A 110,525-nucleotide genomic window follows, 5' to 3' on the forward strand; every position below is an offset into this window, starting at 1 on the left:
CTGCTCGGCAGGCTTTTTGGTGCTCGGGGATTTAGCAGTCATCTTGGTTCCTTCGTCAGACGACGAGACCAAAACACTCCTTAAAGCTCAACCCTCAATCTGTGCCATGGGCGCTGACGGGGAACAGGGCAGCGTCTTCGCCTTCGTCCGATGGGCGAGCGGCGACCACGGCACGGTCGTTTCCCGCATCGACGTTGTGCGGGCAATCGGGCGCGGCGAGCCGTTCCAGACATTGCCCTTCGTCCGGCCGGGCGGCGAAATCCTGTTGCGGCTGGACGGCTGGCCGAAGGTGCAGCGCGCACTTGCCGCCATCGACGCCGTGGAATCGCTTGGCCTCGATCCGGCCGACGCCTCGCCGGAACACTGGCGGCACGTCCACAATCGTTTGACCGCCAATCTGGAGCCGCACGCCTACACGCCCGAGCGACATGCCGCGTGGCTTCACCGCCGAAGGATCGGGCCATGACGCGCCGCCGCTATCTCACGGTGACGGTGCTCGCCGCCATCGGGGCCGCCGCCGCCAGCGCCGTCGATTGGCCCGTGAAACTCATCTGGAACGCGACGGCCAGCGCACCCATCGGCTTCTACACCGTCGAGCCGGCCGAGCGGATCGAGGTGCCCGAGCTGGTCGCCGTCATGCCGCCCGAACCGCTCGCCGCCTTCATGGTCGAGCGCGGCTACATAACGCGAGGCGTCCCGCTCTTGAAGCGCGTCGTCGGCCTGCCGGGACAGCAGGTTTGCCGATTGCGATCCACGATCACGGTTGACGGTATCGAGATGGGCGAGGCGCTGGAGCGTGACAGCCTCGGCCGCGATCTGCCCGTCTGGCAGGGCTGCCGTGTCATCGGTGACGACCAGCTTTTCCTCATGAATTGGGAAGTCCGCGACAGCCTCGACGGCCGCTATTTCGGACTCACCCCGGCAGCCTCCGTCATCGGCCGGGCGGTCCCGCTCTGGGCCGATGAGGAAGGCGTCGGCCGCTACGAGTGGCGCGCACCCACGCACTGAAACCATCACCGAAAGCCAACCGCAGGAGATTTCCATGGCAGAAATAGGCACCTTCACCCGCACCGAAACCGGCTATGCGGGAGAGCTTCATTCGTTCGGCCTCCACGAAAAGCTGTTCATCGTCCCGGCCAAGCCGAGCGACATGAAGAACGCACCCGACTATCGCCTGCGCCTCGATAGCGAGGACGGCCCGGACGCCGGCCCCGCATGGAAAGACGCCAGCGAAAATGCCGGCGACTTCGTGTCGATGAGACTGGAGGGACCAATCTTCCCGTTCCCGATCCGCGCCAAGCTGTTCCAGTCCAACGACGATCCTTCGGTTTGGACCCTGCGTTGGAAGCACCCCCGGAAAGTCGAGGACGAGGAATGACGGCCGCGCGCGTCCGGCCCGCCATTCGGTTCAAGATCGTCATCCCTTTGTTCGCGGAAAAGCCGTCTCATCCCTTCGTCCCGCTCGGCCACCGGACGGCCGGCGCGCACAGCGAAGGTCAGGAGCGGCCATCGGCCGGCGCTTGCGCCTTGCCCTTGACCGCAGCGAGCACGCTGGCAGGCTGGTGTCGAAGCGGAGACAGGCCGGCATGGCATTATGCCGTCCTGCTGCTGGCGGGGGCGCTTTCCGTCTGCATCGGATCGGGCGTCGCTGTCGCGCAATTCGTGCCCGTCGAGCACCCGGCCGCCACCCATCCCCATGCGGCGCACATCGCCGAGGCGTCGCAGCGTTTCCGCATCCCCGAGCACTGGATTCGCGCCGTGCTGCGCGCCGAGAGTGCGGGCGATGTGCGGGCTGTTTCGTCGGCCGGGGCGATGGGATTGATGCAGGTGATGCCCGACACATGGACGGGCCTGCGCGTCCGCTACGGCCTCGGCCGTGATCCCTACGACCCGCGCGACAACATCCTCGCAGGCACGGCATACCTGCGCGAAATGTTCGACCGCTATGGCAATGTCGGTGCGATGCTGGCGGCCTACAATGCCGGTCCCGGCCGCTACGACGAGCACCGCGCGACGGGCCGACCGCTTCCTGCCGAGACGCGCGCCTATGTCGCCGCGCTCGCCCAGATCCTTGGCGGTGCGGCTCCATCGGATGCGCTGTTGCAACCACCGGCACCGCCGCCCAATTGGCGCGAGGCACCACTGTTCGTCATGCGCCCGGCCGACAAGCGGGCTGCCGCCGCGCCGCCGTCCGACGCACCATCCGGCGACGGGAGCGCGACCGTTCCGGCGCGCGATCCCGCCGATGCAGAGCCGCAGGGCGACAGCATTTTTGTCGCCGACGCGAGCAGATCGGGAACGCCATGAGGGCGGCGTTCCCACGCTCGGCGGCGCTCATTGCGGTGTCCAGTCAGGCAGATTTTTGCCCGGCTGGATTCCCGGCAGGAGGGGCAGAAAAGGAAGAAAGGGCGGAGGGCAAGATTAAAGAAGACGGCACCATATGGGGCCGCTTCTGGAAATTGTTGTTGTCTGCACACTGGTTAGGCGACCGATTCCGGCACCATGGCTTTGAGGGGCCGCGTGCCGCGATTTCGCGCAAAGCCTTGGCTTTTCTGGGTTTCGAGCGGCACTACAGGCCCATATCGGCCTGTTTCCGGCGGTTTTGGCAGGAGTCGCGCCCTTGAGTGCCGACGACGAAAACCGCTTCCGTCCGAAGCCCGGCCGCATCCGATCCGACGCGCCCAAGGCCGGGAGACCCAAGAGCTTTTTCACGCAGGTCAGGAAGATCACCCGGCAGCAGCAGGCGGCAGCCTCCCGCGACCCTTCTATGCCGTCATCCGCCCGCCCGTCATCGCCGGGCCGGTCCCGTGCCGTGGTCGCCAGCGGCAAGGGCGTGAAGCGCGGCCGGGGCGCGAGCTTCGTGCGCGCCCGCAACATCTCCGGCCAATGGCATCATCGCCAGCCCGGCAGCCGCCGTGTGATCGTCAAGCAGCGCAGCGTCCGAGCCGCGTGGAAGGGCGGTCGCGCCCGCGCGCATCTGCGCTATGTCCAGCGCGACGGCACGTCACGCGATGGCGAGCGCGGCCAACTCTATTCTGCGACCGAGGACCGTGCCGATGGCGAAGCCTTCCTTGATCGCGGCAAGGACGACCGCCACCAATTCAGATTCATCGTCTCGCCCGAGGATGGCGCGGAGCTATCGGACCTCACGGCCTACACCCGCGATTTCATGAAACAGGTGGAAGCGGACCTCGGCACCAAACTCGATTGGGTGGCCGTCAACCACTACAACACCGGCCATCCCCATGTGCATGTCATCGTCAACAGCCGCGACGATACGGGCGGGGATCTAGTTATCAACGGCGATTACCTTTCCGCCGGCCTGCGCGAGCGGGCGAGCGAGCTTGCCAGTCTGGAACTCGGCCCCGTTACCGAGATCGAGCAGACCCGCAAGCTGTCGGCCGAAATCGACCAAGACCGTTTCACCCGGATCGACCGCGCCATGACCGAGGAAGCCGATGCCCGTTTCGTCGACCTGCGCCACGAGCCGGCAGCGCCGAGGCGGCAGTTCGAGCGGACGCTACGTCTGCGCCGTCTCGGCAAGCTGGAGAAGATGGGGCTGGCGACCGAGCACGCGCCCGGCGTTTGGGAATTGAGCAAGGACATGGAGCCGGCCCTGCGCGAGTTGGGCGAGCGCGGCGACATTATCCGCACCATGCAGAAGGCGCTCGGCCCGCAGGGAGGCGAACGCGATCCCATGAGCTTCCAAATCCATGACGGAGCGCCCGAGACGCCTATCGTCGGTCGCGTCGTGGACAAGCACCTGTCCGACGAGTTGGGGGAGAACCTGACCGTTGTGGTGGACGGGATCGACGGCCGCACGCACCACATCGCCGGCATCGCGCCCGAGCGGCTGGAGGATGCCCGCATCGGCAGCGTCGTCCAGCTCGGCCCGGCAGAGGTGACGGCCCGGCCGTCCGACCGCAGCATCACCACCATTGCCGAGGACGGCATCTATCGGCCGGGCCGCCATCTGGAGCAGGCCAAGTTCGAGGGCCGCGTTCCCGGTGGCGACTATGAGGGCTATGTCGATGCCCATGTCCGGCGGCTGGAGGCGTTACGCCGGGCCGGGATCGTCGAGCGGATCGACACCGACCAATGGCGTATCCCGGATGAACTGATCAGCCGTGCCGCCGCCTATGACGCCAGCCGTGACCGGCAGGCCAGCGTTCGCGTCCTTTCCCCGGTCGATCTAGGCAAGCAGATCAGTTCGGATGGCGCGACCTGGCTGGACCGGCGACTGATCCATGGCGAGACGGCCGACCTTGCGCCGGCCGGCTTCGGCCAGCAGGTGCGCGAGGCCATAGACCAGCGGCGCGAGCATCATATCGAACAGGGCGACGCCAGCCGAGCGCGGAATGGCCGCGTCTTCTACCGGCGCAGCCTTCTCGCCACCTTGCGCGAGCGCGAGGTTGCCCGCGTCGGCGCGGAGATGGCCGAAGGCAAGGGCCTGCCGTTCCGCGCCGCCACGGACGGCGAGAGCGTGAGCGGCAAGTTCACCGGCACCGTGCAGCTAACGAGCGGCAAGTTCGCTGTCGTGGAAAAGAGCTATGAGTTCACGCTTGTCCCGTGGCGGCCGGTCATCGACCGCCAGCTCGGCCGTGAGGTCATCGGCATCGTGCAAAGCGGATCGGTGTCGTGGCAGTTGGGGCGGCAAAGGGGCATAAGCCTCTAATCTGTTGTAGATGAACGCAGCCGCTCGAAACCAGCGATGAGGCTGTCGAGTCCGAAGTTGAACGCAGCATCCATGCCGTCTGTTTCCAACTCGTGAAACAGATCGTGCAGGAAGGACGACGGTGCTTGCTCGGACACATCTGGCCTGTCCGGAACTCTCTCATCGGCATCAGATGCCTGCTGCTCGAGAACGGAACCGACCACATAGTGACTGACCGCCCGGAGCGCCCAAACAGCGTGCTTCGGACCAAAGCCCGCCGCGCAGAGAAAGCGTATTTGTGTCTCGGCAGCGCCAAAATTCGGTTCTGTCGGTCGAGTGCCGGCATGGATGCGCGCCCCGTCGCGATAATAGAGCAACGCCGTTCTGAAACTCTGGGCGTTCTCTTTCAGGAATAGCCGCCAGTCTTCGTTCTCTTCGGGTAGCGAGCGGGTGTGGCGTTCCGTCAGCATTGCCTCGGCCAGTGCGTCAAGCAGCGCGCGCTTGTTCTGGAAATGCCAGTAAAGCGCAGGCTGCTGAACCTTGAGGCGTTCAGCGAGCTTTCGCGTCGTCAGGTTGTCCATGCCAACCTCGTTCAGCAGCTCCAGCGCCGCTGCGATCACGGTGCCCTTGTCCAGTTTGGTCATTCACGTTCCTTCGCCAACGCTTGACAATTTATCACCGATAAGTTCTATGTCCATGTCCTTATCATTGATAAAGTCGCTCGCATTGAGCGGCGCTGGAGTTTCAGGTGCGCAGCTCTGCCATCATCGCCCTGCTGATCGTCAGTCTCGACGCCATGGGACTCGGCCTCATCATGCCGGTCCTTCCGACGCTTCTGCGCGAGCTTGTGCCGGCGGAGCAGGTCGCTGGTCACTATGGTGCTTTGCTGTCACTCTATGCGTTGATGCAGGTCATCTTCGCGCCCGTGCTTGGACAATTTTCAGATGCTTACGGTCGGCGTCCGGTGCTTCTGGCTTCCCTTGCGGGGGCCGCAGTCGATTACACGATTATGGCATCAGCGCCGGTCTTATGGGTGCTCTATATCGGCCGGCTCGTCTCCGGCATCACGGGCGCAACCGGAGCTGTAGCTGCCTCAACCATTGCGGATTCGACGGGGGAAGGTTCTCGCGCACGCTGGTTCGGCTACATGGGGGCCTGTTATGGGGCAGGCATGATTGCCGGGCCAGCACTTGGTGGTATGCTCGGTGGTATTTCTGCCCATGCTCCGTTTATCGCCGCTGCCCTTCTCAACGGCTTCGCGTTCCTGCTAGCCTGCATTTTCCTCAGGGAGACTCGTCGCGGCGATGGCGAGACCGGAAAGCCGGTTCGCATCAAACCATTCGTTCTGTTCCGGCTGGATGATGCATTGCGCGGGCTAGTGGCCCTTTTCGCAGTTTTCTTCATTATTCAACTGATCGGCCAGGTCCCTGCGGCCCTATGGGTCATATATGGCGAGGATCGTTTTCAGTGGAACACCACGACCGTTGGCTTGTCGCTCGCGGCGTTTGGAGCAACACACGCGATTTTTCAGGCGTTTGTTACCGGCCCTCTTTCAAGCCGGCTTGGAGAACGGCGCACGCTACTGTTTGGCATGGCTGCGGATGCGACTGGCTTCATTCTTCTGGCTTTTGCCACGCAGGGATGGATGGCGTTCCCGATTTTGTTGCTGCTTGCCGCCGGAGGTGTTGGCATGCCGGCCTTGCAGGCAATGCTTTCAAACAATGTCAGCAGTAACAAGCAAGGAGCTTTACAGGGAACGCTTACAAGCCTCACCAATCTAAGCTCTATCGCGGGACCGCTTGGCTTCACGGCACTCTATTCTGCCACCGTAGGAGCATGGAACGGTTGGGTTTGGATTTTCGGCGCGATCCTCTATTTAATATGTCTGCCAATACTACGCAGACCTTTCGCAACTTCATTGTGATTGAGTCATGGCGAATTGGTATGCGTAGACTTACGAGAAATGACGGATTAAATCCGTTGAGCAATCATCTCCTTTCGGGGCGAGTGCCAATGATGACCTTAGTTCACACTCTCGCTGTCGCCGAATATCTCAACTTCCGTCACGCCGCCAATGCGCTCGGCGTTGCACAGTCCAGCGTCAGCGCCCGCGTGAAGGCACTGGAAGAAGACCTCGGCATCCTCTTGTTCGAGCGTCATGCACGCGGCGTTCGGCTGACCGAGGCCGGACGCCATTTCGTCGAGCGGATAGCCGTAGGTATTGACCAACTCGACCATGCGGTGAAAACCGCCGGCATGGCGGCAGCCGGAGAAAGCGGCCGGCTTCGTATCGGTATCCATGCCCTGATTCCGCATAGCTTCCTCGCAAAGCTGATCGGCCAATACCGCAAGGATCACCCCGATGTTGAAGTCGAGATCGCCGAAGGCCCGGCCCGTGAAGCGGTGGTGCAGCTTCGCGCCGGCAGGTTGGACGTGGCGTTCGTCGCGGGCACGCCCCAACCACCCGACTGCCATTCCCGCCGCACATGGACCGAACCGCTCTTGGCGGTGCTACCGGAACGGCATCCGCTCGCCAAGCGGTCAGCCGTCACATGGCCCGATCTGGCAGGCGAGACGTTCCTTGTCCGGCATGGCGGCACTGGACCGCAGGTTCATAGCCATATCGTGCTACGCCATGCCGAGTGCTGGCCTGCGCCGTCGATCCTGCGCTTCGACGTGGGGCGTGGCACCCTTTTGTCCTTGGTCGGACAGGGCTTCGGCATCACCATCGTCGGCGCGGCCACGGCGCTGTTGCCGACAAACGGCATTGTCTTCTTGCCCTTCGCCGACGAGCCGGAGCCGGTCGCCTTCTCGGCTGTCTGGTCGCCGTCCAATCGCAGCGCGGCGCTTCGCAACCTGCTCAGCCTCGCCAACGACATGGGCCGGAAGGTCTGCACGGACTACCGTTCGATACTACCACGGATAGCGAAGGCGTGAACGACAAGTCCACCGGCACCGTACAGTTATCCAGCAGCCAGTTCGCTGTGGTTGAAAAGAGCCATAAATGCACCCTTGTCCCGTGGCGGCCGGTCATCAACCGCCAGCTCGGCAGCGAGGTCTGCGCGGGCAGATAGGACCGGCGCTATAGGATCAATGCTCTATTCGGCCTTCCTCTCAAAAGCGTTATCTGACCATCGTTGCGTAGCGAACCGAAGTGTTTGCGGAAGCAAAGTCCGGGACTGTTACTGCCATCGCCGGAAAGCGACACTTGCATTAACGCCGCCAAAGCCGAATCCGTTGGAAATGGCGTGTTCCATGAGAATGGGCCGCGCAGATTGGCGAACGAGGTCGATACCAGCGGCAACAGGATCGGGGGTTTCTAAATTTCTCGTTGGGGGAGCAATTTGATCGCGCAAAGCGAGCACCGTGAAGATTGCCTCAATACCGCCTGCGGCACCAAGTAGGTGCCCCGTAGCCGATTTTGTGGCGCTTACGACCACATCATGATTGCCGAACACGGATTTTATCGCGGCAATTTCTCCTCGATCTCCTACGGGGGTGGAGGTGGAATGTGCGTTCAAATGTTGAATATCGATTGGTTTCAACCCAGCACTCTGGAGTGCAATTTCCATCGCACGGGCCGCGCCTCGGCCGTCCTCTGGACCGGCAGTCATATGATGTGCATCGGCGCTTGTGCCGTATCCCACCAATTCCGCTATGGGCTTGGCACCCCGAGCGAGGGCATGCTCCAATTCCTCTATGACGATCAGACCCGCCCCTTCAGACATTACGAAACCATCGCGCCCGGTGTCGAACGGCCTCGACGCCAGTTCCGGAGTAGTATTGTAGCCGGTGGATAGTGCTCGCGCGGCGGCAAATGCCCCGAGACTAACCTTGTCAATACAAGCTTCTGCTCCGCCGCACAGAGCGATATCGGCCTCGTTGGAGCGTATCAGCCGCGCGGCGTCGCCGATGGCCTGAATGCTGGCAGCGCAGGCGGTTACAGGCGTGCCAATTGGGCCTGTAAATCCATACCTAATGGTAGCCTGTCCTGCCGCGAGGTTGGCGAGGAACGATGGCACGGTAAAGGGTGAGAGCCTCCGTGCTCCCCGTGTATCCGTTATGCGAACTGCCGAAGCGATAGCAGGAAACCCGCCTATACCAGAGGCGATAATTGTCGCCGTGCGCTCACGTTCGTAGTCGCTCGTGGGATGCCATCCCGCCGTTTCAAGAGCCTCCTTCGCGGCCGCAAGTGCAAACAGAATGAAGCGATCCATTTTTCGTTGATCCTTTGCGTCAACGATCAAATCGGGATCGAAACCGGCTTCGGAATCTTCAATCAGGCTGGGAACGATTCCCCCGATTTTCACCGGCAGATCGTTGGAGATTTCATCGGGCAAACTCCTAATTCCCGATTTCCCGTCAAGGAGTCTTTTCCAGCTTATTTCAATTCCAGAACCAAAAGGGCCAACTAAACCCATGCCGGTTACAACAATTCGGCGCATTGGATTATTCCGTTTCTTTTTCTGAGCTTATTCGCTTCACGCGATTTATGACGCGCATCGTTTCTTCTGTTGCGGCGGGGCCTGCCAGAAGAACGGTGTTTTCAGGAGTAATTGCTTCTCCTGTATTCGCGTCGATGATAACGGCGGTCCTTTCCCGTCCGGTTTTCTTGTCGCCAAGACGCATGGCTATCTCATTGGGCGCAAGGTTCCGGTTCCCCCACGCAAAAAGGGCGATTGCTACCGGATAGAAATCTCGCCCTTTATCGGTAAGGACGTATTCAAATCGAGGCGGATGATCATTGTATCGTCGCCTTTCAAACAGCCCTTCCGCCGTGAGGTGCTTCAATCGCCTCGCCAAAATGTTCGCGGAAATTCCGAGGTTCTTCTCGAATTCATCGAACTTGCTCAACCCTTGAAAAGCGTCTCGGAGGATCAAAATACTCCACCAATCACCGACGCTTTCCAGCGCTCGGGCTGCGGGACATTCGGATGACAGAAAGCTTGTGCGTTGCATGGCACATCCATAGCGGTGTGACTTCCATTATGCAAGTTACATATGTGACAGCGGCGACATGACGCGAGGGCTATCCGAGGCATCCGTTGCGGCGATTCGCCCGACCAGTTGAGCAGCGGCGATCACCCGGCCGGATGGCGGTGAAGGAAACCCGTCCTATTTGCCGCCGATAGTATCCGGCAGCCCTCCCGCATCCCCTTTCCTGTTGCCCATCCCGATTTTGACTACTCTCTGATCGGCTCCGTCTCTTTTGCCGACTGGAGCCTGCATTGCGCGGAGGACGAATCCTTTGGGGCCAAATCGCTGTCGTCTTCACCATCGTTCTGGTGATGGTATGGGCAGCGACGCAATGGACGGCGTTCCGCCTCGGCTTCCAGCCGCAGCTTGGCGCACCGTGGTTCGAGCTGGCCGGCTGGCCGATCTATTACCCGCCAGCGTTCTTCTGGTGGTGGTTTTCCTTCGACGCCTATGCGCCCGCGATCTTCGTCGAGGGCGGCATCATCGCGGTATCGGGCGGCTTCCTTGCCATCGCCGCCGCCATCTTCATGTCGATCATCCGGGCGCGGGAAGCGCGCAACGTCGCCACATACGGATCGGCGCGATGGGCCGAGGACAAGGAAATCCGCAGCGCCGGCTTGCTCGGCCCTGATGGCGTCGTGCTCGGCCGATACGAACGGGACTATCTGCGCCATGACGGTCCCGAGCATGTCCTATGCTTCGCCCCCACGCGCAGCGGCAAAGGCGTCGGGCTGGTGGTGCCGACGCTGCTGACATGGCCGGCATCCGCTATTGTCCACGACATAAAAGGGGAAAACTGGACGCTGACAGCGGGCTTTCGCGCGAAGCATGGCCGCGTCCTGCTGTTCGATCCGACCAACGCAAGATCGTCCGCCTACAACCCGCTGCTGGAGGTCCGGCAAGGGGAATGGGAGGTCAGGGACGTTCAGAATATCGCGGATATTCTGGTCGATCCCGAAGGCAGCCTCGACAAGCGCAACCATTGGGAAAAGACTTCCCATTCGCTTCTGGTCGGTGCGATCCTGCATGTTCTCTATGCGGAGAAGGACAAGACCTTGGCGGGCGTCGCCAATTTCCTGTCCGATCCGCGCCGTCCCGTCGAGGCGACCTTGCGCGCCATGATGGACACGCCGCATCTCGGCGAGGCGGGCGTTCATCCCGTCATCGCATCGTCGGCCCGCGAGCTGTTGAACAAATCCGAGAACGAACGGTCGGGCGTGTTGAGCACCGCCATGTCGTTTCTCGGCCTCTACCGCGATCCCGTGGTGGCGCGCGTCACCGCACGATGCGACTGGCGTATTGCCGATCTGGTCGGCAGCCGTCAGCCCGTCACGCTTTATCTGGTCGTGCCGCCATCCGACATAAACCGCACCAAGCCGCTCATCCGCCTGATCCTCAACCAGATCGGCAGGCGGTTGACCGAGGAATTGACCACCTCCGGCAAGCGCCATCGCTTGCTGTTGATGCTCGACGAGTTTCCGGCATTGGGCAGGTTGGATTTTTTCGAGTCTGCCTTGGCCTTCATGGCGGGCTACGGCCTCAAGGGCTTTCTGATCGCGCAAAGCCTCAACCAGATCGAGCGCGCCTATGGCCCGAACAATGCAATTCTCGACAACTGCCATGTGCGCGTCAGCTTCGCCACGAACGACGAACGCACCGCCAAGCGGGTGAGCGACGCGCTCGGCACCGCGACCGAGCTGCGCGATTCCACCAACTATGCCGGGCACAGACTGGCCCCGTGGCTCGGGCATCTCATGGTGTCGCGGCAGGAGACGGCCCGGCCGCTGCTCACGCCGGGCGAAATCATGCAGCTTCCGCCCACCGATGAAATCGTGATGGTCGCGGGCACGCCGCCGATCCGCGCCACTAAAGCCCGCTATTTCGAGGACGCACGGTTGCAGGAACGCATCCTGACCCCGCCCGATCTGGTCGCCGCTCCGCTGGCGCCCAGCCGATCCACCGATGACTGGTCCGGCCGTGTGGTTGCGGCGGAAAGCCGTTCCGCGACGAACGCCGCAGATGGGGCCGATGGCGATCCGGCCAATGCCGGCATCCGCCGCGAGCCGGAATTGCCCGAGCACGAGGAAATCGTCGCCCCGCCGCCGCCCGAACAGGAGTTCGAGTTTCTGGACGACGAGCCGGACGTTGACGCGGCCAAGGCCCGCGCCATGCGCCAGCGCATGAGGATGGTGGCGCGGCAGGTTTCCATGAACCCCGATGACGGAATCGACCTTTGAGGACGCGCCCATGGCTACCAGAACCCGCCTGAATATCTATTTCGACCCCGCACTCATTCCGCAGATCGAGGCGATGGCGCTGCGCCGCTCGGTGGCGCTCCGCCGCAATGTGTCAAAATCTGCCATCGTGGAGGCGGCGGTCATGTCCTACCTGTCCGGCGATGCCGACGACCAGCTTGAAGCCGCCATGTCGCGCCGCTTGGATAAGCTCGGCCGCCAGATCGACACGCTCGACCTGGATCTCGCCGTCCTCGGCGAGACGGTCGCGCAGTTCATCCATTTCTGGATGACCATCACGCCGCCGCTCACGGGAGCCGCACAATCCGCTGTCCGCGCCAAAGGCGCGGAGCGGTTCGAGGGCTTCATGCAGAATCTCGGCCGGCGTCTGGCGACCGGCGACAGGTTCCTCAAAGAGCTGTCGCGCGACCTCGACTCACTTCCCGACGATCCGTTGCCGGACGAATCCGAGAGCAACGGCGATCAAGAGTAAGTATTCGGACCCGTCCTATTTACCGCCGATGGCCGCCGATTGCCGCCGCCGCTTAGATACTTGTTGAACCGGCCAGATTTCGGCCTCTCTTAATCGACCCCGATCCGGGGATCGCCTGTTGCGCCCCGCCAGAAGCCGGGGCCGAGATGACGACCAACCACCATAGACAGGAAGCGATCCAGCGCGGCGCGCGCATGTTGCGCACCGCGCTCGGCCCCGCCATTGCCCGGCTGCTCGAAGACCCGGCCGTGGTCGAGGTGATGTTGAACCCGGACGGCCGCCTTTGGGTGGACCGGCTATCCGAAGGGCTTTCCGACACGGGCGAACGGCTGTCCGCCGCCGATGGCGAACGCATCGTGCGACTGGTCGCGCATCATGTCGGCGCAGAGGTTCATGCCCGCAGCCCGCGCGTCTCGGCCGAGCTGCCCGAGAGCGGGGAGAGGTTCGAGGGCCTGCTGCCGCCCGTGGTCGCCGCCCCGACCTTCGCCATCCGCAAGCCCGCCGTCGCGGTGTTCACGCTCGACGATTATGTGGCCGCCGGCATCATGTCCGCCGATCAGGCGGAAACGCTGCGTGAAGCCGTCGCAACCCGCGCCAACATCCTTGTCGCGGGCGGCACCAGCACCGGCAAAACCACCCTGACCAACGCGCTGCTCGCCGAGGTGGCGAAGACGCAGGATCGTGTCGTCATCATTGAAGACACGCGCGAGCTGCAATGCGCCGCGCCCAATTTGGTCGCCATGCGGACGAAAGACGGCGTGGCGACGCTTTCCGATCTGGTCCGTTCCTCGCTGCGCCTGCGCCCTGACCGCATCCCGATTGGGGAGGTGCGCGGGTCGGAAGCCCTCGACCTTCTGAAAGCATGGGGCACGGGGCACCCCGGAGGGATCGGCACTATTCACGCCGGCACCGGCATCGGCGCGCTACGCCGCCTTGAACAGCTCATCCAAGAGGCTGTCGTCACGGTCCCGCGCGCGCTGATCGCCGAAACTATCGACCTTGTTGCCGTCCTTTCCGGGCGCGGTTCTGCGCGCCGGTTGGCCGAGCTTGCCCGCGTCGAGGGGCTGGGGCCGGACGGCGACTACCGCATCACCCCTGCAATCCAAACCAGCACAGGAGAATCTTCATGATCCGCACGATTTCGCGCGGCTATCGTTTCGCCGCGACCGCCGCATCCACCCTTGCCATCAGCCTCATGCTCGCCCCGGCCGCCCATGCGTCCGGTTCGTCGATGCCATGGGAACAGCCCTTGCAGCAAATCCTCCAGTCCATCGAGGGGCCGGTCGCCAAGATCATCGCCGTCATCATCATCATCGTGACGGGCCTGACCCTCGCGTTCGGCGATACCAGCGGCGGCTTCCGTCGCCTGATCCAGATCGTTTTCGGCCTGTCCATCGCGTTCGCCGCATCGAGCTTCTTCCTGTCTTTCTTCTCCTTCGGCGGCGGGGCGCTGGTTTGATGGCGGGCGGACTCGAACAACTCGACGCGTTGCCGGGATTCTCGATCCCGGTCCACCGGGCGTTGACCGAGCATATCCTGCTCGGCGGCGCACCGAGAAGCATTGCCATCATGAACGGGACGCTTGCCGGGGCCGTGGGCCTCGGCTTGCGCCTCTGGCTGGTCGGCATCGCCATTTGGGCAATCGGCCATTTCGCGGCCGTGTGGGCGGCGAAGCGTGATCCCCAATTCGTCGAGGTCGGGCGGCGGCATCTGCGCATCCCCGGTCATCTGGCGGTGTGAGGACACAGCCATGATGAACCTTGCCGAATACCGCCGCACCGCCACCCGGCTCCCCGACTATCTGCCGTGGGCCGCACTGGTCGGCTCCGGCGTCGTCTTGAACAAGGACGGCTCGTTCCAGCGCACCGCGAAGTTTCGCGGTCCCGATCTGGATTCCGCCGTCGCCGCCGAGCTGGTCGCCGTCGCCGGCCGCATCAACAACGCCGTGCGCCGTCTCGGCTCCGGCTGGAGCATCTTCGTCGAGGCGCAGCGCAGCGAAGCCGCGACCTATCCCGACAGCACCTTTCCCGATCCCGCATCGGCGCTGGTCGATGCCGAGCGGAAAGCCGGTTTCGAGGAAGCGGGCGTGCATTTCGTGTCCGGCTATTTCCTCACTTTCCTTTGGCTGCCCCCGGCCGAAGAAACCGCCCGCGCCGAAACATGGCTCTACGAGGGCCGCGAGAAAGCGGGCGTGGACCCGTGGGAACTGCTGCGCGGCTTCATCGACCGCACCGACCGCGTGCTGGCCTTGCTCGACGGCTTCATGCCCGAGTGCCGTTGGATGGATGATGGCGCGACGCTGACCTATCTCCATTCCACCATCTCGACCAACCGCCATCGCGTGCGCGTGCCCGAGGTGCCCATGCACCTCGACGCGCTGCTCGCCGACCAGCCGTTGACCGGCGGGCTGGAGCCGCGCCTTGGCGACGCGCATCTGCGCGTGCTGACCATCGTGGGATTCCCGACCGCGACAACGCCGGGCCTGCTCGACGAAATGAACCGGCTGCCGTCCCCCTACAGGTGGAGCACGCGCGCGATCCTGCTCGACAAGACCGATGCGACCCGGCTGCTGACCCGCATCCGTCGCCAATGGTTCGCCAAGCGCAAGAGCGTCGCCGCGATCTTGAAAGAGGTCATGACGAACGAGGCGTCCGCGCTGGTGGACACCGACGCCGCCAACAAGGCGCTCGACGCCGACATGGCGTTGCAGGAGCTTGGGGCGGACGTGGCGGGCATGGCCTACGTCACGGCGACCGTCACCGTTTGGGATGCCGACCCGCGCCTTGCCGACGAGAAGCTGCGCCTGGTCGAGAAGATCGTTCAGGGCCGCGACTTCACCGCCATGCCCGAGACGGTCAACGCGGTTGACGCATGGCTCGGCAGCCTGCCCGGACACGCCTACGCGAATGTCCGTCAGCCACCCATCAGCACTTTGAATCTCGCCCACATGATCCCGCTTTCGGCGGTGTGGGCGGGGCCGGAACGGAACGAGCATTTCGGTGCACCCCCTTTGCTCTTTGGAAAGACCGAAGGCTCAACCCCGTTCCGGTTGTCTTTGCATGTCGGCGACGTAGGGCACACCCTTGTCGTCGGCCCCACGGGCGCGGGCAAGAGTGTGCTGCTCGCCCTCATGGCGCTCCAGTTCCGCCGCTACGCAGGATCGCAGGTCTTCGCCTTCGACTTCGGCGGTTCGATCCGCGCCGCGTCGCTCGCCATGGGCGGCGACTGGCACGACCTTGGCGGCGGGCTGACAGAAGGGGCCGAGGCGTCCGTCTCGCTCCAGCCGCTTGCCCGCATCCACGACACCTATGAACGCGCTTGGGCGGCGGACTGGATTGCCGCCATCCTCATGCGCGAAGGCATCGCCATCACGCCGGAGGTCAAAGAGTATCTTTGGACGGCGCTGACTTCACTCGCCTCCGCGCCGGTCGAGGAACGCACGATCACCGGCCTTGCGGTGCTGTTGCAATCCAACGATCTGAAACAGGCGCTCCGGCCGTTCTGCGTCGGCGGTGCCTATGGCCGGCTGCTCGACGCCGAGACAGAGCATTTGGGATCGGCGGACGTGCAGGCGTTCGAGATCGAGGGCCTTGTCGGGACCGGCGCGGCCCCGGCCGTGCTCGCCTATCTGTTCCATCGCATCGGCGACCGACTCGACGGGCGGCCGACGCTGCTCATCATCGACGAGGGTTGGCTTGCGCTGGACGACGAGGGTTTCGCCGGCCAGCTCCGCGAATGGCTGAAAACGCTGCGCAAGAAAAACGCCAGCGTCATCTTCGCCACGCAAAGCCTGTCCGACATCGACGGCAGCAACATCGCGTCCGCGATTATCGAGAGCTGCCCGACGCGACTCTTGCTGCCGAACGAGCGGGCCATCGAGCCGCAGATCACGGCCATTTATCGTCGCTTCGGCCTCAATGACAGGCAGATCGAAATCCTCGCACGGGCCACGCCCAAGCGGGATTATTACTGCCAAAGCCGCAGGGGCAATCGGCTGTTCGAGCTTGGCCTGTCCGAAGTCGGCCTCGCGCTCTGCGCCGCATCCGCCAAATCCGACCAGACCCTCATTGCGCAGATCGTCACTGAGGCCGGCCGCGACGGCTTCCTCGCCGCATGGCTGCGCGAGCGCGGCGTCGATTGGGCGGCCGACCTGATCCCCAACCTCACCAATCTTGCCGACCGGCCGGAATCCGCCGCGTCGGCCCGGCTCGATACCCCACAGGAGATTCTTCCATGACCTATTCCAAGTCTGTCGGGGCCTCGGCCCTTGCGCTGGCGCTCGCCGTTCCGGCCGCGCTTTCGCCCATGCTGGCAAGCCCGGCCCATGCGCAATTCGGCTTCGGCCGCATCGTCTATGACCCGTCCAACTACGCGCAGAACGTGCTCACGGCGGCGCGCACGCTCGAACAGATCAATAACCAGATCACTAGCCTCCAGAACGAGGCGCAGATGCTCATCAATCAGGCCCGCAATCTGGCGAGCCTGCCCTATAGCTCGCTCCAGCAGCTCCAGCAGAACGTCCAGCGCACGCAGCAGCTTCTCGGCCAAGCGCAGAACATCGCTTTCGAGGTCGGGCAGATCGACCAAGCGTTCCAGCAGCAATATGGCAATGTCTCGCTATCGGCGACCGACGCCCAACTGGTCGCCGATGCGCGCGGCCGCTGGGAGAACACGGTTGGCGGTTTGCAGGACGCCATGCGCGTGCAGGCGGGCGCGGTCGGCAATATCGACAGCAACCGCGCCGAGATGGCCGCGCTGGTCGGCCAGAGTCAGGGCGCGACCGGGGCATTGCAGGCGACGCAGGCCGGCAACCAGCTTCTCGCCCTCCAGTCGCAGCAGCTTTCCGACCTGATCGCGGTCATCTCGGCAAACGGCCGCGCCGATGCGCTGACAGAAGCGGAGCGCGCGACCGCCGCCGAACAGGGCCGCATCCAGCGCGAACGGTTCCTGACGCCGGGCAGCGGATACCAGCCCGGCAACGCGCAGATGTTCAACGGCAACAACTAACCGGGAGGCTCGCCATGGACGGCAAGATGCTGGCCCGGCTCGGGGCCGTGGTGTTCGTCGCCATCGCCGTCACGGCGACCGCAATCGACATGGCGCGGAAGGACGAACCTTCCGTGCCACCCCCGGCGTCGGCCTTCCAGCCACCGGCCGATCCCCTGCGCGAAACCCTGCGCCGTTGCCAGCAGCTCGGCGAGGCGGCGGCAAGTGACGCCGGCTGCCTCGCCGCATGGGCGCAATCCCGCGACCGTTTCCTCGGCCGTGACCGCAGCGAGGCGCGCTGACCATGGGCAACACGGGCGTCATCGACAATTTCCTTGGGGTCTTCACCTCCTACATCGACAGCGGTTTCGGGCTGCTCGGCGGCGAGGTCGCCTTCATCGCCACGACGCTCATCGTCATCGACGTGACGCTTGCCGCGCTCTTTTGGGCATGGGGTGCGGATGACGACATAATCGCGCGGCTGGTGAAAAAGACCCTGTTCGTGGGCGTCTTCGCCTACATCATTTCAAACTGGAACAACCTCGCCCGCATCGTCTTCGAGAGCTTCGCCGGCCTCGGCCTCATGGCGTCGGGCACCGGCTTTTCCGTCACCGACCTGATGCGGCCGGGCCGCGTGGCGCAGACCGGCCTCGACGCCGGCCGCCCGCTACTCGATTCCATTTCCGACCTGATGGGCTGGATCGTGTTCTTTGAGAACTTCATCCAGATCGCGTGCCTGCTGTTCGCATGGGCGCTGGTCGTGCTGGCTTTCTTCATCCTCGCCATCCAGCTTTTCGTAACCCTGATTGAGTTCAAACTGACCACCTTGGCGGGGTTCGTGTTGATCCCGTTCGGCCTGTTCGGGAAGACCTCGTTCATGGCCGAAAAGGTCTTGGGGAACGTGGTGTCCTCGGGGATCAAGGTCTTGGTGCTCGCCGTCATCATCGGCATCGGATCGACTCTTTTCAGCCAGTTCACGGTCGGCTTCGGCGGGGCGACCCCGAGCATCGACGACGCCATGGCGATTGTGCTCGCAGCCCTGTCGCTGCTCGGCCTCGGCATCTTCGGTCCCGGTATCGCCAACGGCATCGTCTCGGGCGGCCCGCAGCTTGGCGCGGGTGCTGCCGTGGGAACCGGACTTGCGGTCGCAGGTGCAGCCGTTGCCGCTGGCGGCGGGGCCATGCTCGCCGCCAAAGGTGGTGCCGCTGCCCTGTCCGGCGGGGCCGCGGCCGTCCGCGGCGGTGCGGCCACCGCGGGCGCGGCGACCGCCGCCTATAGCGTCGGATCGCTCGGCCAATCCGGCGCGGCCGGTGTCGCGTCCGGCCTCGGCGGCGTCGCGCGTGCCGCAGGATCGGCGGCTATCTCGCCCCTCAAACGCGCCGCCGCCCGCGCCGGCGAATCCGTCAAATCCAGCTTCTCCGCTGGCGCGAAGGCTGGATTCGGCGCGTCGGGCGGCAGCTCGACCATGGGCACGGTCGGCGGCGCGAGCGCCGATCCTGCCGCAGCAGCGTCCGGCCCGGCCGGCAGCCCGCCCGCATGGGCGCAGCAGATGCGCCGCTCGCAGGCAATGAACCACGGCACCACCATGGCCGCCCATGCAGTGCGCTCCGGCGACAGCCATGGCTCCGGTTCCTCCATCAACCTTTCCGAAAGTGACCGCTCATGAGCATCTTCAAACGACCAGCAACCCATTACGGCAAATCGACGGAACCCGAGACACCCTATCAGAAGGCCGCGCAGGCGTGGGACGAGCGCATCGGCTCGGCCCGCGTGCAGGCGAAGAACTGGCGCTACATGGCGTTCGGTTCGCTGATCCTTTCGGCCGGCTTCGCCTCGGCACTGGTCTGGCAGTCCGCGCGCGGGACCGTGGTGCCTTGGGTGGTGCAAGTGGACAATCTCGGTCAGGCGCAGACCGTCGCACCTGCCAACGCCGACTATCGGCCGACCGATCCGCAGATTGCTTTCCATCTCGGCCGCTTCATCGAGCAGGTCCGCGCGATCCCGGCCGACGCGATCATTGTCCGCCAGAACTGGCTTCGCGCCTACGAATGGACCACGGATCGCGGCGCGGCGGCGTTGAACGATTACGCCCGCGCCAATGACCCTTTCACGAAGGTCGGCCGCCAGCAGATCGCCGTGGAGGTGTCCAGCGTCATCCGGGCATCGCCCAACAGCTTCCGCGTCGCGTGGACGGAACGTCATTTCGAGAACGGCCAGCTTTCGACGACCGAACGGTGGACAGCCATCCTCACCATCGTCATCCAGCCGCCGCGCGACGCCGAGCGCCTGCGCGCCAATCCGCTCGGTATCTACGTCAATGCAATTTCATGGTCGCGGGAGATGAGCCAATGAAAACGTCAGCTTGCATCAATCACCTCGCTGATCTTCCCATCGGAGATCATGAAGAACGAGGTGCCCGTCATCTCGATCTCCTGCCCGGCCTTCCAGCCGTTGGGCAGGTCGGCCTTGACCTTGGCGCGATAGCCGATGCGCACCGCTGCACGGTCTTCAATGGCGATGCAGTCGAGGATCGTCTGTTCTCTTTCAGCAAACAATTGGACGCCTTGTTCCGCCAGTGCGCGAAATGCCTCGATCCCGTGCGTTTCGTTCGTCATCTCTCCGTTCGATCTGTTGATAAACCGAACATTGCCCGACAGACAGTCAAGCATCGCCTGAACATTCATCCTGTTGTAGGCGTCGATATACCGGGCAACAATCGTCGGCACAGAATCCATCCTGCCAGCTCCTCCTTACTGATCCTGAAGCCGCTACCCTATGCGACTTTTGTGATGGTCGTGGCAATCGCTTTGGCAGGCTGTGCGACCAATCGGACGCCGCAATTCAGCTATGATGCCAGCGTTCCACCGCTGCCCACCGTGCAGGCGGCGGCGACCGACAACACGCCTCGGCCGCTGCATGTGCCCCCCGCATGGACCGTGGCGCGCGGCGGCACCGCCGCAGGCACGCCAACCGGCCGCGTCGAGAACGCCAATGCCGCCGCCCGCGTCGAGCCGCGCCGGGAAGGCTACTACAACGCCATCCAGATTTATCCGTGGAGCGAAGGCGCGCTCTATCAGGTCTATGCGGCGGTCGGGCAGATCACCACCATTGCGCTGGAGCCGGGCGAGAGCCTGACAGGCGCGGGGCCGATCGCGGCAGGCGACACCGCCCGCTGGATCATCGGCGACACCGAGAGCGGCAGCGGAGCAAACCGCCGTGTCCATATCCTCGTGAAGCCGACGCGGCCGGACATTTCCACCAACCTTGTCATCACCACCGACCGGCGCACTTACATGCTCGAGCTGCGCGCTCGGGAATCGCTCTATATGCCGGCCGTGGCATGGGCCTATCCCACACCGCCGGCCGGCCAGCGCCAGACGGTCCCGGTCGCACCCCTGATCCCGGCCGAGGCGGCGCGGAACTATCGCTACGCCTTGCAGGTGCAGGGCGACAGCCCGCCGTGGCGGCCGGTTTCCGTCTTCGACGATGGCCGGCGCGTCTATGTCGTTTTCCCGGCCGGGATCGTGCAGGGCGAGATGCCGCCGATCTTCGTGCTCGGCTCCAATGGCGAGCCGCAGATCGTCAACAGCCGAATCCATCAGAACATCTTGATCGTGGACAGGCTGTTCGGCGCGGCCGATCTGCGCCTTGGCAGCGGCAACCGCCAGCAGGTCGTCAGGATCGTCCGCACCAACCCGACACAGGCCGCAGCAGAGCCAGCCAGCACGACCACGGGAGGATCGTCCTCATGAGCGATACCGATACCGCTGCCCCCATGCGCCTGCGCGCCGAAACGCCCAGCGTCACCCGCCTGTCCCGCAAGATGCTGGCAGGCGTCGGGGCCGTCGCGCTTCTCGGCATCGGCGGGGCGCTGATCTATGCGCTCCAGACCCGCGACGGGGGACCGGGCGGCGGCGAACTCTATTCGACCGAGAACCGCCCCACGGCGGACGGCCTGTCCGGTCTGCCAAGCGACTACAGCGGGCCGGTGCTCGGTCCCGCGCTACCCGGAGATTTAGGCCGCCCGATCCTCGACGCGCAGAACCGGGGACAGCCCATTGCAACGCCGGCCATCACGACGCCTGCCGTCGATCCCGACGAACAGCGCCGTCTCGCCGAGGAAGAAGCCGCGCGCTTGAGCAACGTGTTTTTCCAGTCCGGCCCGCGCACGGGAGCGCCGGCAGGAACGGCCATGCCCGGCCTCGCCGGGCTTGGCCTCGGCGGGCAGCCCGCGACACAGGATCGCCACGCGGCTTTCCTCAACGGGCCGGTGGACCGGCAGACCGTCGCGCCGGATCGCGTCGCGCCGCCGGCATCGCCCTACATCCTTCAGGCTGGGGCCGTGATCCCGGCCGCGCTCATCACCGGCATCCGTTCCGACCTTCCGGGCCAGATCACCGCGCAGGTGACGGAGAACGTCTATGACAGCCCGACCGGCTCGCTGCTTCTGATCCCGCAGGGGACGCGCATCATCGGCCAATATGATGACGGCGTGACCTTCGGCCAGCGCCGCGTGTTGCTGGTGTGGAATCGCCTGATCCTGCCGGGCGGACGCTCCATCGTCCTTGAGCGCCTTCCGGGCGCGGATGCCAGCGGTTACGCCGGCCTTGAGGATGGCGTCGATTATCATTTTTGGGATCTGATGAAGGCCGCAGGGCTGTCCACGCTGCTCGCAGTCGGCACGGAGCTGGCGACCAGTGACGAGGACCGGCTGATCCGGGCCATCCGCGACGGCCCGCAGGACACAATTAATCAGGCCGGGCAGCAGATCGTGCAGCGTCAGTTGCAGGTTGCCCCGACGCTCACCATCCGGCCGGGTTTCCCGGTCAGGATCATCGTCACCCGTGATTTGGTATTCGAGAACGCAGGAGGCTAATGTGACCAAGCTGAAACTCGGCCCGCTGCCCGACGACAAGCCCGTGAAGGTCGCGGTGGAACTGCCCCCAACGCTCCACCGCGATCTGGTCGATTACGCCGAGGTGCTGGCCCGCGAAACCGGCCAGCCCGTTGCCGATCCCGTCAAGCTCATCGTGCCCATGCTTGAACGCTTCATCGCCACGGATCGCGGTTTCGTCAAGGCTCGGCGAGCTGCAAGTTAAGCCCCATCCTGACAGGGGTGCCGCCAGCGCATCACCGCAAATGCGGCACGCTACATGCCGCCGACTGCCCTCCATGGTTCGCTTAATTCCGGGGCCTTGAGCGCCCCGGAATCCACCAGAACCAAGGAGGATTCCATGTGCGCAGAGCGCCACCGCGCCCGCAAAGGGCGACCGCGACAGTCGATCCCCGAACCACTTCCCGACGATCTTTTCGACTATGCCGACGATCCCACGCCGGACGCTCGGACGCGAGCCGGCGACATGCCGCTTCTCGGCCCGGACGGACAGAGGATGCGTGTCACCGACGATTGGCCGGAGGACATTCCCGTCACCGAGGCCGAGATTGACGTGTTCGAGCGTTGGTTCGGCGATGTGTTCGATGAACTCTTGAACCCGAGAAAGCCAGATGACAGCTTGCAATTCCTATCACAAACTGATAGGAGAAAGAGGTGAGCGGGCATCGTGATCCGGGCCTCGACACGCTTCTGGACCTTGATGGACAGATGCTCTTTGTCGATCCCGAGGGCGGTCATTGGGTGAAGTTTGTCGTCACCCGCGTTCCGGCCTCGCCGGAAAAGCCGTACGGCCTCGATTACTCGCTCACGCTTCACGGGCCTTCGGGCGAACGGCTGGTCGGTTTCGACAACGCCCATCCGGTCGGCCGAGGCAGACGCGGCGAGCCGATGGACCATCGGCATCGCCTCCAGACCGTGAAGCCCTACGCCTACGAAGATGCGGCCACGCTGCTGGCCGACTTCTGGCAGGCGGTGGACGCGGTGTTGAAGGAGCGAGGTGCCCTATGACCACATTGAAAGTCGGGATTGCCGACTACGAAGAAATGAAAGCCCGCACCATGCGGATCGCGCGGGGTGAGGAAAAGTCTGCGCCCGGCGATCCGAAGGTATGGTTCACCTCGACCGAATCCTTTGCCAAGGTGCTGTCGACCGGGAACCGCGACTTGCTTCGCATCATCGCCGAGAAGGCCCCGGCGTCGCTGGAGGAACTGGCGGAAATCACCGGCCGGGCCGGTTCCAATCTGTCACGCACCCTGAAAACCATGGAGAGCTATGGCCTCGTGCGGCTTGAGCCGGGGCATGGGCGCAAACTCGCGCCGAAGGTGGTGCATGACCGGGTGGAGCTGGCGTTGCCCCTGATCGACTGCCCCAAGGCGAAGAAGGCTATGGGAGGCCGACCATGAACATGCACAGCCCAACCACTATCGCCCGCGCCGCCCTCTATCTGCGCGTCTCGACTGCCCGGCAGGCCGAGCATGACATTTCCATTCCCGACCAGAAGCGGCAGGGCGAAGCCTATTGCGAGCAACGCGGCTACCAACTCGTTGAGACGTATGTTGAACCGGGTGCAACCGCCACCAACGACAAGCGCCCCGAGTTCCAGCGCATGATCGAGGCGGGCACGTCCAAGCCCGCGCCCTTCGATATTGTCGTGGTCCATTCATTCAGCCGCTTCTTCCGCGATCACTTCGAGATGGAGTTCTACGTCAGGAAGCTGGCGAAGAACGGCGTCAAGCTCGTGTCCATCACGCAGGAGATGGGCGACGATCCCATGCACCAGATGATGCGGCAGATCATGGCGCTGTTCGACGAGTACCAGTCGAAGGAGAACGCCAAGCACGTCCTGCGCGCCATGAACGAGAACGCCCGCCAAGGCTTCTGGAACGGCGCACGGCCGCCCATCGGCTATCGCATCGTCGCCGCCGAGCAGCGCGGATCGAAGATCAAGAAGAAGCTGGAAATCGACCCGTTGCACGCCGACACCGTGAGGCTGATCTATCGCCTGTTCCTTGAGGGCGATGGCACGTCCGGCGCAATGGGCGTCAAGGCCATCGCCACCTATCTCAACGAGCGCCGTTTCTTCACCCGCGACGGCGGACGTTGGGGGCTGGCGCAAATCCACGCCATCCTGACCCGCACTACCTATATCGGCGAGCACAGGTTCAACACACGCTCGCACAAGGACCGGGAAAAGAAGCCGGAGAGCGAGGTCGCCATCATGGCGGTGCCGCCTCTGATCGAGCGCGAGATTTACGACGCGGTGCAAGCCCGCCTGAAATCCCGCAATCCCATGGTGACGCCTGCGCGCGTCTCCAGTGGCCCGACGCTCCTAACCGGCATCTGCTTCTGCGCCAAGTGTGGGGGCGCGATGACGCTGCGCACCGGCCAAGGCAGCGCGGGAGCGACATACCGCTATTACACCTGCTCGACCAAGGCGCGGCAGGGCAAGACCGGCTGCAAGGGCCGCACGATCCCGATGGACAAGCTGGACCATACGGTTGCCGATTATATCGGGGATCGCCTGCTTCTGCCCAAGCGGCTGGAAACCGTGCTCGCCAGCGTCATCGACCGCCGACAGGAACGCACCGAGCGCCGCCGCGAGCATCTTGCCGAGCTGAACCGGCGAATCACGGAAGCCGACCAGCGGCTCGGCCGTCTCTTTGACGCCATCGAAGCCGGCATGGTCGACAAGGACGACGCCATGGCGAAAGAGCGCATGGTGAGCCTCAAGGCATTGCGGGATCAAGCCGCTGCCGACGCCGAGCGCACGCAGCTCGCGCTCGACAGTTCAGGCAATCAGGGCGTCACCCCCGACATGCTCAAAGGGTTCGCCCGCAAGGCTCGTGAACGGATACGCCTAGACGATGGCGGCTACCGCCGCGATCATTTGCGTTCCTTGGCACAGCGCGTCGAGGTTGCCGACGACGAGGTTCGCATCATGGGATCGAAGTCAGAATTGCTGCGAACGCTGGTCGCCGCTTCAAGCGTAGAAACGGCGGCGTTCGGCGTTCATAGTTCTGTACTGAAATGGCGCACCCGACAAGATTCGAACTTGTGGCCTCTGCCTTCGGAGGGCAGCACTCTATCCAGCTGAGCTACGGGTGCTTCCGTGACGAGAGTGGAACCCTCGACCGGGCGCAACCTACTCAATGCACCTTCGTCACGCAATACCGAAGACGGGACTAAGAAAGAATTCATCGGATTGGTCCTGGAAGGGCTCGTTCGAACGTCACTGCCCCGCACTTCGTTTCTGAAGCGCAAGTGTGTGAGCGCAGCACTTCGAACAGCCATTTCCCCCTTTCCTCGGCACTAGTGATCAGCGTTCCAATTGCGCTACGGCCGGTTTCGGACGGGAATGGATACGCCTTTTTTCGAGAGGCCCATCAAGCGAAATCGCACACAATTGCGCTATCGACAGGTGAATAGCCCCGCGTTCTATAGACATCTTCGGGGTTAGTTTGGTGCCATTTCTCGAACTCGACGGGCGACAACTTGCTGTAGCAGACATGCTTGCGGGTGGGGTTGCAGACTATCCGGCGCCAGCACCCACGGCACAGAATCTGGCTGAATTTTAGCGAGAGTTCTGGCCCTGTGTGAACGACAAGAGACCCGGTATCCCGTGGCCAAATAGCTTGGGATCATCCATCTCGAGCTTTTCGGATGGCCGAGGCGGAAATCTACCTAGAGACACCCCGATAGCTGTTCAGATAAACCAAACCATCTCTCTGGGCGGTCAACGCTTCGAGCTTGCCTTCGTTGGTCTCATTAGTCATGCAATCTGGAAGCAAAGGCTGGCCTCTTCCGGAAATTGGGCAGCGCGGCGGAATTCGGCAGCGCCTACCTGCGGCTCCTGATCGAATTAGACGGCGGGAGCAATGCCAGGACGAGCCTGGTGAAAAGCCCGGCTGTAAGCTGCGTGGGCGCTGCCAATGCTCCCCATCATCTTCTCGGCAAGCTCTTGACTATCCCATTCTCGATCGATGGTGCTGGCTTCCCCGCTGAGCAGCGACGCGAAGGTCCCAGGTTGGCCATAGACATGCAGCCGTAACCGCATGTCACTGTGCCCCGGAGTTATCTTCCCAACCGCCATTGGCCGATCGCTCTTCGGGCTGAGCCATAATTTCTTGGGGCAGGCGAGCAAAATACTCGTGCAGCTCCTTGAGATTCATTGCGGACGCCCCTGGCGCGTAAAAAGCTTATCGCTATTTACAGTCAGCTGGGACGATAATATGCGAGCGCTTTTTTGGTCCCTATCGCCCAGTGCGATCTGATGGACGTACCTGTCTGGTTCAGGGCCCCAGCGGCGCCAGCAATAGGCAGGACTGAGGCGGAATCAAATGAGGATGGCAGGAATGGTCAGGCCCCAAGATGGAGCGCGCCTGTAATACACCTCTGCTCATAGAACTGTATTACTGCAAAATCAGAAAATTAGAAGAAAATTGGCTGGGGCGCCAGGATTCGAACCTGGGAATGTCGGTACCAAAAACCGATGCCTTACCGCTTGGCGACGCCCCAACTGGCGCGGTTCCTACACGGTTTGCCCCTGCTTCGCAACACGGTCCGCCGCTGTTGCGAAAAGGTTGTGGGAAGCGCTTGAACACTGGCGGGCGCACGGCTATAACGCCGCCACATCGTGACCGGCATCCGTAACAGATGGATGCGAATTTCCCGGGGTCACGGTCCTGACGGAGTATAGCGCAGCCTGGTAGCGCACCTGCTTCGGGAGCAGGGGGTCGGGTGTTCGAATCACCCTACTCCGACCAATCAGCCCCGGCCTTTCCGAAGGCCGGGGCTTTTGTTTGCCGCTTTTGTGCCGAAGCCCAATTCCGCCAGCTCAACAAAAAAGGCCGGCGTTCCCACCGGCCCTTTTCAGATTTTTGATATATTTGCTCAGCGTCTGGCGGCGAACAAGCCCCAGAGGCCGGTTACGGTCAGTGAGGCGAAGGCCATCTTGAGAATGTCCCAGACGATGAAGGGCTGGACGGCCTTGGCGAATGCCGACGCCAGGACATTGGTCTGGTCGACCCAGGCGGCGTGGCCGGCCATGGCGACGAGCCAGGCAAAGCCAAAGGCGAACATCACCGCATTGCCGATCATCATGGCCCCAAACAGGGTGAAGGGCCGGCTGGAAGCGCCACGGTCGGCGGCGTAGCCGATAATGGCGGCCATGGCCAGGAAGCCGAGCAGGAAACCGCTGGTGGGGCCGACAAGATAGGCCAGGCCGCCGCCGGTGGCGAAGACAGGGAGGCCAAAGGCGCCTTCGACGAGATAGAGCGCCACAGTGGCAACGCCGATGCGCATGCCGAATCCGGCGGCCAGGGCCGCGATAGCAAAACTCTGCAAGGTCACGGGAACAGGCCAGACCGGCACGTTGACCTTGGCTGCTGCGGTGATGAACAACGTCCCGAGAACGACGATTGCAGCATTGGCCGCCAGTTTGGCGACCTGGCTTTTGGGCTGGAATACGCCGAGCAGCGTATTGGGCGTGGTCAAAATCACGGCCATTTCGTACCTTCCATGCTTGAAGCGAATGCCTGTCCGTGCTTGGAGCAGGGTCATTCCGTCTCCGGATTCTTACGGTTTCTCGCCTATTGGTGCAATGACAAGCTCCGCTCCAGCCCTCGTGTTCGACACAGACTTCCGGCCCGAAATCGGGCAGGCCATTCCCGAGGCCCCCGGCGTGGTCCGAATCACCGCGCCGAACGGCTCGCCCTATACCTTTACCGGCACGAACAGCTTCCTGCTTGGCCATGAGCTTTTGGCCCTGGTCGATCCGGGCCCTGAGGACGCGGCGCATGAGGCTGCTCTCATCGCGGCAATCGCGGGGCGGAAACTGACCGCGATCCTGCTCACCCATACCCATCGCGACCACAGCGCCGCGGCGGCGAGCTGGCACAAAAAAACCGGCGCGGCGCTCTGGTTCGGGGGGCGACACCGGCTGTCCCGGCCGCTTCGGCCATTCGAGATCAATCCGATTCGCAATTCCTGCGACTGGGGCCTGGTGCCGGACAAGATCCTGCATGATGGCGACATCATCCAGGCCGGCGACCTCGACATTTCCATCCACACCACGCCGGGTCATTGCGCCAATCACCTCGCCTTCGGCCTCGTGGGAACCGACACCCTGCTCAGCGGCGATCACGTCATGGGCTGGAGTTCCACCCTGGTTTCGGTGCCCGATGGATCGATGGCGGATTACTTCGCCTCGCTCGACAAGGTAGCGGCCCTTTCCTATTCCCGCTACCTGCCCGCGCATGGCGCCGCCATCGCCGATGGCAGAGCCCAGGCGATGGCGTTGAAAGCCCATCGACAAGTGCGCAATCAGCAGGTGCTCGACGCCGTCGGCAATGGCGCCTATTCGCTTGGCAAAGTGCTGGACGCGATCTATCCCATCCAGCCCGCAAGGGTGCGGCTGGCCGCGCGCATGACCATCGCCGCCCATGTGGACTATCTGGCAGAACAGGGAAGCCTGCGCGTCAGGCGGAGCCCTTTGGGCATGCGGATAGCCCTGGCCTGAAGTGCAGTCGCACGCAAGCTCGTTTCGTCCGCCATTCCATCGTCATGGCCCGGTCTGTCGGGGCAGAAAAGACGGGGACAGCGCTAATTGCGCTGAAAACCCACCGCGCCTTCGCGCCCGGTCTGGCCGCGATGGCGCAGCATGTGGTCGGCCAGCACCAGGGCCATCATCGCTTCACCCACCGGCACGGCGCGAATGCCGACACAGGGGTCGTGGCGGCCCTTGGTGATGATGTCGGCGTCCTCATTGGCCGTGGTCACCGTCTGGCGCGGCGTCAGGATCGAGGAAGTCGGCTTGACCGCAAAGCGGCACACGATGGGGTCGCCATTGGAAATGCCGCCGAGAATGCCACCGGCATGGTTGGAGAGGAAATAGGGGCGGTCGGCCCCTGCCCGCATCTGGTCGGCATTGTCGACGCCGGTCAGCGCTGCCGCCTCGAAGCCCGCGCCAATTTCTACAGCCTTGACCGCGTTGATGCTCATCATGGCCGAGGCCAGATCGGCGCTGAGCTTGCCATAGACCGGCGCCCCCCACCCCGCTGGCACGCCTTCGGCCACCACTTCGATCACCGCGCCGACCGAATTGCCCTGCTTACGCAGCCCGTCGAGATAATCGGCCCAGAGCGCGGCGGCCTTGGCGTCGGCGCAGAAGAAGGGGTTTTCGCCCGTCTGGTCCCAGTCGAAATTGGCATAGTCGATCTTGTGCGGACCCATCTGCACGAGGCTGGCCCGGATGGTGACGCCCGCCAGAACCTGTCGCGCCACGGCGCCGGCGGCCACTCGTGCCGCGGTTTCGCGGGCCGAGGTGCGGCCACCGCCGCGATAATCGCGGATGCCGTATTTCTGGTCATAGGTATAGTCGGCATGGCCGGGACGATATTTGTCGCGGATGTCCGAATAATCCTTGGAGCGCTGATCGGTATTTTCGATCAGCAGCGAAATCGGCGTGCCGGTGGTGCGTGGACCATCCGTGCGCTCGTCCTCGAAAACGCCAGACAGGATTTTCACTTCGTCCGGCTCGCGGCGCTGCGTCGTATATTTCGACTGGCCTGGCTTGCGGCGGTCGAGATCGCGCTGGATCAGTTCCGGCGTCAAGGCAATGCCCGGCGGGCAGCCATCCACGACCACGCCCAGCGCCGGCCCATGGCTCTCGCCCCAGGTGGTGAAACGGAAAAGCTGCCCGAACGTATTGAAAGACATGAAACTCGCCTCGTGTTGGCGCCTTCATAAAGCGTTTTGCCGCCCGGAGGGAATTTCTTTTGAGGCCCGGCCCCGCCCGCCCTGTGATGCGGACACATCCAGGACGGTCGAGGGGCGTTGCGGAGAGCCTAAAGGTCTGCGGCTCCGATCAATTCCAACTTTCCGGGCGTGAAATGCATGATCACGTCCTGCGGCGGGGCCCAGTTGATCACTTCGATCACCGGCGCCCTCTCGATCAGCACGCGCAGCGTCCGGGCGATGCCGCCATGGGCCACCACGATGGATGGTCCCTTGAGCACGGCGGCGAATTCGGTCAGCCGCGCCTCGACATCGCGATAGTTCTCCCCGTTCTCGGGGCGGAAATCCCAATAGGTCTCGTCGCGATCACCCGGCGCCACGGCCATATTGGCGGGCAATTCCTCGTGCAGGCTTCCTTCGAGGATGCCGAAGCTGATTTCCATCAGCCGCACGTCATAGCGCACCTCCGGCAGGTGCTGGGGAAAGCCCAGGCGGACCCGTTCCATGGTTTCGCGTGTCCGCCCAAGCGGGGAGGCGTGCCATTCGAAGGCGGATGGATCGAGACCCCGCGCGGCGAACAGGGACGCAAGCGTCCTGCCGTTCTGGCTGGCCTGGCCCCTGCCCTTGTCATTGAGCGGTATATCCTTGCGCCCCTGATAGCGGCGTTCGGCGTTCCACGGAGTTTCACCGTGCCGGATGAAGAAAATTTCCGGCCAGACAAGGGAAGTCATTGCATCTCACGCGGTCAGCGTGTCCTCATGCTGGAGTCATGACCCTGCTTGTGGCACATGGGATCGGGGGCGGACAAGCTCGCCACCCGCTTATCTTGCCAGCTTCATGGAATTACCATGTCTCTCTCCGCCGCCGAGATCGTCTCCGCCCTTCGTGCCATAATCGGCAGCGACAATGTCGTGGGCGACACCGGCAGAATGGGCCCGTGGCTCAACGAGCCGCGCAAGCGCTTTCATGTGACAGCGGCGGCCGTGGCCATTCCCCCGGACATCGAGGCCGTCCAGGCCGTGATGCGCTGGGCGCATGAGCATGGCGTCGGCATCATTCCCCAGGGCGGCAATACCGGCCTGGTCGGCGCGCAGGTGCCGCTCCGGGGCGACGAAGTCATTCTGAGCCTCGCCAAACTCGACGCCATCCGCTCCATCGATACCGGGGCGGGCGTCATGGTCGCCGAAGCGGGCGTGATCCTCGAAAATGCACACAAGGCGGCCGAAAAGGCCGGGGCAATGTTCCCGCTCTGGCTGGCCTCGCAGGGTTCGGCCCGCATCGGGGGCGTTCTTTCGTCCAATGCCGGCGGCGTCAATGTGCTGGCCTATGGCAACGCGCGAGAACTGACCATGGGCGTCGAGGCGGTGCTGGCCGATGGGCGGCTCTATTCGGGGCTCAACGCCCTCAAGAAGGACAATACCGGCTACGATCTCAAGAATCTGCTGGTCGGGGCCGAGGGCACGCTGGGCATCATCACCGCCGCCAGCCTGAAACTCTATCCCCTACCCGAGGATCACGAGACGGCCCTGGTCAATGTCGCCTCGCCGCAAGCGGCCTTCGCCCTCTTCCAACTGATGCGCGAGCGCGCCGGGGCCCGCCTCAATGCCTTTGAACTCATTCCATGGATCGGGCTCGACATCCAGCTGCGCCACGGCATGCTCGATGCCGATCCCAGCGCCAGCGCCTCGCCCTGGTATGCGCTGGTCGAAATGACCCGCATGGCGGGCACCGCGCCCGGCTCGCTGCAATCCGCGCTGGAAGCGGCCTTCGAACAGGGACTGATCGCCGACGCCACTCTGGCCGAAAGCCTTGCCGAACGCAGCCGCATGTGGGCGTTCCGCGAGCAGATGAGCGAATGCCAGTCCCGCGAAGGCGCCTCGATCAAGCATGACGTTTCGGTCCCCATCGCCGCGGTTCCGGCCCTGATCGCCGAAGGCTCCGTCGCCGCCGAAAAGCTGGTGCCCGGCATTCGCCCGGTGCCCTTCGGCCATATGGGCGATGGTAATATCCACTTCAATTTTTCCATGCCCGTGGGCGCCGACCCCAAGGCATTCATGGCTCAATATGACGAGGCGATGCACGCGGCCATCTATGAGGTGGTTCTAAAATATGGCGGCTCCGTCTCCGCCGAACACGGCATCGGCCAGCTCAAGGTGGATTTGCTTAAACAGGTGAAAGACCCGGTGGCGCTGGCGATGATGCGCGCCATCAAGGTCGCGCTCGACCCGCGCAGCATCCTCAATCCGGGCAAGATGCTGGGTTAGGCCGCTGCCCCGGTCACTCCCCTGTGCCTTCTTGCGTCAGCGCGCGCGCGGCACCATGTGATGGCCATGCTGCTCAAAGACATTCAATTTCTCGACGATTCCACCCGTCCCGCCATTCCCGACCTGCCCGGCCTGACCGAGGCCCAGAAGGCGCCGGGAGAACATCTGCGCATGATCCACGATCATCTGCGCGACAATATGGTGACGCTGGGTCGCCTCATCGCCCGCGCCGCCGAAGGCAAGGCCAGCGCCCAGGAGGTCGAGGCCGAGACCGCCGATCTGGTCATGGTGTCCAATTATCGCCGCTTCGGCACGCTGTGCGGGCAATATTGCCAATTCGTGCACGGCCATCACTCCATCGAGGACCGGGCGCTATTTCCCTCGATCGCGGCCCAAGGCCCCGCCTTCAAGGCCATTGCCGACCGACTCACCGCCGAGCACGTGGTCGTCCATGAATTGCTCGAAAGGCTGATCGACGCCCTTATCCGCCTCGCCGATGCACCGGGCAGCGGGCATTTCGAGGATGCGGTGAGCGTGTTCCGCGCGCTGGAAAAAGTCCTGCTCAGCCATCTTGGCTATGAGGAAGAAGCCATCGGGGACGCGCTGGGCTATTTCGACATCATGTAGTCAGAACAAGTCCATCTGCCCGCCTGCCACTTTCTTTTTGGGCGGCTCCGGTTTTTCCTCGGCGACTTCCTCGATCAGCCCCGGATCGTCGTCGCGGGCTGAATTGACCCGGGTGGAAACCGGATGGAAGCGCAGCACGCCGTCTTCGAGCGGCCTGGCCATCGCCGCCGCCTCGGCCGCCCGCACCTCGCGGACATTGAGCCAATCGTCCTGGCTGCGCTCGTCCAGCAGGATGGCCGGCATGCGGTGGTGAATTGCGGACAATTGCGCATTGGCCGGCACGGTGATGGTGGCGACGCTGTCGATTTCCTCGCCCTCGGGTCCGCTCCAGGTCGCATAAAGCCCCGCCAGCGCCATGGGCTGGCCATCGGCGCGGGTGATGTAATAGGGGCGCTTTTTCTTGTCCGGCCCGGTATGCCATTCATAATAGCCACTGGCCGGAACCAGGCAGCGCCCATGCTTGAGCGGATCGCGGAAGGCGGGTTTTTCCGCCATGCTTTCGGCCCTGGCATTGACCAGCAGCGGAAAATCGCGCGGATCCTTGACCCAGCCGGGCACCAGCCCCCAGCGGGCGAAATGTCCCTCGCGCCGCCCGGCGCTCTCCCAGATGGCAACGATTGGCTGGGTCGGCGCGATGTTGAAGCGCGGCAGGAGGTTGATACTTTTGATCAGCTTGAACAGCTCGACCATCGCCTCGGGCGGAATCGTCGACGCATAGCGCCCACACATGGCATGTCTCCTTCACCTGTTGAGGGATAAGCTCTCCGCAAACGAATCGCAAACCAGCTTCAGGGCCATGACTGACCAAGCCAATGCCGCCAGCGTCGGCATCGTGAAACACGGAAAAATTCTGCTGATCAAGCGCGCCCTGGCGCCCTACCAGAACCTGTGGACTTTTCCCGGCGGGCGCATGGACGATGGCGAAACCATCGAACAATGCGCCATCCGCGAAGTACAGGAGGAATTGGGCCTTCTGGTGCGCAATCCGCGCCATGTCATGACCCAGTCTCTGGGCCGTGACGGCACTTATCGCCTCGCCGTCTTCACCACCACTGACTATTCCGGCACGATCCGGCCCTCCGAGGAAATTGCCGATTACAAATGGGCCGATCCCGGCATGTTGCTGGCGCTGCGCACCACATCCAGACTCGATGACGTGATCAGGGAATGCTTCCGCGTCCTGGGACAAAACTGGTAGAAGCGGGGCATGAAGCGTCTCGTTCCCCTGCTCCTTGCCCTCAGTCTCGCCACCCCGGCCCTCGCCATCGACCCGCCCTATCAGCGGCAGATGGAGCGGCTGTCCGAGATCATGGGCAGCCTTTATTATCTGGAGCCGCTATGCAAGGCCGGCGAGGCGGATTGGCGGGCGGAAATGGCCGAGCTGATCGCTCTGGACGAACCGGACGAAGACCGCCGCCAGCGGCTGGCCGGAGCCTTCAATGGCGGCTATACCGCCTTTGCCCGTTTCCACCGTCAATGCACGCCCGCCTCGCGCGAGGCGCTGCTGCGGCTCCTGTCCGAGGCCCAGCGCCTCTCGCGTGAAATCCATACGCGCTTTGCCGAATAGGGCCGGGCCTTCTTACAATTGCCTACCCGGCGTTAACCTTTGCATTACTTCTCCCGCGCGGGGTTGGCGAGTGCGTGTTATGCCCCATGCATGAGCACAACCAAGTCCATCTTCGCGTCCACCTATGGAACCGGGCCATTCGAGCGCGGCCAGGCCGAGCGTCAATTGGCGCTGGAATATCTGGCGGAAGCCTGGAACGGCGCCGAGGAAGATGGCCTCGAGAGTGCGTCGCTGGCCCATGCCTCGCTGTTCGCGGCACTGGCTACTTTCGTGCGCCTGCATGGCGATGAGGCGACGGCCGATCTGGTCGCGCAATTGCCGGAGCGTATCCGCAATGGCGAATACAATCTCGAACGCAGCCTGCAATAGGCCAAAACGCCTTACCGGCACCGCATACTGGTTCTAATCTCCCAGCAAACGGGAGAATCGATCATGCGCCTCGCCCCTGCCCTTGCCGCCCTTTTCGCCCTCTGCGCGCCCGGCTTCGCAGAGGAGGAATGGGTCTGGCCCGTTCCCGAGATCAGTCGGGATATTTCCGCCCTGCCCGCGCCCGCGCAGGCGACGCGACAGGCGCTGATCGAGGCGGCCCGCAGCGGCGACATCGAGGCGCTGCGGCCCATCATCGAAGCGCAGGACTATCCGCCCAATGTCAGCTTCGGCGATCCCGAGGACGCGGTGGCCTATCTGCGCTCCGAATCCGAGGATGGCGAGGGCCGGCAGATCCTTGGCCTGCTGCTCGACCTCCTCGACCAGCCCTATGCCTTTCATCCCGATAGCAGCGGGGAAACCTATTATATCTGGCCCTATCTCGCCGAACTCGACCCCAATGCGCTGACGCCCGAACAGGAAGTGGACGCCTATCGCCTGCTCGACCGCGCCGGCCTTGAAGATGTCAGGCAATTTGGCGGCTGGTATTACTGGCGCCTGTTCATCAGCGAAACCGGCGAATGGTCGGCCTTCGTCGCAGGAGATTGAGGTCGGTCCGGCTGCGGTGCCCTTTTTGGACGTTCGGACCCGAAGCAATAGTCGCCAAAATCTGCTGTGATGGAGATCGTCTCACCGGGCGTTGTCCCGGACGCGAACTCTAAAATGGGGGAGAGGACATGCGGCTGGACTATTTTCTTCCCTCTGCGGGGATGCAAAATCTACTAACCATTCACGCTGGCGTCGACGATGTTACGGATGCCTGCGTCGAGGTCCTGCCCGCCATGTTGCCCAATCTTCATATCCGGGTGGCGGGCCGCAGCAGCCTGGAATTTGCCGATGGCAGCCATTTCGATGCTCCCCCCGTTGCGTTGATCGGCCCGACAACCGGCGCCTATCGCGTCACGCTCAGCCAGGACTGTCGGATCGCCGTGGTCGGATTGCTGCCACTTGGATGGGCAATGCTGGTGCGCGTTCCCGCTTTTGCATGCGCGGACAGGGTGCTCGATGGTGCCGACATCTGGGGACCACGCGCGGCAGCGGAAGTTGTCGAGCGCCTGTGGGCGACGCCCTTCGATGGCAGCCATGTCGGTTTGGTCGAGGCGCTTTTGAACCGACCCGCCGGTGCGGAAGACCATTTTCTACGCCAGATCGCTGGGATCGACCATTGGCTCGAACGCTCTGCGTCCCTCTCGCTTGACGCATTGGGCGCTCGGGTAGACTTGGGAGACCGGCAGATGCGGCGCATCGCGCTTGAATATTATGGCGCCCCTCCAAAAATCCTTGCCATGAAATACCGGGCCCTGCGCCTGGCTGCCGAGATGTGCCAGGGCGGCGGCTTGGGCGAGACCCTGCAGGCCTATGCCGACCAATCGCACATGATCCGCGATTTCCGTCGGTTCGTCGGCTGGACGCCTGCGGCCTTCCAGCGGGATCACAATTTGGCGGCGGCGACGCTGTCGGGGCGGCGCAGGGCGGGCGCCGCACGACCACTGGTTCTGTGGAGCTGATCGGGCTCGGGTGCCGCGCCGATGTCCGTTTTGTTCAATACGGCGTCTGCCCGGGCAATCTAGGTTTTGATCAATCCGCTTGAGATTGGGTGGGAATGTCCGGTGTCCGTGTACGGCGCGGGGGACGGGCGCTGCCGGAGTTGCCTATGGCCAAACGTTACCTGCAATTGCTGTTCATGCTTGCCGCGCTTTTCTGCACCAACGCCCTCCCCACGCTGGCCGATGCGACGATCCCGATCGCCGATATCGAGGGCGCGGCCGACACCGGGCTTATCAAACGGTATGAGGGCGCCTTCATCGTCTCCTATGAGAGCCACGCCTATGCCGAGTTGCGCATTCCGCTGTCGCCACTGCAGCCGGGCGCATCGGGCGAATATGATGCGATGAACAACCGGATCTATCGCCCAGAGCGGGCGGAGACACTGGAGGGCAAGGTGACACGGCTCGTCTACGTGGTTCCGGAAAACCGGTCACCGCTGGAAGTGCTGCGCAATTATCAAGACGAAATCGCCGCGGCCAACGGACAGGTCGAATTCGAGTGCAAGCGCGACGAATGTGGCGGAGACGCCAATCGTGCCGCCTATGGCGGCGGCAACAAGATGAGCCTGATGCAGTATTTCTTTTATGAATCTGACATCAAGGACGCGCCCTATTCGAACGGGGCATGCGCGGTGACGTCCCGCATCAATGACCAACATTTCACGGCGGCGCGAATTCCGCAGGGGGACGCCACCGCCTGGGTGGCCGTGCAGACTTTTCAGCTCGATGCCGGCACCTATTGCAAGGCACTCAACGGCCGGACCATCGCCGTCGTCCATGTTCTTGAACCCAAGGCTCGTGAACAAAAGATGGTGCTGGTCAAGGCGGAGGACATGGCCGACGCCATCGACCATGACGGCAGCATTGCACTCTATGGCATCTATTTCGATACGGCGAAGGCAAACCTGACGCCGGACTCCGCGCCGACCCTCAAAGAGATCGCGGCTTTGCTCGGGGGTCGACCGGAACTGGCGGTCCTGATCGTCGGCCATACCGACAGCCAGGGCAGCTATGACTACAATCTCGATCTGTCCGCACGCCGCGCCGATGCCGTCAAGGCTGCACTCGTTTCGAGCTATGGCGTTGATGCGCGCCGCCTGACCGCTGCGGGCGCAGGCATGATGGCCCCCGTCGCGTCCAATGCCACCGATGAGGGGCGAGCCAGGAACCGTCGCGTCACCATCGTGCCGGTGAATTGATGGGCCGGACAATGATGAACAGCCGGACACGGCGCCTTTTGCGACGTTTCATTGGCAGCGCCTGCCTTGCCCTGTCGTTGCTCCTGGGGTCGGGCGTACAGGTCTCGAACGCCAGGGATGTCGTCGCGATTGCCGGAGATCATGCCTTTTGGGAGGATTTCGAAGGGGGCACAATCTGCCAGGTGACCCTAGAGAATGTAAGGACTATCGGCGGGTACGTTTTGAGCGGCGACGAGCAGTGCATGGCGGCGTTCGAGCTGTCGGACGATCCCTATGCATGGTTTGTCGATGACGTGGGACAATTGGTCATCACCGATGTGACGCGCAAGGTTCTGCTGCGCTTCGAGCCGCTAGAGAACGGCTCGTTTTACGCGCGACGCGAGAACGAAGGGCTGAACAACCTCAATTTGACGCGAGACTAGCGCGATCCGGCCCAGGTCGCGGCAAGTCCGCTCCTGGATGCGCCCGCACATTTTCGGACAGCCCGCCCCCTTCCGACCCTAACCCAAGGCCTCCAGGAACCGCATCGGCTTTCCCTTGTTCGGGGTCACCAATTCGCCCTGCCACATCACCTTATGACCGCGCACCACGGTGCCGACCGGCCAGCCGGTCACCGATACGCCATCATAGGGTGTCCAGCCGGCGCGGCTGCTGATCCAGTCATTGGTGATGGTTTCGCGCCGCTTCATGTCCACGATGGTCAGGTCGGCGTCGTAACCAACCGCGATCCGGCCCTTGTTGGCGATACCGAACAGCCGGTTCGGTCCATGGCTGGTCATGTCTACGAAGCGCTGCAAAGTCAGCCGTCCCTGATTGACGTGGTCCAGCATGGTCGGCACCAGGGTCTGCACGCCGGTCATGCCCGAATGGCTATCGGGATAGGCATGGTCCTTTTCTGCTCGCGTATGAGGGGCGTGGTCGGAGCCCAGAATATCGGCCACGCCATTGGCGACGCCCTGCCAGATGCCCTCGCGATGCGCCTTGTCTCGCACCGGCGGGTTCATCTGCGCATAGGTGCCGAGCCTCGTATAAGCCGTCTCGTCCAGCGTCAGGTGGTGCGGCGTCACTTCCACGCTCGCCACGTCCTTGTGATCGGCGAGATAGACCATCTCTTCCCTGGTCGAGATATGCAGCACATGGATGCGCTTGCCGGTCTTGCGCGCCAGATTGACCAGCCGCGTGGTGCAGCTCATCGCCACCTCGGGCGAGCGCCAGATCGGGTGGCTCGACGGATCGCCGGGAACGCGCAGTCCCTTGCGCTCCTCCAGCATATATTCATCTTCGGAATGGAAGGCGGCGCGGCGCGAAATGGCGCGCAATATGGCTTCCACCCCATCGTCGTCCTGCACCAGCAGCGAGCCGGTGGACGAGCCCATGAACACCTTGATGCCGGCGCAGCCCGGCAGCTTTTCCAGCATGGCCAGTTCCCCGACATTGTCGTGGGTGCCGCCGATATAGAAGGCGAAATCGCAATGCATGCGGTCGGTGCCGGCGGCGATCTTGGCCTCGAAGGTTTCGCGGGTCGTGGTCAGCGGATTGGTATTGGGCATTTCGAACACGCCCGTCACCCCGCCCATCACCGCGCCGAGCGATCCGGTTTCAAGGTCTTCCTTATGCGTCAGCCCCGGCTCGCGGAAATGCACCTGCGTATCGATGACGCCGGGCAGGATATGCAGGCCCTTGCAATCGACAATCTCATCGGCGCTGCCCGCGATACTGCCCAGGGCGGCGATGCGCCCGTCCTTGACCGCAATATCGGCCAGACCTTCGCCGTCATGGTTGACCAGACGGGCATTCTTGAAAATCGTGTCATACTGCGCCATGTCTGAATTCCCCGGCTGGTTGGATTGCGTCTGGTTCTAGAAGCTGGCCGCCTTGTCTGTCCATCCCACGCGCGGGCCATTCCCGCGAAAGCGGCAACCCCTTTGCGTGGAGCTTGTCATGGCCACGATCCTGCGCGCCGACCGCGCCCTGTTCCGGTTTTCCGGAGCCGATGCCCATAAGCTGGTCAATGATGTGGTCACCGGCCATGTCCCAGACAAGGAGGGCGAGGCCGCCAGTTGGGCGCTGCTTTCGCCGCAGGGCAAGATTTTGGCCGAAGGGCTGGCCGTGTGGCGTGAGGACGCGGTCTGGCTCGACACCCATCTCAGCGTCGCAGACGATTTCTTCAAGCGCATGCGCATGTATCGGTTGCGCGCCAAAGTGGAGATCGATGATCTTCGCGCCACCCATCGCGTCGGCTTTTCCCGCGAGGATCTGCCCGGCGCAGCGCGCGACCGGCTCGGCCCCGTGCAATTGGGCTGGCAGGTCATTGCCCTTCTTGAGGATACAGCCGATTGGGTCGAGGACGATAGCGCCTATCACGCCATCCGCATCGCCAATGGCATCCTTCATCAGGGCAATGACTTTCCGGCCAATGACGCCTTCGCCCACGATATCGGCCTCGACATCCTCGACGGCATCGACTTCGTCAAAGGCTGTTATGTCGGCCAGGAAGTGGTGTCGCGCATGAAACATCGCGGCACCGCACGGCGGCGTCCGGTCATCGTCTCGGGCATCGAGACGGCGGCGGCGGGCAGCCCCATCGAGGCCGGAGGGCGCGATGCGGGAAATATCGGCCAGGTGGTGGACGGCAAGGCGCTGGCTATCCTGCGGCTGGACCGGATCACCGATATCGAGGCTGCACGCGTGGACGGGAAGCCGGTACGCCTCGCACTGCCCGATTGGGCGAATTATCGGTTCGGCGAGGCTGGTGGCGAGGCCGAATAGCGCGGGTCGTCACGCTCCGTTCTCGAATCGGCTTGATCTGCTAGTCTTGGTGTTAACAGTCTGCCAACCAATTCGAGCCTGATGTCACGCCAAAGCTTTCGTGCCTGGCAGCGCATGCTGTCCGGTCGCCGCCTCGATATTCTCGATCCCTCGCCCGTCGATGTGGAATTGTCCGACATTGCCCATGGGCTGGCGCGCGTGGCCCGCTGGAACGGGCAAACCATTGGCGACTATCCCTTTTCTGTCGCCCAGCATTCGGTTCTGGTGCTCGAATTGTTCCGCGCCGCCAATCCCGGCGCCACCCCCGAAGCGCAATTGCAGGCGTTGCTCCACGACGCGCCCGAATATGTCATGGGCGACATCATCTCCCCCTTCAAGGCGGCGATGGGTGGAAATTACAAAGATGTCGAAAACCGTTTATTGTCAGCGATTTACCTGCGCTTCTCCCTGCCCGCGACCATGCAGGCGACTATCCGCAAACAGGTGAAAAAGGCCGATCAGGAAGCCGCCTTTTTCGAAGCGACTCACCTCGCAGGTTTCGATCCGGCCGAGGCCAGCAAGCTGTTCGGCGCGCCGGCCCAGCCGGCTTTTGACGTCGAGGCTTTCGACCGGCTGATCCGCCCCTGGCCCACTCAACAGGCGCATGTGCGATTTATCGAGACATTTGAAGCCATTAGCGTCCTGGCCTCCTGAGCCCTTCAGAGAATATTAACCATAATCGCGAATTTCCGTCGCTGGCTGGCGGCAAGATGGTTACTGATCCGTTAAGGCAAGTGTGCCGAATTGAGACAGACCGAGTCGCCGCCATGAACCTGCCGACACGTCACATGCTTTTGGGAATGACGCTGGGCGCCATCTGCGCCTCGGCCCTGGCCGCCATCGGCCCGGGTTATGTTTTGCCGGCATTGGCCGACGAAATGCCGGCAGGTTTCGACACCGGAAAACTGGTGAAGTTCGGCGACCGCGAATACCAGGTCCGCTATGCCGACTGGGTTTCGACCGATCCGCTATCCAGCGCGCAGGTCAAGAAGATCGAGGCCGGCAAGGTCAGCTATGTCAGCATCACCACGACGGCCACCGGCACCTATTCGACCGATGCCCTGACCTCGAAACACGTGCTCTATCCCGGCATTGAAGTCGAGGAAGTCGGGCCCCGCGGCAATTTCTTTGCCTTCTGGTCGTTCGGACGATGGCAGGGCATGGCGACGTCCAACGGCAATTCCTTCATTGCCATCGGCAATTAGCCGAAAAGCCAGCCGCGCTTGAACTTGTAGAATACGTGCAGCCCGATCTGGGTCACCTTTTCCATGCGCGGAGCCCAAGGGGGCCGCACATAGGTGGCGTGGTAATGGGTCGCGTCGCCCACTTCGGTCAGATAAAGCGTATTGCCGGCCACCTGGCGGGCAATGTCTTCCGCCTGTTCCCAGGGCTTGCGCTCGTTGACCACTTCGGGAATGCCATCGCAGGCAAAGGAGAACTGGCAGGCATTCTTGCGATGCTGGTTCTGAAACACCACGCCGCAGATCGTGTCGGGATAGCGGTGATCCTTGGTGCGGTTCATCACTACCTGCGCCACCGCCGCCTGGCCGCGATAACTCTCGCCGCGTGCTTCGAAGTAGATCGCCGTCGCAAGGCACCAGAGCTCGCGATCCGAGACCTTAAGGTCTTCGGGCGCAGGCGATTGCACCGTCACCGGCATATCGGCACGGGCATAGGCCAATTGCTCGGGCATGGTTTCGGGCATGGTCACGCCCAGATTGTCGCGGCTGCCGGGTGCAATGCCGGCAATGGCGTCGAGCGCGGCCGCGGCATTGGGGTGGAGCGAAGCCACCGACATACGCGGGCCGGGCTCTTCAGCCTCGCCCGCATCGGCAAAGCTCGATTGGCCGAATACCGCCGGATCGGCGGGTGCGCGCAAAGCGGCAAGGCGCGTCCGCGCCGATTCAAAGCTTTTGGCAATGGCCATGGCATCGACAGCAGGACGAACCCGGTCGGTCTTTTCGGCGCGATTGGGGCCGGTAAAGCCGGCGGCGGCGAACAGGTGATCGACCGAGCCGGTAATGATGGGGTCGACGCCCGAATAAGTGAGACTGGCGAGCGCGGCTTGCGGCGCCGGCTGTCCCGGCACTCCATAATCGCCCAACGGGCCGGATGCGGGGCCGAACGCGCCATTGGCGAGGCCCAGATAGGCAAGGGATGCGACGACGCCCATTGTCATCGTCCTGACAAGGGCAAGTCCCCGGCTAACCGCTCTGACCCGGTGCGGACGCACCTGGGGCCGGTGGGAAAGGGCCATAAACGCTACTCAACGCTACACTACAAAACTCAAGCCCGGCAAATGTGACGCTCAAATGCCGGAGAGCCTGATCATCTCCTATTAGGGTTAGCGCGGAGTAAATGGGGTTCGCGGCCACGACAGGGCGACGTCATGGCAAAGGTGCGGTAGGCCCGGGAAATGGCTGCGGCATAATGGACGCGGGGGCCGCCGGCGTCGGCTCGTGTCAGGAACAAGCAGCCACGACCGGCACGACGTTCTGGGCAAAGGCATCCACGCGGAAGCGGACCGAAAGGGTCCGGGCGCTGGTGGGAGTGACCCGCACGGTGAGATTGGTGACGCCTGCCAGATTGTCGATAAAGGTCAGCGCGTCGCGACTATTGTCGATCAGAACGGCGGTGTTGTCGGCATTCACAGGCAGGGTGCTGCTGCGCCGTGTCAGATCATATTGCAGCGTCATGCCCACATCATTGCCCAGCGAGGAGAGGGTATTGCCGGCAAAGCCGAACGCGATCTGCAAGCCATTGGGCTGGCAGGACACGGTAATGGTGGCCGGCGCACGGCCGCTGGGGCGCGCGGGGATCAATTGCTCGGATTCAAAGACCACCGCACTTGCATCGGGTAGTGAGGATGCCGTGCGGAACACCTCGTCGTAACAGACGAGCCTTGCGCCATCGTCGTCGATGGCGGCGCATTGCGCACCCGTCTGGGCATTGGCCTGCCCGCCCAGAGCCAGAAATACCGGCACAGCCAGAACGACAAGAAATCTTTTCACGAGCGCAATGCCCCTTCACTGTGGCCCGATGACCGGCCTATCGCCTTGCCCCTATATGGGTATTTCCTGCGCCAGTTTAAGCCGAAGCCTGCGCCAAGGTCAGCCGGGCCACCGGAACACGATAGGGTGAGCAGGACACATAGTCGATGCCGAGCCCGGCGAAAAACTTGAGCGATACCGGATCGCCCGCATGTTCGCCGCAAATGCCGATCTTGAGCCTTGGATTGGCTGCCCTGCCCCGCTCGATGGCAATGGCGATCATCTCGCCCACGCCCTTTTCGTCGATATTGACGAAGGGATCGCGCTCATAAACGCCCTTGCGCTGATAGGCGGCGAGGAAAGTGGGCGCGTCGTCGCGGGAAATGCCAAAGGTGGTCTGGGTCAGGTCATTGGTGCCGAAGGAGATGAAATCGACCAGCGCCGCGATGTCGCCGACCCGCAGGCAGGCGCGCGGCAATTCGATCATCGTGCCCAGGGAAAAGTGCACGCGGTCGGAATGAGCGAGCCCGGAATTGTTGAGTACGGCCATGGCGCGTTCGCGCACCCATGCGACTTCGCTGGCGGTGGAAACGAAGGGGATCATCACCTCCACGGCCACCGGCTCGGCCTGCTTTTCGCTGGCAGCCCTTGCACCGGCGAGGACAGCCTGCATCTGCATTTGCAGGATTTCGGGATAGGTGATGGCCAGCCTGACGCCGCGATGGCCGAGCATGGGGTTGATTTCGGCAATCCGCTCCAGCCGCAGCCGCAGGGCGCGGACCGCCACGCCGAGCGAAGCGGCGGTTTCCTCGATTTCCTCATCGGTGCGCGGCAGGAATTCGTGCAACGGCGGATCGAACAGCCGCACATTGACCGGCAGGCCCTTCATCGCCGCAAAGAGCGTCGAATAATCGCCGGTCTGGTAGTGCACGAGCCCCGCAATGGCCTTGGAGCGCGCATCCTCGTCTTCGGAGAGGATCATGCGGCGCAGCGCCACCATGCGCTCGGGCGAGAAGAACATATGCTCGGATCGGGCAAGGCCAATGCCCTCGGCGCCGAAGCTCAGCGCCGTCTGCGCGGCTTCCACGGTCTCGGCATTGGTCCGCACCGCGATGGTGCGGCTGGCATCGGACCATTTGAGCATTTTGCCGATGGCCCCGCCGATCTGCGGCTGCGCCAGCGGCAAGGTACCCAGATAGACCGCGCCATCGCTGCCATCGATGGTCAACCGGTCGCCGGCGCGGAATTCGCGATCCCCGATCCAGCAGGCCATTTCGGTGGCGTCGACGGCCAGCGTCCGCACGCCGGCGACGCAGGGCTTGCCGGTGATGCGGGCGATCACCCCGGCATGGCTCGACATGCCGCCACGCGCCGTCAGGATGCCGGTAGCCGCCTTCATGCCCTCGATGTCGGCCGGGCCGGTCTCATTGACCACGAGGATGCAATGCTTGCCCCTGGCGCGGAGCCGCGCCGCATCCTCGGCGTTGAAAACGATGATGCCGCTGGCCGCGCCGGGTGAAACACCCAGCCCCATGGCGATGGGCGACACGCCCTCAGGCGATTTAAGGCGCGGGTGCAGAACCTGGGCCAGCCGATTGGGATCGGCGCGGGTCACGGCATTATGCGGGGTCCAGATCTTGCGCTCGACGCGATCGACTGCCGCTTCAAGTTCCGCCCCGGCGCTGGCCTGAACCGAGCGGGCGGAGAGAAATTGCACGTCGCCGCGATGCACGGCGACGAGGCAACTCATATGACGTCCGGCCTTGGCGTCGAGCAGCGCGATCAGGGCATTGACGTTGTCCGGAAGGCGCGGCAACAGCCCGCCGGTGAGCGGCGCCGGGCCCAGCGCCCCGGTGGTGACATTGCGGGTGACGAATTGCTCGATCGCGCCCTCGGCGACGGCCTGCACCAATACGATCTGGCGCGCCCGGTCATCATCGGACCGCACGCCCCAGCCGCGACCGGAAAAGCCGTAGGATTCGAATGCCTGCTTGATGGCCCGCGCCAGTGGCCGCGCCGGATCGACGGCATCTTCGGGCGCCGCCGGAGCCGCGATGCCGATCCGGGCCGGCATCAGCCCGCCATTGTGGCTGGCGGCAGAGGTGCGCACGACCAGCATGGGCGGCTTGCCATCCTTGCCGACCAGCTTGAAGAGGCACGCGACCCAATGGGTGCGCAACCTTATGTCGCGGCGACCACGCTCGGCCTGCAATTCGTCCCAGGCGGCGCGGGTAATGGCGATGGTGGGGATAGTAGGAAAGCCCGCCTCGCCGACGCGAAAGATCCAGCGGGCCTTGCCGGCGAGCAGTTTGAGCTGGCTGGCGCTCAGGTTCGCGTTCCCCAAAGCGGGAACAATCGCAAACATTTCCTGCGCCAAACTCACGACGACTTTCCTTCCTAGGCTGAAAACACATATTGCCCATGCCCCGCGCGGCTGCAACAGCACTTGACTTGCCGGGGCTCTGAAAGCATCTGATCTGGCATGGAAAAAAGGCCGCACCTCGACATTCTGCTCTGCGCCCCGCGCGGATTTTGCGCCGGCGTGGATCGCGCGATCCAGATCGTTGAACTGGCGCTGAAAAAATACGGCGCGCCGGTCTATGTGCGCCACGCCATCGTCCACAACAAATATGTGGTGGAGAGCCTTGAGGCCAAGGGCGCCATCTTTGTCGAGGAACTCGAGGAAATCCCCGATACCGAGGCGCCGGTGGTCTTTTCCGCCCATGGCGTACCCAAGAGCGTGCCGGCCGAAGCGCGGTCGCGCAACATGTTCTTCCTCGACGCCACCTGCCCGCTGGTGTCCAAGGTGCATGTCGAGGCGTCGCGCCATTTCGAGGAAGGTCACGAAATCGTGCTGATCGGCCATGCCGGCCATCCCGAAGTGATCGGCACGATGGGCCAATTGCCGCAAGGCGCGGTCAGCCTCATCGAGACCGTTGAAGACGCCAATCGGTTTGAACCGAAGGATCCGCAGACGCTGGCCTTCGTCACCCAGACCACTTTGTCGGTCGATGACACGCGCGAAATCGTCGCCGCGCTCCGGGCGCGCTTCCCGGCAATCAACGGGCCGCACAAGGAAGACATCTGCTACGCTACCACCAATCGGCAGGAATCGATCAAGGCGGTGGCGCCGCGCGTGGAGGCGATGATCGTGGTCGGCTCGCCCCATTCCTCCAATTCCCAACGGCTGGTGGAAGTGGCCCTGCGCTCCGGCTGCAAGGTCGCCACGCTGGTGGACCGCGCCAGCGATATCGACTGGTCGCTCTATGACAATCTCGGCTCGCTGGGTGTCAGTGCCGGGGCCTCGGCCCCCGAAAGCCTTGTGGAAGAGGTGATTGACGCCTTTGCCGAACGCTACAGCGTCAAGGTCGAGACGGTCACCACCGCCGAAGAGCACATCGCCTTCAACATCCCCAAAATCCTGCGCAGCCTCGAAGCGAATGCGGGCCGATGAGCGATGTGGTCATCATCCATACCGATGGCGCCTGTTCGGGCAATCCCGGTCCCGGCGGCTGGGGCGCGATCCTGCAATTCGGCCGGCACCGTAAGGAATTGAAGGGCGGCGAGGCCCTCACCACCAACAACCGGATGGAGCTCACCGCCGCGATCGAGGCGCTTACCGCGCTCACCCGGTCCTGCACGGTCGAAATTCACACCGACAGCCAATACGTGAAAAACGGTGTCCAGAGCTGGATTCACGGCTGGAAGCGCAATGGCTGGAGAACCGCGGACAAGAAGCCGGTAAAAAATGCCGAACTCTGGCAAGCGCTGGATGAAGCGACCAAACGGCACGAGATTTCCTGGCATTGGGTCAAGGGCCACAATGGCGACGAGTTGAACGAGCGCGCCGATGAACTGGCCCGCGAAGGCATGGCTCCGTTCAAGCCGCAAAAGGCCGAGAGCTTCACGCCGCCATTTTAGGGCACTTGCTGTTTCGCGCAGGACGCAGATGCGGGCCCCATCAGTCGGCATCATCCCCTGTCACCTTCCTTCGTCATTGCCTAGCTTGTCCGGGCAATGACGAAGTAAGGTGGTGCTTTCGGGTCTTCCTGCCGGGAGGCAGGCGGGGCTGCTTCAGCTGGCGCGACCGACGCTGTGGTCCACCACTTCGGCGAGGATGGTTTTCATCTCGCTGTCGGGCAGGGAGGCGAGGGCGGCGATGGCAGCGCTTGCATGGTCCTGCGCCTTGTCCAATGTCCGGCGCAAGGTGTCGTAGCGGTTGAAGATCGCAACCACCTGATGCACTTCGAGGTCGCTGGCATCTTCGTTGCCGAGCGCGGCAGCGATGAGAGAGCGTTCGCTCTCGCTGGCCGCCTGTAGCGCCAGGATGACCGGCAGGGTCATCTTGCCCTCGCGCAGGTCGTCGCCGACATTCTTGCCCAGCGCGCCGCTCTCGCCGCCATAATCGAGGGCGTCGTCCACCAATTGGAAGGCATTGCCCAGTTCGAGCCCATAAAGCGCCAGTGCTTCGCAGCCTGCTTCATCGGCGCCGCCCGACATGGCGCCCACCTTGCAGGCGGCTTCGAACAATATTGCGGTCTTGGCGCGGATGACTTCGGCATAGTCCTCGGCGCTGGTTTCGAGGTCGCCGGTCTTGGCGAGCTGGAACACTTCGCCCTCGGCCATGACGGCGGAGGCGGCAGAGAGCACGCCCAGCGCCGCGATGTCGCCAGTTTCCACCATCATCATGAAGGCCTGACCGAGCAGGAAGTCGCCGACGAGAATGGAAGCCTTGTTTCCCCAGACCATGCGGGCGGCCGGCTTGCCTCGGCGCATGTCGCTTTCGTCCACCACATCATCGTGCAGCAGGGTCGCATTGTGCATGAATTCGACGGCGGCGGCGAAATTGATGGCATGGCCCTTGCCGCCGCCGAACAGCAGCGCGGCGGCCACGGTCAGCATCGGGCGCAGGCGCTTGCCACCACTGTCGATGAGATAGCGGGCCAGTTCGGGCACCATGTCCACATGCGACTGGGCGCGTTGCAGGATCAGGTCATTGACGCGCGCCATGTCCGCAGCGGTCGCGGCCATCAGCCGTTCGACCGGGTTCATCTCCAGCGCTTGCTTTTTCTGGGGCAGAACTGACACCGCCATTACGTCCTTGTTGCCTTGTGCGGCAAATCGGGTTGAGACCGTCCCAGCGAGCCATGTAGGATCGCGCAAAACCAGCCAGCCGGGTGCGATGTCCCTAGACCAGCCAGCCGATCTTGTAAAACACCAAACGCCAACGCGCGATGCCTTTTTGGGCGGCATATTGTCTATGTCACAGCCGCGCAACGGTTTTCGCGCCGGGCTCGATTCGGTGCTGCTCGGCGCTTCCGTACCGGAAGGAACGAAAAACCTGCTCGATCTGGGAGCGGGAATCGGCGCAGCGGCGCTGGTGGCGCTGGCGCTGGGGCGGGCCGAGCGGGCGACGCTGGCGGAGCGCGATGCTGACGCCCTGGCCCTGGCGCGGGACAATATTGCCGGCAATGGCTTTGCCGATCGCGCCCTGGCCATCGAAGCCGATGTCACCGCCAAGGCCGATCTGCGACGGGCGGCGGGGCTGGACGACAATGAGCACGACGTCGTCATCGCCAATCCGCCTTTTTTCGCTGCAGGACGAGGCACCCTTGCGCCAAAGGCCGACCGGGCCGGTGCCAGGCATATGGCGGTGGGCGATCTCGACCTCTGGCTGCGCTGCGCCGCCTCCAGCGCCCGGGCGGGTGGCAAGGCGATTGTGATTTATCCCGCCGAAGGATTGGCCGAACTGCTCGCCGCTTTCGCCAAGCGTTTCGGGGCCGTCACCATAATGCCGCTTGCGCCGCGCCCTGGCGCTGCGGCGACGCGCGTGCTGGTGCGCGGCGTCAAGGGTTCGCGCGCGCCGCTGACCCTGCTGGCGACGCGGGTGCTGCATGGGGCGGAGGACAATGGTTTTGCGCCCGAATTCGATGCGATTTTGCGGGGAAAAGCGGCGCTCGACTGGTAATTCGCCGCGACCGACCTAAATCTTGCGGAAAATCAAAGGAGTGGCCATGAACCAGACGCACGCGCCGAAGCGCCATTGGCTGAGCCGGATCATGCGCCGCAAGCCGGTCATTCCCGTGGTGCGCCTGCATGGCGTCATCGCCGCCGAACAGCGACCGGGCCGGCTCAATATTGCTTCGGTCGAGCCCCTGCTGGCCCGCGCATTTGCCATGAAGGCGGCGCCGCTTATCGCCATCGTCATCAATTCGCCGGGCGGCTCGCCGGTGCAGAGCCGGTTGATCTCCAAGCGCATCCGCGACCTTGCTGACCAGCACGGCAAGCCGGTTCTGGTCTTTGTCGAGGACGCGGCGGCCTCGGGCGGCTATTTCATCGCCGTGGCCGGGGATGAAATCCTTGTCGATCCGTCTTCCATTGTTGGTTCCATCGGCGTCATCATGGCCAGTTTCGGCTTTGTCGGTGCCATTGACAGGCTGGGCATCGAGCGCCGCGTTCATACGGCGGGCCGCAACAAATCCACGCTCGACCCGTTCCTACCGGAAAAGCCGGAAGACGTGGAACGCATCAAGCAATTCGAGCTCGATATCCATCAGGTATTCATCGATCACGTGAAGGCAGGCCGCAGGGGGCGGCTCAAGGCCGACGACGACACCTTGTTCACCGGCGAATATTGGACCGGCCTGCGGGGGATCGAACTGGGTCTTGTCGATGGCATCGGCGATCTTCACGCCACTTTGCGCGAGCGCTTCGGCGATGAGGTGGTGCTGAGGCATATTGCGCCGAAACGGCCATTCTTCGCGCTGCCCCGGCTGGGATTTTCCGCCCAGTCGATGGTAGAAGACGTCACCCATTCCATTGAGGACCGCGCCGTCTGGGCGCGTCTGGGGCTCTAGGTTTTTCTCATGCTGCTGCGCATCCTGCTTATTATCGGCCTTGTCCTGCTCATCTATTTCGGCCTGCGCCGCATCTGGCTGGACTGGTCCGGCAAATTCAAGAAGGACGAGGAAGATGCCCGCCTCGCCCGCCGCGAGCGCGATCTGGCTGAGCGCCAGCGCCCGGATGTGATCGAACTCAAGCGCGACGAGGACGGTACCTATCGGCCCGGCGGCAAGGACGGGGCCGACAAGCGCCATTGACCGTTCGGGGCCGTCAAACTAGAGGTTTGTCCGCCTTGGAGCGTTTCAGGCAAGGTTGCGCCGGCTTCGCGGCCCGGAAACGCGACCAAGCCAATTGCCGCAGGACTTTATCATGAATGCTCGCCCCGCCCATATGGACCCGAAGAATTCGTTCCAGGGTCTGATCCTGACATTGCAGCAATTCTGGGCGGAACAGGGTTGCGTCATCCTGCAACCCTATGACATGCAGATGGGTGCGGGCACGTTCCATACCGCGACGACTTTGCGGGCGCTGGGCCCCAGGCCCTGGAAGGCGGCCTATGTGCAGCCCTCGCGCCGCCCCACCGACGGGCGCTATGGCGAGAATCCCAACCGGCTCCAGCACTATTACCAGTTCCAGGTGATCCTGAAGCCCTCGCCGGACAATATCCAGCAGCTCTATCTCGACTCGCTTTCCGCCATCGGCCTTGATCAATCGTTGCACGATGTCCGCTTCGTCGAGGATGATTGGGAAAGCCCCACCCTGGGCGCCTGGGGTCTGGGCTGGGAGTGCTGGTGCGACGGCATGGAAGTCAGCCAGTTCACCTATTTTCAGCAGGTTGCGGGTTTCGAATGTTCCCCGGTGCCCGGCGAAATCACCTATGGGCTCGAACGGCTCGCCATGTATGTGCAGGGCGTCGAAAACGTCTATGACCTCAATTTCAATGGCCGCGAAGGCGCTGAAAAGGTCACCTATGGCGATGTGTTCCTGCAAAACGAGCAGGAAAGCTCAAAGTATAATTTCGAGGCTGCCGACACCGAAATCCTCTTCCGCCACTTCGCCGACGCGGAAAAGGAATGCCGCGCCATCCTCGCCAAGGGCGCGGATGGCAATCGGCAGACCATGGCCATTCCGGCCTATGAGCAGGTGGTCAAGGCTTCGCATAATTTCAACATGCTCGATGCGCGCGGCGTGATCTCGGTGACCGAGCGGCAGAGCTATATCCTGCGCATCCGCGAGCTGGCCAAGGCCTGCGGCGAAGCCTGGTTGCAGACCGCCGGCGGCGGCGCGGAATAGACTGGGCGGCGCATCCGCCGCATTGCAGTTTTCGTCATTGCCTGGCTATCCTCGGACTTGATCCGCGGACCGGGCAATCCAGTTCATCGATGCATGGACCACCCGGACGAGCCGGGTGGTGACGATGGATCGGACGATCGAGAACTGATTACTCGGCCGAGACGGAGGCTTCCACGTCCAGCACGGTCAGCATGTGGCGACGGTCGGCGCGGTCGCGCCAGGTGATGGACTGGCCCTTGCGCAGCCCGATCAGGGCGGTGCCGATGGGCGTCATCACCGAAACCTTGCCCTCATCGATATTGGCGTCAGCCGGATAGACGAGAATGACCGACACTTCCTTGTCGTCATTGGTGCGATAGGTGACGCGCGAACCCATGCGGGCGACGTCCTCGGGCACTTTCTTGTCTTCGACGACGCGGGCGCGGTCGAGCTCGCCGAGCAGGCGATCGGCCAGTTCGGGCATGCGGTCGAGACCGGCAATGGCCAGTTCGTTGAGCTTGGTGTGATCGGCCTTGCCCAGCAGGATGGCGGGCGACAGGTCGCGGCGGATTTCGTTCATTGCTAAATCTCCTCGGGCTCGGGTGCAGGCCAATAGCCGCACGCGGAGCGATAATTATGAATTGGGGGTGACCGGCGCCGGGAATAGGATGTGATATACCTTGAGCCCTAAACAGGCTCCGGCGAGAGCGTGCCTAGGGCGTCTATCCTGCGAGCAGAATGGTGCAGCGATGGAAAAGGCGCGTTGTCATAATATGAAAGCTAGGGATTACGTGGCGGAAGTCAAGCCTGCCGGCTAAGCGCGCCGTTGCATTGGCTGGCTTGACCTGACAGTGTTCGCCATAATTCAAGGTTCTTCCGGTTGCGTCCCGAGCCGCTGAGCCGTTGTTTTCTGATCGGGTTGCTTGGGAGTTTTCGCCTATGGAATGGGTCATCTTAGCGATAGTGCTTGGCCTCGCCGGCTACGCCATCGTCATTTACAATAGCCTGGTGTCCAACCGGCAGATGGTGAGAGAAGGCTGGTCGGGCATCGATGTGCAGCTCAAGCGCCGCACCGACCTCATTCCCAACCTGATGGAAACGGTGAAGGGCTATATGGCCCATGAGCGCGAAACGCTCGATGCCGTGGTCAGCGCCCGCGCTCGGGCCACGAGCGCCGCCGCCGCGGGACCGGAAGCCCGCGCCAAGGCCGAAGGGGAGCTTTCCGCTGCCCTGGGTCGCCTGCTGGCTATTGCCGAAGCCTATCCGGACCTCAAGGCCAATACGACCTTTCTCGAATTCCAATCCGCCTTGCAGGCCACCGAAGACGAAATCCAGATGGCCCGCCGCTATTACAACGGCGCGGTGCGCAATCTGAATATCCAGGTGGAAAGCTTCCCCTCCAACATCATCGCCAATGCGTTCAAGTTTACCCAGAGCGAATATTTCGAGCTGGAAAACGACGCCGAGCGCGCTGTGCCGCAGGTGAAGTTCTAATCTGGATTTGAAGGGGCGGGCACAACCCGAGGCCCTTGTGAGCCGCAGCGCCGGCCGATAGCGCCGCACCCCCACCCCGACCCTCCCCTCAAGGGGGAGGGGGCGACGGAGCCGATATGTCGAAACCCGCTCTTTGCACCCGCATTGTTTTCGCGATGGCGCTGTTGTTCGCGCTTGCTTTCCCTGCACACGCTCGCGAGGAATTCCGCGCCTATGCCAGCGATGTGACCCTGCTCGTGGACGGTTCGGTCTCGGTGGTGGAAACCATCGACGTCAATGCCGAGGGCGTGGATATCAGGCGCGGCATCTATCGCGACATCCCGGTGACCATGCTGGGCGAGAGCGGCAACAAGATCCGCATCGCGCTCGAAGTGCAGGCAGTGACGCGCGACGGAAGGGCGGAAATTTTCCGGGTCGAGCGCATGGGCGATTTCCAGCGCATCTGGATCGGTGATCCCGACAATCTCCTGCGCCGGGGCGAGCACCGCTATGCGATCCATTATACGATGGAGCGCATGGTGCGGCCCAGCGCCGATGGCGGCGACGAACTCTATTGGAACGCCACCGGCAATTATTGGGACTTTCCCATCCTCACCGCCGTGGCGCGCGTGCGTCTGCCCGAGGGGGCGGTGATCCGCAATCTTTCCGCCTATAGTGGCGCGGCCGGATCGACCGAGCAGGCCGTGACCATAACCCGCGAAAGCGACAATAGCGCCATTTTTCGCAGCCAGCGCGCCCTGGGGCCGGGCGAAGGCATGAGCTTTGCCCTCTCGTTTCAGAAAGGCATCGTCGCCTATCCCGAGGGGGGCGACGCCCTGTTGCAGGCCATTTCCGACCAGCGCGAAACCCTTTTGGCTGTCGGCTCGGTGCTCCTGCTGCTGCTCTACAATTTCACAGCCTGGCTGCGCGTCGGGCGCGATCCGCCCAAGGGCACGATCATTCCGCTTTTCCACCCGCCCAAGGGCTTTTCGCCGGCCCTTACTCATTACGTGCATAAATGGGGTTTCGGCAATTCGGGCTGGAACGCCATGACGGCGACGATTTTCGACCTCGGCGTCAAGGGCCTGGTGCGGATCGACAATGCGGGCAAGGAATTGACGGTGATCGCCACCGGCAAGCAACCGGGTGAAAAGCTGTCAGTCGGCGAACAGGTGCTGTTCGACTATTTTTCCGCCAAGGGATCGGTCGCCTTCAACAAGGAAAATGGTCCCGATCTCAACACCAAGCGCGGCGAACTCACTGCCGCAATCGAACGGGAAAACCGCGCCGTCTGGTTCAACAACCATACCGGCTTTGCGGTGCTGAGCTTTGTTCTGGCTGCCGCCATGATCGGGGCCATGGTGTTTTTCGATGTGCTGGAGCCAGTCTGGCTTTTCGTCGCCGTGGTCGCCGGCATCCTGGTCGGCATCATCGGTTCGGCGGCGTTCGGCGCCATCAAGTCCGGCAATTGGTTCAGCCGCCTGTTCGTCCTGGCCTGGATCGGCATTTTCGGCGCCAATTTGACGGGCGGGGCGCTGGACATCTTTACCGGGCTCACCATCAACAATGCCGCTTTGGCCGCCGGCTCGCTGGTGGTGATCAGCGTGGTGTTCTCCATCCTGATGCGCGCGCCCACGGTGCAGGGCCGCAAGGTGATGGACGAGATCGACGGCTTCAGACTCTACCTGGAAACAGCCGAAAAGAACCGACTCAACATCGTAGGCGAGCCGCCCATGTCGGTGGAGCGCTTCGAGCGCATCCTGCCCTATGCCATCGCGCTGGGCGTGGAAAAGCCGTGGTCGGAGCATTTCGAGGCCGAACTCGCACGCAATGCGGTGAGCGATGCGCGCGAGGGCTATAGTCCCGGCTTTTATTCGGGCGGGCGCTCCTTCTCCTCGGGCAGCCTGTCGAAGGCCATCGGCACCGCCTCGGCCGGCATGGCGGCGGCAATGGTTGCGGCGCAACCGGTGCAGGCCTCGTCTTCGGGCTCGAGTGGCGGCGGGTTTTCGGGCGGCGGCGGCGGTGGCGGCGGCGGCGGCGGGTGGTAGACCCCGCTTGCCGATAGACAAGCCAGCGCCCCCGCGCTAATCACGCACATTCCTCAAAATCCGGTTATTCCCCATGCCCGAACTTCTGCTCGAACTCTTCTCCGAGGAAATCCCCGCCCGCTTCCAGCGTCGTGCGGCGGAGGAGCTCAAGAAGGCCGTCACCAACGCATTGGTGGATACGGGCCTGGTCTATGAGGGCGCCAGGGCCTTCGCCACGCCGCGCCGGCTGGCGCTGACGATTTCGGGCCTGCCAGCCCGCTCGCCCGATACGCGCGAAGAAAAGAAGGGCCCCAAGGTCGGCGCGCCACAACCGGCCATCGATGGCTTCCTGCGCGCTGCCGGGCTGTCTTCGATCGCCGAAGCCAAGGTGGAAAGCGACCCCAAAAAGGGCGATTTCTACGTCGCCTCCATCGAAAGGCCGGGCGCTGATGCAGTGGACCTGCTGTCCTCCATCCTGCCCAAGGTCATGACCGATTTTGCCTGGGCGAAGTCGATGCGCTGGGGTTCGGGCAGCTTCAATTGGGTGCGTCCGCTGCGCGCCATCACCGCCACTTTCGGCTCCGAGAATGATGAGCCGGTCCTGGTCCCGTTCGCGATAGGGGGGCTGGAATCCGGGCAGACCACGTTCGGCCACCGCTTCCTCGCCCCCGATGCGATCCGCGTGAAGCGCTTCGAGGATTATTCGGCGGCGCTGGAACGCGCCAAGGTGGTGCTCGACATCGACCGCCGCAAGGACATCATCCGCAATGATGCCGACAATCTCGCCTTCGCGCAGGGCCTCACGATCATCCATGACGAGGGACTGCTGGAGGAAGTGGCCGGGCTGGTGGAATGGCCCAATGTGATGCTGGGCAGCTTCGATCCGGAGTTTTTGAAACTCCCTGAAGAAGTGATCATTGCCACGATCCGCGCCAACCAGAAATGCTTCTGCCTGCGCGATGGGGCGGGTAAGCTCGCGCCCAATTTCATCATTACCGCCAATACGATCCCCACGGATGGCGGCGCTGCGGTGGTGGCCGGCAATGAGCGCGTGATCCGCGCCCGCCTGTCCGACGCCGCCTTCTTCTATCAGGGCGACCTCGCTATTCCGCTCGAGCATGGCCTGCCCAAGCTCGAAGACATGGTGTTCCATGCCAAGCTGGGCAGCCAGTTTGCCATGGTGCAGCGTCTGGTCAAACTTGCGGCGGGCATCGCGCCGCTGGTGGGCGCCGATGTCGAAACCGTCAAGCGCGCGGCCATGCTGGCCAAGGCCGATCTCATCACCGGCATGGTCGGCGAATTCCCCGAATTGCAGGGCCTGATGGGTCGCTATTACGCCAGCGCTCAGGGCGAGAAGCCAGAGATCGCCCAGGCCATCGAGATGCATTACAAGCCCGTCGGTCCCTCCGACCGTGTGCCGATCGAGCCGGTGTCCATCGCCGTGGCTCTCGCCGACAAGCTCAATGTGCTGTCCGGGTTCTGGTCTATCGACGAAAAGCCGACCGGCTCGCGCGATCCCTTCGCGCTGCGCCGCGCCGCTTTGGGTGTGATCCGTATCATCACCGAGAACGGGCTCAAATTCCCGCTCGACGTCGAGCCGGACCTTCTGGCCTTTTTCCACGACCGCCTCAAGGTTTCCCTGCGCGATGCCGGCGCGCGGCATGATCTGGTGGATGCGGTTATTTCCACCGACAGCAATGACATCCTGCAGATTACCCAACGGGCCGAGGCGCTTTCCAGCCTGCTGGCAACCGATGACGGCGCCAACCTGCTCGCCGGCTACAGGCGCGCCGCCAATATTCTCGCTGCCGAGGAGAAGAAGGACGGTACCGTTTATGCTGGCGCCGTCGATCAGGCAGCGCTGAAATTGCCTGAGGAATCGGCGCTGGCCGTAGCCATCGACGCCGTCCATACTGCTGTGGCCGCTCATGTCGGCAAGGATGATTACAAGGCCGCGATGGGCCAACTGGCCACGCTGCGCGCGCCGGTCGATGCGTTCTTTACCGCGGTTCTGGTCAACGATGCCGATCCGGTCGTGCGGAAGAACCGGCTCAATCTGCTGGCCCGGCTGCGCGACACCATGCATCTGGTGGCCGATTTCGGCAAAGTCGCCGGCTAGGGGGGCGGGCGAAGATGAGCGTCGGCCTTCTCGCCCTTCTCGATGATGTCGCCGCCCTGGCCAAGGTCGCGGCGGCCTCGCTTGACGATATTGCCGGTCAGGCGACCAAGGCGGGGCTGAAAGCGGCCGGAGCGGTGGTGGACGATGCAGCGGTGACGCCGCGCTATGTCGATGGCTTTTCCGCCGACCGGGAATTGCCCATTGTCGGCAAGATCGCCTGGGGCTCGATCCGCAACAAGCTGCTGTTCCTGCTGCCCGCCGCCCTGATCCTCAGCCTCGTAGCGCCCTGGGTCATTACTCCGGTGCTGATGCTGGGCGGGGCCTATCTCAGCTATGAGGGGGCCGAAAAGGTCTTCCATGCGATGAGGCCCCATGAGGCCGAAGGGCATGAAGAGGGCCTCGAGCCGGAGGTCCGCGATACCCGGTCGGAAGAAGATGCAAGGGTCGCCGGCGCCATCCAGACCGATTTCATCCTTTCCGCCGAGATCATGACCATCGCGCTGGCGGCGATCACCGTCGATAATTTCTGGACCCGTGCCGCCATTCTGGCGCTGGTCGGCGTCGGCATCACTGCTCTGGTCTATGGTGCGGTGGCGCTGTTGGTCAAAGCCGACGACTTCGGCGTGCTGCTGGCGCGCCAGGGGCGGCTGGACCTGACCCGCGCCTTCGGCCGTTTGCTGGTGCGGGCCATGCCCGGCTTCATGTCGGCGCTGGGCATCATTGGCACGGCGGCGATGATCTGGGTCGGCGGCGGCATCATCCTGCACGGATTGGCCGGTTTCGGCCTCGCCGCCCCCGAGCACTGGATCGAGAGCGCTGCCGAATGGGCCGCCCACACGCTGCCGGCTATAGGCGGCTTCGCCGGCTGGGCGATGACGGCGTTCATCGACGGTATTTTCGGGCTGATCTTCGGCCTGCTGATGATCCCGCTGGCGGGATATGTCGTCGCTCCGCTCTGGCGGATGGCAAGGCGGCTTCTGCCGTGAGCACCGGAGGCGGTCGGGCCCGGCCTCAATCACACCTTCCATCGTCACCACCCGGACAAGGGTAAAGCCTGGAGACATGGTTGACAGCCAGGGCTCTGTGTTGATGTCGATTTCAGCGATGCTTGTGGCGCCGAAGAAGACGCCGAAGCGGCCGACGTGCGCGAGAGGTCAAATTGGGCGCCGCGCGCTCGGACTGGCAAGGGGCCGGTGCTGGCGATCCTGGGCGCGCTCGGCAACGAAGATGCCAGCGACCTCGAAGTGCATCAGGTGGTGGCGATCTTCAACCGCTACGACACCTTGCGCCGGACTTTGGACAAGGCGCAGGACCATGCAAGCGCTGCCATCGCCGCCCTCGCCGCCCTGCCCGACAGCGAGATGAAAACCATCCTCGCCGAAGTGGTGGACCACAGCGTCGGCCGCGCCAGCTGAAGCAGCCCCGCCTGCCTCCCGGCAGGAAGACCCGAAAGCACCTTATCCATCGTCGTTGCCCGGCTTATCCGGGCAATCCAGTTCATCGATGCATGGACCAACCAGACAAGCCGGGTGGTGACGTCGGGAGCGGGAACGGCCCCTATTCCGAAACTCCCAGCAAGGGCGCAGTGCCGACCCAATAGTCGGGATGCAGGCGGCGCATCTGGCTGGCCGCTTCGTGGGCTGGGCCTTCGGAACCGAACAGGCCGAACATGGTGGCGCCCGATCCCGACATGCGCGCCAGCATGCAGCCCGGGCTGGCCGCCATTTCCTCGATCAACACGCCGATCTCGGGCACCAGCTTGATGGCTGGCGGCTCGAGATCATTGCGGGTTTCCGTCAGGAACAGCCCCAGTTGCGCCGGCCGCGTCAGTGGCTCCGGCAGCGTGGGCAGCGAGTAATTGTCATGGGCGCGCAACCGGCGAAATACGTCGGCGGTGGCCACGGCGATCCCCGGATTGACCAGTGTCACATAGAGTTTGGGAAATTGCGGCAGGGGCGAGAGGATTTCACCGACGCCCCGGGCCAGCAAGGGCCGCGACAACAGGCAGGCCGGAACATCTGCGCCTAGGCCCGCCGCCAGATCGGCCAGGTCGGCGACCGGCACCGGCTCCGCAGCCAATTCGGCCATGAGGCGCAGGGCCGCCGCCGCGTCGGCGGAGCCCCCGCCAATGCCGGCGGCGACCGGCAGGTTCTTGACCAGATGAATAGCAAGGCCCGGCGGAGCGAGAAGCGGCCAGCGCGCCCGGAAAGCGGAGACCGCCCGCAGCACCAGATTGCCCGTCTCGCTCCGCAGCGCGGCGGCGAAGGGCCCCGACAGCACGAGGCTGTCGCTTTCGGCCATTCGTGCCTCCAGATCATCGGCAATATCGGCAAAGACGATCAGGCTTTCCAGATCGTGATAGCCGTTCTCGCGCCGCCCGGTAATGTGCAGCGCCAGATTGATCTTGGCCGGGGCCGATTGAAGCGCGATAGCGGCCATGAACGCCTATTCGGTCTCGTTTTCCGGCGTCAGCCCATCGGCCAGCTTGGGCGCGACCCGCTCGGACACGGTGCCGATCGTGTCCACCGAGCGGGCGATGTTCCACTGGAAACGGGCTTCGAGCCGCCGCCCGACCTTCCAATAGGCGTCGCCCAGATGGTCGTTGATTTCCGGGTCGCCCGGCAACAGCATGACGGCGCGTTCCAGCGTTTCGACGGCTTCCTCAAGCCGGCCAAGCTTGTAGAAGGCCCAGCCCAGCGAGTCGATGATATAGCCGTCCATGGGCTGCGCCTCGACGGCCTTCTCGATCATGCCCAGCGCCTCTTCGAGATGCATGTCCATGTCGATCCAGCTATAGCCCAGATAATTGAGCACTTGCGGCTGATCGGGATTGAGTTCCAGCGCCCGCTGGAAATCGGCTTCCGCCTTGGGCCATTGCTTGGCCCGCTCATAGGCGATGCCGCGCACATAATAGAAGCGCCAATCGGCGGGGGAGGTGCCGCCGGTAATGGCGATGGCATCGGTATAGGCCGCCGCCGCTTCGAGATATTTCTCGTCATAGCGCAGCAAATCGCCCAGCACCGAGACAGCATCGAGATCGTCCGGCCGGGTGGAAACGATATTGCCCAGACGGCGGACGGCCTCCTCGCGGTCGCCCATGGCGTCGAGATTCTGCGCGATCCGCACCACGGCGGTGGGCTTGAGCGCCGACTTGGCGGGGATGGCGTCATAGACCTGATTGGCCATTTCACGCTGGTTGGCGCTGTCGAGCAATTGCCCCAGCGCCAGGGCAATGACGTCGGAGCCGGGGTCGAGATAGACACCGAGCCGCAGGAAGACCAGCGCCAGGTCGCCGCTGCCATCGCGCGACAGCGCCACGCCGATGCCGTGGAACATCTCGGCGGCGCCCACCTGCACGCTGGTGGTGAAGACGCCGGGGCGCCGGCCCGCATCCAGGGCCTGACGCACGGTGCGGATCACCGGATGGGTGAGCCCCTGCGCTTCGAACGCGTCGAGCACGTCGCGCGCAGCTTCGATATCGCCGGCATTGGCGAGCATGCGGGCATAGACTTCGGCCATGCGCGCCACATAGGGCTCGTTATCATAGGCGCGCTGCGCCAGCGTCAGCGCCGCCTGGCTATTGCCCGCGGCCTCGTTCATCAGCGCGCGGTGGAAAACCAGAAAATCGGCGAGGCCCGAATTGCCGAGGCGCGCCATCAAGGCGTCGGCCTCGCCCGACTTGCCTTCGCCCACCAGCGCCCATGCCCGCAGGATGCCGGCGGTGATGCCGCTGAAATTATCCTCCGAGACATTGTCCAGCCGCCGCGCCGCCGCGCCATAGCGGCGTTCCTTCAGCGCCTCGGTGGCCACGACCAGTTCTGCAAGCTGATTGGCCGGATCGAGTTCGAGCATGCGCCGGGCCATGCTCGCCGCCTTGACGATCTGCCCGTCGGCCGCCAGCGCCACATAGGCGCGCTCGATCAGGATCGGATTGTCCCAATCGGCCTGGGCCGCATCGTTGAAATAGCGCGCCGCCTCGTCGGTCCGCAGATCCTTGATCGCCTGCTGTCCGGCCATATAGGAGCCGGAAATGCTGGGGCGGAACAGTTTCAGCAGGTCGCGCGTGGCTTCCTGCAATTTCATGCCGGCTTCGAATTGTGCCGTCGCGGGAAGTGCCGTCAGGGCCAGCATTGCCGCCGCGAGAAGGGGCAAGGCCCGACGAATGGAAAACAGGGTCACGTGACAGGTTTCTCCCTAGGGTGCAATCGACAGAAGTAAGCGACACTTCTGGGTTCGAGAGCACGCAATTCAAAGATCGGCGTCTGATCCGGCTTCATCAGGCCGGTTCAATCCTCCCGGCAGCAAATCGGCGCAAAGATTGTCCGTTTTGGGACCGCGCCGCAAGAGAGGCACAGCCACTTCGCCGTCACATTCCGCTGTAGTTCGGCCCGCTGCCGCCCTCGGGCGGCGTCCAGGTGATGTTTCCGGCGGGATCCTTGATGTCGCAGGTCTTGCAATGCACGCAATTGGCGGCGTGGATGCGGAAGACCGGCGCGCCTCCTTCCTCGGTCATTTCATAGACACCGGCCGGGCAATAGAGCGGCGCGGGCTCGCCGAAACGCGGCAGGTTTTCGCGCACCGGGATAGTGGGATCAGCGAGCTTGAGATGGGTGGGCTGGTCTTCGTCATGGGAGAGATTGGCCAGGTAGACCGAGGCGGCGCGGTCGAATGTGGTCCGGCCATCGGGCTTGTCGTAATGGCGCGGCGCCACCTCAGCCAGCGACTTCAGCCTTGCCGCGTCGGAACGGGTCCAGCGCAGCGTGCCGAAGGGCGAAAAACGCAGGATCGCCTGACACCACATATCGGCGCCGCCCAGAGCACTGCCCAGCAATGTGCCGAAGCGCGACCAGAGCGGCTTCAGATTGCGTACGCCCCGCAATTCGCGTCCGATACCGGTCGCCATGATGCGATGGGCGAAATCGGCGACCACGTCATGGCTGCGATCTGCGGCGATTGCCGCCCCCAATGCATCGGCGGCGCCGATGCCGGACAGGATGGCATTGTGGATGGCCTTGAGGCGCGGCGCATTCATGAAGCCCGCCGCGCAGCCGATCAGCCCGCCTCCGGGAAAGGCAAGATGGGGAACGGCCTGCAAACCGCCCGCCGCCAGCGCCCGCGCGCCATAGCTGATGCGCGTGGCCCCCTCCAGCAGGGGCGCGATGGAGGGGTGGGTCTTGAACCGCTGGAACTCTTCGAAGGGTGACAGGGTCGGATCGGCATAGTCGAGATGGACGACATGGCCCAGATAAAGACGCCGGTCCTGGGCATGATAGGCGAAACCACCGCCGCCAATGGCATTGCCGAGCGGAAAACCGAGATAGTGATCGACCTTGCCGGGCTGGTGGCGATCCGCGCTGATTTCCCAGACCTCCTTGATGCCGAGGCCATATTTCTGCGGGCTGGCCTGCTGGTCCAGCGCGAAATCGCCGATGATCTTTTTGGCCAGCGAGCCGCGCGCGCCTTCGGCGATCAGCGTATAGCGGGCTTCGAGTGCGATGCCCTCGGCATGGCCCGGCTTGGGCTTGCCCGCGCGGTCGAGCCCGAGATCGCCGGTAATGATGCCGCGCACCGGCCCGTCGCCGCTGCGCAGCACATCGACCGCCGCCGTCATCGGGAAAATATCGACGCCCAGTTCCGTCGCCTGCTCGCCCAGCCAGCGCACCAGATCGCCGAGGCTGACGATCACGCCGCTCCTGGTGCGCATCTGCGGCGGGATCAGCATATGGGGAAAGGCGAAATCGCCCCTGGCGGTGAGGAAATGATAGCGATCCGTCGCCACATCGGGACCGACCGGCGCATTTTTCAGCCGCCAGTCGGGGATCAATGCGTCGAGCCCGACCGGGTCCATGACCGCGCCGGACAGGATATGTCCGCCGATTTCCGCGGCTTTTTCCACCACTGTCACCGCAATGGCGGGATGGCGCTGTTTCAGCCTTATCGCGGCGGCAAGCCCGGCAGGGCCCGCGCCGACGATCAGCACGTCGGTGGACAGCACTTCACGATTGCCGGCTTCTGCCATGCGAAACTACCTTTGCGCCTGGGGGCGACTGGTCGCCTGTTCCGGGGTGTGACATAACGGGCCCGATGTCTCAAGATCGCACGCTCAACAACGCAGAATTGCTCTCGGTGCTCGACTGGTATCGGGCCGCCGGCGTGGACTTGGCCATTGGCGAGGAACCCGTCGATCGGTTCGCCCAGCAACCCCCTGCTCCAACCGGCATGCCGCAACGCGCCGCGCCGCCGCCTCCGAGCCCCGTGCCGCAGGCCACCGGCCCGGTCGGCGGCGATCCCGGCGAGGCCCGCAGGCTGGCGGGGACGGCGGCATCGCTCGACGAACTCCAGAAAACCCTCAACGATTACACTGGCTGTGGGCTGAAATTCCGCGCCACCCAATTGGTCTTCGCCGATGGCAATCCGAAGGCCAGGATCATGCTGATCGGGGAGGCGCCCGGTGCCGAGGAGGATCGGCAGGGCAAGCCATTCGTGGGTCGTTCGGGGCAATTGCTCGACCGCATGCTGGCCGCCATCGGGCTCGACCGGTCGCTGGTCTATATCGCCAATACCGTGCCCTGGCGGCCGCCGGGCAATCGCGCGCCAACACCCGAGGAACTGGAACTGTGCCTGCCCTTCCTGCATCGCCAGGTCGAGCTGGTGGCTCCCAGACTGGTGATGACACTGGGCGGGCCGGCCATGCAGACCGTGTTCAACTCCACCAACGGCATCATCAAGATGCGCGGCAAATGGGAAAATGTCGCCATCGGCAGCCATGAGGTGGACGCCATTCCAACGCTCCACCCGGCCTATCTGCTGCGCAATCCTGTAGCCAAGCAGCAGGCATGGCGCGACCTGTTGAGCCTGCGGGCCAAGGCGGAGAGTCTGGGGCTGGTTTAGGCGCCAGCCGGTTTCCACCGGAACACGATATTCTGGGCTTTGCTTCGCGACTCACCAAGCTATGGTCACATTCGACTGATTTGCAGCTTTGTGAACACTAGCGAAGGCCCCAGCGCTCATGGCTTCCGTCATCAAGATCTATGCCCTTTTCCTCGGCTCCGCCCTCCTCATGTTCGGCGGTGGCCTGCAGGGCCTGTTGCTGTCGGTGCGCGGCGCGGAAGAAAACTTCTCGCTGCTGGCGCTGGGGCTGATCGGCACCGGCTGGTCGGTGGGCTTCGTCGCCGGCTCGCTGCTCGTGCCGCTGATTGTGCGCAAGGTCGGCCATATCCGCGCCTTTTCGGTGATGGCCGCCATCGGCACCATCACCATCCTGCTCAACCTGCTCCTGATCAACGATATCAGCTGGATTCTGCTGCGCGCGCTCAGCGGCTTCTGTTTTGCCGGCGCGGCGATGATCGTCGAAAGCTGGCTCAACGAGGTGGCCGACAACAAGAGCCGGGGCACCATCTTTTCGATCTATGTCACCATCAACATGGCCGCCTCGACCATGGGCCAGATCGCCATGTCGGTCACTGGCACGGCGGGCTATATCCCCTTCATCGTCGGCGCCATCAGCTTCATCTGCGCCGTATTGCCCACCGCCCTCACCTCGAGCCCCCAGCCCAAGCCGCTGCAATCGGCCAAGCCCGATATCGGCCTGCTCTACCGCACCTCGCCCATTGCCGTGATCGCCGCCTTTTCGGTCGGCATGGCCAATGGCGCTTTCGGCACGCTGGCGCCGGTCTATGGCTATGAACAGGGGCTCGATGCCAGCGGCATTGCCCTGCTCTTCGCGGTGGCCGCCATTCTCGGGGCGGTGGCGCAGGTGCCGTTCGGGCGCTTGTCGGATCGCATCGACCGCAGGCTGGTGCTGATCGGGCTTTCGGGCTCCGCCGCCGTGATCGGCGCGCTGACCGCCATCATCAATCCCTCGGCCGGCTGGCTCATGTATGTGCTGTTCGCCGCCTATGGCTTTGCCGCCAATCCCATCTACGCGGTGGCCGTCGCCCATGCCAATGACTTCGCCAAGGATGGGGGGTTCGCCAAGATCGCCGGCGGCATGTTGCTGATCATGGGAATCGGGCTGGCCATCGGCCCTGCCGTCGCGTCGCTGATCATGGGCGCATGGAGCCCGGTCGGGCTGTTCGTGGTCACCGCCACTTTCCATGGCGCGCTGGCCGGCGCCGCCTATCTGCGCATGCGCGCCAGAAAGAGCCTCGATGCTGCCTATCGCCAGCCGTTCCAGCCGGTCAGCGACAAGCTGACCACCCCCGAAACGCTTGTCCTCGACCCGCGCGGTGATAGAGATAGCGACGAGGGTCAGGACTGGAAAGAAGCGCCGGTCCCCGATGAATTGATCGAAACGGAAGGCAGGAGCGATGTTCAAGACGGAAAGCTTTGAGGATCGCCAGTTCAAGCCGCTTTCCATCGCGGTCATCGCCGTCTCCGATTCACGAACGCTGGACACCGACAAGGGCGGGGCGCTGCTCAAATCCCTGCTCGAAGCCGATGGCCATTCCTGCTTTTCCCGGCAGGTGATCCGCGACGACATCCAGCTCATCCGCGCCGGAGTGCAGGCGCTGGTCGCCAATCCGGAGGTGGACGTGATCCTCACCACCGGCGGCACTGGCTTTACCGGCCGCGACGTCACGCCCGAGGCCATCGAGCCGCTGTTCGACAAACGGATGGACGGCTTTTCCGTGCTGTTTCACCAATATTCGGCGACCACGGTGGGCACGTCATCCCTGCAATCGCGCGCCACGGCGGGATTGATCGGCACCACTTTCGTATTCTGCCTGCCCGGCTCGCGCGGTGCCTGCCGCGACGCCTGGGAGGGCATACTCACCCATCAGCTCGATTACCGGCACAAGCCCTGCAATTTCGTGGAACTGGTACCCAGGCTGGCCGAGCGGTGAGAAACAGCGAACAACACGTTCGCCAGCGTTCACTTTAATCGACCCCGCAAAGAGCGCATCTTCCCTGCAATAGCGCAATGACGCATTCAGGAGATTTGCCATGTCCAGATATTCGACCGCGCCCATGCAGATCGGCATGGTGACGCTCAATGTCCTCCAACTCGACCGGGTTGCCGACTATTACCGCCACCTGCTCGGTCTTGCCGATCTCGGCCGGGACGGCAATACGCAGCGCCTCGGCGTCGGCGACAAGCCGTTGCTGGAACTGCGCGGCAATGAGGATTTCGCCCAGCGCGACCCGCGCTCCGCAGGCCTGTTCCACACCGCCTTTCTGATGCCCGACCGGGAGAGCCTTGCCGCCTGGCTGCGCCATGTCGCCACTGAGCGCATTGCCATCGACGGGGCCTCGGACCATCTGGTCAGCGAAGCGCTCTACCTGCACGATCCCGAAGGCAATGGCATCGAGGTCTATCGCGATCGCCCACGTTCCGAATGGGAGGTGAACGGCAAGGGCATCAGCATGAGCACCGAGCAGCTCGATATTCCCGACCTGCTTGATCTGGCGCCGGAAAACAGCTGGAACGGCGCGCCGTCCGGCCTCTTTGTGGGGCATATGCACCTGCAAGTGGGCGACAATGCCCAGGCCGAACCCTTTTATTCAGGCATTCTGGGCACCGACATCACTGCCCATTATCCGGGTGCGAGCTTCTACGGCGCCGGCGGCTATCACCATCAGCTGGCCACCAATACCTGGTCGAGCCGTGGCGCCGGGCCGATCCCCTCCGGCCAGACCGGCCTTGTCGGCTTCGAGCTCATTGTCGACAGCGAGGAGCAGCGCCGCGCCATTCTCGACCGGGCGCAGGCCGGCAGCACGACGATAGCGGACCCCTGGGGGCTGGCGCTCAGCCTCAATGTCGAAGGGGAGGCTTGAGCCATGCTCGTCAACGGCAAGTGGTCCGCCAATTGGCAGCCTGTCCAGGCCAAGGACGAAAAGGGCGGTTTCGTGCGCCAGACGTCGAGTTTCCGTAATTGGGTGACCCCCGATGGCAGCGCCGGGCCGACCGGCGCTGCCGGCTTCAAGGCGGAGGCGGGGCGGTACCATCTCTATGTGGCACTGATCTGCCCATGGGCGTCGCGCACCCTGATCGGCCGCACCCTCAAGGGGCTCGAAGAGGTGATCTCGGTCTCCATCGTGGAGCCCGAAATCGGCGATCAGGGCTGGCGCTTCGCCCAGCCGGACCCGGTCAATGGCGCGAGCTTCATGCACGAGATCTATACGAAGGCCGACCCGACGATCAGCGGCCGCGCCACGGTGCCAGTCCTGTGGGACAAGAACACCCGCACCATCGTCAACAATGAGAGCGCCGATATTCTGCGCATGCTCAATTCCGGCTTTGGCGAGCTGGCCTCGGATGCGGTCGATCTTTATCCGGAAACGCTGCGCGCCGAGATCGATGCGCTCAACGATTACATCTATCCGCGCCTCAATAACGGGGTCTATCGCGCCGGCTTCGCCACCACCCAGATCGCCTATGACGAGGCGTTCAGCGATGTCTTCGAGGCGCTGGACCGGCTGGAGGACCAATTGGCCGGCCGGCTTTTCCTCTTCGGCGACGAACTGACCGAAACCGATATCCGCGCCTTCGTGACGCTGGTGCGGTTCGATGCGGCCTATCACGGCCTGTTCAAGACCAATCTGCGCCGCATCGCCGATTATCCGAACCTGCAATCCTATATGCTGCGCATGATCGACCTGCCCGGCATCCGCGCCACGGTCAATATCGACCATATCAAGCGCGGCTATTATTCGATCAAGTCGCTCAACCCCAGCGGCATCGTGCCCAAGGGCCCCTATATTCCCGGGCTTTATGAACCCGCATGACACAAAGGCCGGGATCGCTCCCGGCCTTTGCCTTGTCGTTAATGTCCGGCCATTTCCGGTCCGCTGCTTTCGGGTTTCCTGACCAGCAGCGCCGCCAGCACCATCAGAACCGAGATGATTGCGCCACAAAGGAAGCCGGAGCGGATGCCGCCCGCCAGGGCGTCCACCGCGTCCAGTCCCTCGGCCACACCCGAAGCGGTCCGCAGGCTCATGACCGCGACGAACAGCGCAATGCCGGCCGCGCCCGCCACCTGCTGCACCGAGCCGAGAATGGCGCTGGCATGGGAATAGAGCGGCATGGGCACCGAGCCCATCGAGGCGGTAAAGAGCGGGGTAAAGGCCAGCGCCAGCCCGAAGCTCAGCGTGACATGGCCCGCGACCACGGCCCAGACCGGGGTATATTGGCTGACCATGGTCAGCGCCCACATCACCGCCGACACCAGGATCACGCCCGGCACCAGCAGCGGGCGCGGCCCGACCTTGTCATAGAGCCGGCCCACGATCGGGCCCATCAGGCCCATGAGCAACCCGCCCGGCAGCATGATCATGCCGGTTTCCAAAGTGTCGAGACCCAGCACGTTCTGGGTATAGATCGGCAACAGGATGGAGGAGCCGAGCAAAGCGACCATGGCAATGGCCATGGTGATCAGCGCGAAGGTATAGTTCCGGTGCTTGAGCGTGCGCAGGTCGAGCAGGGCCTTGTTGTCGGCGGACAGATTGACCTGCCGCCAGATGAACACGGCCATGGCCGCGACGCCGACCACGATCGGCAGCCAGGCAGGAATGACGCTGCCTCCTTCCGCGCTTTCGCCCAGATTGGAGAGCCCATAGACCAGTCCGCCAAAGGCCAGGGCCGAGACGATCACGGAGAATACGTCGAGCGGGGCATAACGCGGATTGGAAACATTGCGGATGCGCAGCGTCCCGAGCAGCAGCGCCCCGATGGCGATGGGCAGGGTGAAATAGAACATGAACCGCCAGTCGAAATGGGCGAGGATGAAGCCGCCGATCGTTGGACCGACAGCCGGCGCCACCGCCATGACGATGGAGATATTGCCCATGGTCTTGCCGCGCCCTTCGGGCGGCACCAACGTCATCACCGTGGTCATCAGCAGGGGCATCATGATGGCGGTGCCGGTGGCCTGAACCACCCGGCCGACGATCAGCATTTCCAGTCCCGGCGCCAGCGCGCACAACAGCGTGCCCAGCGTGAAGATGGACATGGCGATCATGAAGATCGGTCTTGTATTGATGCGCTGCAGCAAGAAGCCGGTGACCGGGATCACCACGGCCATGGTCAGGAGAAACGCCGTGGTCAGCCATTGAGCGGCGCCGGCGGTGACGCCGAGATCGTTCATCAGGTGCGGAATGGCCACGCTCATGATGGTTTCATTGAGAAACACCACAAAGGTGGAAACCAGCAGGATGGCGATCACCAGCCGATTGCGCGCGGTATTGGCAGGGTCATGCGGCGCGCTTTCGGGCAGCGCATCCAAGGTGGCATCCAATGACATCTCGTGTCCCTTTCGAGGATTTCGTATCGTGCATACGACGGGGAGGACCGCCGGCTTTCGACACCCGTTCCTAAATTGCCGCGACAGGCTTTGTCAGCAGAACGCTGCGGCGCGCGCCGCATCCGCGCCGGAAGGGCACGCAAGAGACGCACAAATCTATCTGAGTGGAGCCGGGCGGCGCGAAGGGCGGTTCTCTACGCCACACATCGCCGCCCGTCCAGTCTTGTAATGCACTGGCCCCATCCCCAGATCAGTCGTGGTACGGGACGGTTCACACCTACGTGTTCTTGTTTCGTTCTCACTTCAGTGCTATCAATCTTCTGCGCGGCGAATGGCTCGATTCTGTTCGCTGCTCCCAGCAGGAGACCACCAGAATGGCCCTTTATCAGGCCCCGTCCTTCGATGCCCTGGAACGATTGAGCCGCAGCCGCGACGCCGATCTGGCGCGGCGGGAACTGGTCGAGGCGCGCGGGCGCGGCGCGCAATCCAATCGCTCGGGGCGCTTCGAAACGCATCAGCGCGACGCTTTTGACGATGGCTGGGGGAGTGTCGAGCCGCTGCCCCTGTTCGAAACCGTCGAACATAACGAGCGCGCCAGGACGATCATCACCAGCAATGATAGCCCCGACATCGGCTTCGAGCGCTCCATCAACGCCTATCGCGGCTGCGAGCATGGCTGTTCCTATTGCTATGCCCGTCCCAGCCACGCCTTTCTCGGCCATTCGGCGGGGATCGACTTCGAGCGCGACATCTATGTCAAAACCAACGCGGTGGAAGCCCTGCGGGCCGAATTGGCGGCGAAGAATTATCGCCCCAAGTCCATCGCCATGGGCACCAATACCGACCCCTACCAGCCGGCCGAACGCAAGCACAAGCTGACGCGCGGTATTCTCGAAGTGATGCTGGAAACCCGACACCCGGTGATGATCACCACCAAATCGGCGCTGATCATCCGCGATCTCGACCTGTTGAGCGAACTGGCCCGGCTCAATCTGGTCAAGGTCGCCATTTCCGTCACCTCGATGGACCATAAGCTCAGCCGCAGGATGGAGCCGCGCGCCTCCTCCCCGGCACGGCGGCTGGAAGCCATAAGGCTGCTGTCGGAGGCCGGCATACCCACTGCCATCTTCGCTTCGCCGATGATCCCGGCCATCAATGACATGGAACTGGAGCGCATTCTCGACGCCGGCAAGGCGCAGGGTGCGGTCAGCGCCCAGATGATCCTGTTGCGCCTGCCCGGCGAGGTGCGCGACGTATTCCGTGAATGGCTGTTGCGGCATTTCCCCGACAGGGTTCGCCATGTGCTGTCGCTGGTGCGCGACACACGCGGCGGGCGTGACAACGATCCGCGCTTCGGCTCGCGCATGGTGGGCGAAGGCCCCTATGCGACGCTGCTGCGCCAGCGCTTCGACAAGGCGCGCGAGCGCCATGGCCTCGACGCCAGAATGCCGCCGCTGCGCACCGACCTGTTCGAGGCCCCGACGCTGGAAAGCCGGCAGATGAGCCTGTTCTAGGGTTCTTCGCTTGGCCAAAAAACGACAGCTCATATTCTATCGTCACCACCCGGTTTATCCGGGTGGTCCATACGACGAAGCAGCGAGAATGGATTGCCGGGACACGTTTTCCTCGGGCGCGAAGCAACCCGCGGGCCCAGCAATGCCGAAACCGGTTAAACAGCCGGTCTAATACTGCGCCACTTTGCGCGCATAGGTGCTCATGAAATCCAGCGAGGCCAGCACGCCGCGCAGCGACATCCAGCTTTCGACCGGCCGCTCCGATCCGGCCAGCGGCACCGAGAGCGTCAGCGCATTGCGGTCCTTCATCTTGTCCAGCACCGCCTCGCGATCGGCACCGATCAGGAAAAACTGATTGATCGTGTTGTGGCGAACTTCCATATCCGTCCCCATCGTCAGGACAATGGGCGGCTCGCCGCCAAAGCGCAGCAGGATCGGCTTTTGTCCATCATATTCGCCTTTGGCGGGCGCGACGGTAATGGCCAGGTCGATCTCGCCATCGAGCCGGTTGTGGACGAGGGTCAGCTTATAGGCGGGCAGGCCCGCATCGTTGAGTTCCTGGCTGCCGGTGCTGGCAAAACAGGAATAGCCGGAATAGTCGGTTGCGTCCTCGTCGATGGCGTCGGGACAGGCGGCGAGCCAATCGCGGTGATATTGCCGCCATTCTCCGAACGGATGATGGAAGGGCTGGGCCAGGGCCGGCCCGCTCCAGATCAGGAGCGCCACGAGGCAGAACGCTTTACGCATGAAAAGTCTCTCACACCTTTGCCCCCCGGCCGGACTGCTATATCAGCAGGAGGGTTTTCGCGAAACGGACATCGGCATGCATCAGGAACGGATCAATGGCCTCGCCCTGTTTTTTGTCGACGCTGACGGCCCGGCACTGTCCAGCGAACAGGATGCGCTCGACCTGCTCGGGCAGACCTATGGCACCGAAGCCGACATGATCGTTGTTCCCGTTGCTCGCTTCGCGCCGGGTTTTTTCGATCTCAGCACCAGGCTGGCCGGTCATTTCTTCCAGAAATTGCAGAATTACCGCATGCGCCTCGCCATAATCGGGGATATTTCCGGCCCCCTCTCGGCCAGCAAGGCGCTGCGCGACTTTGTCGGAGAAACCAATCGTCTCGGCCATCATCGTTTCGCCGCCGACCGGGAAGCGCTCCTCGCCGCCTTGGGCGCAGAGACCTGATATGGCGCGCCGAATCGTCATCGAATCCGTTGCGGCGGACCTGTTCGCGCCGGAGGCCGGATTTCCCGATTACAGCCACGAGACGATGCTGCTTTCGCGGGGAGCACACAGCATTGCCGGAGTGGACGAAGCCGGGCGCGGACCGCTGGCCGGGCCAGTCGTGGTGGCCGCCGTGCGGCTCGATCCGAACCACATTCCCACCGGACTCAACGATTCCAAAAAGCTCAGCGCCGAGCGCCGGGACGCGCTGTACGACGAAATCCTCGCCCATGCCGAAATCGCCATCGCCACGGCGCCGCCCGGCGACATTTTCAGCCTCAATATTCGCGGCGCGACCCTTGCCGCCATGGCCCGCGCCGTGCGCGCCCTGCCCCGACCGGCGGATCGCGTCCTGGTCGATGGCCGCGACGTGCCGCCCGGCCTGCCCTGCCCCGGCATCGCCCTGATCGGGGGCGACGGGCGCAGCGTCTCCATCGCCGCGGCCTCCATCGTCGCCAAGGTCACGCGCGACCGCATGTGCGCCATCATGGATGGCGATGCGCCCCATTTCGGCTTTTCCGGGCACAAGGGCTATGGTACCGCCGCCCATCTGGCTGCGCTCGGCGATCACGGCCCCAGCCGCCACCATCGCGCCGGCTTCGCCCCGGTCGCGGCCCTGCTGGCGCGGCGGACTGCCGGTTAACTCCCTGCTAATCCCTTGAGAACGCTCCATTAACCTCAACGTTCTATAACGGACTTGTTAGTACTGCGTTAGGGTTAAGTGTATGTTGCGTACCGCGCGTACGGCCAGCAAGGCCGATGCGGAAAGGGTGGCCGCTCGCCTCCCGATCGATACTATCCTGATGGGCGATTGCATCGACCATATGAATAGTTTGCCGGCCGGCTCCATCGATCTCATTTTCGCCGATCCCCCCTACAATCTTCAGCTCGAACAGGGGCTGACCCGTCCCGACCAGTCCAAGGTCGATGCGGTGGATGACGATTGGGACAAGTTCGACAGCTTCGCCCATTACGACGCCTTTACCCGCGCCTGGCTGGGTGCCGCGCGGCGGCTGCTCAAGCCAGATGGCGCCCTCTGGGTCATCGGCTCCTATCACAATATCTTCCGCGTCGGTGCGGCGTTGCAGGATCTCGATTTCTGGATGCTCAACGACATCGTCTGGCGCAAGGCCAATCCGATGCCCAATTTCCGCGGCACGCGCTTCACCAATGCGCATGAAACGCTGATCTGGGCCGCCAAGAGCCAGAAAAGCCGCGTCACCTTCAATTACGAAGCCATGAAACTGGCCAATGACGACACGCAGATGCGCAGCGACTGGCTGTTTCCCATCTGCACCGGCGCCGAGCGTCTCAAGGGCGAGGACGAGAGCAAGCTGCATCCGACCCAGAAGCCGGAAGCGCTATTGTTCCGCATTCTCAATGCCACCACCAAACCCGGCGACATCGTGCTCGACCCGTTCTTCGGCACCGGCACGACCGGCGCAGTAGCGCGCAAGCTGGGCCGTCACTTTATCGGCATCGACCGGGAAGAGACCTATATCGAGGGGGCGCGCCAGCGCATCGCCTCCATCCGCCCCGGCGTGTTCGAGGCACTGCAATCGGTGACGCCCAAGCGCAAGGAAACCCGCATTCCCTTCGGCTCGCTGGTGGAACAGGGCCTTATCGAGGTCGGCGCGCAACTTTTCGATGCGGGCAAGCGTTATTCGGCCATGGTTCGCGCAGACGGCTCACTCGTCTCGGGTTCGCATCAGGGGTCGATCCACAAGGTCGGCGCGCTGGTTCAGGGAGCCGAGTCATGCAACGGGTGGACCTTCTGGCACCACGACTTCAACGGCGTGCCCGAGCCGATCGACACGCTTCGGGCCAGTATTCGACAAAAACTTGATTTGCTTTCTGCCTGAACCTGACCTCCAATCGCCTCAGGCTCTATGACTTGGCCGCCGGTTTGCCCCGGCGGCCTTTTTGTTGGCCGGTCAGTGGTCCAGCCCCGCCTGCGCCAGCACCTTGCGGAACAGCGTCGGCAGCGCCTCGCCACGCAATGCGGATGGCGCGCTCCACCAGCCGCCATCCAGCCCATCGGCGGCGACCATAGCCGACCAAACCTCCAGTTCCAGCCGGAAATGGGTAAAAATGTGCACCACCTGGCCCCGATGCTGCCAGGGCGCGGCGGCGGGATAGGAGGGCTCGCCCAGTTCGGCGCTCCACTCCGATGTCGGCACCTCGGTCATTGCCGCCAACAACCCCTTGGCGGGGCGCGTTTGCAGATAGACATCGCCCGTCGCGTCAGTCATCACAAAGGCATGGCCCTTGCGCAAAGGGCGCTCGGCCTTGACCGGCTTGACCGGAAAAGCCAGCGGATTGCCAGATTTCAGCGCCACGCATTCGGGCTGTAATGGGCAGATCAGGCATGAGGCGTTGCGCGGCGCGCAGATCGTTGCGCCCAGATCCATCATGGCCTGCGCAAAATCCCCCGCACGCTCCGGCACAGCTGTCTGCAAGGCGGCGCGCAGCTCGTCCTTGGCTTCGCGCACAGGCACATCCAACGCATAATAACGCGCCAGCACGCGGTCGAGATTGCCGTCGAGCACGGCCACGCGCTCATCGAAGCAGATCGCGGCGATGGCAGCGCTGGTATAGGCGCCAATGCCCGGAAGCGCCTGCAATTCCGCCGCGCTGCCCGGAAAGACCCCGCCATGATCGCGTATGATAGTCTGAGCGCAGGCATGCAGGTTCCGCGCCCGGGCATAATAGCCGAGCCCCGCCCATTCGCGCAGCACGGCATCGAGCGGCGCCGCTGCCAGATCCTCGACCCGCGGCCACAGGCTGGTGAAGCGCAGGAAATAGGTTTTTACCGCCGCTACCGTGGTCTGCTGCAACATGACCTCGCTCAGCCAGACCTCGTAGGGGTCGGGCCGCACGCCCGTTTTCCGCTCCGCCGGCGGCACGCGCCAGGGCAGATCGCGGGCATGAAGATCATACCAGGCGAGCACGGCCTGCGCGTCGATGGGATGGGGAGCGGCGAGGGGCAAAGCGGGCAATTCAATTGGCAATAGCGGCAAACTAGCGCCCGGGCTCCGCCCGGTCCATTCAAAACGGCACCATCGCTCCCACGTTTTGCCCCCCGGCCCACCCCCAAGGGGGAGGGAGAGCAGGAGCCGAAGGTTTGGGGGAGGCAGTGCGACCCGAAAACAAAATTCCCCGCTTCCGTCCGAAAGCTGCAATCCTGCGCCTCCCTCCCCCCTGAGGGGAGGGATTGAGGGTGGGGGTTCAGGATGCCCCAACCGACCCCTGAAACAGCCGCCAACTCGTCCCGCGCCTCCCCCTTTCGCACCGGCTCTTGTCCCCGCCCGGCCCGCGCGCTACTCCATCCGCATGTCCAGGGACGAACCGCCCGAATATAAACGCCGCAACAAAACGCTCTCCGTCGCCGATGCCCTGGCCGGGGCGATCGACCCGGTATTGCGCAAGCGCGGCTTTGCCGGGCGGGACATCATCACGCAATGGGCCGTGATCGCGCCGCCGCCCTTCAACACCACGACCCAGCCGGACAAGCTGAGCTGGCCGCGCGCCGCCCATAATGCGGAAGGCGCCACGCTCTATCTGCGCTGCGCGCCGGGCCAGGCGCTTTTCGCCCAGCATGAAGCGCCGGCCATCGCCGCCGCGATCAATCGTTATTTCGGCTATGTGCTGGTCAAGGATGTACGGCTTTCGGCCGAGCCGTTCAGTCCGGGTTCAGGCAGGAAAGCGCAAAAGCCCTATCAACCGAGCCAGAGCGAGATCGCAAAGGTCGGCAAGCAGACCGAACAGGTCGAAGACGACGATCTGAGGGAGGCGTTGCAGGTGCTGGGCCTCGCGCTCTCCAGCAGGTCGGTGCAAAAGAACGGATAGATCGTTCACCTCGTATTGATAGAGATGCCCACTTGCCGACAATTTCCGCCCGTGTAGTGTCGGCCACGCAATAATCAGGAGCCTCCGACGTGAAATTCAATCGCCGCAAAACCATCATCCTTGCCGCTGCCGCTTCGGCGCTGAGCCTGTCCGGGATGGGCATCGCACAGGGTGCCGAAGGCGATGTCGTCGATATGGCCAAGCTCATGGCGGTCGCCGGTGGTCTGGACGATCATTTCGAGGGCAATCCGGAGGCGCCGGTCACGGTGATCGAATATGCCTCGCCCACCTGCCCCCATTGCGCCGCTTTCCACATCAGTGTCTATGAGACCTTCAAGGCCGATTACATCGACACCGGCAAGGTGTGGTTCACCGTGCGCCCCTTTGCCCGCAATGCGCTGGATGCGGCCATTTTCATGCTGGCCGAAGCCGCCGGCCCCGAGCATTACCACGAAGTCGTCGCCACCTATATGAAGACCCAGAACGAATGGGGCATGTCGGAAAAACCGCGCGACGCCATCTTTGCCATTGCCCAGCAACTCGGCTTTACAGAGGAAACCTTCAACGCCGCCTTGACGAATCAGGACGTGCTGAACGGGATTGAAGCGATCAAGAATCAGGCGCTGGACGATTTCGGGCTGACGGGGACGCCGACATTCTATGTCAACGGCAAGACGCTTTCTGGGGGCAAGACGCTTGAGCAGCTCGCTGCCGAGATCGATCCCCTCGTGCCCGCCGGCTTTGTCGCCCCCGCTGCGCAGTAACGGCAAACGCGATCTCCCCTTCTCCCTCGAGGGGAAGGGGCAATTCGATCCCCGATCGTCACCCTCGGGCCTGGCCCGAGGGCTCAGGCGGATTGAGCCGCCTGAAAACAACCCTTGGGCCAGACCCGAGGGTGACGCAGGTGGGATTTGGGCTCGCCTGTGGTCATCGAGGCGGCGCCGATGAAATTCTCCCGCCTCAAACTCCATGGCTTCAAAAGCTTTTCCGATGAAACCGTGCTCGTCATGGAGCCCGGCCTCACCGGCATTGTCGGGCCAAATGGCTGCGGCAAGTCCAATCTGGTTGAGGCCATGCGCTGGGTCATGGGCGAAAGCTCCTACAAGGCCATGCGCGCCTCGGGCATGGACGATGTGATCTTTTCCGGCTCCGGCAATCGTCCGGCCCGCAATTCCGCCGAAGTCACCCTCGTCCTCGACAATACCGACCGCACCGCGCCCGCCGCGCTCAACAATGCCGATGTGCTCGAAGTCACCCGCCGCATCGAGCGCGACGCCGGATCGGTCTATCGCGTCAATGGCAAGGAAGTGCGGGCCCGCGACGTGCAATTGCTGTTTGCCGATGCCTCGACCGGCGCGCATTCCCCCGCCATGGTCCGCCAGGGCCAGATCGGCGAATTGATCTCCGCCAAACCCACCGCGCGCCGTGCCCTGCTCGAAGAGGCAGCGGGCATTTCGGGGCTCCATTCCCGCCGCCACGAAGCCGAACTGCGCCTGCGCGCCGCCGAAGCCAATCTCGAACGGGTGGACGACATTATCGGCCAGGTCGAGACCCAGCTTGAAAATCTCAAGCGCCAGGCCCGCCTCGCCAATCGCTATCGGGGGCTTTCGGGAGACATTCGCCGCGCCGAAGCGACATTGTTCCATATTCGCTGGGTCGCCACCCGCGTGGGCGAGAAAGAAAACGAAGCGGCCCAGGCGGTGCTGATCCGCCAGCTTGCCGATGCGACCCATGCGTCGCACCTCGCCCAGAAAGCCAGCGAGGCCGCCGAAGCCGCGCTGACCCCATTGCGCGAGCGCGAAGCCGTCACCGGCGCGGTGCTGCAACGCTATACTATTCTGGCCGAGCAATTGGCCGATGAGGCGCGCCGCATGAGCCAGCGCCGGGCGGAGCTGGAGGATCGCCTGCGCCAGATCGCCGCCGATGGCACCCGGGAGCGCGAACTGGCCGCCGAGAGCGAAACCACGCTGGCCGCCTATGGGAAGGAACAGGCGGACCTCGTCGCCGAACAGCAGGCGGCGCAGGAAGATCACGATGCCGCCCGCCTCGCGGCCGACGCCGCGCGCGCCGCGGTTGCCGAGGCCGAAATTGCCGGCCGCGCCGCCGCCGATGCACTGGCGCAAATGCGCGCCCGCCGCGCCCAGGCCGAGCGCAGCCTGCTCGAATTGCGCAGCCGCCATGCCCGGCTGGCTCAGCAGGTGTCGGAGGTCGAGGCCGATCTCGCCAATGTGCTGGCCCGGCTTGACGCCGACGAAACGCTCGCCCTTCGCCGCGCCGCTCTCGACGCCGCCCAGACCCATGCCGGAGCCGCCGAAAGCGCCGCTTTGACAGCGGAAAGCGCCGCCGGTGATGCGCAAACCCGGCTCGATGCTGCCCGTCCGCGCCTCGCCGAACTCGATGCCCTGGTCACAAGGCTCGACGCCGAAGCTGCGACGCTCGCAAAAATGCTCAATATCGGCTCCAGCCTCTGGCCCGCAGTGGTGGACGAACTGGCCGTGGCGCCGGGCTATGAAACCGCGCTGGGCGCCGCGCTGGGTGATGATCTGGAAGCCTCCAGCGATGCCGGCGCGCCGATGCACTGGTCCGTCGCGCTCGATTCCTACGACGATCCGCCGCTGCCGCAGGGCGCCGAACCGCTGTCGCGCCATGTCAAAGGCACCGAGCTGCTCAAGCGCCGCCTCAACCAGATCGGGTTGGTCGATGCCGTCGATGGACCAGGGCTGATGCGGGCGCTCCGTCCGGGCCAGCGTCTGGTGACGCTTGATGGCGCGCTCTGGCGCTGGGACGGTTTCGTCGCCGCCGCCGACGCGCCCAGCGCTGCCGCCCAGCGGCTGGCCCAGCGCAATCGGCTGGCTGAGCTGGACGAGGAAGTGACCCGCGCCAGGGGGGAGCGCAATGGCTGGAAGCGCGATGTCGACGCGCTCGCCACCGCGCTCAATCTGGCCCGCGAGGGCGAACGCAATGCCCGCGAAGACTGGCGGCGGGCTCAGCATGCCATCGGAACGGCGCAATCGGCGCTCGACACGGCCCAACGTGCCATTGGCGATCTCGCCACCCGCCGCTCCACGCTCGAGGAAGCCCGCACCCGCCTCGCCGCCAGTCTGGACGAAGCCCGGACCATGCAGGCCGAGGCCGAAACGGCTTTGGCCCAATCGGGCGATGAAACCGACATCGCTGCAACCGCCGAGGCGGCGCAGCGCCAGCTTTCTATGCTGCGGGACAAAGCCGAACAGGCGCGGCTGACCTTGGCCAATGTGGAATCGGCCTCGCGCATTCGCCTGGCCCGGCTCGACCAATTGGCCCGCGATGCCTCCGCCTGGCAACGCCGCCGCGATGGTGCGCTCGCGCAATTGGCGACGCTGGATCAGCGGCTGGACGATGTGCAGTCCCAACTGGCCGGGCTCGCCGAGGCCCCCGATGGCTTTGCCGGGCGCAAGGCCCAGCTCGACGCACAGATCGAGCAGGCCCGCATCGAACATCAGAGCTCGGGCGACCGGCTCAGCGAGGCGCAGACGGCCTGGCGCGAGGCGGAAAAGGCGCTCAAGACCGCCGGGGACAGCCTCAACGCCATTCGTATCGAACTGACCCGCATCGAGGAACGGCTCAAGGGCGTCATCGCCCAGCGTCAGCAGATCGAGCGTCAGGTGGAAGAATCGCTGGGCATCCCGGCGACGCGCACGCTGGAAGCCTCCGGCATCCGCCCCGAGGAGGCCCTGCCCTCCGAACCGGTCATCGAACAAAGGCTCGACCGGCTCAAGGCCGAGCGCGAGCGACTGGGCGGGGTCAATCTCTCCGCCGAAAAGGAAGCCGCGGAAATCCAGCTCAAGCTCGACACCATGATCGGGGACCGTGACGACATCATCGAGGCCATCGCCAAGCTGCGCGGCGGCATTGCCTCGCTCAACCGCGAGGGCCGCGCCCGGCTCAACGACGCCTTCCACCGGGTCAATGCCCATTTCCAGGACTTGTTCACCACCCTGTTCGGCGGCGGCACGGCGGAACTGAGTTTTGTGGAAAGCGACGATCCGCTGGAAGCCGGGCTCGAAATCATCGCCCGTCCACCCGGCAAGAAACCGCAGACCATGACCCTGCTATCGGGCGGCGAACAGGCGCTCACCGCCATGAGCCTGATCTTTGCCGTCTTCCTCACCAATCCGGCGCCGATCTGCGTGCTCGACGAGGTGGACGCTCCGCTCGATGACGCCAATGTCGAGCGCTTCTGCAACCTGCTCGATTCCATGCGCCAGCGCACCCGGACCCGCTTCATGGTGATCACCCACAACCCGATCACCATGAGCCGCATGGATCGCCTGTTCGGCGTCACCATGGCCGAGCGCGGCGTCAGCCAGCTCGTTTCGGTGGATTTGCGCACGGCGGAGAGTTTTCGCGAGGCGGGTTAGGATCCCCCGGCCCCCCTCTTTCCACCCATCTCGATATGGACCCGCCTTCTGGGGCGAAACTACGCGCCCGCCGTCCCGGCCAATTGCGTCTCAAGCCGGGCAATCTCCTGCCGCGCCGCCTCGAGTTCGGACCGCAGCCGATCAATTTCCTCCCGCAGGTTCTCCGGGCTCTCGCTTGTCGGCCCGGGATCGGATGCCTCCACCGATGTGGAAAAAATCCGCGCATGGAAGGATCGCAGGTAATTGAGGTCGTCGGCATGGGACTGGCCGGCCCTCGCCTCGGCCAGAATGCGCTCCAGATCGTCGCGCGTATCGGAGTTCATCTCTCCCGTATCCAGCAATTGGGCGATCAGGCGCTCGATTTCGGGTAATTCCATTTGGCTTTCTCTCTGCGATGAAACGGTCCGGTCCATGGCTTGCCTGAAACGGGCGGCGAGCACAACACCCGGTCCAGAATCCCCCTGGCTCGTCACGACTCCGCCATCATCATGGCGTGGACAGCATGACGCACCCTTGAGGCAATGCAATTCATCCATACAAAACAATAACTTAAAGCGAACCCAGCCGCCTTGACACCTTTTAGGGCCACCACTATGTTGCGCCCGACTTGTAAAGGGCGTCCGCCAAAAGCGGGAATGGCCGGCCGGGGAGAAGCGGATGACCAATTCGCCTGATAACCAGGACCAGCCGGAAAGCGCCGGAGAGGCGACGCGCGATCTTGCATCGCGCATTGCCTCCGCCAAGCGGGAGCGGCAGCGCGAGGACAACAGAGCCTCACGCGATGCTTCCCCGGAGATGAGCGGTCTGGCGCGCGGTTTGCGCATCGGCACCGAGTTCATCGCCGCGGTCCTGGTGGGTGCCGGCATCGGCTATCTCATCGACCTTGGCCTGGGAACCAGCCCCTGGGGCTTGCTCATCCTCTTGCTGATGGGCTTTGCCGCTGGAATCCTGAACGTCATCCGAGTGGTGGCGGAAATGAATGCCGCCTCGCCTGCCCCGGCCGGGTCCGATCTCGGACCGGACGCGGAAGACGACAAGCGGAACGATGAATGATGACGATTAGAGGGCTCCATGGCCGGTACTGACCCGATCCACCAGTTTGTCATCTATGACCTGTTCGAGCTATTCACCCTTGGCGGTGACGGCACGGAAGGGTCGGGGACCACTTTCGCCTTCACCAATTCGTCGCTCTTCATGGTGCTGACGATCGGCGTTATTGTCGCCTTCATGCTGCTGGCCACGTCCGGCAAACGCCTGGTGCCCAACAGGCTGCAATTGACGGCGGAACTGCTCTACGAATTCGTCGCGGGCATGGTCAGGGGCTCGGCCGGCAAGGAAGGCATGCGCTTCATGCCGCTGGTGTTCAGCCTCTTCACCTTCATCTTCGTGGCCAACATGTTCGGCATGGTGCCGTATTTCTTCACCGTCACCAGCCACATCATCATCACCTTCGCCCTGTCGATGATGGTGTTCCTCACCGTCATTCTCTATGGCTTCATCAAGAACGGCCCGAAATTCCTCAAGCTGTTCGTTCCGGCTGGCGTGCCGGGCTATATCCTGCCCATCGTAACGCCGATCGAGGTCATTTCCTTCCTCTCGCGCCCGATCAGCCTGTCGGTTCGTCTGTTCGGCAATATCCTGGCTGGCCATATCACGCTCAAGGTGTTCACCGGGTTCGCGGTGATGATGATTGCGGGCCTGGGCGCTTTTGGCTGGTTCGCCTCCATCCTGCCGATCATCATGGCGGTAGCGATTACCGGTCTCGAGTTTCTCGTCGGTTCAGTTCAGGCCTATGTTTTCGCGGTCCTGACCTGCATGTATCTCAACGACGCGATCCACCCTTCCCACTAACCACCAATCTCGGCGGATGGCCCGCCGGTACTAAAACGTCGCTTGAAAGGACATTAAAATGGAAGCTGAAGCCGCAAAGTTCATCGGTGCCGGTATTGCCACCTTCGGTATGGCTGGCGCCGCCCTGGGCGTGGCCAACATTTTCGGCAACTTCCTCTCGGGTGCCCTGCGCAACCCGTCGGCTGCCCCCAGCCAGTTCGGTAACCTGATTTTCGGTTTCGCCGTGACCGAAGCTCTGGGCATCTTCTCGTTCCTGGTTGCCCTGATCCTGCTGTTCGTCGCCTAATAGCGACGGCATGAGTTTCGCAGCCGGACTGGTTCCGGCTGCACTCCCTTTTCCGGCCCCGGCCGGACGACCGGACCAAGCAATTTCCGACCGGAACGCCTCGCCTTTTGTGCCGGGGATTGCTTCAACAAGCAGGGAACTGCTTTGCTTTTCACGCGAAAGGCAAAGAGCTCTAACGGGATCTCGACCTGATGGTAACGCAAGCCTACGCTCAAGAAGCGGAAATTCCGGCGGATGAAAACGCTGGCGACGCCGTGCACGTGGTTGGTGGCGAACAAGCCGATCCGACCCAGGGCACGCATGCCACGACCGAAGCGCATGGCGACGACCATAGTTCGGACGTCTTCCCGCCCTTCGATCCCGCGACCTTCCCCAGCCAGCTCTTGTGGCTCGCCATTACATTTGGCCTGCTCTACGTGCTGATGAGCAAGGTTGCCCTGCCCCGTCTCGGCGGCATTCTGGAAACCCGCAAGGCCCTGATCGACGCCGATCTGGCTGCCGCCGATGCGGACCGCCAGAAGACCGACGCGGCCATCGCGGCCTATGAAAAGGCATTGGCTGAAGCCAAGTCCAAGGCGCAGGGCATCGCCAACGAGACCCGTGAGGCCGTCCAGGCCGATCTGGCTCAGAAGCGCTCCGGGGTGGAAAGCGATCTTTCCGCCAAAATCGCCGCTGCCGAAGCCCGTATCGCCCAGACCAAGGCCGAAGCTCTCACCCATGTGGATGAGATCGCCGCCGAAACGGCCCAGGCCGTGGTCAGCCAGATCGTGGGCGACGTTTCCACCGACAGCGTTCGTGCCGCCGTCGCCAAGGTTAAGGGGTAAGCCATGCCAGAATGGTTGGATAACAGCTTCTTCGCTACGGTCGGCCTCGTCATCTTTCTCGGGATGATGATCTATTTCGGCGTCCCCGGCATTATCGGGAAGATGCTCGACGGCAAGATCAAGCAGATCGAGGACGACATCGCCGAGGCCAGGCGCCTGCGCGACGAAGCCGCCGCCCTGCTGGTCGAATATGAGCAGAAGCGCGTCGCTGCCGAAAAGGAAGCCGAGGGCATCATTGCCGCGGCCAAGGAAGAAGCCGAGCGCATCGCCAGCGAGGCCCAGGCGTCGCTGACCGATCTCGTTGCCCGCCGCACCAAGGCTGTGGAAGACAAGATCGCCCAGGCCGAAGCCCAGGCCGTCGCCGAAGTGCGCGCCCGCTCCGCCGACCTCGCCGTGGAAGCTGCCCGCGTGGTGCTTTCCGACGAGATGAACAAGCAAGGCGGCAAGGTCATCGACGCCGCCATTGCCGACGTCGGCAATCGCCTGAACTAAGGCCACAAGGTCAAACCCAATTCCAGAGGCGGGCAGCAACGCCCGCCTCTTTTGTTTGGCCTGAATTCCTTTTGACTGACAGCGCCCCCCCCCCATTCTCCGACCCCACCCGCCCCCTCCCACGTCCAACACCTCCCCCTCCACCGACGTCACCACCCGGCTCGTCCGGGTGGTCCACGAGAGCCACCATGGTTGGGGTGCACTGGATTGCCCGGACAAGCCCGGCAATGACGATCGAGGAACTGGCAAGTGTGGCAGGTGATTTCGAAACCTGGGTCGAGCCAAGCAGAGCCTTCGGCCCCAACACCACCCCCGTCCAACACCCCCCTCCCCCAACGTCACCACCCGGCTCGTCCGGGTGGTCCACGGGAGCCCCCTTGGTTGGAGAAAAAATGGATTGCCCGGACAAGCCAGGCAATGACGAAGGAATGGGAAATACCCCGTTGCAGAGAGCGCAATTGAACCCGATCTGCGTCTCCTCCCCGCAATGGAACACATCCGAACCGCAATTGACGTTTTCCGGAATCTCCCCCATTGTCGCCGCGACTGCGGGAGAGACTGGCTTTGTGCCGGCGCCGAAGGAGCAACCGCCCCGGAAACTCTCAGGCATCGAGGACCGCAGTCAGGTCAGAAACTCTGGAAAGCAGGCCCTAATCGGCCTCTCCGAAGGAGCAACCGGCGCTCAGCCGGGAAATCTCTCAGGGCAAGGACAGAGGGGGCACGCATTTCCGCCGCAAGGCGGAGCCTTGTCGTGTTGCCGTCCAACCCGAGAGAGTTCATGGCCGAAGCCAATAGCGATAATCTTCTCACCGTTCCGCTCAACGACCAGCACATTGCCGCGGGCGGGCGCATGGTGCCTTTCGGCGGCTATTCCCTGCCGGTGCAATATCCCACCGGCATCATGGCCGAGCATAAATGGACCCGCGAACAGGCCGGGCTTTTCGATGTCAGCCATATGGGGCCGAGCGTTCTGACGCTCAATCGGCCGAGCGGCGACGCCGAGGCCGACCACGCCGCCATTGCCGCGCTGATCGAGCCGCTGATCTGCGGCGACATCCTCAATCTCAAGCCGGGCCAGATCCGCTATACGCTGATGCTCAACGAAGATGGCGGAGCGCTGGACGACCTGATGATCGGCCGCTCGCCGAACCAGCCGGGCGCGCTTTATGTCGTGGTCAATGCGGCCATGAAGGAAGCCGATTTTCCCCGCATGGAAGCGGCTATCGGCGACAAGGCCAGCCTGAAACGCGCCGACGACAATGTCCTGTTGGCGCTTCAGGGTCCGGAAGCCGTTGGCGTCCTTGCCGCAATCATTCCCCAGGTGATCGAGCTTGGCTTCATGACCTATGCGCCGTTCAACTGGGAAGGCGCGGAACTGGTCATCGCCCGTTCCGGCTATACCGGCGAAGACGGGTTTGAAATTCTCTGCCCGCCCGGCCATGCGCCGCGCCTCTGGGCGCAATTGCTCGCCGATCCGCGCGTCAAGCCCATCGGTCTTGGGGCGCGCGACAGCCTTCGTCTCGAAGCCGGCCTGCCGCTTTATGGCCATGACCTCGACGCCACCACTTCGCCCATCGAGGCAGGTCTCGGCTTTGCCGTCTCCAAGCGCCGCCGCGAGGCCGCCGACTTTCCCGGCGCAGCGCGGATTCTCGCCGAGCGCGAGGGGCAGCTTGCCCGCAAGCGCGTCGCCCTGATCGTCGAGGGCGCACCGGCCCGCGAGGGCGCCGAAATTCTCGATGCTCATGGCAAGGCCATCGGCGTCGTCACCAGCGGCGGTTTTGCGCCGACGCTGGGCAAGGCCATCGCCCTGGGCTTCGTGCCCCCGGCCTTCGCCGAGCCGGGCACCAGGCTTCAGGTCTCGGTGCGTGGCCGCGCCCAATCTGCCGAAGCCGTCGCCACCCCTTTCGTTCCCCACCGCTATTTCCGCAAGTCAGCCTGAGGCTCCCATGAATACCAAGTTCACCCCCGATCACGAATATATCCGCGTCGAAGGCTCCGTCGGCATCGTCGGCATTTCCAACCATGCACAGGAGCAATTGGGCGACATCGTCTTCATCGAACTGCCCCCCGTCGGCAAGGTTCTCAACAAGGGCGACGAGGCCGCTGTGGTGGAATCGGTCAAGGCCGCGTCCGAAATCTATGCGCCGGTTTCCGGTGAGATCGTAGAAGTGAACAATGCGTTGACGAATGAGCCCGGTCTCGTGAATTCCGACGCTGAAAATGGTGGCTGGATGTTCAAGATCGCCATCAAAAACGCGGAAGAACTCGAAACTCTGCTAAACGCCGGCCAATATGCCGATCTGATCCGCTAAAGCCCTGAAATCATGCGCTATCTTCCCCATTCGGACCATGAACGCGCCGAGATGCTCGGCATTATCGGCGCGCCTGACGTGGACGCGCTGTTCAGCGCCGTGCCCAAGGCCGCGTTCAAGAATTTTTCCCTTGATTTGCCCGCACATAGCCCGGAATTCCTGGTCGAGGCGCATATGCGCGCCCTCGCGGGCCGCAACCGCTCCGGCGGCGATGGCCCGTTCTTTGTCGGCGCCGGGGCCTATCGCCACCACATTCCCGCCACGGTCGATCATTTAATCCAGCGTTCTGAATGGCTTACGGCCTATACGCCCTACCAGCCGGAGATTTCGCAGGGCACTTTGCAGATGCTCTTCGAATTTCAGACCCAGGTGGCCAAGATCACCGGCATGGAAGTGGCCAATGCCTCGCTCTATGACGGCTCGACCGGCACGGCGGAAGCCGTGCTCATGGCCAGGCGCTTGACTCGCAAGGATAAAATCGTTCTCTCCGACGGATTGCACCCCCATTACCGGGACGTGGTCAAAGCCTATCTCAAGGACGATCCAGATCTCGTCTGCCTGTCGCCGTCTCCCGAGGGCCAGGGCGACATTCTGGAGCAGATCGACGGCAATACCGCCGCCATCGTCATCCAAACCCCTGATTTCTATGGTCATTTGCGCGATCTCAAGCAGGCGGCCGACGCTGCCCACGCGCAGGGCGCTCTGCTGATCGTGGTGATCACCGAAATCGTCTCGCTGGGCCTGCTCGAAGCCCCCGGCGCGCTGGGTGCCGACATCGTGGTCGCCGAGGGCCAATCGATTGGAAATGCTCTCAATTTTGGCGGCCCCTATCTTGGCCTGATGGCGACGCGGAAGGAATTTCTGCGCCAGATGCCGGGCCGCATTTGCGGCGAAACGGTCGATGCGGACGGCAATCGCGGATTCGTTTTGACCCTCTCCACCCGCGAGCAGCATATCCGCCGCGAAAAGGCGACGAGCAATATCTGTACGAATTCAGGGCTTTGCGCGCTGGCCTTCTCCATCCACATGGCCCTGCTCGGCGAGGCCGGCTTCACTCGCCTGGCCCGGCTCAACCATGCCAATGCGATTGTCCTGGCCGATACACTGGCCGGAATTCCCGGCGTCACGGTGCTGAACAAGACCTTCTTCAACGAGATGACCATCCGCGTCAGCCAGCCCGCCGCCGCCTTGGTGGAACGGCTTGCCAGCCGCGGCATCCTGGCCGGCGTGCCCGCCAGCCGCCTGCTGCCCGGCGATCCGGAGGTCGATAACCTCATCATCCTTGCCGCCACCGAACTCACCACGCAAACCGACATAGCGGCCCTTGCCGCCGCTCTCGTGGAGGAATTGGCATGAGCATGAACACTCAAGGCCGCCCCACCGGCACGGGCAGCGGCGGCATTGCCGCTTCCGGCTCGGCGCTGCTTCCCAATGAGCCGCTGCTGTTCGAAATCGGTGACACCGAGCATTCCGGCGTCGACCTGCCGGAAGTCAACCTCGACAGCGACCGCCTCGGCGGCTTCAACCGCAAGAGCAAGCTGGATCTGGCCGGACTCACCGAGCCCGAGGCCATGCGCCATTACGTGCGCCTCTCCCGCCTCAACCATTCCATCGATTCGGGCATGTATCCGCTGGGTTCATGCACGATGAAGCACAATCCGCGCCTCAACGAGAAGATGGCGCGGCTACCCGGTTTTTCGGACATTCATCCGCTCCAGCCCGTCTCTACCGTGCAAGGCGCGCTGGAGATGATGAACCAGCTGTCGCATTGGCTGATGACCCTCACCAATAGCGCGGCTGTCGCCCTCTCGCCCAAGGCGGGCGCACATGGCGAACTGCTCGGCATGATGGCAATCAAGGCGGCGCAGGACGCGAAGGGCGCTTCGCTCCGCAATATCGTTCTGGTGCCCGAAAGCGCCCATGGCACCAATCCCGCCACGGCCGCTTTCCTGGGTTATAGCGTCAAGCCGGTGCCCGCCAAGGATGACGGGACAGTGGATGTCGAGGCCGTCAAGGCCGCGCTCTCCCCCGAAGTTGCAGCTATCATGTTGACCAATCCCAATACCTGCGGGCTGTTCGAGCCGCAGGTCATCGAGATTGCTCAGGCGGTGCACGATGCGGGCGCGTTCTTCTACTGCGACGGCGCCAATTTCAACGCCATCATGGGCGTGGTGCGCCCTGGTGATCTCGGCATCGACGCCATGCATATCAACCTGCACAAGACCTTCTCGACACCCCATGGCGGCGGCGGGCCGGGCGCCGGCCCTGTTGTGCTCTCGGAGGCCCTTGCGCCCTTCGCGCCCGTACCCTTCGTGCGCAAGGCGGGCGAAGGTCTAGAGCTGGTTGAGCATGTCGAAGATCAGGCTCTGGGGCGCGTTACCGCCTTCCACGGCCAGATGGGCATGTATGTGCGCGCGCTGACCTATATGCTCAGCCATGGCGCTGATGGCCTGGCGCAGGCAGCCGAGGATGCTGTGCTCAACGCCAACTACATCAAGGCACGGCTCGAGCACCTGTTCTCTGTGCCGTTCCCCGACTATCCAACCATGCATGAGGCGCTGTTCGACGACAGCTTCCTCAAGGGCACGGGCGTCACCACGCTCGATTTCGCCAAGACGATGATCGATGAGGGTTTCCATCCCATGACCATGTATTTCCCCTTGGTCGTACATGGCGCCATGCTCATCGAGCCGACGGAAAGCGAGAGCATGCAGACGCTGGATCACTTCTGCACCGTCATGGCGGACCTTGCCAATGACGCCAAGGCCGGCAATCTCGAGCGTTTCACCGCCGCACCGCTGAAGGCTCCGCGTCGGCGTCTCGACGAAACCCGCGCCGCGCGCCAGCCCATCCTCAGATGGGAACGCCCCGAGGACACGGCTCAGGCCGTCGAATAAAAGAAAGGCCCGGAGCGATCCGGGCCTTTTCACTGATGTTACCGAGAGCTTATCCTCTGGTGTCGAAACCGACCCAGATGGTGATGCTCTCCCCGCCCAGATAGGGGATGGTGACATTTTCCACCACCTTGACGAATTCCGACATCTGCGCCGGCGGCGTGATGGCGACTGGCAACGAATATTTCTCTGAGAAAATGGCCTGCCCGTCGCGTTCGACGGCGAAGCGGATCGGGGCATTCACCGAGGTCTGACGGCCCGCTGGGCCGAGCAGGACGCGGCCGGAAACGCCCATATTGACGGTGATCTGCCCGTTAGACACCACACAATTGCGCGTCGCCTCATCGATGGCGCCCTGGTATTGCAGCGCCTTCGGATCGCCGGTGCGGCCATTGCCGTAATAATACATCGCTTCGCCGCCCAGCCGGATCTTGATGGGCGGGCATTCAGTGGCGATGATCGGCAGAGCATTGGTCTGGGCCTGCGCCACCGATTGCGGGGTCGCGGCGGCGTTCTGCAGATTGGCATTGGCGGAACTGGAGCCACCACCCATCAATCCGCCCATTGAACAGCCAGCCAGGATAGCTGCAAGGCCGATTGAAGCAGAAATCCGGAACGCGGACGACAGAATAGAGGTCATGTTGCGCAAGGCTCCTGGCGATTAGGCGGCTTCGAGAGCCATCAGAATGGAGGGCGCGCCACTGGCATTAACGCCAGGCGCATCTTCGACAAACACAGCTTCAACCGTGCCGTTATTGATGATCATGGCGGCGCGGGCATAGCGCGTTCCCATCCCGGCGCCGGAAAAATCCCGGTCGAGGCCCATTTCCCTGGCGAGATCGCCATTGCCGTCAACAAGAAAGGCAATGTCGGCCAGCGCGCCGGAAGACTCGGCCCAAGCCTTCATCACATGATGGTCGTTGACGGCCGCGCAGACGATCCTGTCGATGCCGGCGGCACGCAGCTTGGCGGCATTGGCGACAAAGCCGGGCAGGTGATTGACATGGCAGGTCGGGGTGAACGCCCCCGGCACCGAAAACAGCACGATCTTGCCCTGCCCCAGAGCCGCCCGGCTGGTCGTGTCCTCGACGCCTGATGCCGTCACCAGCTTGATCCCCACGGAAGGGATGGGAATGCCGCGTTCGATCATGCCGGAAACTGCCCCATTCTCAGCGGCAAATGCCGCCCCACCAAAACTCTGGCCCCTGCGATATGCGGCTTTACGCCTGCGCACAAGACCGGCTGGATTATTGATCCAGTTTTGCGTCACTCTGCGCACTGCCGGATTCGATGGTCCGGCTGACCACATATGCACCCATATCGGTCATGAACGTAACCTCCACATCCATGCCGTCGAGAGCACTATTGTCGCTTTTTCCCAGGATGGGAAGCACGACTAGTTCGCTATGCGGGCTTTTTTGCGGCGCGCCGAATAGCGGCTCACCGGCAGAGGTCGTGGCAATCACGCTGTGAGCATCCACGCCCTCATGCTCGACCGAGATGCTGATGGCGTCGGCGTCGGGCATCAGCGCCACTTCGCCAATCGCGGCAGCGCTATCGGTCCAGGCGATCGGAACCTCGGCCATTGCCTGCCTGATCCTAAGGCCGTTCGGTGCGTCGGGCGCGTTTTCAAGAAGCGGAAGGTTCAGGCGGAGCTGGGCCGGAACGCAGATTTCGGAACATATGCCCAGGATCGCGGTGACATCGACGATGCCCCCGGTTTCGGGCAATGTCAGCTCGATAGGCAGGATGGTATGCCCGTAATAGACATAGTCGAGCGCCTCCCCCGAAGCTTCGCGCAATGGGTAGGGCCAGTAAATGTCGTAGTCGGCAATGCCGCTGGAGGCCGAGAAATCGAGCGCGAGAGGCAATCCGGTTTCACCCGGCACCCGCCAATAAGTCTTGGTGCCGGCAGGCATGTCGATTTCCAGCGCCACCAGCGCTTTTCCAGCCTTGCTGACCTGCCCGGCGCTGATCAGGCGGATCGACACGTCAGGCGCCACGCTCTGCCACGGCGTTTCGCCCGCAATGGCGGGCGAGCACAGGAACGATATGGCGACACATAGGACCGGCAACATATGCATGGCATGGCATTAGCGCAGGCAATGGTGAAGGAACAGTCGCCAGCCGTTCATGCCTTCGTGATGACCGCGCCCAACCCTCGCAGCAGGCGAAGCTTGGCATGGGGGGGTACCCATCCTACATTGGGCACATGAACACGCTTGCAGGTCATTTTCTGGTTGCCATGCCCGCCATGGAAGACGAACGCTTCGCCGAAAGCGTCATTCTGGTGGTCGGTCACGGTGAAGAAGGCGCGATGGGATTGGTGGTCAATCACGAAATGGCCAATCTGCGTTTTTCCGACATCCTGGACGAACTGGACCTGGGCGATCCCGACGCCGTCATCCGCCTGCCCGACAGCATCCGCGAACGCGCCGTGATGCGGGGCGGGCCGGTGGAGAAAGGGCGCGGCTTCGTGCTGCATTCAAACGACTATCATAGCGGCAACACCCACAAGATCGCCGAGGACGTGGGGCTGACGGCGACGCTCGACGTGCTCAAGGCCATGGCCTTCGGCCCTTCCCCGCGCTCTTCGCTGTTCGCGCTTGGCTGCTGTGGCTGGAGCCCTGGCCAATTGGAAGACGAGATCAGCACCAATGGTTGGCTAACCGTTCCGTTCAACCGGGAATTGCTGTTCGATACGCCGGTGGAGCAACGCTATGAAAAAGCGCTTGCCAGCCTGAATATCACCCGAGCGAGCCTCAGCTCCGAGGCGGGGCACGGGTAAAAGCTCCGCCCCAGCTAGCCTTCGACCCTTGTCTCATACCTGTCGTTGTGTGGAGCGCACCGAAACTCACTTGCCCAATTGCGTCGCAAGTTTCCTGCCCAGCTCACTACCCGACATCGCCGCGCCGAAGGCAAAGCCTTGCGCATAGCGGCAATTGAGCTGTCGCAGACGCTCGATCTCGTCAACGCTCTCAACCCCTTCGGCAATAACCATCAGGTCCAGATCGGTGGCAAGGGCAACGATCGCCTTGATTATCGGCGCTTGTGTATGGGCGATGCCGCTATCGCTGCCCATGCGGATGAAGGGCGCAGGAATCTTGATGGTGTCGAAGGGGAACCGGTGCAAATAGCTCAATGAGGAATGGCCGGTGCCGAAATCGTCGAGAGCCAGCCCCAGTCCCATATTGCGCAAGGCTTCGAGCATAAAGGCGGAATGCTCGGGATTGGTCATCACCTGGCTTTCGGTGATTTCAAGCTTGAGATGTGAAGCCAGCGCATGATCCTGCGCGAGCAGATTGCGCATATCGTTGAGCAAGGTTTCGGTCGCCAATTGGCTTGGTGACAGATTGACCGAAAGGAAGAAGCCATCGGGCAGACCGATAGTGGTAAGCCAGTCCTTGGCCTGCGCTGCGGATTGCTCGAAGGCCAGGCGCCCCAGCTTCTCGATCTGGCCAGAACGTTCGGCCAGCGGCACGAATTCGTCCGGCATCACGGAGCCGCGGGTCGGATGGTTCCAGCGCATCAGCGCTTCAGCCCCGGCGATCTGGCCGGACTGGGTGTCGATTATCGGCTGGAATTGCACATGCAGTTCGCCCTGCTTCATGCCGCGCTCAAGGTCTTCCTCGCTTGCCCGGTTATAGGAGGCGATGGAGCGGGCGGAGGCGCGATAAGCTTCGATACGGTCGCCGCCCAGGCGCTTGGCGTAATACATGGCCAGTTCCGCATCCCGCAGCACGTCCGCGGCGGTGGAGGGATTGCTGTCATAGATGGTGACGCCGATGGATGCCGTCAGGACAAGATCGCGGTCACCGAAATTAAATGGCGCTTTCAGCGCCTTGCGGATCTGCTCCGCCGTCTCGGCAATCTTGCTGGCGGCCTGTTCGGATGCCAGGATCACCGCGAACTGGTCGCCGGTAATGCGCGCCACCGTATCCAGCGGACGCATGATGCGCGCAATACGCCGGGAAATGGCCAGCAAGACCGAATCCGCGGCCGAATGGCCAATGCGTTCCTCAAGCTCCATGAAACGATCAATGTCGATAAGGAATACCGCCGGCTTGGCGCCCCCGGGCGTGCGCGCGCGGACCAGCGAACGCTCCAGCCGGTCAAGGAAAAGCTGACGATTGGGCAAGCCGGTAAGGCTGTCATGGACCGCGTCATGCAGCAGCCGCTCGCGGGCCGCACGATCCTCGGTAACATCTTGCAGCGTGCCGACGATGCGGTTGACCTGGCCGTCGCCGCCCAGGACCGGCTTCACCCGCATACGGAAAGTGCGGTAGCTGCCGTCGTGGCCGGCCACGCGCATATCGGCCGAAACCTTGCCTCGTCGCAGCTCCACAAGCGTGTCGAATGCGGTTCGGAACCGGTCGCGATCATCAGGGTGGACCCGGTCGAGCCAGCGCTTGATGGCGCCGCGCAATGCACCGCGTTTCTCTCCCAGCCGCGTCGCCAGTTCATCGCTTACCGTCACACGGTCCCGCTCGATATTCCAGTCGAAGACAAAATCGCCCGAGCCGGTCAAGGCCAGGGCGCGGCGCTCGACTTCGCTCAACGTGCCCACCGACACCTGCCCTTCGGAAAAGGCATGCTGCACCGCCGTAAAGCCGAGCAACATGACGATGAGCACGAGGCCACCGGCAACGGCGGGCTGGGCAATATCATTGGTGACCCGGCCGGAAACCACGAGCCAGGCGTAAAACAACCAAGCGATGTAGATGATCCAGGTCGGCACCAGAAGGACGGCGCGATCATAGCCGCGCAGTGCGAGGAGAAGGATGAGGAAGAAGCCTGACAGCCCCAGCAGCGCCAGAACCAGCCGAGAAATGGTAGCCGCTATGTCGGGCTGGAAGAAGGCAAAGCCGAACAGGGCAATGAACATGGCAGCCAGGCCGAGCGCCAGATGGATGAAGCGCAGATGCCAGCGATGCAGATTGAGATAGATGAAGAGAAAACCCGCAAGGGTCGTGGCGATGCCCGCTTCCGCCGCGGCCCGAAAGGGCTGCACACCGCCGGCCGACAGGCCCAAGAGACGTCCCATAAGGCCAAAATCGATCAACAGATAGGCCAGAACCGCCCAGGCAAAGGCTGCGGTCGCCGGAAAGACGCCCCGTCCCTTCACCACGAACATGATGGTGAGAAACACCGCTGCCAACGACGCGACGCCCAAGACCACGCCACGGAACAGCGTGAAGGCGTTGACATAGTCGCGATAGGCGCTCGGCTCCCACAGATAAAGCTCGGGAAGGCGGTTCGCTGACAATTCGGCGACGATCGTCATGGTGGCGCCCGGGTCGAGGGTTACCTCGAACACATCGGCCTCCGGGTCCATGAGGCGAACCGGCCGAATGCCAGCACTGGGCGTCACCGCCGCAATACGGGAATTGCCCAGTTCCGGCTGGAACACACCCGAACCAGGCAGCCGATAGAAGGGCGCCACGAGCAGGCGTTCGATCTGCTGGTCACTGTCATTGCGCAGCGCGATCAGTCCAAAAAACGGATTGGTGTCCGGATGGCTGGCGAGCACTTCAATGCGCCGGATAATGCCATCCGCGTCTGGAGCGGTGGACAGTTGCACGCGCCCGCCCTGCCCCTGCACCACTTCGATCACATCCGACAGATTGACCGCATTGACGTCTTCGGGAACGGTGATGACCTCAAATCCCCGGGCCGGCGCATAGCCGAACACCGCGAACGCAAGACAGATCGCGATTAGAAATGATGAGCGCATCAGGGGCAGCTATATCCTGCTCTAGGTTTCATTATGGCAATAATCGCGGGCACTACTCGAATGCCCGGACAGGCCTTGGTGTTTTTAACCTCCAGCGGAGCGCTAACTTGGTAAGGGAGAATGGGCCCTGCGACAAGCACCGCAGCATGTTGCCACAACGCAACACACAGAATTGCCGGCTCAAGCAATCCAGCCCTGGCCGCCCCCGCCCCGGCGGGTCATATCCCAGCGTTCGCGCGTCAGTCCCATCAGCACATGGTCCTCCCAGCGTCCATTGATCTGGAGATAGTGCTTGGCATAGCCCTCTTCGACAAAGCCGTTTTTTTCCAGGACACGGCGCGACGCGGCATTCGTGGGGAGGAAAGCGGCGTGCGCCCGATGCAGAACCAGCGTTTCGAAGATGAATGGCAGTGTCAGGCCCACCGCTTCGCTCATCAGCCCCTTGCCGGCATAGGGCTGGCCCATCCAATAGCCCAGAGTGACGAATTGGGCGGCGCGGCGGCGAATATTGGACAGGGTGATTCCGCCCACCAGCACTTCCTTGCGGCCTTCGGGCAGGAACATGAAGAAAGTATAGTCGGTTCCCTCCTCCGCTTCCTGGCGCGCGCGCCGCACCCGCATGGAATAGAGGCGGCGAGTGAGGTCCAGTTCGCTCCAGCGGGGCTCAAAGGGGCGCAGGAAATCCTGGCTTGCGCGGCGCAAATGATACCAGTCGTCATAATCGTGACCCTGCGGTAGGCGCAGCAGAACGCGCGTCCCGCGCAGGGTGATCAGGGGCGCTGGTGACGGCCAGGGCCACAACATCGCAGCCTCAGCGCCGCAAGGTCTCACCGATGCTTTCAACATCGGCAAGGCCACCTATAGGTCCGATACCGGCCAACGTGGGCGATCCTTGGGTAAAAATCTGCTCGGCCACTTCGCGTACGCGCTGCGCGGTGATGCGGTTGATCCGCTCGACCGTTTCCTGCATGGCAATGGGCCGGCCCCACAGGATCTGCTGACGTGCCAATTGACCGGCGCGCGCCGAAGGGCTTTCCAACGACATCAGCAGGCCGGCCCTGATCTGGTTGCGGACCCTGACTACCTCTTCCTCGGAGATGGTTTCGGTCGCCCGGCGCAATTCGTCCAGAACCACGGGAACGAGTTCTCCTACCTCGTCTTCACCGGTGGCTGCAGCCACGCCGAACACGCCGCTATCGGCGAAGGCCCAGTGAAAGGAATAAACCGAATAACAGAGCCCGCGTTTTTCGCGGACTTCCTGGAAGAGGCGCGAGCTCATGCCTCCGCCCAACACCGAGGCCAGAACCTGCGCGGCGTAAAAGCCGTCCGAATTGTAGGCCCGCCCCTCGAAGCCGAGCACGATATGGGCCTGCTCATGATCGGAGACCAGGCGCTCCTGGCCGCCTCTATATTCGGCGCGCTGCGGATCGGGCGCGCCATTTGGCGCCAGCTCGGCGAAGCGCTGCCGCGCCACTTCCACCAGTTCGTCATGATCGACATTGCCGGCGGCGGCCATGACCATGTGGTCTCCCACATAATTGCGGCGCATATATTTGCGCACCATGTCGGGGTTGAAGGCCCGCACCGAATCCACTGTGCCCAGAATAGTGCGGCCGATCGGCTGGGTGGGATAGGCCGCGTCCTGGAACAGGTCGAACACATGGTCGTCCGGATTGTCGCGCGCCGCGCCGATCTCCTGCACGATCACCTGTTTTTCGCGCGTCAATTCGTCGTCGTCAAAGGTCGAATTCTGGAGAATGTCGGACAGGATGTCAGCGGCGAGAACCACGTCATCCTTGAGCACGCGGGCGAAATAGCCGGTATGTTCGATGGAGGTGGCGGCGTTGAGGTCGCCACCGACATTCTCGATGGCTTCGGCAATTTCAAGGGCAGTCCGCGACTTGGTACCCTTGAAGGCCATGTGTTCGAGCAGGTGGGAAATGCCATGTTCGGCCTTGCGCTCCGAGCGCGCACCGGCCTTGACCCAGACACCCAGCGACGCGCTTTCCAGATGCGGCATGTCGTCGGTGAGTACCACCATGCCGTTTTCCAGGCTTGTCGATCTTACGCTCACACTCGTCCTCCTGAGCTGACCGCCTTTCATCAGGCAGCAGCTCCTCAGTGTCGTTCAGGCGCGGCTATGGGCCACGATAAAATCTTCGATCGCGCGCTGGTCATTGGCCAACACGGTTACCCGCTCGGGGCGGTCATAGAGATCGCTCATCCATCCGGGCAGCGCTGGTTCGACAGCCGCAGCCTCGCACACGGCGGCAGGGAACTTGGCGGGATGCGCCGTGGCCAGCGTAATCATCGGCACATCAGCACGCGGCAGGCTGCGGGCAACACCCACGCCGACCGCGGTATGGGGGTCGAGCAGATAGCCGCTATCCGCCCTGGTGCTGGCGATGACCTGGCGCGTTGCGTTTTCGTCGGTCGTCCCAGCCGCAAAGTCGCGGCGGATGCCAGCGATGGCTTTTTCCGGCAAATCAAAGCCGCCGGACTGCTTCAGACCGGCCATCATGCGGGTAACGGCTCCCGCATCGCGCCCCGCGCTTTCGAACAGCAGCCGCTCGAAATTGGAAGAAATCTGGATGTCCATGGAAGGGCTGATGGTCGGCTCGACGCCATTCATCTCGTAGCGCCCAGTGTCCATAGTGCGTCGCAAGATGTCATTGGCGTTGGTCGCGATCACCAGCTTGTCGATGGGCAGGCCCATCATCTTGGCGCAGTAGCCGGCAAAAATATCGCCGAAATTGCCGGTCGGCACGGTGAAGCTGACCGGACGATGCGGCGCGCCGAGCGAGACTGCAGCAGTGAAATAATAGACGATCTGCGCGACGATGCGGCCCCAATTGATGGAGTTTACGCCAGACAGGCGGACACGGTCGCGGAAACCGACATTGTTGAACAAGGCCTTCACCGCGTCCTGGCAATCGTCAAACGTGCCTTCAAGCGCGATATTGTGGACATTGGCGTCCAACACCGTGGTCATCTGCCGGCGTTGCACCTCGGATGTGCGCCCAAGGGGGTGGAGGATGAAGATGTCGGTGCTGTCCCGGCCCCGGAAGGCTTCGATGGCCGCGGAGCCGGTATCGCCCGAGGTTGCCCCCACAATGGTCGCCCTCAGACCACGTTCGGCCAGGATATGATCCATGATGCGGCTCAGGAACTGCATGGCCACGTCCTTGAACGCCAGCGTCGGCCCATGGAACAGTTCGAGCACGAAATGACCGGGCTCCAGTTCCACCAATGGCGCCACAGAGGGATGACGGAACGCGGCATAGGCCTCGTCGATGATCGCCTTGAGCTTGTCTCCCGCAATATCGCCATCGACGAAACGCGAGATGATGGCATAGGCCACGTCCGCATAGGGCCTGCCGGCAAAGGAAGCGATCTCCTCGCGGCTGATCTGAGGCCAGCTGGCGGGGACGTAAAGGCCACCATCGCTGGCGAGACCAGCCAAAACTGCGTCAGAGAAGCCGAGCACCGGCGCCTTGCCGCGCGTTGAAACAAACTGCATCGGGGGGAAGAGCCCTTCTAGAATTGCTGCAACCTAGTCAAACATGAAAGCAGCCGCAAGGTTTGCAGCAAGCATCACTCCGTCGAGGGGGCAGCGCGGGACTGGCGCCAAAGCCAGAACCCCAGCATGAGGATCGCGACGATGGCAAAACCGTACCAGGTCAGCGCATAGCCCAGGTGATTGTTGGAGAAGCTGATCATGGTCTCGCCACCCTGCGGAAGATCGCCATCGGGGCCAGCGGGAAGATCGACATAAAAAGGCGCTACCGGCGCCAGCGCAGGATCGATCATCGCCGCCATGCGCTGCGGATCGCGGACCCATTCGATACGCGAGGACATATTGGGCTCGGGAACCATGAAGCCAGCCAGTTCGCCGGGGCGCAGCAGACCCTCTATGCTGACCGGTCCCGTCTCGGCGCTGTCCAACTCCCCCAATATTGCCGCTTCCTGATAGTGGTCCGGCACGAAACCGCGATTAACAAATATTGTACCGCCGCCGGTCAGCGCAAACGGCGTCACGACCCAATAGCCAGGGCCCGAGAAACGGCCGCGCGCGTCGGAAAGACTGGTGAAAACCGTCAATGTCTGGGTGTAGAGGAAACGTCCGGTGAGCGTCACCGGCTGAAAATTCCACGTCTGCATATCGAGATCGGGCCAGTCAGCGGCCGGCGGAGCCGGAATTGGTTCGGCAAACAATCTCGCATCGACGGCCGCTATCAGCGCTTCCTTTTCGGCCAGCCGATCCATCTGCCACTGGCCGAGAAACAGACAGGCACCCGCCAGAAGCAACATGAGTGCGGTGAATAGCCAGTCGGTCCAGCGCTGCCTTCTACGTATGCCCGTGGTCACGATCTACCCTCACAGCAGCGATTTCGACAACAGGGATCGATCAGGACGCGACGGGGCTCGCTCAAGATCGTTCTCCAAAGAAAAAAGGGCGCAGCCATGCCGCGCCCTCCAATTCATTTTCCGCGCGCCACTCAGTGGCCCAGCGTCACGCCCCAGGCGCCCCAGACATAGATCGAGGCGAACAGGAAAAGCCAGACCACGTCCACGAAATGCCAGTACCAGGCAGCAAATTCGAAGCCGAGATGACGTTCACGGGTGAAGTCGCCACGCTCCGCGCGGATCAGGCAGACCGCGAGGAAGATCGTCCCGATAAGCACGTGGAAACCGTGGAAGCCTGTCGCCATGACGAAGGCGGAACCATAGAGATTGCCGTTGAACGAGAACCCGGCATGCGAATATTCCAGCGCCTGCACAAAGGTGAACATCACGCCCAGTGCGACGGTCAGCGCCAGACCCCAGCGCAGGCCCTTGCGGTCGCCTTCGAGCAGGGCATGGTGAGCCCAGGTCACGGTGGTGCCGGAGGTCAGCAGGATCAGCGTGTTAAAAAGGGGCAGATGGAATGGGTCGAACAATTCGATGCCGTTGAGCGGCCAATGACCGCCGGTGACGGCCATGCGGGCATATTGCTCAACGTCGTCCCAGCGGAAGAATGCATCGAAATAGGCCCAGAACCAGGCCGCGAAGAATGCAACTTCCGAGGCGATAAACAGCATCATCCCGTAGCGGTGATGGATCTGCACCACTGGCGTATGGCTGACGCCGTCATTGGCTTCCTTCACTACATCGGACCACCACGCATACATGGTGTACAGCACGCCGGCGAGTCCGATGAAGAACACCCAGGGGGTCCAATCCTGCATCCAGGCAATGGCGCCGATCATCATGACGAAGATGGCGACCGACATGACGAACGGCCAGGGGCTCGGTTCGACCATGTGATAGTCATGGTTCTTTTCAATGGCGGCCATGTTCAGCTTCCCTCGTTGTCTGAAGCGTAGAAAGTATAAGAGAGCGTGATCTCTTTGATGGTGTTGAGTTCGGGATTGTCGTCGAGATCGGGATCGATGAAGAAGACGATGGGCATTTCCACCGTCTCGCCCGGTTGCAGCGTCTGCTCGGTAAAGCAGAAGCACTCGATCTTGTTGAAATAAATCCCGGCCTTTTCTGGCACGACGTTAAAAATCGCCTGCCCGGTCATCGGTTTATCCGAATTGTTGGTGGCGATGTAGTTGACCGTGTCGACCTGGCCGATCTTGTCGGTGATCGGGGCAGCGGCCTTGATCGTCCAGGGGAGCGCCCGCTCGACATTGACGTCGAAGCGCACCTTCATCTCGCGGGCGATGATGCCCTTGGGGTTTTCGGCGGCAATCTGCGGCGTACCGCCGAAGCCCGTGACCTGGCAGAACATCTGATAGAGCGGCACTGCTGCGAAGGCCAGACCAACCATGCCGACAACCAGCACAGCCAGCGTCAGCGCGACGCGGCTATTGTTGCGATTGTTGGCATCGGGCTGAAATGGAGCAGTAGAATCGGCCATTACAGCGCCCGATCGAGAAGGCCCGGCCCCATCTTGACGATGGTCAGCACGTAAAACGTCAATGCAAACAGGATCAGCGCGCCGGCGAGCGCCACCGAACGGCGGCGACGCTGCTTGCGAAACGCGGCGTCCTGTTCGGGTGTCATGTTATTCGGCGCGAGATGCGCGCCGGTCTGGGTGGCCATATCAGATCACTCCCAGCCTGAGGGCAAAATTGTCGATGAGCAGCGCCAGAAACAGCAGGAAAAGGTAGCTCAGCGAATAGGTGAAAAGTGAACGGGCAGTGCGCCGCATCTCGACCCCTTCAGGGGCCCGCAGCAAACGCACTGACAACCAGACGAAGCCAAGGCCGGTGGCGAGCGCGACAGCGCCGTAAATCCAGCTCGAAAACCCGAGCCAGATCGGCAGCAGGCTGGAAAGGGCCAAGGCCAGGGAATAGACGAAAATCTGCTTTCTGGTGGACTTTTCACCGACCACATTGGGCATCATCGGCACGCCCGCTGCGCCGTAATCGCCCTGCTTGTACAGCGCCAGCGCCCAGAAGTGCGGGGGTGTCCAGAGGAAGATGATGAGGAAGAGCGCGAAGCTCTCCCAGCTCAGCGTGCCGGTCACGGCGGCCCAGCCGACCATGGGCGGGAAAGCCCCGGCAGCGCCGCCAATGACGATATTCTGCGGCGTCGAGCGCTTGAGCCAGATCGTATAGACGACGGCATAGAAAAAGATGGTGAAGGCGAGGAAACCACCGGCCACCCAATTTGTCGCCAGGCCCAGAAGCGTCACCGAAAAAACCGCGAGCACCAGACCGAAGATCAGGGCGTCTTCCTTGACCATGCGGCCGGCGGGAATGGGGCGGTTGATCGTGCGGCTCATCACCGCGTCGATATCGGCGTCATACCACATATTGAGTGAACCCGAGGCGCCGGCTCCGATGGCGATACAGGCAATGGCGATGAAGCCGATAATCGGATTGATGGCAGCGGGAGCCACCAGCATGCCGACCAGAGCCGTAAACACGACCAGCGACATGACACGCGGCTTGAGCAGTGCGAGATAATCCTCGACACGCGCTCCTCCTGTCATGACGGCATTGTCTGCCCTGTCGTCGATATATGCCACTGGTCTTTCCTTGATAGAGCGAACCGCACCCCAGGGGCGCGATCCGCGGATCCTGTCTGAGAGACGCTTAGTGAGCGTTCTTGGAGTCGATGCGGGGCAGCGTCGAGAACTGGTGGAACGGCGGAGGCGAGCTCAGGGTCCATTCCAGCGTGGTCGCGCCATCGCCCCACGGATTGTCGCCGGCCAGGCGCTTCTTCCGAACGGCTTCCCAGGTCGCATAGAAGAAAATGACCATGGCAACGAAGGTGATGTAGTAGCCGATCGATGACACGCGGTTCCACAGCGCGAAGGCGTCGGGATAGTCGACATAGCGACGCGGCATGCCGGCCAGGCCCAGGAAGTGCTGCGGGAAGAAAATCAGGTTCACACCGATGAACATCACCCAGAAATGCAGCTTGCCTAGGAACTCGGAGTACATGTAGCCGAACATCTTGGGGAACCAGTAATACCAGCCCGCAAAGATCGAGAACACGGCGCCCAGCGAGAGCACGTAGTGGAAGTGCGCCACGACGTAATAAGTGTCGTGCAGGGCACGGTCGGCACCGGCATTGGCCAGCACCACACCGGTCACACCACCCACGGTGAACAGGAAGATGAAGCCGATGGCCCACAGCATTGGCGTGCGGAAGGTGATGGAACCGCCCCACATGGTGGCGATCCAGGAGAAGATCTTCACGCCTGTCGGCACCGCAATCACCATGGTGGCGGCAACGAAATAGCGCTGCACGTCAAGGCTCAGGCCGGTCGTGTACATGTGGTGCGCCCAGACGACGAAGCCGACGAACCCGATGGCGACCATAGCGTAAGCCATGGCCATATAGCCAAAGACAGGCTTGCGGCTGAACGTTGCTACGATGTGGCTGATCATGCCGAAGCCGGGCAGGATCATGATGTACACTTCGGGGTGACCGAAGAACCAGAACAGATGCTGATAGAGAACCGGGTCACCGCCGCCTTCAGGAGCAAAGAAAGTGGTGCCGAAATTGCGGTCGGTCAGCATCATGGTGATGGCGCCAGCCAGGACCGGCAGGGCCAGCAGTAGCAGGAATGCCGTCACCAGCACCGACCATGCAAAGAGCGGCATCTTGTGCAGCGTCATGCCCGGAGCGCGCATGTTGAGGATGGTGGTGATGAGGTTGATCGAGCCCAGGATCGAGCTGACGCCAGCGACGTGCAACGAGAAGATCACGAAATCGGTTGCCGGACCCGGATGACCGGAGGTCGCCAGGGGCGGATACGCCGTCCAGCCACCACCGAAGCCCAAGGCGCCCGACGGCCCCTCGAAGAACATGGAGAGGATCGTCAGTAGCAGCGCCGGCGGCAGCAGCCAGAACGCGATATTGTTGATGCGCGGGAAAGCAGTGTCGGGCGCACCCACCATCAGCGGCGCGAAATAGTTCGCGAAGCCGCCCATGGTCGCAGGCATCACGGTGAAGAACACCATGATCAGCGCGTGGGCCGAAACGAATACGTTGAACATGTGCTTGCCGGCATCGAGCGCCGCATCGCCATCGACGCCATAGGCCATGGCCGCCAGACCGTGGAAAATCTGGATGCCCGGCTCCTGCAATTCCATGCGCATGAGGCCGGAGAGCAAGCCGCCGATCACGCCGGCGACAATAGAGAACACCAGGTACATGATACCGATGTCCTTGTGATTGGTCGAATAGACCCAGCGGCGCCAGCCGGTCGGAGTGTGATGATCGCTGCTGGCGTGATCGTGCCCGGTCGCCTGGGCTTCGAGGTGCGTGGTATTTGCCATTTTCTGGTCCTCTTACCCTATATCCTAAAGCGCCGGCAGAACGGCAGCAGCAGTGGCGTAGTCACGGCTCTCGGTAAAGGCCGACATGAAGGCCTCATATTCCTCGGCGCTGACTACGCGAACGGCGATCGGCATATAGGCGTGATCCTTGCCGCAAAGCTCCGAGCACTGGCCGTAATAGATGCCGGTTTCGCGCGCGTTGAACCACGTCTCGTTCAGGCGACCTGGCACGGCGTCCACCTTGATGCCGAAGGACGGCACGGCAAAGGCATGGATCACGCCAGAAGGGCTGGCCGTGATCTGCAGACGTACGGTGGTGTCGACCGGAACGACGAGTTCATTATTGACTGCCAGAAGGCGGGGCTGGCCCGGCTTGGTCTCGGCGATTTCTTCTTCGGAAAGAATATTGGAATCGAAGGCAACACCCTGATCCACATATTCATAATTCCAGTACCATTGCTCGCCGGACGCCTTGACGGTCAGGCTGGCTGCCGGAACCTCGACTTCGCCCATGGAGAAGATGTTGGCACCCAGATATTTGCGCTCACCATCAGGCACAGTCATCTGATCGGAGAGAACACCGAAAGACGGGATGGCGATAACCACCAGCATCAGAATGGGAACCACGGTCCAGATCACTTCGACCAGGGTATTGTGGGTGAAGCGCGCCGGCACCGGATTAGCCTTGGCGTTAAACCGCACCACCACAATCACCAGCAGCGCCAACACCAGCACCACGATGAGGGAAATCGACCACATCAGGACACCATCGTGGAAGGCCACGATTGAATCCATGATCGGAGTCACGGAGGGCTGCAAATGAAACTGGCCCGGCTCGGGATGCCCCGCACTGCTCTGCTGCGCAACAGCAAGAGCCGGCGCGAATGCCAGCGCGGCAGCCGCAAGGGGCCCCATCTTTCTAAAGAACTGCCCGGTCACCATATACCCCCTATCGACATGTTCTGGCGGCGTGCACCGAGCGAGAATGAGGGGCTTTTTGCGGCATAGCTAACGCCGCCCCGACTCAACTTCGGAGCGCAATACTCAATGGCCAGCTAAATCACATTGCACAGCGGGAGTCTATTGCGGCCTTGCGTCGTTGCGCTGCGGCAAATTGCAGCCATATTATTGTCGCATCGCCTCACCACCGCCGCACTTTTCCTCGAGAACGAGCAGGAAATCCGGGGTTTGGTTGACAGCATCCGACCGCTGTCGGAAACAAACTCAACCCTTTGCGCGCTGCGCCGATTCGGCAGGAGAAATAATAAAGTGATGATCTGGGCAAAGCGGATTGGCGCGCTTGGTACACTTGTTCTCGGTGCGGTTTCCGCCGGTATTCTTGCAATGCCGGCCGCGGCGCAAGGCACGATCCGTGGCGAATATGGCGACTGGCAGATGAGTTGCGACACGCCGCCCGGCGCGAGCTTCGAACAATGCGCCATCATTCAGAACGTTCTGGCCGAAGATCAGCCCAATGTCGGTCTCTCGGTCATCACGCTGCGCACTGCCGACCGGCAGGCGAGGCTGCTTCGCATACTCGCCCCGCTGGGCGTGCTGCTGGTCCGCGACGATCCTGAGCGCAATGACGGCAGCCTCATTCCCGGCCTTGGGCTGAGTGTCGACGACACCAATCTTGGCTGGGTTCCCTTCGTGCGCTGCCTACCCAATGGCTGCATTGCCGAAGTGGTTATGGACGACACGCTCGTTGAGACCCTTTCGAAGGGCGAGACCGCCTATTTCATCGTCTTCAAGACACCTGAGGAAGGTATCGGCATTCCCGTTTCTCTGGACGGCTTCGCCGAGGGCTTCGCCGCCCTGCCCTGATCTTGAGCGAGTTGCGCTTGTAGTCAAAGGCCACCGTGCCACAATCCAAAATGAAGAAAGGGCCAACCGCACCACCAGTTGACCCTTTTTCGTTCTGCTTTGGAGGCAAATGGTCAGTTCGTCTCGAACTGGCCGGGCTTGCGACGGTTAAGAAAACGCGGGCGGCGCGAAGCTTCGGCGGCCAGCTTGCGGCGCGAGGAGGCATTGCCCAGCATCACCCCGTCAACCTGCTGGCTGTAGGGAAGATACGCGCCGTCGCCGGCCTTGATGAAAAGCGGCAGGCGCAGCTTCTTGCCCCAGTTCTGCCATTCAGCCACGACGTTGTGGTTTCCTTCCTCTTCAAACACCTTGTAATTGAGTTCGGCGTCGGAATGGACCAGTTCGATGGCGCTTGTGAGCAGTCCGTCCTCGGAAATGCTGGTCGCGACGGCAACGCCGATAAACTCGGTGACCGGAACCTTGATCTTGATGGCGACGCCGCTCTGTTCAAGTTGCTTTCGCACGGTCACGGTCTTGACCGGATCCTTGGGGCCGTTGTCGTTAGCCGCCATGAACCGCCGCTCGGCAAGAGCAGGACGTCCGAAAGCCAGAACCGCCGCCGTTCCCTCCATTGCTACGCCATGAACCATTTTGAAGCCTTCCTGTAACTTCGAGAGCCGATTTTTCGCTCTTCGTTTGTGAGGCCAATCTAGCGCGTCCCCTTACCCGCCCCCTTAATCGGTTCGGTTAAATTTATGTTGTTTTCCGAGAGGGTTAGCAGGGTATTGCACCCAGTCAGAAGCAATTAACCCACTTGTTTGGCACCCCGTTTACCTTGGCGGGCGAAGCGGACATGGCCTCATGCCGGCTCAACTCTTGTCCAATTGACGGCCGCAGCATAAAAGGCCGCCCATGCCCGCTTTCGCCCCGCCTTATGCCGATGACCTGGAACTGCTGCGCGCGACAGCGGTTGCCGGGGGCATTATCGCGTCGAGTTATTTCCGCCAGGACGTGAAGTCCTGGACCAAAGAGAACGCCTCCCCAGTGAGCGAGGCCGACATCGTGGTGGATCGCTTCCTCGCCGCCAACCTGCTTCAGGCCCGCCCCAATTATGGCTGGCTGAGTGAGGAAACCGCCGACAATCCCGGTCGGCTCGATTGCGAGCGCGTGTTCATCGTCGACCCCATAGACGGCACACGCGCCTTTCTGCGCGGCGAGGATTACTGGACCTTGTCGCTCGCTGTCGTCGAAAACGGCGTGCCGGTGGCAGGCGTCGTCTATGCGCCGGCGCGGGACGAAATGTACGACGCCTATAAGGGTGGCGGCGCCAGGCTCAATGGTGAAAAACTGCGCAGGTCGCGCCGTGCCGGTGCACCGCCCCTCATTCCGGCGCCCGGTGCCGTACATCAGGAGATGCAGGCAGCGGGTCTGCATTATACGCGCGGCCCCGCCTATCCGTCCCTGGCCTATCGGCTGGTGCAGGTTGCCACGGGCAGGCTCGATGCTGCCGTGGCCCGGCGCGGCGCACAGGACTGGGATATTGCCGGCGCCGCTGTCATCCTGGCCGAAGCGGGGCTCGATCTGGCCGACGTCTGCGCCGGGTTCCCGCAATTCAACAGACGAGATGTGCGCCATGGGGCGCTTGCGGCGTTGAGCGACATCAGCCTAAAACCCCTTGTTCATGCGGCGTTGCTCAAGGTCTACGGCTGTCCAGCCGACGCCGGCGCCAATACCGAAACCCCTTATCCCTGAACCGGAGCTGACAGATGGCTGAAAAAACCGAAACCCAACTTCTGCATCTGGTCATCGGCGGAGAATTGTCGAGCCTTGACGGCGTGACCTTTGCCGATCTCAGCAAGGTCGATATCGTCGGCGTATACCCAAATTATGCCTCCGCCTACGCAATCTGGAAACAGAAGGCGCAGATGACGGTCGATAGCGCGCAGACCCGCTACTTCATCGTCCACCTGCACCGCCTGCTCGACCCGCAGACCAGCGACAATTGATCAGCCGCCAAGCGCTTGCAGAACCTGCTCGATGGCACCGGGCGGGCCGATGCGCTCGCGGCCAATAGCACCAAGGCGGGCGCGTTCATCACTATCCGTAAGCAGGCGCTCAAGCGCCCGCATCACACCCTCCGGTTGACCGGCGACGGCGATACGGGCCTCGCCGAAGAGCTTTTGTTCGTCGACAAAGCGCGATTGGCGGTCCTTAGGGCTGGTCATGTGAATGACCGGCTTGCCGAGCCCCAGGGACTGAACTGTCGCCGTGCCTGCCTGTGACAAGACGATGTCGGCTGCGTCCAGCGCATTGCCCATAGCCCTGCCGCGCAGCAGGTGCACGACCAGGTTGCCCTCACTCAATGTTCCCAGGTCATCGCCGTCGGTGCTGAGAATATTGCCACGCTTCAGCCCACCGGCTTCCGCCAGATCTTCCACGGACACATCACCTGCAACCGCGACGAAGATGTCGGGTGTGACCGCCTCGGGCAATAGGCGAAGGGCGGCAATCTGGCGGGAGAAATTTCCAGCCGTTTCGCCGCGGCTGCCCGGCAGCATGGCAATTGCCAATGGTCTGGTCCGCCGCCCTGCGGCGTCGTAATCACCCCTCGGGATCGTATCCATCATCAGATTGCCGGGGGCTTCGGCGTCGATGCCCTCGTCGCGCAACATTTCGGAGAGGTTGTCAGCGCGGCAAAATACTTTTGCGCAGGTTCGCTTGAGCACAAATCGCTCGGCCGCCGAATAGAGCCGCGCCGCACCTGTTTTGTAGCAATCGATGTAGAAAAGGTTCCGGTGTCCCGTCAGCAGCCCCAGGAGCGGCACCATGACATCACCCACCACAACGATGCGGTCGTAGCGATCACGGACAGAGCGCATGAATTTCAGCGCCGGCGGCACCATTGCCAGACCACCCTTGGCGACATCGCGGCGCAGCGAGCCCCTGGCGGTGCGCGCACCACCCGATTCCAGCCGTGCCCTCGGCCCGACAATGGGGCAGATACCGTTATAGGCATTGCCGCTGCCCACCACCGGATAGGCATCTACATAGTGATTGGGAGTCAATCTCGCCGCGAGCGCAGCGGCGATCCAATCCTCACCGTGACCATTGGAGATGATGAGGAAGCGCTGACGCGTCGCTGCCTCGCCCATGTTCAACTACCCCGACCGAAGCGCTCGAAGGCGGCGAGGGCTGTGGCCGCATCGGCATAGGGCTCCTGCCGGTCAACGCTCCAATAGAACAATTCATCGAGCGGAATCGGCCGGCCGGTTATGGCGCAGCGCACGAAAGTCCCGGCCTTCAGCACATCATAATCGCCGTCACGATAACGCAGCGTGGCCTCGGCGGGCGTGAAACCCTTGTCGAAGATGTTCATGTTCGGCCTCCAGGCTCGTGCAATCGATATAGCGGAGAGGACGACCCGTCAAAAGAGGCTTTCCTGCGATCCTTTGTCCGGGTTCGGCTTGGCCGGTTTGCGGCGGGCCGGCGCACCGCCCACGACGGCATCGACTTCGCCCTTGTCCAGCAAGATATGGACCATATCTCCCGGCGCCAATTGCATGGCATCGGTCACGACGCCCCCCTTATCGTCCTGCACGATCGCGTAGCCACGGGCGAGGACATTGCGGTAACCCAGCGTTTCCAAGAGCTTGCCCAATTGTCCCAGCTGCTGTCTGCGGCCGAGCGCGAGTTGCGCGCCCGCCTGTGCCAGACGCGCGGCCTTTGGGGCGAGCTGCAGGGTGCTGTCATTGAGCTCGGCGCGCAATTGCTGCGGTCCGAGGCGGGGGGCGAGCCGATCGAGCCCGGCGCGCTTGCGTTCGAGAAAGGCCCTGGCCGCCATCGGCAATTGCCTTGCACCCGGATCGAAGCGCAGGCGCGCCCGGTCTACAACTTTGTGCAGACCGCCGGCACCGCTCTTTTCCAGGTGACGCAGCCGCTCCTTGAGTTCGACGTGCCGCTGGCGCACAAGGCGTGGCTGCAACGATGCCGCAATGCCCGAATAATTGAGACGCCGCCCCTGAACGAAGTGGCGCAGTGCTCCGGTCAGCTGGCTGGCGGCCAGGTCGAGGCTCTGCCGTTGGGTGGCCGCGAGATCCGAGGGTCGCGGCAGACCGGCGGCAGCGGCCCGCAACCGATCGCGCAGGCTGGAAAGAGCGCGCCGCGCCGCCTGCCGCTGCCGCATTCCTTGATCCTCAACATAGGCAATCAGTTCGGAGCGCACCGGCACTGCCGCTTCAGCCGCCGCCGTGGGGGTGGGCGCACGCATATCGGCGACGTAGTCGATAAGGGTGGTGTCGGTCTCGTGACCTACTGCCGAGATGACCGGAATTTCCGAGGCGGCAACTGCGCGGACCACTTCCTCTTCGTTGAAGCCCCAGAGATCCTCGATGGACCCACCGCCCCGCGCCACGATCAGCAGATCGGGCCGGGGAATGGCGCCGTCAGCAGGCAGGGCGTTGAACCCTTCGATGGCGTTAACCACTTCGGGCGCGCAGGTATCGCCCTGCACGCGTACCGGCCAGACCAGAACGTAGCTCGGAAAACGATCTTCAAGGCGATGCAGAATATCGCGGATCACCGCTCCGGTCGGCGAGGTCACCACGCCGATGACACGTGGCAAATAGGGCAGCGCCTGTTTGCGGTCGCGCTCGAACAACCCTTCGGCCAGCAGCTTCTTGCGCCGCTCCTCAAGCAGCGCCATCAGTGCTCCGGCGCCGGCCGGCTCGATATTTTCGATGACGATCTGATATTTGGAAGACCGCGGAAATGTGGTCAGCCGACCGGTAGCGACCACCTCCAACCCTTCCTGCGGCTTGAAGCCCAGGCGCGCATAATTGCCCTTCCAGACAACCGCATCGATGGAAGCGGCATCGTCCTTGAGGGTGAAATAGGCATGACCGGAGGAGTGTTGGCCGCGAAAGCCCGAGATTTCGCCGCGCACCCGCACATGACCGAATTCATCTTCAACCGTGCGCTTTACCGCCTGGGCGATTTCGGAAACGGTGAATTCTGTGGCGTTGGTCAAAACCTGGGACATATGCCTCTGGTGCGCCAAAGGCGGATTCGGGTCAAGCAGGCCGCGACTTATTCCGCGGCCTCGGCCAAAGCTGACGGCTCCAGATTGCCCATGGATTGCACGATGTGATTGGCCAGGGCGTCGTAGATGCCGCCATAGGCG

Annotated in this window: 113 protein-coding genes, 3 tRNA genes, 3 pseudogenes and 1 riboswitch (1 of these 120 running past the window's edge); of the genes and pseudogenes, 77 read left to right on the forward strand and 42 right to left on the reverse strand. The window is 63.0% G+C overall.

Annotation, left to right across the window (positions count from 1 at the left end):
* Nucleotides 1–19 precede the first annotated feature (19 nt).
* From H0482_RS11785 to H0482_RS16595, 6 genes and pseudogenes are all read left to right on the forward strand, one after another.
* Complete coding sequence (locus H0482_RS11785) at nucleotides 20–466, forward strand: DUF2840 domain-containing protein (RefSeq protein ID WP_456236850.1); 447 nt, start codon at nucleotides 20–22, stop codon at nucleotides 464–466.
* Entirely contained in the window at nucleotides 463–1,008 is a 546-nt protein-coding gene (locus tag H0482_RS11790) for a S26 family signal peptidase (RefSeq protein WP_193730485.1), read from the forward strand. Before H0482_RS11785 ends, H0482_RS11790 begins: the two co-directional genes overlap by 4 nt.
* A gap of 34 nt (nucleotides 1,009–1,042) precedes the next feature.
* Nucleotides 1,043–1,378, forward strand: a complete 336-nt coding sequence (locus H0482_RS11795; RefSeq protein ID WP_193730271.1) for a DUF736 domain-containing protein — start codon at nucleotides 1,043–1,045, stop codon at nucleotides 1,376–1,378.
* The gene (locus H0482_RS11800; RefSeq protein WP_193730272.1) at nucleotides 1,375–2,307 is read left to right on the forward strand and encodes a lytic transglycosylase domain-containing protein; all 933 of its coding nucleotides are present in this window, start codon (nucleotides 1,375–1,377) and stop codon (nucleotides 2,305–2,307) included. Before H0482_RS11795 ends, H0482_RS11800 begins: the two co-directional genes overlap by 4 nt.
* Nucleotides 2,308–2,767: 460 nt before the next feature.
* Nucleotides 2,768–3,274 (forward strand): annotated as a pseudogene (locus H0482_RS16590) (relaxase/mobilization nuclease domain-containing protein); the annotation flags it as partial.
* Nucleotides 3,275–3,442: 168 nt separating this feature from the next.
* Nucleotides 3,443–4,675 (forward strand): DUF3363 domain-containing protein, encoded by a 1,233-nt coding sequence (locus H0482_RS16595; protein WP_269144689.1) that lies wholly within the window; start codon nucleotides 3,443–3,445, stop codon nucleotides 4,673–4,675.
* Here the strand turns inward: H0482_RS16595 and tetR(G) are convergent.
* Nucleotides 4,672–5,298 carry a tetracycline resistance transcriptional repressor TetR(G) gene (tetR(G), locus tag H0482_RS11810; protein WP_024353490.1) on the reverse strand — a complete coding sequence of 209 codons (627 nt, stop codon included), beginning with the start codon at nucleotides 5,296–5,298 and terminating at the stop codon, nucleotides 4,672–4,674. The genes H0482_RS16595 and tetR(G) overlap by 4 nt on opposite strands.
* 104 nt (nucleotides 5,299–5,402) lie before the next feature.
* On the opposite strand from tetR(G), the gene tet(G) reads away from it, so the two are divergent.
* From tet(G) to H0482_RS16605, 3 genes and pseudogenes are all read left to right on the forward strand, one after another.
* Nucleotides 5,403–6,578: a tetracycline efflux MFS transporter Tet(G) gene (tet(G), locus tag H0482_RS11815; RefSeq protein WP_171955266.1), complete on the forward strand. Its 1,176-nt coding sequence runs from the start codon at nucleotides 5,403–5,405 to the stop codon at nucleotides 6,576–6,578.
* Nucleotides 6,579–6,670: 92 nt separating this feature from the next.
* Nucleotides 6,671–7,591 carry a LysR family transcriptional regulator gene (locus H0482_RS16600; RefSeq protein ID WP_456236849.1) on the forward strand — a complete coding sequence of 307 codons (921 nt, stop codon included), beginning with the start codon at nucleotides 6,671–6,673 and terminating at the stop codon, nucleotides 7,589–7,591.
* A pseudogene (locus tag H0482_RS16605) lies at nucleotides 7,528–7,713 on the forward strand (DUF3363 domain-containing protein); the annotation flags it as partial. The gene H0482_RS16600 and the pseudogene H0482_RS16605, both read left to right, overlap by 64 nt.
* Before the next feature lie 123 nt (nucleotides 7,714–7,836).
* On the opposite strand, the gene fabF reads toward H0482_RS16605, so the two are convergent.
* Nucleotides 7,837–9,099, reverse strand: a complete 1,263-nt coding sequence (fabF, locus tag H0482_RS11830) for a beta-ketoacyl-ACP synthase II (protein WP_193730274.1) — start codon at nucleotides 9,097–9,099, stop codon at nucleotides 7,837–7,839.
* A gap of 4 nt (nucleotides 9,100–9,103) precedes the next feature.
* Nucleotides 9,104–9,613 carry a winged helix-turn-helix transcriptional regulator gene (locus H0482_RS11835; protein ID WP_193730275.1) on the reverse strand — a complete coding sequence of 170 codons (510 nt, stop codon included), beginning with the start codon at nucleotides 9,611–9,613 and terminating at the stop codon, nucleotides 9,104–9,106.
* Between the two features lie 269 nt (nucleotides 9,614–9,882).
* Between H0482_RS11835 and H0482_RS11840 the strand changes: the two genes are divergently transcribed.
* The 10 genes from H0482_RS11840 (at nucleotide 9,883) to trbF (ending at nucleotide 19,696) form a co-directional block, all read left to right on the forward strand.
* Complete coding sequence (locus H0482_RS11840) at nucleotides 9,883–11,868, forward strand: conjugal transfer protein TraG (RefSeq protein WP_193730276.1); 1,986 nt, start codon at nucleotides 9,883–9,885, stop codon at nucleotides 11,866–11,868.
* A 10-nt stretch (nucleotides 11,869–11,878) separates the two neighbouring features.
* A complete protein-coding gene (locus H0482_RS11845) occupies nucleotides 11,879–12,358 on the forward strand; it encodes a CopG family transcriptional regulator (protein ID WP_193730277.1) in 480 nt (159 codons plus the stop codon).
* Between the two features lie 146 nt (nucleotides 12,359–12,504).
* Nucleotides 12,505–13,488: a P-type conjugative transfer ATPase TrbB gene (gene trbB / locus H0482_RS11850; RefSeq protein WP_193730278.1), complete on the forward strand. Its 984-nt coding sequence runs from the start codon at nucleotides 12,505–12,507 to the stop codon at nucleotides 13,486–13,488.
* On the forward strand, nucleotides 13,485–13,817 hold the full coding sequence (locus H0482_RS11855; RefSeq protein WP_193730279.1) for a TrbC/VirB2 family protein: 333 nt from the start codon (nucleotides 13,485–13,487) through the stop codon (nucleotides 13,815–13,817). The genes trbB and H0482_RS11855 overlap by 4 nt, the downstream gene beginning before the upstream one ends.
* The gene (locus H0482_RS11860) at nucleotides 13,817–14,098 is read left to right on the forward strand and encodes a VirB3 family type IV secretion system protein (protein ID WP_193730280.1); all 282 of its coding nucleotides are present in this window, start codon (nucleotides 13,817–13,819) and stop codon (nucleotides 14,096–14,098) included. Before H0482_RS11855 ends, H0482_RS11860 begins: the two co-directional genes overlap by 1 nt.
* Before the next feature lie 10 nt (nucleotides 14,099–14,108).
* Nucleotides 14,109–16,595 carry a conjugal transfer protein TrbE gene (gene trbE, locus H0482_RS11865; protein ID WP_193730281.1) on the forward strand — a complete coding sequence of 829 codons (2,487 nt, stop codon included), beginning with the start codon at nucleotides 14,109–14,111 and terminating at the stop codon, nucleotides 16,593–16,595.
* Entirely contained in the window at nucleotides 16,592–17,365 is a 774-nt protein-coding gene (gene trbJ, locus H0482_RS11870) for a P-type conjugative transfer protein TrbJ (RefSeq protein ID WP_193730282.1), read from the forward strand. The genes trbE and trbJ overlap by 4 nt, the downstream gene beginning before the upstream one ends.
* 14 nt (nucleotides 17,366–17,379) lie before the next feature.
* Complete coding sequence (gene trbK-alt / locus H0482_RS11875) at nucleotides 17,380–17,646, forward strand: putative entry exclusion protein TrbK-alt (protein WP_193730283.1); 267 nt, start codon at nucleotides 17,380–17,382, stop codon at nucleotides 17,644–17,646.
* Nucleotides 17,647–17,648: 2 nt separating this feature from the next.
* A complete protein-coding gene (trbL, locus tag H0482_RS11880; RefSeq protein ID WP_193730284.1) occupies nucleotides 17,649–19,010 on the forward strand; it encodes a P-type conjugative transfer protein TrbL in 1,362 nt (453 codons plus the stop codon).
* Nucleotides 19,007–19,696, forward strand: coding sequence for a conjugal transfer protein TrbF (gene trbF, locus H0482_RS11885; RefSeq protein WP_193730285.1), 690 nt, complete (start codon nucleotides 19,007–19,009; stop codon nucleotides 19,694–19,696). Before trbL ends, trbF begins: the two co-directional genes overlap by 4 nt.
* Before the next feature lie 5 nt (nucleotides 19,697–19,701).
* On the opposite strand, the gene H0482_RS11890 is transcribed toward trbF, so the two are convergent.
* Nucleotides 19,702–20,079 carry a nuclear transport factor 2 family protein gene (locus tag H0482_RS11890; RefSeq protein WP_193730286.1) on the reverse strand — a complete coding sequence of 126 codons (378 nt, stop codon included), beginning with the start codon at nucleotides 20,077–20,079 and terminating at the stop codon, nucleotides 19,702–19,704.
* Nucleotides 20,080–20,133: 54 nt separating this feature from the next.
* On the opposite strand from H0482_RS11890, the gene trbG reads away from it, so the two are divergent.
* From trbG to H0482_RS11925, 7 genes and pseudogenes are all read left to right on the forward strand, one after another.
* Nucleotides 20,134–21,096 carry a P-type conjugative transfer protein TrbG gene (trbG, locus tag H0482_RS11895; protein ID WP_193730287.1) on the forward strand — a complete coding sequence of 321 codons (963 nt, stop codon included), beginning with the start codon at nucleotides 20,134–20,136 and terminating at the stop codon, nucleotides 21,094–21,096.
* Nucleotides 21,093–22,220: a TrbI/VirB10 family protein gene (locus H0482_RS11900; RefSeq protein ID WP_193730288.1), complete on the forward strand. Its 1,128-nt coding sequence runs from the start codon at nucleotides 21,093–21,095 to the stop codon at nucleotides 22,218–22,220. The genes trbG and H0482_RS11900 overlap by 4 nt, the downstream gene beginning before the upstream one ends.
* 1 nt (nucleotide 22,221) lies before the next feature.
* A complete protein-coding gene (locus H0482_RS11905; RefSeq protein ID WP_193730289.1) occupies nucleotides 22,222–22,443 on the forward strand; it encodes a DUF2274 domain-containing protein in 222 nt (73 codons plus the stop codon).
* Between the two features lie 54 nt (nucleotides 22,444–22,497).
* Nucleotides 22,498–22,896 carry a hypothetical protein gene (locus H0482_RS11910; RefSeq protein ID WP_193730499.1) on the forward strand — a complete coding sequence of 133 codons (399 nt, stop codon included), beginning with the start codon at nucleotides 22,498–22,500 and terminating at the stop codon, nucleotides 22,894–22,896.
* Nucleotides 22,893–23,246 (forward strand): toxin-antitoxin system TumE family protein, encoded by a 354-nt coding sequence (locus H0482_RS11915; protein WP_193730290.1) that lies wholly within the window; start codon nucleotides 22,893–22,895, stop codon nucleotides 23,244–23,246. The genes H0482_RS11910 and H0482_RS11915 overlap by 4 nt, the downstream gene beginning before the upstream one ends.
* Nucleotides 23,243–23,641, forward strand: coding sequence for an HVO_A0114 family putative DNA-binding protein (locus tag H0482_RS11920; RefSeq protein WP_193730291.1), 399 nt, complete (start codon nucleotides 23,243–23,245; stop codon nucleotides 23,639–23,641). The genes H0482_RS11915 and H0482_RS11920 overlap by 4 nt, the downstream gene beginning before the upstream one ends.
* Before the next feature lie 2 nt (nucleotides 23,642–23,643).
* A pseudogene (locus H0482_RS11925) lies at nucleotides 23,644–24,690 on the forward strand (recombinase family protein); the annotation flags it as partial.
* Between the two features lie 576 nt (nucleotides 24,691–25,266).
* Here H0482_RS11925 and H0482_RS11930 read toward each other — a convergent pair.
* Together H0482_RS11930 and H0482_RS11935 are read right to left on the reverse strand one after the other, a co-directional pair.
* A tRNA-Arg gene (locus H0482_RS11930) sits at nucleotides 25,267–25,343 on the reverse strand.
* Between the two features lie 1,335 nt (nucleotides 25,344–26,678).
* Nucleotides 26,679–26,753 (reverse strand) — tRNA-Gln (locus H0482_RS11935).
* A 171-nt stretch (nucleotides 26,754–26,924) separates the two neighbouring features.
* Between H0482_RS11935 and H0482_RS11940 the strand changes: the two genes are divergently transcribed.
* Nucleotides 26,925–27,001: transfer RNA gene (locus tag H0482_RS11940), tRNA-Pro, on the forward strand.
* Nucleotides 27,002–27,128: 127 nt separating this feature from the next.
* On the opposite strand, the gene H0482_RS11945 is transcribed toward H0482_RS11940, so the two are convergent.
* A complete protein-coding gene (locus H0482_RS11945) occupies nucleotides 27,129–27,797 on the reverse strand; it encodes a biotin transporter BioY (protein ID WP_193730292.1) in 669 nt (222 codons plus the stop codon).
* 64 nt (nucleotides 27,798–27,861) lie between these two features.
* Here H0482_RS11945 and H0482_RS11950 point away from each other — a divergent pair, with 64 nt between their 5' ends.
* The gene (locus tag H0482_RS11950; RefSeq protein WP_193730293.1) at nucleotides 27,862–28,755 is read left to right on the forward strand and encodes an MBL fold metallo-hydrolase; all 894 of its coding nucleotides are present in this window, start codon (nucleotides 27,862–27,864) and stop codon (nucleotides 28,753–28,755) included.
* 83 nt (nucleotides 28,756–28,838) lie between these two features.
* On the opposite strand, the gene aroC is transcribed toward H0482_RS11950, so the two are convergent.
* Nucleotides 28,839–29,954, reverse strand: coding sequence for a chorismate synthase (gene aroC / locus H0482_RS11955; RefSeq protein ID WP_193730294.1), 1,116 nt, complete (start codon nucleotides 29,952–29,954; stop codon nucleotides 28,839–28,841).
* A gap of 128 nt (nucleotides 29,955–30,082) precedes the next feature.
* A complete protein-coding gene (locus H0482_RS11960) occupies nucleotides 30,083–30,703 on the reverse strand; it encodes a histidine phosphatase family protein (RefSeq protein WP_193730295.1) in 621 nt (206 codons plus the stop codon).
* A 117-nt stretch (nucleotides 30,704–30,820) separates the two neighbouring features.
* Between H0482_RS11960 and H0482_RS11965 the strand changes: the two genes are divergently transcribed.
* Nucleotides 30,821–32,236: an FAD-binding oxidoreductase gene (locus H0482_RS11965; protein WP_193730296.1), complete on the forward strand. Its 1,416-nt coding sequence runs from the start codon at nucleotides 30,821–30,823 to the stop codon at nucleotides 32,234–32,236.
* Nucleotides 32,237–32,302: 66 nt separating this feature from the next.
* Nucleotides 32,303–32,863, forward strand: coding sequence for a hemerythrin domain-containing protein (locus tag H0482_RS11970; RefSeq protein WP_193730297.1), 561 nt, complete (start codon nucleotides 32,303–32,305; stop codon nucleotides 32,861–32,863).
* Here the strand turns inward: H0482_RS11970 and H0482_RS11975 are convergent, their stop codons facing one another.
* Nucleotides 32,864–33,592 (reverse strand): SOS response-associated peptidase, encoded by a 729-nt coding sequence (locus H0482_RS11975; RefSeq protein ID WP_193730298.1) that lies wholly within the window; start codon nucleotides 33,590–33,592, stop codon nucleotides 32,864–32,866.
* Between the two features lie 67 nt (nucleotides 33,593–33,659).
* On the opposite strand from H0482_RS11975, the gene H0482_RS11980 reads away from it, so the two are divergent.
* From H0482_RS11980 to H0482_RS12010, 7 genes are all read left to right on the forward strand, one after another.
* Complete coding sequence (locus H0482_RS11980; RefSeq protein ID WP_193730299.1) at nucleotides 33,660–34,061, forward strand: NUDIX hydrolase; 402 nt, start codon at nucleotides 33,660–33,662, stop codon at nucleotides 34,059–34,061.
* Between the two features lie 9 nt (nucleotides 34,062–34,070).
* Nucleotides 34,071–34,430, forward strand: a complete 360-nt coding sequence (locus tag H0482_RS11985; protein WP_193730300.1) for a TIGR02301 family protein — start codon at nucleotides 34,071–34,073, stop codon at nucleotides 34,428–34,430.
* Nucleotides 34,431–34,520: 90 nt separating this feature from the next.
* Nucleotides 34,521–34,799: a hypothetical protein gene (locus H0482_RS11990; RefSeq protein ID WP_230989606.1), complete on the forward strand. Its 279-nt coding sequence runs from the start codon at nucleotides 34,521–34,523 to the stop codon at nucleotides 34,797–34,799.
* A 63-nt stretch (nucleotides 34,800–34,862) separates the two neighbouring features.
* Nucleotides 34,863–35,405, forward strand: coding sequence for a hypothetical protein (locus H0482_RS11995; RefSeq protein ID WP_193730301.1), 543 nt, complete (start codon nucleotides 34,863–34,865; stop codon nucleotides 35,403–35,405).
* Nucleotides 35,406–35,533: 128 nt separating this feature from the next.
* On the forward strand, nucleotides 35,534–36,364 hold the full coding sequence (locus tag H0482_RS12000; protein WP_193730302.1) for a helix-turn-helix domain-containing protein: 831 nt from the start codon (nucleotides 35,534–35,536) through the stop codon (nucleotides 36,362–36,364).
* A gap of 146 nt (nucleotides 36,365–36,510) precedes the next feature.
* On the forward strand, nucleotides 36,511–37,602 hold the full coding sequence (locus H0482_RS12005) for an OmpA family protein (protein ID WP_230989607.1): 1,092 nt from the start codon (nucleotides 36,511–36,513) through the stop codon (nucleotides 37,600–37,602).
* 11 nt (nucleotides 37,603–37,613) lie between these two features.
* A complete protein-coding gene (locus tag H0482_RS12010; protein WP_193730303.1) occupies nucleotides 37,614–38,024 on the forward strand; it encodes an AprI/Inh family metalloprotease inhibitor in 411 nt (136 codons plus the stop codon).
* Nucleotides 38,025–38,102: 78 nt separating this feature from the next.
* Here H0482_RS12010 and H0482_RS12015 read toward each other — a convergent pair whose 3' ends face one another.
* Nucleotides 38,103–39,425 carry a dihydroorotase gene (locus H0482_RS12015; protein WP_193730304.1) on the reverse strand — a complete coding sequence of 441 codons (1,323 nt, stop codon included), beginning with the start codon at nucleotides 39,423–39,425 and terminating at the stop codon, nucleotides 38,103–38,105.
* Between the two features lie 118 nt (nucleotides 39,426–39,543).
* Here H0482_RS12015 and ygfZ point away from each other — a divergent pair, with 118 nt between their 5' ends.
* The 3 genes from ygfZ to H0482_RS12030 all read left to right on the forward strand — a co-directional run bounded on the left by ygfZ (nucleotide 39,544) and on the right by H0482_RS12030 (nucleotide 41,615).
* A complete protein-coding gene (gene ygfZ, locus H0482_RS12020) occupies nucleotides 39,544–40,371 on the forward strand; it encodes a CAF17-like 4Fe-4S cluster assembly/insertion protein YgfZ (RefSeq protein WP_193730305.1) in 828 nt (275 codons plus the stop codon).
* A gap of 81 nt (nucleotides 40,372–40,452) precedes the next feature.
* Nucleotides 40,453–41,064, forward strand: coding sequence for a YfbR-like 5'-deoxynucleotidase (locus H0482_RS12025; RefSeq protein ID WP_193730306.1), 612 nt, complete (start codon nucleotides 40,453–40,455; stop codon nucleotides 41,062–41,064).
* A gap of 113 nt (nucleotides 41,065–41,177) precedes the next feature.
* On the forward strand, nucleotides 41,178–41,615 hold the full coding sequence (locus tag H0482_RS12030; RefSeq protein WP_193730307.1) for a hypothetical protein: 438 nt from the start codon (nucleotides 41,178–41,180) through the stop codon (nucleotides 41,613–41,615).
* Here the strand turns inward: H0482_RS12030 and H0482_RS12035 are convergent.
* From H0482_RS12035 to H0482_RS12045, 3 genes are all read right to left on the reverse strand, one after another.
* Nucleotides 41,612–42,583, reverse strand: coding sequence for a cell wall hydrolase (locus H0482_RS12035; RefSeq protein ID WP_230989608.1), 972 nt, complete (start codon nucleotides 42,581–42,583; stop codon nucleotides 41,612–41,614). The two genes, H0482_RS12030 and H0482_RS12035, sit on opposite strands and share 4 nt — an antisense overlap.
* A 289-nt stretch (nucleotides 42,584–42,872) precedes the next feature.
* Nucleotides 42,873–43,421, reverse strand: a complete 549-nt coding sequence (locus H0482_RS12040) for a hypothetical protein (RefSeq protein ID WP_193730309.1) — start codon at nucleotides 43,419–43,421, stop codon at nucleotides 42,873–42,875.
* A 76-nt stretch (nucleotides 43,422–43,497) separates the two neighbouring features.
* Nucleotides 43,498–45,783: a putative PEP-binding protein gene (locus H0482_RS12045; protein WP_193730310.1), complete on the reverse strand. Its 2,286-nt coding sequence runs from the start codon at nucleotides 45,781–45,783 to the stop codon at nucleotides 43,498–43,500.
* Nucleotides 45,784–45,882: 99 nt separating this feature from the next.
* Between H0482_RS12045 and ispH the strand changes: the two genes are divergently transcribed.
* Together ispH and rnhA are read left to right on the forward strand one after the other, a co-directional pair.
* Complete coding sequence (gene ispH, locus H0482_RS12050; protein ID WP_193730311.1) at nucleotides 45,883–46,854, forward strand: 4-hydroxy-3-methylbut-2-enyl diphosphate reductase; 972 nt, start codon at nucleotides 45,883–45,885, stop codon at nucleotides 46,852–46,854.
* Nucleotides 46,851–47,321: a ribonuclease HI gene (rnhA, locus tag H0482_RS12055; RefSeq protein ID WP_193730312.1), complete on the forward strand. Its 471-nt coding sequence runs from the start codon at nucleotides 46,851–46,853 to the stop codon at nucleotides 47,319–47,321. The genes ispH and rnhA overlap by 4 nt, the downstream gene beginning before the upstream one ends.
* A 153-nt stretch (nucleotides 47,322–47,474) precedes the next feature.
* Here the strand turns inward: rnhA and H0482_RS12060 are convergent, their stop codons facing one another.
* Entirely contained in the window at nucleotides 47,475–48,494 is a 1,020-nt protein-coding gene (locus H0482_RS12060) for a polyprenyl synthetase family protein (protein WP_193730313.1), read from the reverse strand.
* 166 nt (nucleotides 48,495–48,660) lie between these two features.
* Between H0482_RS12060 and H0482_RS12065 the strand changes: the two genes are divergently transcribed.
* The 4 genes from H0482_RS12065 (at nucleotide 48,661) to H0482_RS12080 (ending at nucleotide 51,536) form a co-directional block, all read left to right on the forward strand.
* Nucleotides 48,661–49,368, forward strand: coding sequence for a tRNA1(Val) (adenine(37)-N6)-methyltransferase (locus H0482_RS12065; RefSeq protein WP_230989609.1), 708 nt, complete (start codon nucleotides 48,661–48,663; stop codon nucleotides 49,366–49,368).
* A 46-nt stretch (nucleotides 49,369–49,414) separates the two neighbouring features.
* Complete coding sequence (locus H0482_RS12070) at nucleotides 49,415–50,257, forward strand: S49 family peptidase (protein WP_193730315.1); 843 nt, start codon at nucleotides 49,415–49,417, stop codon at nucleotides 50,255–50,257.
* Nucleotides 50,258–50,266: 9 nt separating this feature from the next.
* Nucleotides 50,267–50,500 carry a hypothetical protein gene (locus H0482_RS12075; RefSeq protein WP_193730316.1) on the forward strand — a complete coding sequence of 78 codons (234 nt, stop codon included), beginning with the start codon at nucleotides 50,267–50,269 and terminating at the stop codon, nucleotides 50,498–50,500.
* 112 nt (nucleotides 50,501–50,612) lie between these two features.
* Nucleotides 50,613–51,536 carry a glycine--tRNA ligase subunit alpha gene (locus H0482_RS12080; protein WP_230989610.1) on the forward strand — a complete coding sequence of 308 codons (924 nt, stop codon included), beginning with the start codon at nucleotides 50,613–50,615 and terminating at the stop codon, nucleotides 51,534–51,536.
* Nucleotides 51,537–51,684: 148 nt separating this feature from the next.
* On the opposite strand, the gene rnk is transcribed toward H0482_RS12080, so the two are convergent.
* Nucleotides 51,685–52,095 carry a nucleoside diphosphate kinase regulator gene (gene rnk, locus H0482_RS12085; protein ID WP_193730317.1) on the reverse strand — a complete coding sequence of 137 codons (411 nt, stop codon included), beginning with the start codon at nucleotides 52,093–52,095 and terminating at the stop codon, nucleotides 51,685–51,687.
* A 359-nt stretch (nucleotides 52,096–52,454) separates the two neighbouring features.
* Here rnk and H0482_RS12090 point away from each other — a divergent pair, with 359 nt between their 5' ends.
* From H0482_RS12090 to H0482_RS12110, 5 genes are all read left to right on the forward strand, one after another.
* Nucleotides 52,455–53,009, forward strand: a complete 555-nt coding sequence (locus H0482_RS12090) for a LemA family protein (protein ID WP_193730318.1) — start codon at nucleotides 52,455–52,457, stop codon at nucleotides 53,007–53,009.
* Between the two features lie 116 nt (nucleotides 53,010–53,125).
* On the forward strand, nucleotides 53,126–55,036 hold the full coding sequence (locus H0482_RS12095) for a DUF2207 domain-containing protein (protein WP_193730319.1): 1,911 nt from the start codon (nucleotides 53,126–53,128) through the stop codon (nucleotides 55,034–55,036).
* Nucleotides 55,037–55,109: 73 nt separating this feature from the next.
* Nucleotides 55,110–57,134, forward strand: coding sequence for a glycine--tRNA ligase subunit beta (gene glyS / locus H0482_RS12100; protein ID WP_193730320.1), 2,025 nt, complete (start codon nucleotides 55,110–55,112; stop codon nucleotides 57,132–57,134).
* Between the two features lie 14 nt (nucleotides 57,135–57,148).
* Nucleotides 57,149–58,120, forward strand: coding sequence for a DUF808 domain-containing protein (locus H0482_RS12105; protein WP_193730321.1), 972 nt, complete (start codon nucleotides 57,149–57,151; stop codon nucleotides 58,118–58,120).
* Between the two features lie 156 nt (nucleotides 58,121–58,276).
* Complete coding sequence (locus H0482_RS12110) at nucleotides 58,277–58,549, forward strand: hypothetical protein (RefSeq protein ID WP_193730322.1); 273 nt, start codon at nucleotides 58,277–58,279, stop codon at nucleotides 58,547–58,549.
* A gap of 142 nt (nucleotides 58,550–58,691) precedes the next feature.
* Here H0482_RS12110 and H0482_RS12115 read toward each other — a convergent pair whose 3' ends face one another.
* The 3 genes from H0482_RS12115 to H0482_RS12125 all read right to left on the reverse strand — a co-directional run bounded on the left by H0482_RS12115 (nucleotide 58,692) and on the right by H0482_RS12125 (nucleotide 63,153).
* Nucleotides 58,692–59,573 carry a 4-(cytidine 5'-diphospho)-2-C-methyl-D-erythritol kinase gene (locus H0482_RS12115; RefSeq protein ID WP_193730323.1) on the reverse strand — a complete coding sequence of 294 codons (882 nt, stop codon included), beginning with the start codon at nucleotides 59,571–59,573 and terminating at the stop codon, nucleotides 58,692–58,694.
* 6 nt (nucleotides 59,574–59,579) lie between these two features.
* The gene (locus tag H0482_RS12120) at nucleotides 59,580–61,313 is read right to left on the reverse strand and encodes a tetratricopeptide repeat protein (protein WP_193730324.1); all 1,734 of its coding nucleotides are present in this window, start codon (nucleotides 61,311–61,313) and stop codon (nucleotides 59,580–59,582) included.
* Between the two features lie 187 nt (nucleotides 61,314–61,500).
* Nucleotides 61,501–63,153: an electron transfer flavoprotein-ubiquinone oxidoreductase gene (locus H0482_RS12125; RefSeq protein WP_193730325.1), complete on the reverse strand. Its 1,653-nt coding sequence runs from the start codon at nucleotides 63,151–63,153 to the stop codon at nucleotides 61,501–61,503.
* Nucleotides 63,154–63,218: 65 nt separating this feature from the next.
* Between H0482_RS12125 and H0482_RS12130 the strand changes: the two genes are divergently transcribed.
* The 5 genes from H0482_RS12130 (at nucleotide 63,219) to H0482_RS12150 (ending at nucleotide 67,862) form a co-directional block, all read left to right on the forward strand.
* Entirely contained in the window at nucleotides 63,219–64,025 is an 807-nt protein-coding gene (locus tag H0482_RS12130) for a uracil-DNA glycosylase (protein ID WP_193730326.1), read from the forward strand.
* A 118-nt stretch (nucleotides 64,026–64,143) separates the two neighbouring features.
* A complete protein-coding gene (locus H0482_RS12135; RefSeq protein WP_193730327.1) occupies nucleotides 64,144–65,466 on the forward strand; it encodes an MFS transporter in 1,323 nt (440 codons plus the stop codon).
* Complete coding sequence (gene moaB / locus H0482_RS12140) at nucleotides 65,444–65,980, forward strand: molybdenum cofactor biosynthesis protein B (protein WP_193730328.1); 537 nt, start codon at nucleotides 65,444–65,446, stop codon at nucleotides 65,978–65,980. The genes H0482_RS12135 and moaB overlap by 23 nt, the downstream gene beginning before the upstream one ends.
* A 100-nt stretch (nucleotides 65,981–66,080) precedes the next feature.
* A complete protein-coding gene (locus H0482_RS12145; RefSeq protein WP_193730329.1) occupies nucleotides 66,081–66,911 on the forward strand; it encodes a VOC family protein in 831 nt (276 codons plus the stop codon).
* A gap of 3 nt (nucleotides 66,912–66,914) precedes the next feature.
* Nucleotides 66,915–67,862, forward strand: a complete 948-nt coding sequence (locus H0482_RS12150; protein ID WP_193730330.1) for a glutathione S-transferase family protein — start codon at nucleotides 66,915–66,917, stop codon at nucleotides 67,860–67,862.
* A 38-nt stretch (nucleotides 67,863–67,900) separates the two neighbouring features.
* Here the strand turns inward: H0482_RS12150 and H0482_RS12155 are convergent, their stop codons facing one another.
* Nucleotides 67,901–69,376 (reverse strand): MDR family MFS transporter, encoded by a 1,476-nt coding sequence (locus tag H0482_RS12155; RefSeq protein ID WP_193730331.1) that lies wholly within the window; start codon nucleotides 69,374–69,376, stop codon nucleotides 67,901–67,903.
* 374 nt (nucleotides 69,377–69,750) lie between these two features.
* Here H0482_RS12155 and H0482_RS12160 point away from each other — a divergent pair, with 374 nt between their 5' ends.
* On the forward strand, nucleotides 69,751–70,890 hold the full coding sequence (locus H0482_RS12160) for a PA0069 family radical SAM protein (RefSeq protein ID WP_193730332.1): 1,140 nt from the start codon (nucleotides 69,751–69,753) through the stop codon (nucleotides 70,888–70,890).
* 168 nt (nucleotides 70,891–71,058) lie between these two features.
* On the opposite strand, the gene H0482_RS12165 is transcribed toward H0482_RS12160, so the two are convergent.
* Nucleotides 71,059–71,637 (reverse strand): hypothetical protein, encoded by a 579-nt coding sequence (locus tag H0482_RS12165; protein WP_193730333.1) that lies wholly within the window; start codon nucleotides 71,635–71,637, stop codon nucleotides 71,059–71,061.
* A 76-nt stretch (nucleotides 71,638–71,713) separates the two neighbouring features.
* On the opposite strand from H0482_RS12165, the gene H0482_RS12170 reads away from it, so the two are divergent.
* From H0482_RS12170 to H0482_RS12180, 3 genes are all read left to right on the forward strand, one after another.
* Entirely contained in the window at nucleotides 71,714–72,079 is a 366-nt protein-coding gene (locus tag H0482_RS12170; RefSeq protein WP_193730334.1) for a DUF4180 domain-containing protein, read from the forward strand.
* Nucleotide 72,080: 1 nt separating this feature from the next.
* A complete protein-coding gene (locus H0482_RS12175; RefSeq protein WP_193730335.1) occupies nucleotides 72,081–72,761 on the forward strand; it encodes a ribonuclease HII in 681 nt (226 codons plus the stop codon).
* Between the two features lie 82 nt (nucleotides 72,762–72,843).
* Entirely contained in the window at nucleotides 72,844–73,980 is a 1,137-nt protein-coding gene (locus H0482_RS12180) for a site-specific DNA-methyltransferase (RefSeq protein WP_193730336.1), read from the forward strand.
* A 72-nt stretch (nucleotides 73,981–74,052) separates the two neighbouring features.
* Here H0482_RS12180 and H0482_RS12185 read toward each other — a convergent pair whose 3' ends face one another.
* Complete coding sequence (locus H0482_RS12185) at nucleotides 74,053–75,108, reverse strand: A/G-specific adenine glycosylase (protein ID WP_193730337.1); 1,056 nt, start codon at nucleotides 75,106–75,108, stop codon at nucleotides 74,053–74,055.
* A 343-nt stretch (nucleotides 75,109–75,451) separates the two neighbouring features.
* Here H0482_RS12185 and H0482_RS12190 point away from each other — a divergent pair, with 343 nt between their 5' ends.
* From H0482_RS12190 to H0482_RS12200, 3 genes are all read left to right on the forward strand, one after another.
* Nucleotides 75,452–75,967 (forward strand): DUF721 domain-containing protein, encoded by a 516-nt coding sequence (locus tag H0482_RS12190; protein WP_193730338.1) that lies wholly within the window; start codon nucleotides 75,452–75,454, stop codon nucleotides 75,965–75,967.
* A gap of 89 nt (nucleotides 75,968–76,056) precedes the next feature.
* Nucleotides 76,057–76,731: a DsbA family protein gene (locus tag H0482_RS12195; RefSeq protein ID WP_193730339.1), complete on the forward strand. Its 675-nt coding sequence runs from the start codon at nucleotides 76,057–76,059 to the stop codon at nucleotides 76,729–76,731.
* Nucleotides 76,732–76,911: 180 nt separating this feature from the next.
* A complete protein-coding gene (locus H0482_RS12200) occupies nucleotides 76,912–80,367 on the forward strand; it encodes a chromosome segregation SMC family protein (protein ID WP_193730340.1) in 3,456 nt (1,151 codons plus the stop codon).
* A 59-nt stretch (nucleotides 80,368–80,426) separates the two neighbouring features.
* On the opposite strand, the gene H0482_RS12205 is transcribed toward H0482_RS12200, so the two are convergent.
* Nucleotides 80,427–80,744, reverse strand: coding sequence for a hypothetical protein (locus H0482_RS12205; RefSeq protein ID WP_193730341.1), 318 nt, complete (start codon nucleotides 80,742–80,744; stop codon nucleotides 80,427–80,429).
* A 280-nt stretch (nucleotides 80,745–81,024) separates the two neighbouring features.
* Here H0482_RS12205 and H0482_RS12210 point away from each other — a divergent pair, with 280 nt between their 5' ends.
* From H0482_RS12210 to gcvPB, 9 genes are all read left to right on the forward strand, one after another.
* Nucleotides 81,025–81,420, forward strand: coding sequence for an AtpZ/AtpI family protein (locus tag H0482_RS12210; RefSeq protein WP_193730342.1), 396 nt, complete (start codon nucleotides 81,025–81,027; stop codon nucleotides 81,418–81,420).
* 18 nt (nucleotides 81,421–81,438) lie between these two features.
* Nucleotides 81,439–82,218 (forward strand): F0F1 ATP synthase subunit A, encoded by a 780-nt coding sequence (locus H0482_RS12215; RefSeq protein ID WP_193730343.1) that lies wholly within the window; start codon nucleotides 81,439–81,441, stop codon nucleotides 82,216–82,218.
* A 58-nt stretch (nucleotides 82,219–82,276) separates the two neighbouring features.
* Nucleotides 82,277–82,504, forward strand: a complete 228-nt coding sequence (locus tag H0482_RS12220; RefSeq protein WP_067459640.1) for a F0F1 ATP synthase subunit C — start codon at nucleotides 82,277–82,279, stop codon at nucleotides 82,502–82,504.
* 188 nt (nucleotides 82,505–82,692) lie between these two features.
* Nucleotides 82,693–83,328: a F0F1 ATP synthase subunit B gene (locus H0482_RS12225; protein ID WP_407925728.1), complete on the forward strand. Its 636-nt coding sequence runs from the start codon at nucleotides 82,693–82,695 to the stop codon at nucleotides 83,326–83,328.
* 3 nt (nucleotides 83,329–83,331) lie between these two features.
* A complete protein-coding gene (locus tag H0482_RS12230) occupies nucleotides 83,332–83,820 on the forward strand; it encodes a F0F1 ATP synthase subunit B family protein (protein WP_193730345.1) in 489 nt (162 codons plus the stop codon).
* A gap of 539 nt (nucleotides 83,821–84,359) precedes the next feature.
* A riboswitch (glycine riboswitch) is annotated at nucleotides 84,360–84,449 on the forward strand.
* Nucleotides 84,450–84,598: 149 nt separating this feature from the next.
* Nucleotides 84,599–85,759, forward strand: a complete 1,161-nt coding sequence (gene gcvT / locus H0482_RS12235) for a glycine cleavage system aminomethyltransferase GcvT (RefSeq protein ID WP_193730346.1) — start codon at nucleotides 84,599–84,601, stop codon at nucleotides 85,757–85,759.
* Between the two features lie 7 nt (nucleotides 85,760–85,766).
* The gene (gene gcvH, locus H0482_RS12240) at nucleotides 85,767–86,132 is read left to right on the forward strand and encodes a glycine cleavage system protein GcvH (RefSeq protein WP_193730347.1); all 366 of its coding nucleotides are present in this window, start codon (nucleotides 85,767–85,769) and stop codon (nucleotides 86,130–86,132) included.
* 12 nt (nucleotides 86,133–86,144) lie between these two features.
* Nucleotides 86,145–87,488, forward strand: a complete 1,344-nt coding sequence (gene gcvPA / locus H0482_RS12245) for an aminomethyl-transferring glycine dehydrogenase subunit GcvPA (RefSeq protein WP_193730348.1) — start codon at nucleotides 86,145–86,147, stop codon at nucleotides 87,486–87,488.
* Nucleotides 87,485–89,029 carry an aminomethyl-transferring glycine dehydrogenase subunit GcvPB gene (gene gcvPB, locus H0482_RS12250; RefSeq protein ID WP_193730349.1) on the forward strand — a complete coding sequence of 515 codons (1,545 nt, stop codon included), beginning with the start codon at nucleotides 87,485–87,487 and terminating at the stop codon, nucleotides 89,027–89,029. The genes gcvPA and gcvPB overlap by 4 nt, the downstream gene beginning before the upstream one ends.
* Nucleotides 89,030–89,078: 49 nt before the next feature.
* Here gcvPB and H0482_RS12255 read toward each other — a convergent pair whose 3' ends face one another.
* The 3 genes from H0482_RS12255 to H0482_RS12265 form a co-directional block, all read right to left on the reverse strand.
* Complete coding sequence (locus tag H0482_RS12255; protein ID WP_193730350.1) at nucleotides 89,079–89,666, reverse strand: hypothetical protein; 588 nt, start codon at nucleotides 89,664–89,666, stop codon at nucleotides 89,079–89,081.
* Nucleotides 89,667–89,687: 21 nt separating this feature from the next.
* Nucleotides 89,688–90,176: a peroxiredoxin gene (locus H0482_RS12260; protein ID WP_193730351.1), complete on the reverse strand. Its 489-nt coding sequence runs from the start codon at nucleotides 90,174–90,176 to the stop codon at nucleotides 89,688–89,690.
* Nucleotides 90,177–90,273: 97 nt separating this feature from the next.
* Nucleotides 90,274–91,110 carry a protein-disulfide reductase DsbD domain-containing protein gene (locus tag H0482_RS12265; RefSeq protein ID WP_193730352.1) on the reverse strand — a complete coding sequence of 279 codons (837 nt, stop codon included), beginning with the start codon at nucleotides 91,108–91,110 and terminating at the stop codon, nucleotides 90,274–90,276.
* 128 nt (nucleotides 91,111–91,238) lie between these two features.
* Here H0482_RS12265 and H0482_RS12270 point away from each other — a divergent pair, with 128 nt between their 5' ends.
* Complete coding sequence (locus H0482_RS12270; RefSeq protein WP_193730353.1) at nucleotides 91,239–91,814, forward strand: YqgE/AlgH family protein; 576 nt, start codon at nucleotides 91,239–91,241, stop codon at nucleotides 91,812–91,814.
* 66 nt (nucleotides 91,815–91,880) lie between these two features.
* Here the strand turns inward: H0482_RS12270 and H0482_RS12275 are convergent, their stop codons facing one another.
* The 11 genes from H0482_RS12275 to coxB form a co-directional block, all read right to left on the reverse strand.
* Nucleotides 91,881–94,760, reverse strand: coding sequence for a sensor domain-containing phosphodiesterase (locus H0482_RS12275; RefSeq protein WP_193730354.1), 2,880 nt, complete (start codon nucleotides 94,758–94,760; stop codon nucleotides 91,881–91,883).
* Nucleotides 94,761–94,940: 180 nt separating this feature from the next.
* Nucleotides 94,941–95,564 (reverse strand): GNAT family N-acetyltransferase, encoded by a 624-nt coding sequence (locus H0482_RS12280; RefSeq protein WP_193730355.1) that lies wholly within the window; start codon nucleotides 95,562–95,564, stop codon nucleotides 94,941–94,943.
* Nucleotides 95,565–95,571: 7 nt separating this feature from the next.
* On the reverse strand, nucleotides 95,572–96,834 hold the full coding sequence (locus tag H0482_RS12285) for a M16 family metallopeptidase (protein ID WP_193730356.1): 1,263 nt from the start codon (nucleotides 96,832–96,834) through the stop codon (nucleotides 95,572–95,574).
* Between the two features lie 54 nt (nucleotides 96,835–96,888).
* Nucleotides 96,889–98,280: a threonine synthase gene (gene thrC / locus H0482_RS12290; protein ID WP_193730357.1), complete on the reverse strand. Its 1,392-nt coding sequence runs from the start codon at nucleotides 98,278–98,280 to the stop codon at nucleotides 96,889–96,891.
* Between the two features lie 74 nt (nucleotides 98,281–98,354).
* Entirely contained in the window at nucleotides 98,355–99,128 is a 774-nt protein-coding gene (locus H0482_RS12295) for an SURF1 family protein (protein WP_193730358.1), read from the reverse strand.
* A gap of 131 nt (nucleotides 99,129–99,259) precedes the next feature.
* A complete protein-coding gene (locus H0482_RS12300; RefSeq protein ID WP_193730359.1) occupies nucleotides 99,260–100,096 on the reverse strand; it encodes a cytochrome c oxidase subunit 3 in 837 nt (278 codons plus the stop codon).
* A gap of 2 nt (nucleotides 100,097–100,098) precedes the next feature.
* Nucleotides 100,099–100,665 carry a cytochrome c oxidase assembly protein gene (locus tag H0482_RS12305; RefSeq protein WP_193730360.1) on the reverse strand — a complete coding sequence of 189 codons (567 nt, stop codon included), beginning with the start codon at nucleotides 100,663–100,665 and terminating at the stop codon, nucleotides 100,099–100,101.
* On the reverse strand, nucleotides 100,665–100,850 hold the full coding sequence (locus H0482_RS12310; protein ID WP_193730500.1) for a hypothetical protein: 186 nt from the start codon (nucleotides 100,848–100,850) through the stop codon (nucleotides 100,665–100,667). The genes H0482_RS12305 and H0482_RS12310 overlap by 1 nt, the downstream gene beginning before the upstream one ends.
* A gap of 1 nt (nucleotide 100,851) precedes the next feature.
* On the reverse strand, nucleotides 100,852–101,745 hold the full coding sequence (locus H0482_RS12315; protein WP_193730490.1) for a heme o synthase: 894 nt from the start codon (nucleotides 101,743–101,745) through the stop codon (nucleotides 100,852–100,854).
* A 103-nt stretch (nucleotides 101,746–101,848) separates the two neighbouring features.
* Nucleotides 101,849–103,543: a cytochrome c oxidase subunit I gene (ctaD, locus tag H0482_RS12320; RefSeq protein ID WP_193730361.1), complete on the reverse strand. Its 1,695-nt coding sequence runs from the start codon at nucleotides 103,541–103,543 to the stop codon at nucleotides 101,849–101,851.
* A 24-nt stretch (nucleotides 103,544–103,567) separates the two neighbouring features.
* A complete protein-coding gene (coxB, locus tag H0482_RS12325; protein ID WP_230989611.1) occupies nucleotides 103,568–104,338 on the reverse strand; it encodes a cytochrome c oxidase subunit II in 771 nt (256 codons plus the stop codon).
* Nucleotides 104,339–104,362: 24 nt separating this feature from the next.
* Here coxB and H0482_RS16610 point away from each other — a divergent pair, with 24 nt between their 5' ends.
* A complete protein-coding gene (locus H0482_RS16610; protein WP_230989612.1) occupies nucleotides 104,363–104,551 on the forward strand; it encodes a hypothetical protein in 189 nt (62 codons plus the stop codon).
* A gap of 264 nt (nucleotides 104,552–104,815) precedes the next feature.
* Nucleotides 104,816–105,367: an invasion associated locus B family protein gene (locus tag H0482_RS12330; RefSeq protein ID WP_193730491.1), complete on the forward strand. Its 552-nt coding sequence runs from the start codon at nucleotides 104,816–104,818 to the stop codon at nucleotides 105,365–105,367.
* A gap of 113 nt (nucleotides 105,368–105,480) precedes the next feature.
* On the opposite strand, the gene H0482_RS12335 is transcribed toward H0482_RS12330, so the two are convergent.
* Nucleotides 105,481–105,996, reverse strand: a complete 516-nt coding sequence (locus H0482_RS12335) for a DUF6101 family protein (protein ID WP_193730363.1) — start codon at nucleotides 105,994–105,996, stop codon at nucleotides 105,481–105,483.
* Nucleotides 105,997–106,258: 262 nt separating this feature from the next.
* Between H0482_RS12335 and H0482_RS12340 the strand changes: the two genes are divergently transcribed.
* Nucleotides 106,259–107,098 (forward strand): 3'(2'),5'-bisphosphate nucleotidase CysQ, encoded by an 840-nt coding sequence (locus H0482_RS12340; RefSeq protein ID WP_193730364.1) that lies wholly within the window; start codon nucleotides 106,259–106,261, stop codon nucleotides 107,096–107,098.
* Between the two features lie 14 nt (nucleotides 107,099–107,112).
* Entirely contained in the window at nucleotides 107,113–107,352 is a 240-nt protein-coding gene (locus tag H0482_RS12345) for a DUF4170 domain-containing protein (RefSeq protein WP_193730365.1), read from the forward strand.
* Here the strand turns inward: H0482_RS12345 and H0482_RS12350 are convergent, their stop codons facing one another.
* The 4 genes in view from H0482_RS12350 to H0482_RS12365 are tightly spaced (at most 48 nt apart) and all read right to left on the reverse strand, a layout consistent with a single transcriptional unit that may run on beyond the window.
* Nucleotides 107,353–108,498: a glycosyltransferase family protein gene (locus H0482_RS12350; RefSeq protein ID WP_193730366.1), complete on the reverse strand. Its 1,146-nt coding sequence runs from the start codon at nucleotides 108,496–108,498 to the stop codon at nucleotides 107,353–107,355.
* A 2-nt stretch (nucleotides 108,499–108,500) separates the two neighbouring features.
* Nucleotides 108,501–108,722, reverse strand: coding sequence for a DUF2093 domain-containing protein (locus H0482_RS12355; RefSeq protein ID WP_193730367.1), 222 nt, complete (start codon nucleotides 108,720–108,722; stop codon nucleotides 108,501–108,503).
* 48 nt (nucleotides 108,723–108,770) lie between these two features.
* Entirely contained in the window at nucleotides 108,771–110,402 is a 1,632-nt protein-coding gene (gene xseA / locus H0482_RS12360; RefSeq protein WP_407925722.1) for an exodeoxyribonuclease VII large subunit, read from the reverse strand.
* Between the two features lie 29 nt (nucleotides 110,403–110,431).
* Nucleotides 110,432–110,525, reverse strand: the 3' end of a protein-coding gene (locus H0482_RS12365) for a LysR family transcriptional regulator (RefSeq protein ID WP_193730369.1). It continues 794 nt past the right edge of the window; only the last 94 of its 888 coding nucleotides appear in the window; the start codon falls outside the window, past its right edge — the gene reads right to left on this strand; the stop codon is at nucleotides 110,432–110,434.

It is taken from the genome of Devosia faecipullorum, from assembly GCF_015158295.1.
Lineage (GTDB): Bacteria > Pseudomonadota > Alphaproteobacteria > Rhizobiales > Devosiaceae > Devosia > Devosia faecipullorum.

Excerpts from the sequence above, each read along its gene's own strand:
- H0482_RS11790 (WP_193730485.1), top strand. The coding sequence starts at position 463 with ATGACGCGCCGCCGCTATCTCACGGTGACGGTGCTCGCCGCCATCGGG.
- H0482_RS11795 (WP_193730271.1), top strand. The coding sequence starts at position 1,043 with ATGGCAGAAATAGGCACCTTCACCCGCACCGAAACCGGCTATGCGGGA.
- H0482_RS11800 (WP_193730272.1), top strand. The coding sequence starts at position 1,375 with ATGACGGCCGCGCGCGTCCGGCCCGCCATTCGGTTCAAGATCGTCATC.
- H0482_RS16595 (WP_269144689.1), top strand. The coding sequence starts at position 3,443 with ATGACCGAGGAAGCCGATGCCCGTTTCGTCGACCTGCGCCACGAGCCG.
- H0482_RS16600 (WP_456236849.1), top strand. The coding sequence starts at position 6,671 with ATGACCTTAGTTCACACTCTCGCTGTCGCCGAATATCTCAACTTCCGT.
- fabF (WP_193730274.1), bottom strand. The coding sequence starts at position 9,099 with ATGCGCCGAATTGTTGTAACCGGCATGGGTTTAGTTGGCCCTTTTGGT.
- H0482_RS11835 (WP_193730275.1), bottom strand. The coding sequence starts at position 9,613 with ATGCAACGCACAAGCTTTCTGTCATCCGAATGTCCCGCAGCCCGAGCG.
- H0482_RS11845 (WP_193730277.1), top strand. The coding sequence starts at position 11,879 with ATGGCTACCAGAACCCGCCTGAATATCTATTTCGACCCCGCACTCATT.
- trbB (WP_193730278.1), top strand. The coding sequence starts at position 12,505 with ATGACGACCAACCACCATAGACAGGAAGCGATCCAGCGCGGCGCGCGC.
- H0482_RS11855 (WP_193730279.1), top strand. The coding sequence starts at position 13,485 with ATGATCCGCACGATTTCGCGCGGCTATCGTTTCGCCGCGACCGCCGCA.
- H0482_RS11860 (WP_193730280.1), top strand. The coding sequence starts at position 13,817 with ATGGCGGGCGGACTCGAACAACTCGACGCGTTGCCGGGATTCTCGATC.
- trbE (WP_193730281.1), top strand. The coding sequence starts at position 14,109 with ATGATGAACCTTGCCGAATACCGCCGCACCGCCACCCGGCTCCCCGAC.
- trbJ (WP_193730282.1), top strand. The coding sequence starts at position 16,592 with ATGACCTATTCCAAGTCTGTCGGGGCCTCGGCCCTTGCGCTGGCGCTC.
- trbK-alt (WP_193730283.1), top strand. The coding sequence starts at position 17,380 with ATGGACGGCAAGATGCTGGCCCGGCTCGGGGCCGTGGTGTTCGTCGCC.
- trbL (WP_193730284.1), top strand. The coding sequence starts at position 17,649 with ATGGGCAACACGGGCGTCATCGACAATTTCCTTGGGGTCTTCACCTCC.
- trbF (WP_193730285.1), top strand. The coding sequence starts at position 19,007 with ATGAGCATCTTCAAACGACCAGCAACCCATTACGGCAAATCGACGGAA.
- H0482_RS11890 (WP_193730286.1), bottom strand. The coding sequence starts at position 20,079 with ATGGATTCTGTGCCGACGATTGTTGCCCGGTATATCGACGCCTACAAC.
- trbG (WP_193730287.1), top strand. The coding sequence starts at position 20,134 with ATGGTCGTGGCAATCGCTTTGGCAGGCTGTGCGACCAATCGGACGCCG.
- H0482_RS11900 (WP_193730288.1), top strand. The coding sequence starts at position 21,093 with ATGAGCGATACCGATACCGCTGCCCCCATGCGCCTGCGCGCCGAAACG.
- H0482_RS11910 (WP_193730499.1), top strand. The coding sequence starts at position 22,498 with ATGCCGCCGACTGCCCTCCATGGTTCGCTTAATTCCGGGGCCTTGAGC.
- H0482_RS11920 (WP_193730291.1), top strand. The coding sequence starts at position 23,243 with ATGACCACATTGAAAGTCGGGATTGCCGACTACGAAGAAATGAAAGCC.
- H0482_RS11945 (WP_193730292.1), bottom strand. The coding sequence starts at position 27,797 with ATGACCCTGCTCCAAGCACGGACAGGCATTCGCTTCAAGCATGGAAGG.
- aroC (WP_193730294.1), bottom strand. The coding sequence starts at position 29,954 with ATGTCTTTCAATACGTTCGGGCAGCTTTTCCGTTTCACCACCTGGGGC.
- H0482_RS11960 (WP_193730295.1), bottom strand. The coding sequence starts at position 30,703 with ATGACTTCCCTTGTCTGGCCGGAAATTTTCTTCATCCGGCACGGTGAA.
- H0482_RS11965 (WP_193730296.1), top strand. The coding sequence starts at position 30,821 with ATGTCTCTCTCCGCCGCCGAGATCGTCTCCGCCCTTCGTGCCATAATC.
- H0482_RS11970 (WP_193730297.1), top strand. The coding sequence starts at position 32,303 with ATGCTGCTCAAAGACATTCAATTTCTCGACGATTCCACCCGTCCCGCC.
- H0482_RS11975 (WP_193730298.1), bottom strand. The coding sequence starts at position 33,592 with ATGTGTGGGCGCTATGCGTCGACGATTCCGCCCGAGGCGATGGTCGAG.
- H0482_RS11980 (WP_193730299.1), top strand. The coding sequence starts at position 33,660 with ATGACTGACCAAGCCAATGCCGCCAGCGTCGGCATCGTGAAACACGGA.
- H0482_RS11985 (WP_193730300.1), top strand. The coding sequence starts at position 34,071 with ATGAAGCGTCTCGTTCCCCTGCTCCTTGCCCTCAGTCTCGCCACCCCG.
- H0482_RS11990 (WP_230989606.1), top strand. The coding sequence starts at position 34,521 with ATGAGCACAACCAAGTCCATCTTCGCGTCCACCTATGGAACCGGGCCA.
- H0482_RS11995 (WP_193730301.1), top strand. The coding sequence starts at position 34,863 with ATGCGCCTCGCCCCTGCCCTTGCCGCCCTTTTCGCCCTCTGCGCGCCC.
- H0482_RS12000 (WP_193730302.1), top strand. The coding sequence starts at position 35,534 with ATGCGGCTGGACTATTTTCTTCCCTCTGCGGGGATGCAAAATCTACTA.
- H0482_RS12005 (WP_230989607.1), top strand. The coding sequence starts at position 36,511 with ATGGCCAAACGTTACCTGCAATTGCTGTTCATGCTTGCCGCGCTTTTC.
- H0482_RS12010 (WP_193730303.1), top strand. The coding sequence starts at position 37,614 with ATGATGAACAGCCGGACACGGCGCCTTTTGCGACGTTTCATTGGCAGC.
- H0482_RS12015 (WP_193730304.1), bottom strand. The coding sequence starts at position 39,425 with ATGGCGCAGTATGACACGATTTTCAAGAATGCCCGTCTGGTCAACCAT.
- ygfZ (WP_193730305.1), top strand. The coding sequence starts at position 39,544 with ATGGCCACGATCCTGCGCGCCGACCGCGCCCTGTTCCGGTTTTCCGGA.
- H0482_RS12025 (WP_193730306.1), top strand. The coding sequence starts at position 40,453 with ATGTCACGCCAAAGCTTTCGTGCCTGGCAGCGCATGCTGTCCGGTCGC.
- H0482_RS12030 (WP_193730307.1), top strand. The coding sequence starts at position 41,178 with ATGAACCTGCCGACACGTCACATGCTTTTGGGAATGACGCTGGGCGCC.
- H0482_RS12035 (WP_230989608.1), bottom strand. The coding sequence starts at position 42,583 with ATGGGCGTCGTCGCATCCCTTGCCTATCTGGGCCTCGCCAATGGCGCG.
- ispH (WP_193730311.1), top strand. The coding sequence starts at position 45,883 with ATGGAAAAAAGGCCGCACCTCGACATTCTGCTCTGCGCCCCGCGCGGA.
- rnhA (WP_193730312.1), top strand. The coding sequence starts at position 46,851 with ATGAGCGATGTGGTCATCATCCATACCGATGGCGCCTGTTCGGGCAAT.
- H0482_RS12060 (WP_193730313.1), bottom strand. The coding sequence starts at position 48,494 with ATGGCGGTGTCAGTTCTGCCCCAGAAAAAGCAAGCGCTGGAGATGAAC.
- H0482_RS12065 (WP_230989609.1), top strand. The coding sequence starts at position 48,661 with ATGTCACAGCCGCGCAACGGTTTTCGCGCCGGGCTCGATTCGGTGCTG.
- H0482_RS12070 (WP_193730315.1), top strand. The coding sequence starts at position 49,415 with ATGAACCAGACGCACGCGCCGAAGCGCCATTGGCTGAGCCGGATCATG.
- H0482_RS12075 (WP_193730316.1), top strand. The coding sequence starts at position 50,267 with ATGCTGCTGCGCATCCTGCTTATTATCGGCCTTGTCCTGCTCATCTAT.
- H0482_RS12080 (WP_230989610.1), top strand. The coding sequence starts at position 50,613 with ATGAATGCTCGCCCCGCCCATATGGACCCGAAGAATTCGTTCCAGGGT.
- rnk (WP_193730317.1), bottom strand. The coding sequence starts at position 52,095 with ATGAACGAAATCCGCCGCGACCTGTCGCCCGCCATCCTGCTGGGCAAG.
- H0482_RS12090 (WP_193730318.1), top strand. The coding sequence starts at position 52,455 with ATGGAATGGGTCATCTTAGCGATAGTGCTTGGCCTCGCCGGCTACGCC.
- H0482_RS12095 (WP_193730319.1), top strand. The coding sequence starts at position 53,126 with ATGTCGAAACCCGCTCTTTGCACCCGCATTGTTTTCGCGATGGCGCTG.
- glyS (WP_193730320.1), top strand. The coding sequence starts at position 55,110 with ATGCCCGAACTTCTGCTCGAACTCTTCTCCGAGGAAATCCCCGCCCGC.
- H0482_RS12105 (WP_193730321.1), top strand. The coding sequence starts at position 57,149 with ATGAGCGTCGGCCTTCTCGCCCTTCTCGATGATGTCGCCGCCCTGGCC.
- H0482_RS12115 (WP_193730323.1), bottom strand. The coding sequence starts at position 59,573 with ATGGCCGCTATCGCGCTTCAATCGGCCCCGGCCAAGATCAATCTGGCG.
- H0482_RS12125 (WP_193730325.1), bottom strand. The coding sequence starts at position 63,153 with ATGGCAGAAGCCGGCAATCGTGAAGTGCTGTCCACCGACGTGCTGATC.
- H0482_RS12130 (WP_193730326.1), top strand. The coding sequence starts at position 63,219 with ATGTCTCAAGATCGCACGCTCAACAACGCAGAATTGCTCTCGGTGCTC.
- H0482_RS12135 (WP_193730327.1), top strand. The coding sequence starts at position 64,144 with ATGGCTTCCGTCATCAAGATCTATGCCCTTTTCCTCGGCTCCGCCCTC.
- moaB (WP_193730328.1), top strand. The coding sequence starts at position 65,444 with ATGTTCAAGACGGAAAGCTTTGAGGATCGCCAGTTCAAGCCGCTTTCC.
- H0482_RS12145 (WP_193730329.1), top strand. The coding sequence starts at position 66,081 with ATGTCCAGATATTCGACCGCGCCCATGCAGATCGGCATGGTGACGCTC.
- H0482_RS12150 (WP_193730330.1), top strand. The coding sequence starts at position 66,915 with ATGCTCGTCAACGGCAAGTGGTCCGCCAATTGGCAGCCTGTCCAGGCC.
- H0482_RS12155 (WP_193730331.1), bottom strand. The coding sequence starts at position 69,376 with ATGTCATTGGATGCCACCTTGGATGCGCTGCCCGAAAGCGCGCCGCAT.
- H0482_RS12160 (WP_193730332.1), top strand. The coding sequence starts at position 69,751 with ATGGCCCTTTATCAGGCCCCGTCCTTCGATGCCCTGGAACGATTGAGC.
- H0482_RS12165 (WP_193730333.1), bottom strand. The coding sequence starts at position 71,637 with ATGCGTAAAGCGTTCTGCCTCGTGGCGCTCCTGATCTGGAGCGGGCCG.
- H0482_RS12170 (WP_193730334.1), top strand. The coding sequence starts at position 71,714 with ATGCATCAGGAACGGATCAATGGCCTCGCCCTGTTTTTTGTCGACGCT.
- H0482_RS12175 (WP_193730335.1), top strand. The coding sequence starts at position 72,081 with ATGGCGCGCCGAATCGTCATCGAATCCGTTGCGGCGGACCTGTTCGCG.
- H0482_RS12180 (WP_193730336.1), top strand. The coding sequence starts at position 72,844 with ATGTTGCGTACCGCGCGTACGGCCAGCAAGGCCGATGCGGAAAGGGTG.
- H0482_RS12190 (WP_193730338.1), top strand. The coding sequence starts at position 75,452 with ATGTCCAGGGACGAACCGCCCGAATATAAACGCCGCAACAAAACGCTC.
- H0482_RS12200 (WP_193730340.1), top strand. The coding sequence starts at position 76,912 with ATGAAATTCTCCCGCCTCAAACTCCATGGCTTCAAAAGCTTTTCCGAT.
- H0482_RS12205 (WP_193730341.1), bottom strand. The coding sequence starts at position 80,744 with ATGGAATTACCCGAAATCGAGCGCCTGATCGCCCAATTGCTGGATACG.
- H0482_RS12210 (WP_193730342.1), top strand. The coding sequence starts at position 81,025 with ATGACCAATTCGCCTGATAACCAGGACCAGCCGGAAAGCGCCGGAGAG.
- H0482_RS12215 (WP_193730343.1), top strand. The coding sequence starts at position 81,439 with ATGGCCGGTACTGACCCGATCCACCAGTTTGTCATCTATGACCTGTTC.
- H0482_RS12220 (WP_067459640.1), top strand. The coding sequence starts at position 82,277 with ATGGAAGCTGAAGCCGCAAAGTTCATCGGTGCCGGTATTGCCACCTTC.
- H0482_RS12230 (WP_193730345.1), top strand. The coding sequence starts at position 83,332 with ATGCCAGAATGGTTGGATAACAGCTTCTTCGCTACGGTCGGCCTCGTC.
- gcvT (WP_193730346.1), top strand. The coding sequence starts at position 84,599 with ATGGCCGAAGCCAATAGCGATAATCTTCTCACCGTTCCGCTCAACGAC.
- gcvH (WP_193730347.1), top strand. The coding sequence starts at position 85,767 with ATGAATACCAAGTTCACCCCCGATCACGAATATATCCGCGTCGAAGGC.
- gcvPA (WP_193730348.1), top strand. The coding sequence starts at position 86,145 with ATGCGCTATCTTCCCCATTCGGACCATGAACGCGCCGAGATGCTCGGC.
- gcvPB (WP_193730349.1), top strand. The coding sequence starts at position 87,485 with ATGAGCATGAACACTCAAGGCCGCCCCACCGGCACGGGCAGCGGCGGC.
- H0482_RS12255 (WP_193730350.1), bottom strand. The coding sequence starts at position 89,666 with ATGACCTCTATTCTGTCGTCCGCGTTCCGGATTTCTGCTTCAATCGGC.
- H0482_RS12260 (WP_193730351.1), bottom strand. The coding sequence starts at position 90,176 with ATGATCGAACGCGGCATTCCCATCCCTTCCGTGGGGATCAAGCTGGTG.
- H0482_RS12265 (WP_193730352.1), bottom strand. The coding sequence starts at position 91,110 with ATGCATATGTTGCCGGTCCTATGTGTCGCCATATCGTTCCTGTGCTCG.
- H0482_RS12270 (WP_193730353.1), top strand. The coding sequence starts at position 91,239 with ATGAACACGCTTGCAGGTCATTTTCTGGTTGCCATGCCCGCCATGGAA.
- H0482_RS12275 (WP_193730354.1), bottom strand. The coding sequence starts at position 94,760 with ATGCGCTCATCATTTCTAATCGCGATCTGTCTTGCGTTCGCGGTGTTC.
- H0482_RS12280 (WP_193730355.1), bottom strand. The coding sequence starts at position 95,564 with ATGTTGTGGCCCTGGCCGTCACCAGCGCCCCTGATCACCCTGCGCGGG.
- thrC (WP_193730357.1), bottom strand. The coding sequence starts at position 98,280 with ATGCAGTTTGTTTCAACGCGCGGCAAGGCGCCGGTGCTCGGCTTCTCT.
- H0482_RS12300 (WP_193730359.1), bottom strand. The coding sequence starts at position 100,096 with ATGGCCGCCATTGAAAAGAACCATGACTATCACATGGTCGAACCGAGC.
- H0482_RS12305 (WP_193730360.1), bottom strand. The coding sequence starts at position 100,665 with ATGGCCGATTCTACTGCTCCATTTCAGCCCGATGCCAACAATCGCAAC.
- H0482_RS12310 (WP_193730500.1), bottom strand. The coding sequence starts at position 100,850 with ATGGCCACCCAGACCGGCGCGCATCTCGCGCCGAATAACATGACACCC.
- H0482_RS12315 (WP_193730490.1), bottom strand. The coding sequence starts at position 101,745 with ATGACAGGAGGAGCGCGTGTCGAGGATTATCTCGCACTGCTCAAGCCG.
- ctaD (WP_193730361.1), bottom strand. The coding sequence starts at position 103,543 with ATGGCAAATACCACGCACCTCGAAGCCCAGGCGACCGGGCACGATCAC.
- coxB (WP_230989611.1), bottom strand. The coding sequence starts at position 104,338 with ATGGATTCAATCGTGGCCTTCCACGATGGTGTCCTGATGTGGTCGATT.
- H0482_RS16610 (WP_230989612.1), top strand. The coding sequence starts at position 104,363 with ATGAAACTGGCCCGGCTCGGGATGCCCCGCACTGCTCTGCTGCGCAAC.
- H0482_RS12330 (WP_193730491.1), top strand. The coding sequence starts at position 104,816 with ATGATCTGGGCAAAGCGGATTGGCGCGCTTGGTACACTTGTTCTCGGT.
- H0482_RS12335 (WP_193730363.1), bottom strand. The coding sequence starts at position 105,996 with ATGGTTCATGGCGTAGCAATGGAGGGAACGGCGGCGGTTCTGGCTTTC.
- H0482_RS12340 (WP_193730364.1), top strand. The coding sequence starts at position 106,259 with ATGCCCGCTTTCGCCCCGCCTTATGCCGATGACCTGGAACTGCTGCGC.
- H0482_RS12345 (WP_193730365.1), top strand. The coding sequence starts at position 107,113 with ATGGCTGAAAAAACCGAAACCCAACTTCTGCATCTGGTCATCGGCGGA.
- H0482_RS12350 (WP_193730366.1), bottom strand. The coding sequence starts at position 108,498 with ATGGGCGAGGCAGCGACGCGTCAGCGCTTCCTCATCATCTCCAATGGT.
- H0482_RS12355 (WP_193730367.1), bottom strand. The coding sequence starts at position 108,722 with ATGAACATCTTCGACAAGGGTTTCACGCCCGCCGAGGCCACGCTGCGT.